This window comes from Duganella sp. BJB476 (assembly GCF_003416895.1).
In the GTDB taxonomy this organism is placed as follows: domain Bacteria; phylum Pseudomonadota; class Gammaproteobacteria; order Burkholderiales; family Burkholderiaceae_D; genus Rugamonas.
The window spans coordinates 1,835,467-1,950,809 of record NZ_QVIO01000001.1; the positions used below are offsets into that span (position 1 = coordinate 1,835,467).

Here is a 115,343-nt window from a genome sequence, read left to right on the forward strand (position 1 = left end):
CGATTAAGTTTCAGCAGCGTGCCCTGCTCGCCCGCGATCAGCGTGTCGCCGTCCACGCCGCGCACCGCGTTCAAGTGGTAGCCGTTGGGATTGGCGACGCGCTCCAGCCACGGCTGCCAGCTGGCGCCGCCGTCTGCTGTATGCAGTATCAGGCCGAAGGCGCCGACCACGAAGCCGTTGCGCTCGTCGTCGAACCAGACATCTAGCAGCGAGTGGTCCGCGCCCTGCGCCGCCAGCCGCCGCGCGGCCGCGCGCACGCCGGCGTCGCTTGCGTCGTTGTCGTAGCTGCGCAACAGCAGCGCGGCGATCGCCCGACCGTCCAGCTGGCGCTGCCAATGCAGGCCGCCGTCGGCGCTGTGCAGCACCACGCCATCATGGCCGACCGCCCAGCCTTGCAGCGCGCTGGGAAACTGCACCGCCACCAGGTCGGCGCTGAGCGGCACGCTGGCCTGGCGCCAGCTGGCGCCGCCGTCCTCCGACAGCACAATGTGGCCGCGCTGGCCGACCGCGACCAGCCGCTTGCCGGCCACGGCCAGGCCGTTGACCAGGGCGCGCGCCGCCAGCGGACTGGCGACGGCGGGCAACTCCAGCACGTCAACGTAGGAAGCCGCCGCTGACAACGACGACGACAACAGGATGGCGCCGGCCAGCAGGCCGCGCAGTGTGCGCGAGGTGCAATTCAATGGGTTCATATTCTGTGCAAAAAATCCGCCGCGTAGCCTAGGGATAAAGCTAGCGGCGGTAAAGAGAACAACAAGAAAGCTTGCTTAGCGCACGCCGGCGCCGGCCAGCGCGTCGGCCGCCCACTCGGTCGGCTTGAGCGCGCCGATGTACTTGACGCCGCCCAGGTGGCCCGAGACGCCGGTAATGTTGTAGCTGCCGCTGACGAAGTCGTAGATCATGTGGTTGCCCGACTGGACAGCCTGCACGTCATACGAGAACGTCATGTGGTCGAACGACGAGCGGTACAACTGGCCGCGCGCGTCGTACTCATCCGACGCCACCGCCACCCAGCTGTCCTCGTCGACATAGAACACGCGCTTGCTGTAGATGTGGCGCTTGCCCGGCTTCAAGGTCGCCTCCACCACCCACACGCGGTGCTGCTCCCAGCGCAGCAGGTCGGGATTGACGTGGTTGGGTTTGGTGATGTCGGCCACCACCGGGTGATAGGCCAGCTTGTAGGCGTTGTACGGCACGATCATTTCCTTCTTGCCGACCAGCTTGAAGTCGAAGCGGTCCATGGCGCCGTTGAACACCCAGGCGTCGTCGTAGGTCGAGGCGCCGGCCGAACCGGGGTTGGGCGTGTCGTAGGCGACGTCCGGCGCCAGCTTGACGCGGCGTTGGCCCGGCAGGTATTGCCACACCTTGCGCGCCTGCTCCAGCGGATTGACGGCGTCGAACACCATCAAGCCTTCACCGGCGCGGCGCGCCGGCGCCACGTAGGCCAGCTTAGTGCGGAAGAACACGTCGCTCTGCTTGGCGGTCTCGGTGCGCTTGGCGTCGGACAGCGGAAATTCCTGGTAAATCTCGCCGGTGGTGGCCAGGGTCGGGCGGCCGGAGACGTCGATATTCCACGAATCGTAGCGAATGAACATGGCCTGGCCCTGGTAGCGCAGCAGGTGGTTCCACATCACTTCGTAGCCGCTCTTCGGAATCGGGAACGGCACGCCGGCCAGCGCGCCGTCCAGGCCGACGCCGCCGTCGATGGTCTTGGCCGCCACCGCGTTTTTCGCCGTGTTGTCGTTGACGAACTTCGGATAATTAACGCTGCGGTGGGTCGGATAAACGTCCACGCGGTAGCTAGGGAAACGCTTGAGCAGCTCGCGCGTGCCGGCGGTCAGCTTGTCTTCCTGGCCGGCCAGGTTCTTGCCGGTGATGACCAGGCGCGGCTTGTCGGCCGCATACGGATCGGGGCGGATGCCGCTGCCTTTGACGAACTCGGCTGGGATGGTGGTCAGGCCGCCGGTGTATTCCGGGATCGTGCCATCCTTGTTGCCGGCCTTCTCGGCGCCGAACGCGGTCAGGCTGGCGCCCAGCTGCCTGGCTTCTTCCGGCGTCACGCCGGCCTGGGCGCATGCCGCCGCGGACAGCGCGGCGGCGATGATGGTTTGCTTGAAAAACGTCATGGTCTGCTCGCGATCAGAAAGTGGTTTTGAGTGTCACGGCGATAAAGCCGCGGTCCTTCAGCAACGGCATCAGGCCGGCGCTGGAGCTGACCGCGCCGCTGGCCGGGTCCACCGCCAGCGCGCCGAAGAAGTCGACATACTTCACGTCGATGCGGTATTTCTGGTACAGGTCCAGGCTCAGGCCGGCGCTGTAGTTGCCGGCCTGCTTATTCCCGCCCGACAGCACCGCCGAGTTGCCCGACAGGCCGACCGCGTAGTTCAGCGGCATCGACAGGTCGATGCCTGGCAACACCTGGAACCAGGTCGGCGAGAAGTTCAGCGCCAGGCCGAAGTAGTCCTTGCCGACCTTGTCGATGCCGGTGTAGTTGTCGCGGCCCTTGAAGAATTGCGCACCCTGGGTCACGCTGGCGACGCGGTTCCAGGTCAGCTCGGCGATCCAGCTGGATGTGTCGAACAGCGGCGTCTTGGCGGTCGAGCCGATGAAGTTCAGCACGCCATGCAGCGTATTGCCGCGCGCGCCGCTCACCTCACCCTGAGCAGGCAGGCCGGCGGCGTTGACCACCAGCTGGCCCTTGAGCAAGGTGTTCAGGCTGGCCAGCAAGGCCGGGTTGGTACCGACCGGCATCAGCAACGCCGGCGTGCTATTGAGCGGCATGTTGCGGCGGTAGTTCAGGTCGGCGCCGACGGAAATCCCGGCGACGCTCTTCGACAGCGACAGGCCCAGCACATTGATGTTGGAACCGTATTCAAGCTGGTACTGGCTGGTGCCGCCCAGGGTGGACGGGTAGAACAGGCAGTTTCCACCGGCCACGGCGCCGCCGGGGATGGCGGCGGTGCAAGTGGCGTTGCCGACCGCCTGGGCCGTGGCCACGCCGGCCTGCTGCGCGGCGGCCTGCGCCGCCGCAGGCGTGCCGCCGGCGGCGATCACGGCGGCGGCGGCCTTTTGGGCATTGGCCGCGACCAGCGGGCTGCTTTGGCCAAACAGCGCCGACGGCACGCCGGCCAGGCGCAGGTTCGCTTGCGGCAGCAGGTCGGAAGTCTTGCGCAGGTACAGGCCCAGCGTGCCGTCCAGCCATGCCGGGCTCCAGCGCGCGGACACGCCGAAGTCGCCGGATTTATGCGGCGTGCTGTCGGGCGCCTTGACCGCGCTCGGCAAACCCAGGCCGGACAGGTTGAAACTCTCGGCGCCCTGGAAGGCGTAGTCGTAGAAGCCCAGGAAGGAGCCGGACTCCGGCGCCCGGGCCGGCTTCCAGTTGAAGAAGGTCTGGGCGGCGATCGACAATTCGGGGGTCGGCGAGAACTGCGCCGACAGGGCCGGACGCGGCAGGAACAATTCCTTGGCGTCGCTGCCCGGCACCGAGTAGGCCTTGATCAGGTCCAGCGCGGACTGGCCGTAGTTGACGCCATGGATAGGCGACAGCACACTCTCGCCCCAGTACAGCGTGTGCTGGCCCAGCTTGACGTTGAGCTGCATGTCGGCGATGTCGAAGCTGCCGAACACGAAGGCGTCCAGCACCTCACCCGAGGCGCCCTTGTGATAGCGGCTGGCGTAGCGCGACAGGCCCAGCGCCGGCTTGCCGTCCGCGCCCAGGTGGTTGGAGGTGGCGACGTTGGTGTTGTCGAGCGAGCTGTAGGCCGCGTCGTACCAGCCGGCCGCGCTGACGCGCAAGCCCATGCGCTTCTGGAACACCAGGTCGAATTCGCTCAGCAGGTCGGCCCGGCTCGAGACCGTGCCCTTGTTGAAATTGCGGTCGCCGTCGTCGTTGTTGACCGACTTCAGGATGGCCGCGTTCTGGCTGCTGACGCGGTTGGCGTAGTTGTACTTGATGGTGTTGTCGAAGCGGATCGCCAGATCTGGATTATCGGTGACGATTTCGGCCGCCTGGCCTGCCCCCATTGCGCACAAGGCGGCTCCAACCGCCACTGCGTGCAAGGCAAACCGCTGCTTCTTTGCTGGTTTCATACCGTGTCATCTCCTAGGGTTATTTTTTTACCTACCTTGTCGCAGACACCCCGCATGCAAAGGGTTCTGGACCTGTCCGATACTACGGAGCCAATGCCTGCGCGACAGGTCATTGCAGCGAAAGCACCGGTCCAGGCAACCGCGTGCGGCGGCCGTGCTACAGGTCGCGGCGGGCTTTGCCCAGGAAGAAGTCCATGCTCCAGCGCTGGACCAGGTTGCCGTATGGCGGGCGGAACAGGCTGGTCGGGAACCAGCGCCGCACGCGGAACACCGACTTGGCGTGCGACAGCGCATAAAAGCCTTCCGGCCCGCGCCAGCTGCCGATGCCGGAATTGCCGCTGCCGCCGAACGGCAGGTCGCACTGGAACACATGCCAGGCCCAGTCGTTGAAGGTCATGCCGCCGGCGTGGACGTCGCGCTGCAAACGGCGGCATTCGGCCCGGTCGCTGCCGTAGTAGTACAGCGCCAGCGGACGCGGTGCGGCGCCGACCAGGCGCAGCGCCTCGTCGAAGGAATCGCAGGCCAGCACCGGCAGGATGGGCGCAAACAATTCCTCGCGCATGATGCGCATCGCCGGCGTGACGCCGGTGACGATGTGCAGCGGCACCACGCGGCCGCCGTCGCCGGCGCCGCAGGGGGTGACCGTCGCGCCGTGCGCCACTGCGTCGGCCAGCAGCTCGCACACGCGCACCGCCTGGCGGTCGGAGGCCATCCACGTGTATTCGGGATCGCTGACCGGGTCCGGGTACATGGTGCGGAACGCCAGCTCGGCGGCGGCGACGAAGGCGCCGACGCTGGCCGACGGCACCAGCGCATAGTCGGGCGCGACGCAGGCCTGGCCGGCGTTGAAGGCCTTGCCGTGCGCGATCGAGGCGGCGGCCGCCGCGATCGACGCCGAGCGGCCGACGATGGCCGGCGACTTGCCACCCAGCTCCAGGGTCACCGGCGTCAGGTTGGCCGAGGCCGCGCGCATCACTTCCTTGCCGATGGCCGGCGAGCCGGTGAAGACGATATGGTCCAGCGGCAGGCCGGCGAAGGCCTGCGCCACCTCGACGCCGCCGCCGAACACCGCCACCTGCTCTTCGGAAAACAGACTGGCCAGCATGTCGCGCAGGACCGCCGTGCTGCGCGGCGAATATTCGGACATCTTGATCATCGCGCGGTTGCCGGCCGCCAGCGCCGTGACCAGCGGCCCCACCGCTTCGATGATGGGGAAGTTCCAGGCGGCGATGATGCCCACCACGCCCTTGGGCTGGTACACCACGCGCGCGCTGTTGCCCTTGAAGAGCCAGTCGGCGCTGCGCCGCTGCGGCCGGGTCCAGCGCTTCAGGTGGGCCAGCGCGTGGTCGATCTGCAGGGCCGGAGCCAGCACATCGAGCATCTTGCATTCGAAGGCGGAGCGGCGGCCGAAGTCCTCGCTCATTGCCACGGCCAGCTTGTCCTGCCAGTCTTGCAGCGCCTGCCGCAAGTCCCGCAGGTCGCGGCGGCGCTGGTCCAGCGGCGGGTATGGCTGGGCGGCGCAGGCGGCGCGCTGGCGCGCCAGCACGGTGGCGAGGCTGTCGATGGTGTCGTTGGTCATGGGAGCTCCGGCAATTAGGTCGGGCCATCTTAGGAAGCTCGCCGGCTCGGCGCAGGTCATCGCGGCCGGATCGCCGGTCCGGGCGAAGTCACCGCGCGGCCGATAGCGCCAGCCGGAAGCCGATATGCGACATGGCGTTGGCGGGGTCGGCGCCGCGCCGCGCGCTGGGCCGGTAGCTGCGGCAGTAGCTGTCGTCGCACAGGAAGGAGCCGCCCCGTATCACCCGCTTGGGCGCCTGGGTCGGCACGCCGCCGGCTTCGGCCTCGTCGTCGTAGCTGTCCACCGGGCCGGCCGGATCGCGCACCGGCGCGCCGTCGGCGGTCGCGGCCAGCTGGCGGAAGCGGTCGCTGCGATAGAGGTCTGCGGTCCATTGCCAGGCGTTACCGGTCATGTCGTACAGGCCGTAGCCATTGGCCGGGTAGCTCTTGACCGCCTGCAATCCCAGCTGCGCCCGGTACTCGGCGCGCACCACGGGAAACTTGCCCTGGTCGGGAAAGACGTTGGCCTTGCCGCGAGGCTTGGAGCCATCGGCGCCCCAGGCATAGTCGGCCTGCTCCAGGCCGCCGCGCGCGGCGTACTCCCATTCGGCCTCGGTCGGCAGGCGCTTGCCGGCCCAGCGCGCATAGGCTTGCGCGTCGTCCCACGACACCTGCACCACCGGATATTGCTCCTTGCCCACCAGCGTGCTGCCCGGTCCCTGCGGATGGCGCCAGTCCGCGCCCGGCACGTAGGCCCACCAGCGCGACCAATCGTCCAGCGGCACCGGTGCGCCAGTGCCGCGAAACACCATCGCCCCCGGCACCAGCTGCGCCGGATCGGGACGCGGCGTGCCGGGCGGCAGCTGGACCCGCAGGCTGTCCCATGTCGGCGCCCGCTCGGCGCTGGTGACGTAGCCGGTGGCGCGCACGAAGTCGGCGAACTGGGCGTTGGTGACGGCGGTGGCGTCCATCCAGAAGCCGCCGACCCTGGCCGCGAACACCGGCTGCTCATTGGGACGCGCCAGCGCACTGGCGCTGCCCATCAGGAACGGCCCGCCGGCGATCCACACCATGCCCGGCGGCACAGCCGCGCGCTGATAGCCCAGTCCGAACGCGTAGCCGATTCCAGCACTGGCCACGGCCAGCAGCGCCATGCAAACGCCGCGCCGCATCATGCCCGCTGCCGGCGGCGCACGACCAGCACGGCCACCAGCAACAAAAGCCCCGCCAGCGCCCACGGCAAGGCCGCCAGCAGCTCGGGCAGGAGCACATGCTTGAGCGCGTACAGCTGGCCTTGCACCTTGTAGTCATAGCCCTCCGGCATGGGCAGCACGCCGTTCTTGCGCGCGTATTCCGCGTAGTCCCGCTGCATGGCGGCAAAGCGCTGCGGCTCGCTGTCGCGCAGGTCGCGGACCTCGCCGGGATCGCTGGCGATGTCGTACAGGTGCCACTGGCTGTCGCCGACCGGCGGCATGTTCTTCAGCAGCTTGTAGTCGCCCTTGAACAGCGCGGCGTTGCCCGACAATTCGTAACCTATCGCCTGCTCCTCGCCATGCGCGCGTACTGCCCTGCCCTGCAGCACCGGCACCAGGCTGCTGCCCTGCAGCGCCTCGACCGGCTGGCCGCGATAGCTGCCGGCCGGCGCCGCGACGCCGGCCACCTCCAGCAAGGTCGGCACGATATCGGTGACATGGGTCAACGTCGTGGAGACGCGATCTCCCTGCGTGCCGGGCACGCCGGCGATGATCAGCGGCGTGCGCAGGCCGCCCTCGCCGGCGAAGAATTTGTACGTCGACAGCGGCGCGGCGGCCGCGCTGGCCCAGCTCGGCCCCAGGCTGGACATGGCGCCCTTGCCGCCGAGGCGGTCGATATCCCGGCTGTAGTGCATGCTCATCCATAGCCGCACCGCCGGGATGTCGTAGGGATCGGTCGGCTCGGCGCCGTTGTCGGACAGGAAGACGAACACCGTATTGTCGTACTCGCCGGTGCGCTTGAGCTCGGCGATCAGGCGGCCGATCTGCTGGTCCATCGCCTCCGCCATCGCCGCATACACTTCCATGCGGCGCGCTTCATAGGTTTTTTGCTGCGCGCTCAGCGCGTTCCAGTCGGCGGTGCTGGCCATGGTCACCATGCCGGCGCCGGCCGGGATCAGGCCCAGCTCGATGGCGCGCTGGCGGCGCGCCTGGCGCAAGGCGGTCCAGCCGGCGTCGTAGGCGCCCCGGTATTTGTCGATCAAGGCTTGCGGCGCCTGCACCGGAATATGGTTAGCCTGGAAACCCAGGTAGGCAAAGAACGGCTGGCCGTCCTGGCGGCCGACCCGGATGTTGCCGATGATCTGGTCGACGATCAGCGTCGACGAGTAATAGCCGGCCGGCAGATGGACCGGCTGGTCCTGCTCGAACCAGCTGGCTTTGTCGTACAGGAAGATGTACGGTTTCTCCTCCCAGTTGTCCGAACCGCTGTCGGCCTGGATGTAGGAGCGCTCGAAACCGCGCCGGCCCGGCAAGGTGCTAGCGGTTTTCCCCAGGTGCCATTTGCCGGCGATGTAGGTATGGTAGCCGCCGTCGCGCAGCAGGGTCGCCAGGGTCACGACGCGGTCGTTGAGCACGCCGCCGTAGCCGGGCTTGCCCTCGTGGACGGCGGGCATGGCCTCAGGCATGTTGCCGACGCCGTTGCGGTGGTTGTCGACGCCGGTCAACAGCATCGCGCGGGTCGGCGAGCAGGACGCGGCCACATGGAAATTGGCGAAGCGCATGCCGCGCCGCGCCAGACTGTCGATCTGCGGCGTGGCGATCTCGCCGCCGAAGGCGCCGACGTCGCTGTAGCCCCAGTCGTCGGCCACCAACACCACGATGTTGGGCCGCCGTTCCGGCCTCGCCTCGGCGGCCGCTTGAGGGCACGCCAGCGCCAGCGCCGTCGCGCCCAACAGCGCGCTGCGGCGCAACACGGTTTCTAGCTTACCCATAGTCGACTCCCTGGCTGGTGAGGCAGGCGCCGTCCGGGCGGGCGGCGCGCTACGATGCCACAGAGGATGCGCGAACACGGCGATGCCCGCCTGTCATCTGCGGCTATCCTGCGGTCCGGGGAATGGGTTCAGTGCGCGAGGGCCGGCGCCAGCGCGCGCCATTCCGGCGAGCCGCGCAAGCGCTTGATTTCCAGCCAGATCGCCTCGACATAGCGCTGGTCGGCATCGTGGAAGGCGCGGTTGAAGGCGAGATAACTCGGGCGGCTGAGCAAGGGTTGCGGCAGGATCTCCAGCTTGTCGCGGAAGGCGGCGCGCGCCAGCAGCTCCTGGGCCACGCCGGACTGGATGACCGCCAGGTCGCCCTTGCGCGCCAGCAGTTTGAGCAGGGTCTGCTCTTCCAGCGCGCTGCCGTCGTCGCCCGGCACGCCGAGCGCGGCCAGCGCCTCCCGGACCGCGACGATCCCGGCCGGATACAGGACCGGGCCGGCCAGATGCGTGAAACGGCCGCCATCCCAGTCGGCCTCGCTGCCGACGCGGCGCACCACGACATGGCTGATGCGGGCCAGTTCGCGGCTTGCGTCGATGCCCAGCGGGTCCATCGGAAAGGCGTAATCCGGCAGGAACGACAGGTTGCCGATCACCGGCAGCGCGGCCGCATAGGTGCCGGTGCGCAGTCCCTGCAGGCAGCGGCGCCACGGCACCGCGATAAACTGCACCAGATCGCCCTGGCGTTCGACCGCCTTGCGCACCAGCCATTGGGCCTGGCCTTCATGGTCGAGAAAGAACAGCGGCGGAAACGGCCGGTCGCCCATGCACACGGCCAGCGTGCGCGCCGCGCAGGGCGACGCCGCGCCGGCCATCACGCTGGCAAACAACAAGATACGAAACAAACGCATGGGCACTCCCGGTGGCAGCCAGCTCAGTGTAATGCAGCGGCGCCGGCATGGAAAGCGCGGCGCCGCCATCATTGCATCAAGAAAGCCTCGAACTGTTCCAGCGCCAGCGGCCGGCTGAAGTAATAGCCCTGGTACACCTGGCAGCCGGCCGCCGCCAGCCAGTCGCGCTGGGGCGCCGTCTCGACGCCCTCGGCGATGACCGTCATCCCCAGGCTGCGCCCCAGCGCGATGATGGTGCCGGCGATGGCGGCGTCCGGCCCGTTGCTGATCAGGTCGCGCACGAAGGACTGGTCGATCTTCAACTGGTCCAGCGGCAGGCGCTTCAGGTAGGACAGCGAGGAGTAGCCGGTGCCGAAATCGTCCAGCGACAGGCCGATGCCGCGCGCCTTCAGCGCCGCCATCTTGCGGATCACCGCGTCGACGTTGTCGAGCAGCAGGCCCTCGGTCAATTCCAGCTTGAGCAGCTCGGGGCGGGCGCCGCTGGCGGACAGCGCGGCCAGCACCTGCGCCTCGAAATCGGGCTGGTTGAACTGGCGCGGACTGACGTTGACCGCCAGCTCCAGCTGCGCGGTGCGCGGCGTCGCGGCCCACGCCGCCAATTGCGCGCAGGCCGTCTCCAGCACCCAGGCGCCGATCGGCAGTATCAGTCCGGTGTCCTCGGCCACCGGGATGAATTCCGCCGGCGACACCGCGCCGCGCCGCGGATGCCGCCAGCGCAGCAGCGCCTCGGCGCCGCACACCCGCCCCGCCGCGTCGATCTGCGGCTGGTAATGCAAGCTCAACTGCGCCTGCGCGACGGCCTGGCGCAGGTCGGCCGCGACGGCCGCGTGGGCCGCCACTTGGGCCTGCATGGCCGGATCGAAAAACCGCACCGCGTTGCGGCCCGCCGCCTTGGCCTGGTACATCGCCGTGTCGGCCCGTTTCATCAACTCGCCCAGTTCCTGCTCGCGGCCGTCAAACAGGGCAATGCCGATGCTGGGACTGCTGTGGTGCTGATGGCCGCACAAGTCATACGGTTCGCTGAGCGCGTCATGTATCCGCTCCCCCGCCGCGCCGGCCAGCGCGGCCGCGCCGGCGGCCAGCTCCGGCAGCAGCACGATGAATTCGTCTCCGCCCAGGCGCGCCACCGTGTCGCCGGCGCCGACGCAGCGCGTCAGCCGCTCGGCCACGGCGCTGAGCAGCAGATCGCCGACGCCGTGGCCCTTGGTGTCGTTGAGGGTCTTGAAATGATCGAGGTCGATCAGCAGCAAGGCGCCCTGCCGGCCGCTGCGCGCATGGCCGGCCATGGCTTGCTGCAGCCGGTCGTACAGCAGGCGCCGGTTGGGCAGGCCGGTCAGCATGTCGTAGTAGGCCAGCTTGCGGATTTCCCGTTCGTTCTGCTTGCGCTGGCTGATGTCCTGCATGGTGCAGATCAGCGACCAATGGCCGCTGGCGGCGTCGTGCCGCACCCTGCCCTTGGCGTGCACCCAGCGGCGACGGCCGTCGGCAGCGCCGAGGATCACGTGCTCGCGGTCGAACGGGTGGCCTTGCGGACAGTCGACCCGCAGATACTCCAGGATGCCCGCATGGGTGGCCGGCTCCACCAGCGCCAGCAAGTGCGCTAGGTCGCGCGGATAGCCGGGGCCGATGCCGGCGATGCGGTCGAAAATATCGGAACTGCGCCAGCTGCCCAGCGCGGAGTCGTAGCACAGCGTGCCGATCTCGGCGATCTGCTGCGCCTCGCGCATCGATTGCTGGCTGTCGAGCACGGCCGCCACGTCGCGCTGCTGGCGCCACCAGGCGCGCCCGATCAACACCAGCAGGGTCAGCGCCAGCAGCAGGAAGGCGGCGCCCAGGCCGCCGATGATCCAGGCCTGGCCGCGCCATTCGGCCATGCCGACGGCGGCCGTTTCGGAGGCGATCACATGGTAGCCGTAGCGCTGGCTGGTCTCGTACGAGAAGGTGCGCGCCTGCTCGCCCGCGTTGGCGAAGGCGCTGACGAAGGTGCCGCGCAGCGGATTGTTGCGCAGCGCGGCGCGCGAGCGCGGCGACAGGCTGGCGTCGCCGATCGGCACCGGAAATGGCTGCCCCGAACCGAGCCGGCCGGCGATCGACTCGAAGCCGGCGTGGCGCAGCGCGATGCTGCCGCCGGCGTCCAGCTGCATTTGCCCCAGGATCGCCTCGATCTGGTCGATATTGAGCACCGCGTACACGACGCCGCCGAAACTGCCGTCGTCCCGGCTGATGCGGCGGGCGAACAGCCAGATCCATTTCTTGCTGATGCGGCCGAACAGCGGCTTGCTGATGTACATGCGCTGCGTGGGATCGCTTTGCAGCAGCGCGAAATACTCGCGGCCGACCACGCTGATGTAGGGCGGCTGCAGGCCCGCGCCGTAGACGATGTCGCCCCGTTCGTTGGTGGCGCGCAGGTAGGGCACCACGGGCAGCCGCTGCTGCTGGCGCACCAGCAGGCCGGTGATGTCGCGCCCGGACGAAGCGCCGGACGACAGCTGCCGGCCGATCTCGTCGGCCGAGGCCTGTAGCGAGACGTCGATCGAATCGAGGATGCCGTCGAAGGTCAGCACCATAGCCCGAGCCAGGCTCTGTGTCATCACCGCCATGCGCTGCGTGGCCTGCTGGTGCAGATAGTGCAGCGTCAGCGCGGCGGCCAGCGCCACCAGCACCATCGCCGCGCCAACGCCGGCGCGCAGCAAGGCGCGATTGCGCCGGAACAGCGGCAGCGGCGGCGGCGCCGATGCGGGGGACTGGACCGGGGGCGGCGCCGCGTTGACAGCGCGCGGCCGCCGCAAACTCAGGAGCGCGGCCATGCTTTCCTGGCCTGGTCCGACGACGGCGACGGCGCCGCCATCGACAGGCGTACCGCCGACGGTCCGGCATAGCCGCGCAGGAGCGCCGGCGCAGGTGTACCAGCGGCCGCGCGCGGCGCCAGCGCGAACACGCTGACCACGCCGGCCAATCCGGCGGCCTGCTCCTGCAGCGATTCGGCGGCCGCCGCCGCCTCCTCGACCAGCGCGGCATTCTGCTGCGTCACCTGGTCCATCTGTCCGATCGCCATATTGATCTGGTCGATGCCGCTGCTCTGCTCGCGGGTCGCCAGGCTGATCTCGGCCATGATGTCGCTGACCCGCTGGACGCTGCCGACGATCTGCTCCATCGTCGTACCGGCCACCGCCACCAGCCGGCTGCCGGCGTCGACCCGCTGCACCGAGTCGCCGATCAGCTGCTTGATTTCCTTGGCCGCCGCCGCCGCGCGTTGCGCCAGAGTGCGCACTTCGGACGCCACCACGGCGAAGCCGCGTCCCTGCTCGCCGGCGCGCGCCGCCTCGACCGCCGCGTTCAGCGCCAGGATGTTGGTCTGGAAGGCGATGCCGTCGATGACGCCGATGATGTCGACGATGCGGGTCGAGCAATCGTCGATCGCGCGCATCGTCTCGACCACCTCGGCCACCACCAGGCCGCCACGGCCGGCCAGCGCCGACGCCTCGCTGGCCAGTTGCTTGGCCTGCAGAGCGTTGTCGGCGTTCTGGCGCACGGTCGAGGTCAACTCCTCCATCGACGCGGCGGTCTGCTCGAGCGAACTGGCCTGCTCCTCGGTGCGCGCCGACAAGTCCAGGTTGCCGCTGGCGATCTGCGCCGACGCGGTGGCGATGGTGTCGGTGCCGCTGCGCACCTGGCCGACGATGCCCACCAGGCTGTCGTTCATCGCCTTGAGCGCCAGCAGCAGCTGGCCGGTTTCCTCGCGGCCGCCCGGCTCGATATGGCTGCTCAAGTCGCCGGAGGCCACCGTCTGCGCCAGCGCCACCGCCTTGTTCAGCGGGCCGGTGATCGAACGGGTGATCGCCACCGCGCAGGTCACGGCGACCAGCACGCCGGCCAGCAACACGGCCAGCATCAGCGCGCTCGCGCGCAGCGCCGCCGCCGCGCCGTCGGCGACGCGGTCCTTGGCGACGGCGTCGTTGAGCGTCTGGACCCGGTCCAGCGCCGCCTCCGCCTTCAGGAACAAGGGCCGCGAGGCGGCGTAGTCGCGATAAAACACCACGAACAATTCCTTCTGCGCCCGCTCGTCGCTGGTGCGTGCCAGCGTGCGCATGGTCGCCAGCACGCGCTCGTCGGCGGCTTTCCATTGCTGCCAGTCGGCCAGGAAGCGCCGCCACAGCACCACTTCCTCTTCGGTCTGCGGCAGCGGCTCGTACTGGGCCCAGCCTTTGTCGATGTTGCTCCAGGCACGCTGGTGCAACTGTATGGCCTCGTCGAACCGCCCCGGCGTCAGGTAGTCATTTTCGTAGATGGCCGTGGTCAGCGCGGCCGCCGCCGCCGCGGTCTGGCCCTCGCTGATCAGCAGCAGCCCCTGGATCGACGGCAGCCTGACCAGGCCGATCTCGCTCATCGACTGCGACACCGCGCGGATGCCCGCATGGCCGCTATAGCCGATCAAGGCCAGCGCGGCCAGCATGATGGCGACCAGCAGGGTCAATTTCGATTTGATGCGCAGATGCTTGAACATGGGGACTTCCGGACAGGGGGACGAGAACGCCACGGTAACGCGGCGCCGCCGCGCCTGCCTGTCGGCGCGATCATTTCGCCGGTCTTTCGAAGCCGGCCAACGAGGTGCTGGCGGCGACCCTCGAAAGACCGGCGAATGGGCTGACCTGACCTGCGCCGGCCGGGTCGCCATGCGACATTGGCGCCGCAGCCCGCGCGGCCAGACCCTCAACATCTACCAAGGAATACACATGTTTGACTACGTTATCGTCGGCGCGGGATCGGCCGGCTGCGTGCTGGCCAACCGCCTGTCGGCCGATCCGACCGTCAAGGTCTGCCTGCTGGAGGCGGGCGGCGACAACCGTTCGCCGCTGGTATCCACGCCGGGCGCCTTCGGCTATTTCATGTTCAGCCGCAAGTACAACTGGGCCTACAAGGCGGCGCCGGACCCGCAGGCGCGCGGCGGACGGCCGATGTTCCTGCCGCGCGGCAAAGGGCTGGGCGGCAGCTCGGCCATCAACGGCATGGTCTACATCCGCGGCTTGCGGCGCGACTACGACGAATGGGCCGCGCTCGGCAACCAAGGGTGGAGCTACGACGAGGTGCTGCCCTATTTCAAGCGGTCGGAAGACAACGCGCGCGGCGCCTCGGCCATGCACGGCCAAGGTGGTCCGCTGCATGTGTCCGACAGCGAGATGCAGTACCCGCTCAGCCGCACCTTGCTGGAAGCGGCGCGCCAGGCCGGCCTGCCGTTGACGGACGACTTCAACGGTACCCAGCCGGAGGGCGTGGGCGCCTACCAGTTCACCATCCGCGACGGCAAGCGCTGCGGCGTGGCGGCCAGCTTCCTGGAGCCGGTGCGCGCACGCCCCAACCTGACCGTGGTCACCGGCGCCCATGTGACCGGCATCGCCATGGAAGGCAAGCGCGCCGTCGGCGTGCGCTACGACGTCCAGGGCCAGCCTTGCCTGGCGTCCGCGCGGCGGGAAGTGATCCTGTCGGCCGGCGCCTACGGCAGCCCGCAGTTGCTGATGTTGTCGGGTATCGGCGATCCGGCCCAGCTGGCGCGTCACAACATTCCGTTGGTCCACGCCCTGCCCGGCGTTGGCGCCAACTTGCAGGACCACGTCGACGCCTGCGTGCTGACCGGCAGCAGCGATCACGGCGGCCTGAGCCTTACCGTGGGCGGCGTCGCCAGGGTCGCCAAGGCGATCTGGAACTACTGGCGGCATGAGCGTGGATTGCTGCGCGCTTCGGCCACCGAGGTCGGCGCCTTCCTGCGCTCCAGCGAGGCGCAGGCCATCCCTGACGTGCAGTATCACGCGATCCCGGTGCTGTTCGACGATTCCGGCCGCGACCTGTCGCTGCTGAGCAAGGTAGGCTACTCGATGCATGTGTATGTGCTGCGGCCCAAGTCGCGCGGCAGCGTCGGCCTCGCCAGCGCCGATCCGCATGCCGCGCCGGTGATCGACCAGCGCCTGCTCGACCACCCGGACGATGTGCGCTCGCTGGTCGACGGCATCCGGCTGGCGCGGCGCTGGCTGGCCGCGCCGGCGCTGGGCCGCTACCGCAAGCGGGAGCTGGCGCCGGGCCCCGATTGCGTCAGCGACGAGCAGATCCTGCAAGCCTGCCGCGCGCGCCTGGGCAACGGCTTCCATCCGGTGGGCACCTGCCAGATGGGCAGCGATGGCATGGCCGTGGTGGGCGCAGACCTGCGGGTCCACGGCGTCGCCGGCCTGCGCGTGGTGGACGCGTCCGTCATGCCGACGCTGGTCAGCGGCAACACCAACGCGCCGACCATCATGATCGCCGAGAAGGCGGCTGACCTTATCATCGCGGCCCGCCGGCAGTCGGCTTGAGTTGCTTAGCGCGCGCCCAGCAGTTCGACGTCGAAGATCGGGATATGACCGAATAATCCACCGGGTAGCGCACGCGCTACCGAAGAATACAAACAGGAAAATTATCCGTACTTTTCCGTACTATCCGTGCCAGCAAGAAAAAAGGCCTGCATCAGATCGATGCAAGCCTTTGATTTTCTTGATAAATTCTGGTGGGAAGTGCAAGTTTCGAACTTGCGACCCCTGCAGTGTGAATGCAGTGCTCTACCCCTGAGCTAACCTCCCGAAGCGGGGCGAATTATCGCATACAACCTACCCGCAGGGGAAGGCCATAGGCGAAAATTCTATCGATCTTTTTACGCGGCGGCCGGCGGAGTGGTCGTCGCGGTCCAGATGCACTGGCCTTTGACAGCCTTGTCCAGCCCCGCCAGCGTGGCCGCATGCGCGGCCAGCTCATCGTCCGAGGCCGGCAGGAAGATGATGTCGGCCAGCGGCACCGGCTCCAGCAGCTCGGCGCCGGCCACCACTTCCTCTTCCGCATCCATGCCCAGGCTGTTCTGCCCGCGCGTCATCGACAGGTAGACGTCGGCCAGCAGTTCCGCATCGAGCAGCGCGCCGTGCAGCTTGCGGTGCGAGTTCGACACGCCGTAGCGGTCGCACAGCGCATCAAGCGAGTTGCGCTTGCCCGGATGGAGTTCCTTGGCCTGCACCAGCGTGTCGATCACGCCGCCGATGTGGCTGGAAAAGTCCGGCAGGTTCAACAGCTTGAATTCGTGATTCAGGAAACCCAGATCGAACGGCGCATTGTGAATGATGACTTCGGCGCCCTGGATGTAGGTGCGCAGATCTTCGACGATCTGGTGGAATTTCGGCTTATCGCTCAGGAACTCCGTAGTCAGGCCGTGGACGTTCAGCGCGCCCTCTTCCGACTCGCGTTCCGGATTGATGTAGACGTGGAAGTTATTCCCCGTCAGCATGCGGTTATTCAGCTCGACGCAACCGATCTCGATGACGCGGTTGCCCAGCTTGGGGTTGATACCGGTGGTTTCGGTATCGAGTACGATTTGGCGCATAGTGTTCTGTGGTGGCTACATCTGGACGGAGGAGTATAACAGGCCGCCGCCGCTCAACGGCCGCGTGCCAGTTCGACGCCGCGATTGGCCAGCATGTCGGCCCGTTCGTTGCCCGGATGGCCGTTATGGCCGCGCACCCAGCGCCATTCGACGGTGTGCATGGCCTGCGCGGCGTCCAGCGCGCGCCACAAGTCCTCGTTCTTGACCGGCTCCTTGGCGGCGGTCTTCCAGCCGCGCGCCTTCCAGCCGTGTATCCATTCGCTGATGCCTTTTTGCACATACTGGCTGTCGGTGTGCAGCGTGACCATGCACGGACGCTTGAGCGCGTTCAACGCTTCTATCACCGCCTGCAATTCCATGCGATTGTTGGTGGTGTCGCGGGTACCGCCGCAAATTTCCTTTTCGGCGCCTTCGGCCACCAGGAACGCGCCCCAGCCGCCGAGGCCGGGATTACCCTTGCATGCGCCGTCCGTAAAAATCTCTACCTTATCCATCCTGCTGTTCCCGCCTTTTATTTGTTGCCGGCACGACCGCGGGGGCCGACGCCGTTTTTTTGGTCCAAGCCGGACCGATCAAATGCATGCCTTTCACGCGCTTGATCGCCTGCACGATATAGACGCCACCCAAGTACGGCCACCAGCGCGGCCCGGCATTATCCATGAATGCGTAGCGATGCAGCCACTTTTCTGTGCGGCAGGCCGGCGCGTAGCAGCCGAAGTGACTCTGGCTGGCGCCCATATTCAATAATTTTAACCAGTCTTTCATGCGAGGCATAGAGATCAACTCCTCCGTGCGCGGCAGGAAGGAGGTGCCGCCGACGCGCCGCAGCACGTGGCGCGCGCCCCACAAGCTGGCTGGATTGAAGCCGCAGATGATGACCTGCCCTTCCGGTATCAGCACCCGCTCGACCTCGCGCAACACCTGGTGCGGATCGGTGGAAAATTCCAGCACATGCGGCAGCACCACCAGGTCGATCGATTGCGAAGCGAACGGCAGCTCGGTGCAATCGAGCGTCAGCGCAACCGGACGCTGCGCGGCATCAGTGACGGCGCGCACTTTGCGGTCGACCAGAAACTTGTACGGCATGCGGTTGGCGGCCAGTGCATCGATTTGAGGCATGCCGATCTGCACTGCGTTGAATCCGAAGATATCAGCTGTTAAATTATCGAGACAGGTTTGTTCCCACTCACGCAAGTACACACCGGCGGGCGTTTGCAGCCAGCCTTCCAGCGCTATAATGGATTTCTCAGATCCTGCCTTGTCCATGCCTAGCCTTTTTGCGATCCAATGACCAATTCATCTACTCAAGCACTCAGTGTTCTGACGGTTCCCGCGTTCCACGACAACTATCTGTGGCTGATCCATGACGGCGTCCACGCCGTCGCAGTCGACCCCGGCGACGCCAAGCCCATCCGGGCAGCGCTCGAAGCAAACGGACTCAAGCTCACCGCCATTCTACTCACCCATCACCATGCTGACCATATTGGCGGCGTCCCTGAATTATTACAGCATTATCAGGTTCCCGTTTTCGGTCCGCGCAACGAGACCATTGCCGCGGTCACTTTGCCGGTCGGCGAAGGCAAGGTATTCGACGTGCCTGGTCTGCCGCTGCGGCTGTCGGTGCTCGACGTGCCCGGCCACACCATGGGCCACATTGCCTACGTGCGCGAAGCGACCGACGACGCGCCGACCTGGCTGTTCTGCGGCGACACACTGTTTGCCGGCGGCTGCGGCCGCCTGTTCGAAGGCACGCCGGCCCAGATGATCAGCTCACTGGGCAAACTGGCCGCGCTGCCAGATGATACCAAGGTCTACTGCGCCCACGAATATACGCTGTCCAACCTGCGCTTCGCGCGCGTGGTGGAGCCGGACAACGTGGCCTTGCAGGAACGGGTCAAGGTGGAGACCGACAAGCGCGAGCACAACCTGCCGACGGTGCCGAGCACGATAGGCGTGGAAAAGGCGACCAATCCCTTCCTGCGCTACCGCGAACCGGCCATCGCCGAACAATTGGTGCAGGCCGGACGGCTGGACCGCATCGATACGCCGCTAGCCACCTTCACCGCGCTGCGCTTGTGGAAAAATGACTTCTAATGAAAAACGGCCCTTGCGGGCCGTTTTTGTTTCTTAGATCTCTTCGTACAGTGGCAGGGTCAGGAACTCTGCGAACTCGGTCGAGGTCGACATCTCTTCGAAGATGTGACCGGCGCGCACGTAGGTCGGACCGTCGCCGCCCGGCGCATCGCGCTGCACTTTGACCAGTTCTTCCTTGATCATTGCGCGCACCATGTCGGCGGTCACTTTGCGGCCGTCTTCCAGCACACCCTTGTCCGAACGGATCCACTGCCATACTTGCGAACGGCTGATTTCCGCCGTGGCAGCATCTTCCATCAGGTTGTGGATAGGCACGCAACCGTTGCCTGCCAGCCAGCTGCCCAGGTAGTGGATGCCGACGTTGATGTTGTAGCGCAGGCCGGCTTCGGTGATCGGCGCTTCCGGTTTGAAGTCCAGCAGCTGCGCGGCGGTCACGTCGATGTCCGGACGTTGCTTGTCGATTTGGTTAGGCTTGTCGCCCAGCACTTTGGTGAACTCGGTCATCGCCAGTTCCACCAGGCCCGGGTGGGCAACCCAGCCGCCGTCGTAGCCGTCGGTGGCGTCGCGCGCCTTGTCGTTGCGCACGCCGCCCATGGCGACTTCGTTTTTCTCTGGATCGTTCTTGATCGGAATCAGCGCGGCCATGCCGCCGATCGCCGGCGCGTTGCGCTTGTGGCAGGTCTTCAGCAGCAGCAAGGCATAGGCGCGCATGAACGGCGCGGTCATCGTGACCTTGGCGCGGTCGGCCAGGCAGAAATCCTTGTCCAGCTTGAACTTCTTAATGCACGAGAAGATGTAGTCCCAACGCCCGGCATTCAGGCCCGAGCTGTGTTCGCGCAGTTCGTACAGGATCTCATCCATCTCGAAGGCGGCCAGGATGGTTTCAATCAGCACGGTGGCTTTGATCGTGCCCTGTGGCAGGCCCAGTTCGTTTTGCGTCATCACGAAGATGTCGTTCCACAGGCGCGCTTCCAGGTGCGATTCCATCTTCGGCAGGTAGAAGTATGGACCGGCGCCGCGCGCCAGCTGCTCTTTGGCGTTGTGGAACATGAACAGCGCGAAGTCGAAGATGCCGCCGGAGATGCGCTTGCCGTCAACCAGCACGTGCTTCTCGTCCAGGTGCCCGCCGCGTGGGCGCACCACCAGCGTGGCGATCTTGTCGTTCAGCTTGTAGGATTTGCCGTTCTGCTCCAGCGAAATGGTGCGGCGCACAGCGTCGAACATATTGATCTGGCCGGTGATCTGGTTGTCCCAGTTCGGCGTGTTCGAATCTTCGAAGTCGGTCATGTAGCTGTCGGCGCCCGAGTTGAAGGCGTTGATGACCATCTTGCGTTCGACCGGGCCGGTGATTTCCACGCGGCGGCATTCCAGCGCCTTCGGAATCGGCGCGATCTTCCAGTCGCCGGCCCGGATGTGCGCGGTTTCTTTCAGGAAGTCAGGTCGCTCGCCGGCGTCCAGGCGCTTGGCGCGCTCGACGCGCACGGCCAGCAATTGTTGACGGCGAGCTTCGAACTCGCGAGTCAGCTTGACCACCAGCGACAGTGCCTCGGTGGTCAGGATGTTTTCGTAGCCAGGCTTGATCTCGCCCGTGATTTCCATGCCTGCCGGCAGATTGATGGTGGACTGCGTCATGAGGTCTCTCCGAAAGAAAATATTAACTACAAGATCAAATTATAAGCACTGGCCTTCTTGTTGCACGTTGATTCTTTTAGTGTGCGGACTCAGTTACGCCTTGATATGTTTTACAGTATATTCACTAATAAGTTATGCAAACGAGACTAAAAATCACATCATCTATGCGTTTTTATCACAAATGACGGGCTAGGCTATCCATGGGTCAATTCAGACAGATTTCCACCTTCGTAGAAGTAGTGTCCAAGGGCAGCCTGTCGGCCGCCGCGCGGGCCGAGGGCATCGCGCCCGCCATGATAGGCCGCCGCCTGGACGCGCTGGAAAGCCGTTTGGGTGTCAAACTTTTGCAACGCACCACGCGCAAACTGGCACTGACCAACGAAGGCGCGGCCTTCCTGGAGGACTGCCAGCGCATCCTGGCGGAACTGGAAGAAGCGGAAACCGCCGTCGCCGAACGTAGCGCGCACGCCACGGGTCACCTGATGATCTCGGCCCCGGCCGGTTTCGGACGCCAGCACGTGGCGCCGCTGATCCCCTCCTTCCTGGCCGAGCATCGCGATGTCAGCGTCACGCTCAACATGAGCGACCGCGTAGTCGACATCGTCGGCGAAGGCATCGACGTGGCGATCCGCATCGCCAGCCTGTCCGATTCCAACCTGGTCAGCGTCAAGCTGGCCGACAACGAACGGGTGGTCGTGGCCGCGCCCTCCTACCTCAAGCGCCACGGCGAACCGAAAACGCTGGCCGACCTGGCCAAGCACAACTGCCTGGCGATCAGCAGCGAAGGCAGCCAGCGCGGCTGGACCTTCCGCGACAACGGCAAGAACGTGGTGATGAAGGTCGGCGGCAACATGGGCAGCAACGACGGCCAGGTGCTGCACGACTGGGCGCTGGCCGGCAAAGGCCTGGCGTGGCGCTCGATGTGGGAAGTCGGGAATGAGATCGAAGCCGGCAAGCTGCAAACCGTGCTCAACGAACACGCCGCGCCCGGCAACGACATTTATGCGGTGTTCGCGCAGCGCCGGCACTTGCCGCTGCGGATACGCGCCTTCGTGGATTTCCTGCGGCACACGTATGCGCAGCCGGACTACTGGCGCAAAACCTGGAAATGATGTCGCTTGGGCAGCCCGCACAAAAACGCGGGCGAAAAAAAATCCTCGGATACCGAGGATTTCTTTATTTCGTTAGATTCAGCGTATTAGATTGGCTGAATGTTCGAAGCTTGCTTGCCCTTAGGACCAGCGGTCACTTCAAAAGAAACGCGTTGGTTCTCTTGCAGCGACTTGAAGCCTGCGGACTGAATCGCCGAGAAGTGAGCGAACAGATCTTCGCCGCCTTCGTCAGGGGTGATAAAGCCGAAGCCCTTCGAATCATTGAACCATTTTACGATACCAGTTGCCATTACAATTCCTATTTCAGTTAAGTTGGGCTTGCGCCCGTGATATCGTTTGAGGCAAGAAAGAAATGACAGACAAACTGCACTACTCTTGAATCTAAACGATCCCGCATTATACCCATTTACGAGAGAAAAGCACGTTTTCACGAAAATAAATGCAAAGCAATTCTTTTTTTGGTAGAAAACAGCTCAAAAGATAACTTTCCACCGCTCAATGCTCGTAAATCTGGGCGTATGTAACACTATAGACAAGTTAATAGTACGCGACTTGAGGCAGATCAAGCGCACACTTACTCATAAGTTGTTGCTTGCGCGTCACGGGCAGCCCATTTCAACAGCTGTTCCACTTCCGGTATCACCGCAGGCCAGTCTGTATGTTCGGCCAAAACGCCGCGCACCATCTGCTCGATACGCCGCGCTTGTTGCCCAAACATGGCAAAACCAAAGGTCCCGGCCGATCCGGCCACGCCATGCAGCAATTCGTGGAGTTGATGCAGTTGCGCGTCCGGCGGCAACTCGTCCCCGGAAGCCTGGCAGGCGGCGAACGCCTGGGTGATCTGTTCCAGCGTCCCCGGCACGGTCGAGGCGAATTTTTCGCTTAACGCCGCCAGTCGGGCACGGAAGGCGGGATCTTCGGGCAGCGCCATGATGATTACTTGGTGCCGAAGATGCGGTCGCCGGCATCGCCCAGGCCTGGGACGATGTAAGCGTGGTCGTTCAGGTGCGAATCCAGCGAGGCGCAGTAGATTTTTACGCCAGGATGGGCATTCTGGAACACTGTGATGCCTTCAGGTGCAGCCACCAGCGCCAGGAAGATGATCTGCTCGTCGGTTACGCCGCGCTTTTTCAGCACATCCACCGCGTGCACGGCCGAATTACCGGTCGCCACCATCGGGTCGCACAGGATGAAGGTACGTTCAACCGTGTCCGGCAGGCGCACCAGGTATTCCACCGGCTGGTGGGTTTCCGGGTCGCGGAACACGCCAATGTGGCCCACGCGGGCCGACGGCACCAGGTCCAGCAGGCCGTCGCTCATGCCGATGCCGGCGCGCAGGATAGGAACGATGGCCAGCTTGCGGCCGGCGATGACCGGCGCGGCTATGGTCATCAAAGGGGTTTCAATGGTGCGGGTGGTCAGCGGCAGGTCGCGCGTGATCTCGTAACCCATCAGCAGCGTGATTTCCTTGAGCAGGTCGCGGAAGGTACGGGTCGACGTATCCTTGGCGCGCATGTGGCTCAGTTTATGTTGGATCAGCGGGTGGTCGGTGATGAACAAATTGGGAAAGCGCGGATCTTGTTTCATTGTTTGCTCTTTTTAGTCGGTATGTGCCGGCCATTATACTAGGCCTCAGGTCCCAGAAACATGGCGACCGCCTCTTCCGCTATCTGGTCCAGGTTCGACCCCTGGCCCGGCTTGTACCATAGCACGCTATAGTTGATGGCGCCCATCAGCAGCAGGCGCGCGACCGCGCTGTCGCTGCGCAGCAAGCCGGCGGCCGACAGTTCGTTCACCACGTCCTGCCACAGCTGATCGTAGCGGTCGCGCAGCACCTGCACGCGTTCGCGCAGCTCCGGCGTCAGGCGACGCCAGTCGTACAGCAGCACCGGAATGAAATCGTGGCCTTCGCCCAGCACAATCTCCAGGTGCGCGCGCACCAGCGCCTGGAACTTGGCGCGCGGCGGCAGTTCGCCGGCGGCGATCTGCTCGGCGGCCGGCAGCCCAGCCACCAGCCCCTCCTCCATCACGGCGGCGAGGATCTCCTGTTTGCTCTTGAAGTGATAGAACGGACTGCCCGAGCGCATGCCGACTGCATCGGCGATGTCGCGCGTGGTGGTGCCGTCGAAACCGCGTTCGCGGAACAGGCGTGCAGCAACGCGCACCAGATCGGCGCGGCGGTTGTCGACAGGAGCTGTATTCGTCATAACTATTTATCCAATTTATTCAACTAGTGCCCGCGCCAGGATCGCGGCGCAATCGACGCCCGCCGGCAAGCGCCCGAACGCGCCGCCCGGCTCGCGCGCCAGCCGCGATGCGACAAACGCCGACGACACATACGCCGGCGCATGCCGCAGCAGCAGGCCGGCCTGCACCGCCAGCACGACCCGCTCGGCCAGCACGCGGGCGCCGAATTCGTCGGACTGCGGTTGATCGAGATCGGCCAGCAAGGCTTGCGTGTAGCGGACATAGTCGGCATCGGACTCGCCGGCCAACGCTAGCTCGGCCGCCAATGCTGCGCGCGCGGCAGGAGTTTTGCCGAAGGCGCGCAGCAAGTCAAGGCACATGACGTTGCCGGAGCCTTCCCAGATCGAATTGACGGGCAGTTCGCGGTACAGCCGCGCCAGCGGGCCATCTTCCACGTAGCCGCTGCCGCCGATGACTTCCATCGCCTCCGCGCCGAAAGCCGGGCCGCGTTTGCAGATCCAGTATTTGCCGGCCGGCGTCAGGATGCGCGCCAGCAGCGCCTGCGCCGGATCGTCACCCTGGTCGAAGCAGCGCGCCAGCCGCATGCCGAACGCGGTCGCCGCCTCCGATTCCAGCGCCAGGTCGGCCAGCACGTTCTGCATCAGCGGCTGCTCGGACAGCGGACGGCCGAACGCCGAGCGTCCGCGCGCATGATGCAGCGCGTGCGTCAGCGCCGCTCGCATGGTGCCGGCGCTACCCAGCACGCAATCGAGACGGGTGTGGCTGCCCATTTCCAGTATCGTCGGAATGCCGCGCCCCGGCTTGCCGATCAACCAACCATACGCGCCGGTGAACTCGACTTCCGACGAGGCATTCGAGCGGTTGCCCAGCTTGTCCTTCAGGCGCTGCACGCGGATCTGGTTGCGGCTGCCGTCCGGCAGGTAGCGCGGCAGGAAGAAGCACGACAACCCTGCGCTGCCCGCGTCGTCGGTCTGCGCCAGGATCAAGTGCGCATCGCTCTGCGGCGCCGAGAAGAACCATTTATGGCCGACGATGCGGTACACGTCCTCGCCTTCATCGCCGAACATCGCGCGCGCATCGGCCGGCAGCACCGGTTCGGCGCGGGTGGTGTTGGAACGCACGTCGGAACCGCCCTGCTTCTCCGTCATGCCCATGCCGATGATGGCGCCGCGCTTTTGCTCCACCGGCAGCGAGCGCGGATCGTATTGCGTCGACAGGATTTTCGGCAGCCACTTGGCGGCGATCTTCGGCGCCTGCTTCAGCGCCGGCACCGACGCATACGTCATCGTCACCGGACATTGCGAGCCGTTCTCCAATTGGCCGAACAGCATGTAGCGCGCCGCCCGCGCGACCTGCGCGCCAGGACCACCCAGCCACGGCGACGCATGCGCGCCGTTCTCGATCAACAGCGTCATCAAACTATGCCAGGCCGGATGAAACTCCACCTCGTCCACGCGCTTGCCGCTGCGGTCGAAGTTATGCAGCTTGGGTGAGTGCAGATTGGCCAGCCGCGCCAGGTCGAGCACCTCGGCCCGGCCCAGTTGCGCGCCCAGCGCGTGCAGCGATTCGGCAGCGTCTGCGCCGCCCTCGCGCAGCAAGGCTTCCTGCAAGGCCGGATCGGCCGCATACAGGTTGATGTTTTCAAACGGCGCAACCGTGTTGCGCACTTCATGCGTATCGAATGGATTCATTTCTTCTCCTTCTTGGGCAGGATGCCCATCTGCTTGGCGATGATGCCCAACATGACTTCATCGGCGCCGCCGGCGATGGACGTCAGGCGGCCGTCGCGGAACATGCGCGCCACGCGGCTCTCCCAGCTGTAGCCCATGCCGCCCCAGAACTGCATGCACGCGTCGGGCACCATGCGCAACAGGCGCCCGGCCTTCAGCTTGCACATCGACGCCAGCTCCGTCACATCCTGCCCGCTAATATATAGCTGCCCGGCGCGATAGGTCAGCGCGCGCAGGCTCTCCACTTCCGTCTTCAATTCCGCCAGCTTGAAATAGACGTGCTGGTTATCCAGCAGCCGGCCGCCGAACATCGCCCGTTCGCGCGCCCATTCCACCGTCAGGTCGATGCAGTTGGCCAGCGTCTGCACGGCGTTGGCGGCGGCCCACAGCCGCTCCTCCTGGAACTGCAGCATCTGGTAGACGAAGCCTTGCCCCTCCTCGCCGATGGCGTGGCGCTGCGGCACGCGTACCTCGTCAAAGTAAATCAGGCCGGTGTCGGAGGCGTTCATGCCGATCTTGCGGATCTTCTTGCCGACCGAGACGCCCGGCGTATCCATCGGCACCATCACCAGCGTCTTATTCTTGTGCGCCGGGCCGTCGGAAGTGTTGACCAGCACGCACATCCAGTCGGCCTGCAAGCTGTTGGTGATCCACATCTTGCTGCCGTTGATGATGTAGTCGCCGCCGTCCTTGCGCGCATGGGTCTTGATGGCCGCCACGTCCGACCCCGCATGCGCTTCCGACACGCCGACGCAGCCCACCATCTCGCCGCTGATGGCCGGCGCCAGGAATTCGCGGCGCAAGGCATCCGAGCCGAATCGGGCCAGGGCCGGCGTGCACATATCGGTCTGCACGCCGATCGCCATCGGAATCCCGCCGCAGTCGACGTGGCCCAAGGTCTCGGCCATGGCCATCGAATACGAATAGTCGAGGCCCAGGCCGCCGTACTCGACCGGCTTGGTCAAGCCCAGCAAACCGAGCTCCCCCATTTTCCGGAACAGGGCGTGCGCCGGAAATATGCCGGCTTCCTCCCACTCATCCACGTAGGGATTGATTTCGCTCTCGATGAAGCGCTTCAGTGTGCGTTGTAATTCCTGATGTTCGTGGCTGTCAAACATGGTCTGTCCCCTTATTATCAGGTCAGACTAGCGCAAATACCGACACGAAGCAAGCAGTTGCTTTGTTGTCGTTTGCACTCTATGATGTTCGTCCAGATAAGGAGATTCCATGACCGAAGCCTATGTGTACGAGGCCATCCGCACCCCGCGCGGCAAGGGCAAGAAAGACGGCAGTTTGCACAGCGTGAAGCCGATTACGCTGCTGTCCGGCCTGATGCGCGAGCTGCAATCGCGCCACAAACTCGACACCGCGCTGATCGACGACGTCGTGCTCGGCTGTGTCACGCCGGTCGGCGACCAGGGCGCCGACATCGCCAAGATCGCCGCGCTGGCGGCCGGCTGGGACTGGAAAGTGGCAGGCGTACAACTGAACCGTTTCTGCGCCTCGGGCCTGGAAGCGGTCAACCTGGCGGCGCAGAAAGTGCGTTCCGGCTGGGAAGACCTGGTGGTGGCCGGCGGCGTCGAGTCGATGTCGCGCGTGGCCATGGGCTCGGACGGCGGCGCTTGGGCGCTGGACCCGGAAACCAGCCTCAACACAGACTTTCTGCCGCAAGGCATAGGCGCCGACCTGATCGCCATGCTGGACGGCTACAGCCGCGAACAGGTCGACGCCTACGCCATGCGCTCGCAGCAAAAGGCCGCCGCAGCGCGCGCCGCCGGCCGCTTCCGCTCGGTGGTGCCGGTGCTCGACCAGAATGGCGTGCTGATCCTGGCCGAAGACGAATTCATCAAGCCCAACACCACCATCGAAACGCTGAGCGGCCTGAAGCCCTCGTTCGAAGCGGCCGGCCGGATGGGCTTCGACAGCGTGGCACTGCGCAAATATCCGCAGCTGGCGCGGGTCGACCATATTCATACGGCCGGCAACTCGTCCGGCATCGTCGACGGCGCCGCGCTCGCACTGATCGGCAGCAAGGCCGCCGGCAACCGGCTGGGCCTGAAGCCGCGCGCGCGCGTGCTGGCCACCGCCGTCACCGGCACCGATCCGACCATCATGCTGACCGGCCCGGCGCCCGCCGCCCGCAAGGCGCTGCTGAAAGCCGGCCTGGAGATCGCCGACATCGACCTGTTCGAAGTCAACGAAGCCTTTGCCTCGGTGGTCATGCGCTTCATGACCGAGCTGGGCGTGCCGGAAGAAAAGGTCAACGTCAACGGCGGCGCCATCGCGCTCGGCCACCCGCTGGGCGCGACCGGCTGCATGCTGCTCGGCACCCTGCTGGACGAACTGGAAGCCCGCGAACTCAAGCGCGGCCTGATTACCCTGTGCGTCGGTGGTGGCATGGGCATCGCCACCATCATCGAACGCGTGTGAACGGAACGACATGATCATGATCACCACACATCAAAACGGCGGCGCCATCACCGTCATGTTGGCCACGCGCGCCATCAATCCGCTGAGCCGCCTGTTCCAGCGCGAGCTGGCGGCCCTGATCGACAAGCTGGAAGCCAAGCGCAGCGAGCTGCACGGCGTCATCGTCGGCTTCCACGCCGACGCCGGCGACTCCGACCACGAAGTGGAACACCTGATGTCGCTGACAACGGCCCAGGCCGGCGATTGCATGCATATGCTGGGCGCCTACAACGCCTTGCTGCGCCGGCTGGAATGCCTGGGCATCCCGGTGATCGCCACGCTGGGCGGCGCCGTCAGCGGCCATGCGCTGGGCCTGGCGCTGGCCTGCCATCACCGCATCAGCCTGGTTGACGCGACTTTCAGCCTGCCGCAAGTGCATCTGGGCGTGGCGCCGGTGGCGGGCGAAATCGCCCGCAGCGTGCGCCTGGCCGGCCTGCAGGCCGCCATGCCGCTGCTGCTGGAAGGCGCGACCTTGACGGCCGACCAGGCGCTGCGCGCCGGCCTGCTGCACGCCGTGGCCGACAACGAAGAAGAAGTCGCCGAGCTGGTGCACGGCACCATGGCGGCCGACGCGCCGGCCGTGCAGCCGTGGGACGTCAAGGGCTTTCGCCTGCCCGGCGGCGCGCTCACGTCCGCGCCGGTGCAGACCCTGCTGCAAGTGGCGCCCGCCATGTTGCGCGAGCGCACCGGCGGCCACGCGCCCGCGCCGGAAGCCATCCTGTGCGCCATGGTCGAAGGCCTGCAAGTCGATTTCGACAGCGCGCTGCTGATCGAAAGCCGTTATTTCTGCCAGACCGCGATCAGCCCCGTGGCCCGCAACCTGATGCGCCTGAGCCAGATCCGCGCCGACCTGTCATCCAAAGCGGCGCTGGAATTGGCCGCCGCGCTGCACCAGCGCTACGCCGACGAGGTACAAGCCTTGCGCTCCGAATCGGTGCCGGAAGCGCTGCTGCGCAACGCCGTCCGCGCGGCCGGTCTGCCGCCGCCGCCCGACACCGACGCCATCCCGACCAGCACTGACGCCGCAGCGCCGGCGCCCGGCCTGGCCGACATCCGCGACCGCCTGTTGTATGCGCTGTCCATCACTGCGCAAGATCAAGTCAGAAAGGGCGTCGCCGGCAGCGACGAGGCCGACCTGGTTTCCGTGCGCCTGCTCGGCTTCCCTGCCCACACCGGCGGCGCCATCCACTTTGTCGACCATATCGGCCCGCAGCACTATGCAAAACGCATTGCCGAGCTCGGCACGCGCTTCGCCTGAATCCCCCCCGCACGGCTGCCCAAAACAGCCGTGCTTCCCCCTCTGCCAGGCCGATTTTTTAGCCCAACTCAATAGAAAACTGTAAAAGTAGCCCGGATGTTGTCATTTTTCATGTAATTCCACTCTCATCAGTGATACATTGCGTTCTGGTTTTGCAAGATTCGCGCAGCCACGTTACATGTATAAAATGAAAGATTAGATCCTCGCGATGTTTTCCAGTATCCCAGCCCCATCCCCGCGTCATGAATTGGATAACCTCATGGAAGAGGCGGGCGATGTTGTTTTCCGCCTGAATCAGCTGGGGCAGATACTCTTTGCCAGCAAACGCGCGGTCGCCCTGATCGCCAGTCAAACCCCGTTGGCCGGCGACACGCTGCCGCGCCTGATCTCGCTGGACGACCAGGCGCCGATGGCCGCCCTGCTGGCCGAAGTGGGCGCATCGGGCCAGTCCCGCTTGCTGGAAGCACGCATCAAAACTCCTGACGCCGAGATCTGGCACGAGCTGCGGGTGTCCAGCTACGCCAACCAGCATGGCGCCAGCGAGCTGCTGGTGGTCGGCCGCGACATGACGGTGCAGCACGCCACCGAAGAACGCCTGCGCCACATGGCCACCCACGACGCCCTGACCGAACTGCCCAACCGCCTGCTGCTGTCGGACCGCATGCGCATGGTGATCGCCAACGCACGCCGCTCCGGCCAAGGCTTCTCGGTCGCCACCATCGGCCTGGACGGTTTCAAGAAAGTCAACGACGGCCTCGGCCATCCGATCGGCGACGCTTTGCTGCGCACCGCCGCCGCCCGCCTGCGCAAGACCCTGCGCGACAGCGACACCCTGGCCCGCGTCGGCGGCGACGAGTTTGTCGCCGTGCTGCCCGGCACCGCCACCGAGGCGCAGATCAAGCTGGTCACCGGCCGCCTGATCGCCACCTTGCAGTCGCCGTTTGAAATCGAGAACCACACGATTTATGTCGGCGCTTCGGTCGGCGTGGCGGTCTATCCGCAACACGCCGAGGACGAAGTGAAGCTGGTCGCGCTGGCCGACGCCGCCATGTCGCGCGCCAAGGAAACCGGCAAGGCCCGTTGCGTGGTCTACAGCCAGTCCCAGTCCGGCCCGCCGGAGCACGACATTTCGCTGGAAGCGGCCATGTTCCAGGCGGTGCGCGAGGGCGAGTTCCTGCTGTACTACCAGCCGATAGTCGACGCCCGCACGCGCGAGATCCAGGGCTTCGAAACGCTGATGCGCTGGAAGCATCCGACCCTGGGCATGGTGCCGCCGGCCCGCTTCATCCCGATCGCCGAGACCAACGGACTCATCAATTTGCTGGGCGCCTGGGCGCTGAAAGCCGCCTGCGTACAGCTGAAACAGTTCGAAGAGGTGGCCAAGCGCAGCCTGTACATCTCTGTTAATATCAGCCCGCGGCAATTCCGCAATGATAAATTTCTCGACGTGCTGGACGATGCGATCGCCTTCTCCGGCCTACTTGGTGAGCAATTGGTTTTAGAAATCACAGAAGGCACTTTGATGATCGACCCGGTGCATGCCGAGTCCATCCTGTCCAAGATGGCGGAGCGCAACGCCCGCATCGCCATTGACGATTTCGGCACCGGCTATTCCTCGCTGGCCTACCTGAAGCGCTTCCCTATTTCCGTACTGAAGATCGACCGCACCTTCATCCGCGACCTGCCCGGTTCGCAGAAGGACGGCGCCATCTGCAATGCCGTGCTCGACCTGGCCAAGCACCTCGACCTGTCGGTGGTGGCCGAGGGTGTGGAAACCGAAGGCCAGATGGAATACCTGGAACAGCGCGGCTGCCAGTACATCCAGGGCTACCTGACCGGCAAGCCGATGGCCGCCAACGTGGCCATGGCCGCGCTCAAGGAAAGCATCCACGTCAAAGTGGTGCCAGCCGAACTGCGCCAGGTGGCGCAATGACGGCGCGTTTCACCGCCGGCACCCCGCTGGGCGACGCCACGCTGGCGACGCTGTGGGATTGCACCCGCCGGCGCGGCGACATGCCCGGTTTCGCCAAGGCCATCACCGCCATCCTGGGCGCGATGCGCGGCGAGGACGACCAGGAATTCAACATGACCCGCACCGTGCTGTCCGATCCGGTGCTGACGCAAAAGGTGCTGCGGCTGGCCAACAGCGGCATGTATTCGGCCTTTGGCCAGCATGTCAACACCGTCTCCAAGGCGGTGCTGGTGCTGGGCACGGAGGCCATCGGCCACCTGGCGCTGGGCCTGAAGCTGATCGAGGAACTGGCCGCCGGCTCGCCCGACGCCACAGTCGCCCACATCGAAATGGAAAAGGCCGTGCTGGCCGGCATCGTGGCGCAGCAGATCGCCTACACTGCCGAAAGCCGCCACGGCGAGGAAGCCGTGGTGTGCTCGATGCTGCACACGCTGGGCCGCATGATGATGACCTTCTACATGCCGGAACGCTGGAACGAATTGCAGCGCGCCGCCGACCAGGAAGGCCGCCACATCGACGATATCGCGCCTGAAATGCTGGGCCTGACGATGGAAGAAATCGGCCACGCAGCCGCCCTGCACTGGGGCCTGCCCGGCACGCTGGTGAACGGCATGCGCAAGGTCGCGCCGCCGGCGCCGGGCGCCGAAGTGAGCACCGCGGACTGGATCGCCGGCCTGTCGACGATGTCGGCGCTGTGCGCGGAATCGCTGTGGCACGACGATCCCGATGGCGCGGCCGTGGTCAAGCAGCTGACCGAGGCTTATTCCGCCATGCTGGGCGTGGAGCCGGACAACCTGATGCACGCCATCGAGCAGGCCAAGGTGGTGGCGGCGGCCGACCTGACCATCGCGCCGCTGTCGCGCCCCGCCGAACGCCGCGCCAAGGCACTGGCCAAGACGCGCCAGCGCGCCGCCGGCAACAAGATCCTGCTCAGCGGCCTGGCCGACATGCGCGACATGCTGGAGACGGCCAACCCCGGCCAGATGGTGCAGATCGCGCTGGAAACCGTCTACAAAGGCCTGGACTTCTCGCGCGCGGTGGCGTTTGTGCGCAACCGCAAGGACAACCAGTACACCGCCAAGATCAGCTTCGGCGAAGGCAGCAAGGAGCTGCTGCCGGCGCTGACCTTCGACGACGCCTACGAACCGAACGTGTTCCACGCGGCGCTCAACAGCGACCGCGTGATCTTCATCGAAAACGCCCGCGACGCCAAGTTCGCCGCCAAGCTGCCGTTGTGGTGGAAGAGTTCCTTGTCCGAAGCGCGCAGCTTCGTGATCCTGCCGCTGTCGGCCAACGGCCAGCCGGCCGGCTTCCTGTATGGCGACTGGGACGATTCCTTCCCGCCGATCCAGTTGAGCCAGACCGAGTTCTCGCTGTTGAACGACATGCGCGCGCTGGTGGTCAAGGCGGTCGAACGCCGCCACAAGCAGGAAGCCGTCTCCACCCGCAATTAATAGCTGTCGCGCTGCTGCCAGCGGTAGGACAGCACGGCAGCCAGCGCGGAGCACAGCACCAGCACCGCCGCCACGTAGTACACCGACTGCGGCCCCGCCCTCTCCCACCACTGCGCCAGGAACAAGCCGCCCAGCGAGCCGCCGACGCCATACGAAATACTCATGTACAGCGCCTGGCCGCGCGCCTGCAACGGCCCGGAGAACCAGCGCTGCAAAGTCATCACGCACGACGAGTGATGCAGCGCGAACGTCGCCGCATGCAGCACCTGCGCCACGATCAGCAGCCACAGTACCTGCGGGCCGAAACCTATCATCAGGAAGCGCACCAGCGCCGCCGCCAACGTCACATACATCATGACCTTCGCGCCCCAGCGCTTGAACAGCGGCGCCTGGAAGTAGAACAGCAGCACCTCGGCCAACACGCCCAGCGACCACATGGCGCCGATCACGGTCTTGCTGTAGCCGTTGCGTTCAAGGTAGAGCGAATAGAAGGTGTACAGCGAAGTGTGGGCCGCCACCATCAGCGCGGTGGATGCGAAGAAGGCGATCACCTCGCGCCGGCGCAGCAGCGACATCAATGGCGGCGGCGCCACCTTGTGCACGCGGCGCGGCACGTCCTGCAGGCGGAACGCGGCGCCTATGGTCAGCACCAGCAGCGCGGCGGCCACCCACGGCAGCGCGACGATGCCGTAGTGTTCCAGCGCGTACGAGGCCAGCGTCACCGAGACGATGAAGCCGATCGAACCCCACATGCGGATGCGGCCATAGAAGGTCAGGTCGCCGCGCATCTCGGACAGCATCAGCGCTTCGCAGATCGGCGCCTGGCCGCTGGTGAACAGGTTCAGCACGATCATCGCCAGCATGAAGTGGGAGAAGGTGCTGCCGAAGAAGAAGCCGGAGAATCCCGCCAGCGCGGCAAAGCCGGCCATGCGCAGCACCAGCACGCGGCGGTCGTAATGATCGGCGACGTAGCCCCAGACGTTGGGGCCAACGATGCGCAGTACCTGGATCATCGACATCAGCACGCCGATCTGCGCCACCGTCATGCCTTTGTCGGCAAAGAACAGCGTGGCGTAAGTGCTCCAGGTTCCCGCGTGCGCGTAGTAGCAAAACAGGAATAAGGCGAAGCTGAAGGCTTGTACCGGCACCGCTTAACGAGAGACTGGCGGCGCGATGTTCGGCGTCGTCACGTGGACGTCGCCGCACTGCGCGCGGTGCATCAGCGCGTGGTCCATCAGCACCAGCGCCAGCATGGCCTCGGCGATCGGCGTGGCGCGGATGCCAACGCACGGATCGTGGCGGCCGAAGGTCTCGACCATCACCGGGTTGCCGTCCTTGTCGATCGACTGACGCGGCGTGCGGATCGACGAGGTCGGCTTGATGGCGATCGACACCGTGATGTCCTGGCCGGTCGAAATACCGCCCAATACGCCACCGGCATTGTTGCCGATGAAGCCGTTCGGCGTCAGCGAGTCGCCGTGCACGGAACCCTTCTGCGCCACCGACTTGAAGCCGGCGCCGATTTCCACGCCCTTGACGGCGTTAATGCCCATCATCGCGTAGGCGATGTCGGCGTCGAGCTTGTCGTAGATGGGCTGGCCCAGGCCTACCGGGATATTCTGGGCGATGACGTCGATGCGCGCGCCGATCGAATCGCCGGCCTTGCGCAGCTCGTCCATCGCCTCTTCCATGCGGGCGATCAGGTCGGCGTCGCCGCTGGCCGCGAAGAACGGGTTGTCGTGCACGTGGATCCAGTCCTGGAACGGCACTTCGATCTCGCCGAGCTGGCTCATGCAGCCCTTGAAAACGGTGCCGTATTGCTGGTTCAGCCATTTCTTGGCGATGGCGGCAGCGCCGACCACCGGCGCCGTCAGGCGCGCCGACGAGCGGCCGCCGCCGCGCGGATCGCGGACGCCGTATTTGTGCCAATAGGTGTAATCTGCATGTCCAGGGCGGAAACTCTCGGCAATATTGCCGTAATCCTTGCTGCGCTGGTCCTCGTTGCGGATCAGCAGCGCGATCGGCGTGCCGGTGGTGACGCCCAAGTACACGCCCGACAGGATTTCCACCGTGTCCGGCTCCTTGCGCTGCGTCACGTGGCGCGACGTGCCCGGCTTGCGGCGGTCCAGTTCCGGCTGGATGTCCGCTTCCGACAAAGGCAGTCCCGGTGGGCAGCCATCGATCACACAACCAATCGCGGGACCGTGCGACTCACCAAACGTAGTAACAGAAAACAATTTGCCAAATGTATTGCCGGACATAGGAAGAGAATCTTTGGAAAAAGGTGGAAAGTACCCAATTCTACCAGCCGGCGGCGATTGCCGTCGTGCCGGGATAATAATTTCCAAGACACAAGTTTCCATTGGTAAAATATCATTCTTTCGTTGAAAGCATGGCAAACTTGCACACCGGTATGCAACGTTCTGTATAAACCGTGGGAAATCCGCATACTTTTTAACAATTCGCTATATACTTGAACTCAAGAACACCGAGAAATCCTGGAGAAGCTACACATGCCCCCACCGATCACACCCCTTGAGCAATCCAAGGACGATCAAGACGATCTGGTATTCTTAGAAGAGCATCCGACGGCGCCTGCGGTACCGGGTGCCCGCAACGTTTGGCGGGTCATGATCATCGACGACGATGAAGATGTGCACTCGACCACCACCTTTGCGCTCGGTAACCTCGACATGCAGCAGCGCCCGCTCGAATTCGTGCATGCGTATTCGGCTGGGCAGGCGCGCGAACTGTTAAAACACGAAGCCGAAATCGCCGTCATCCTGCTGGACGTGGTGATGGAGCAGGACGACGCCGGCCTGCACCTGGTGCGCTACATCCGCGAAACGCTGAACCTGGCCGACGTGCGCATCATTCTGCGCACTGGGCAGCCCGGCTATGCGCCGGAAATCGACGCCATCCGCGATTTCGACATCAACGACTACAAGACCAAGTCCGAGCTGACCCGCATCAAGCTGTTCACCACGGTGACGGCGGCGATCCGCTCCTATGAACAAATCCGCAAGATCAACGACAGCCGCCGCGGCCTGAACCAGATCGTCCACGCCAGCACCCAGCTGATGTCGCTGCACGGCGTGCAGAACTTCGCCTCCGGCGTGCTGGCCCAGATCGCCGACCTGCTCGGCCAGGACGGCAACGGCGTGCTGTGCGTGCAGGAATGCCCGGAAGACGGCTGCCACAAGCTGATGGTGATGGCCACCATCGGCAGCTATCGCCACCTCGACAACGCCACCCTGTGCGACCAGGACCACAAGCCGGTGTACGACGCCATGGAGCTGACCCTGGGCCAGCGCCGCAACATCTACGGCCCGGACTTCATCACGCTGTACTTCGCGGGTAAAGCCAGCCGCGATTTCGTCGCCTACCTCGACGTCGGCCGCGCGCCGACCGAGATCGACGAGCGCCTGCTGGAAGTGTTCTGCTCCAACGTGGCTGTGGGCCTGGACAACGTGGAACTGGTCACGCACCTGCACAACGCCGCTTTCTACGATCAGCTGTCCAAGCTGCCCAACCGCACCCGCCTGGTCGAGATCCTGGATGCCACGCTGGCCGGTCCGGCGCGCGACGAGGCCACGCTGTCGCTGGTCGACCTGGATCACTTTGCCGAAACCAATGACGCGCTGGGCCACCAGTTCGGCGACATGCTGCTGGTCGCCGTCGCCGGCCGCCTGCAAACGCAGCTGGGCGACCAGCTGACGGTGGCGCGCATCGGCGGCGACATCTTCTGCGTGCTGGGCGACTCCTCGCAAGTCAATCCGGCCAATATCCTGGCGCTGTTCGCCCACCCGTTCAGCATCGACGGCCAGGACGTGCAGCTGTCCGCCACCCTGGGCCTGGTGCGCCTGGGCGAGCACGAAGGCAGCGGCGCCGACGCCCTCAAGGACGCCGACATCGCGCTCAAGCGCGCCAAGTCGCAGCAGCGCGCCGGCCACTTCTACTTCTCGCGCTCGATGGGCGTGGAGATCCGCGAACGGGTGCGCATGATGCACGCGCTGCGCACCGCCTTCGGCCAGAACCAGCTGTTCGTGGTGTACCAGCCGCAGATCGACCTAGCCACGCGTCGCCCGGTGGGCGCCGAGGCGCTGCTGCGCTGGCAAACGCCGGACGGCAAGTTCATCTCGCCGGACCGCTTCATTCCTATCGCCGAATATTCAGGCCTGATCATCGACCTGGGCGAATGGGTGATGCGCACCGCCTGCCGCGAGCTGGTGGACCTGCGCAAGGCCGGGCATACGAACTTCATGATGTCGATTAACGTCTCGCAGGTACAGTTCCGCCATCCGCACTTCCTGGAGATGCTGCGCAAGGCGCTGGAAGACACCGGCGCGCCGCCGGAGTTCGTCGAACTGGAGATCACCGAATCGATGGCGATGGAAGAGCCGGACATGCTGATCAAGATGCTGGGCCAGATCAAGCAGACCGGCGTCAGCATCGCGATCGACGACTTCGGCACTGGTTTCTCGTCGCTGTCCTACCTCCAGCGGCTGCAGATCGACCGCCTGAAGATAGACCGCGCCTTTGTCACCGAGATCACCGGCTCCGCGCGTGGCAGCAGCATCGCCGAGATGGTGATCCAGCTGGGCCGCAACCTGGGCCTGGCCGTGATCGCGGAAGGCGTGGAGGACGAGCGTCAGGCGCAGATACTGCAAGCGCTGGGCTGCCCGCTGGCGCAGGGCTTCCTGTTCGCGCGGCCGATGACGGCGACAGCGCTCAACGGTTGGCTCAGCAACGACGCGCTGGAAGGCGCGGCCTAAATAAAAACGCCATCCTCGGATGGCGTTTTCTTTGGTGCTGAGTGTCGGGCTTAGTCGGCCTGGTCAGCCGTTTCAGCCGGCCAGTCGCGGATATACGCCTTCAACATCTTGTTCTCGAAGCTCTGCGCTTCCAGCACCGCGCGGGCGACGTCGTAGAACGAAATCACGCCGAGGATAGTTTTGGCGTTCATCACCGGCAGGTAGCGCGCGTGCTTTTCCAGCATGATGCGGCGCACCTCGTTGACCTCGGTATCCGGGGTCACGGTAATCGGGTGATCATCCATGTGCTTGCGCACCGTGCCCGCGCCGACCGTGCCGGCGTTTTCGTGCAGGGCGCGCAGCACTTCACGGAAGGTCAGCATGCCGGCCAATTCGCCGAATTCCATGACCACCAGCGAGCCGATGTCTTTTTCCGCCATCGTGTTAGCGGCATCCGCCAACGGCTGGTCAGGCGAAATAGTGTAGAGAATGCTGCCTTTAACCTGAAGAATTTCGGAGACTTTCATTTTGGGCCGTCCTGTCCGCTGATATAGGCTGTGTGAATGGGAGTTCTAATTATTGTAGCCTTATAGCGAATGTAGCGTATGCCCGGCAAAAAATCCAGCGCTCTGGATAAGCAAATCGCAACATTTTTACAGTGCTGTTGCCAAGCCGCGATTCAGGGTAGGATGCCGGGCATTCCTATAACTCCAACGAGACCCTATGAGCGGACCCAAATACCCCGGATTTGATACCCTCGCCCTGCACGCCGGCGCGGCGCCCGACCCCGCCACCGGCGCCCGCGCCACGCCGGTTTACTTCACCTCATCCTTTGCCTTCAAGGACTCCGACCACGCCGCCTCGCTGTTCAACATGGAACGCGCCGGCCACGTCTACTCCCGCATCTCGAACCCGACCAACGCCGTGCTGGAGGAGCGCATCGCCGCGCTGGAAGGCGGCGTGGCCGGCATCGCCACCGCCAGCGGCCAGGCCGCGATGCACCTCGGCCTGGCGACCATCGCCGGCGCCGGCTCGCACATCGTCGCCTCGCGCGCGCTGTACGGCGGCTCGCACAATATGCTGGCCTACACACTCAAGCGCTTCGGCATCGAAACCACCTTCGTCGACCCGCGCGATCTGGACGCCTGGCGCGCCGCGATCCGCCCGAACACCAAGGTGCTGTTCGCGGAAACGCTGGGCAATCCGGGCCTGGACGTGCTGGATATCGAAACCGTCGCCGCCATCGCGCACGAGCAGCACCTGCCGCTGATGATGGACTCCACCTTCACCACGCCTTACCTGCTCAAGCCCTTCGAGCACGGCGCCGACCTGGTGTTCCACTCGGCGACCAAGTTCCTGTGCGGGCACGGCACCGCCATCGGCGGCCTGCTGGTGGACGGCGGCACCTTCGACTGGCAAGCGGCCTACGAAAAAACCGGCCGTTTCGCCGAACTGTGCGAACCGTACGACGGCTTCCACGGCATGGTGTTCACCGAAGAGTCCACGGTGGCGGCGTTCGCGCTGCGCGCGCGCCGCGAAGGCCTGCGCGACTTCGGCGCCGTCATGAGCCCACACAACGCCTTCGCCGTGCTGCAAGGCGTGGAGACACTGGGCCTGCGCATGGACCGGCACGTGGCCAACACCCGCAAGGTGGTCGAGTTCCTGCTGTCGAATCCCGCCGTGGAGTCGGTGTCCTACCCCGAGCTGCCGACGCACCCGGACTACGAACTGGCCAAGCGCCTGCTGCCCAAAGGCTGCGGCGCCGTGTTCTCGTTCAACCTGAAGGGCGACCGCGCCGCCGGCCGCCGTTTCGTCGACAGCCTGAAAGTGTTCTCGCACCTGGCCAACGTCGGCGACGCCAAATCGCTGGCGATCCATCCCGCCTCCACCACCCACTTCCGCGTGCCGGCCGAGCAGCTGGCGGCATCCGGCATCACCGAAGGCACGATGCGGCTGTCGGTCGGCCTGGAGGACGTGGACGATTTGATCGAAGACCTGGCGCGCGGCCTGAAGCTGTCGCAGAAAGGAGCATGACATGCTGCTGACCGTACAAGGCGTGGACGCCTACTGCTACACCGGCGGCAAGCCGTTCAACGCCGCCCTGCCGACCGTAGTCTTCATCCACGGCGCGCAAAACGATCATTCGGTGTGGATTTTACAGACCCGCTATTTCGCCCATCATGGCTACAGCGTGCTGGCGGTGGATCTGCCGGGCCACGGCCGCAGCAAGGGCGCGGCCAAGACCAGCGTGCCCGAACTGGCGGACTGGCTGCTGCAAGTGCTGGACGCCGCCGGCGTGCAGAAGGCGGCGCTGTTCGGCCACAGCATGGGATCGTTGATCGCGCTGGAAGCGTCGCACAAGGCGCCGGAGCGCGTGACGCATCTGGGCATGATCGGTTCGACCTACCCGATGAAGGTCTCGGACGCGCTGCTGGAAACCTCGCGCACCGATGAGCAGAGCGCCATCGACATGGTCAACATCTGGTCGCACTCGTCGATCGCGCAAAAGCCGTCGTGCCCGGGACCGGGCTTCAACACCATGGGCGGCTCGCGCCGGCTGATGCAGCGCGTCTCGCAGATCAATCCGCAGCAGCTGTTCTACACGGATTTCTCGGCCTGCAACGCCTACGCCAACGGCGAAGCAGCGGCGCAGGCGGTGCGCTGCCCCACCCTGTTCCTGTTCGGCGCGCGCGACATGATGACGCCGCCCAAATCCACCAAGCTGCTGACCTCCACCATCAGCCATGGCAAGGTGGTGACGGTGGACAGCGGCCACTCGCTGATGAGCGAGCAGCCGGACGCGGTGCTGGACGCCCTGTTCAGTTTCGCCAGCCGCTAAAACTTGGCGAAGCAGGAATCCCGCTGCAGCGCTATGTATTCGGCAGTGTCTTGAAAGCGGTTGATTGATGTTTGCCGAAACACATCCAGGCTGTCCATCCGCCGCGATGAGATGGCGTATGCATAGTGCCCAGTATGTTTTCTGGACATATAGCGTATGCCATCCAAATGAGGATGTCTTGCAATGATGCGATCCAGGGCACAGCCAAGCCACTGACACCACTCGTGCCCGGGATCGAGGAGTTCAGCGTAAATGCCAAGTTTACTGATCGCGTCGCCGGTCAAATCCAGCAATCGAAGATCCCGAGTAAACGTCATCCCTGCGATCAATGCGTCCGCTGCATTGCGCGCAAAGAAAAATGTCCCCGGCATGCTTGCGTCGTTGACGCACAGCCCGGCCTCCCACGCGGCGGTAATCGTACTATCGCCAAGATAAATCCAGTGGAAGGCGAACGCACCGTTGTTATCCGCGAATGCTTGCCATATGCGCGCATCTGATGGCAAGGTCCGAGCGATATGCGGAGGTGGTGTAACAGCCTTCTTTTTTGAAGACATGTCTTAGCCTACGATGTCGGCCATGCCCTTGGTATAAAGCTCCGCTAACTCCTGAACCTTGCGCAAGCGTTCGTTTGCGGGCAGATTCAGCAATCGCAGCTGGCTTTTATGTACATCACGACGCGTCTCGAATGGTTTTCCTGCCAGTAGTTCGGCCGGCGAGAGTTCATTAATTTCGTCAGTTGCACCGACCCAGAATGCATGAATCTCACTATTCGGCTGATTCTGAAGCTGGTGCAACACTGGCTCGATTAATTCGGGTACCGGTTCAACGAATTGCCAAACAGGGAACTCCCTGCCGATGCTGCGCCCCTTGGGCGTAACAAAGTAAAACCGTCTGTTTTCAGCAGCCCGGTACAACGTAGGCTGCGAAAGTGATACCAACCCCTGAGCAATAACATCCGAAGCCTTTAGCTTGGCAGCGGGCAGCGAATTATTGGAAGAGATACTCGGTAGCGACGCGCGCGCTTCACTTAAAGCTTGCATGCCAACTGCGATCACTCTTTCACGATCACGGCCGCGAGCAAGCGCATCCAGGCGCGCTTCAACAAGCTGCGTGAACTGCTCAAGCACAAGTTCAACAGCATCATGGCGCGCAAGGATATGCGCGGCTTCTCTATTTCTGACTGTGTGTGCCAAGATAACTCCTCAAGGAGCAATCGGATCCGGTAGGTAGTCCCAGATTAGCACGCCCTCTCAAGATTCTCAAGATTCTCGCTATTCAGTTTTGCGGGAACTTGAAGCGGATGATGCGGTTCGCGCCCTGCAGCACGATGCCGCGATAACGGCGGCGGTAGATCACGATGCCCGCCGTGGTGGTCAGCACCACCACGATCAGCGTCACCAGATCGGTGTCGCCGTGCGTGACCACGGCGCGCTGCGCCGAGTGCATGGTCGATGCCTCGAACTTCTTGCCGACGTATTTGGCGCCGATTACCAGTTCCTCGGCGTTGATGCTGTTGACCAGGTACAGGCCAAAGCCGCCCGGATGCACGGTCATCTTGCCGTCGCGGTAGACGAAGGAGCGGCGCTCGTCGCCGATGCGGATACTGCCGACCACGTGGCCGGCGGCGTTGATGGCGGTGGCGAAGCTGTTGCCGTAACCGATCATCGCGCCCAGGTCGACCATCTTTTTGCCATCGTGGACAAAGGCGTGCCAGCGGCGGTCCGGCGTTTCCGATGAGCCGACCACCACGCCGGAATCGTTGACGGCGGTGGCGCCGCTGGAACGTCCGCCCAGCGTGCCCAACTCCTTCATGCCGACGCCCGGCCGGTAGATAAAAGCGCGGCGATAGCCATCCGACAGCGCCGCCGTGCCGACGACCACGCCGTCGGTGTTGACGCCGGCCGCGTAGCTGATATTGCCACCCAGCGTGCCCAGGTCGACCAGCGGGCCGTCACCATTGGCGCCGGTAGAGAAAGCGTGGAAGTAGCCGTCGCTGGTGTCGGCGAAGCCCACCGTCTGGCCGGAGCGGCTGATGCCGGTGCCATAGCTGCTGCCGCCGCCCAGCGTGCCAAGATCGCGCATCGCCAGGCCGGCGCGGACGACGAAGGCACGCCAGTGGCCGTCGCCATCCATCGCCGAGCCGACGACGTCGCCGCCGATGTTGATGCCGGTAGTGAAAGAGTTACTGCCGCCGAGGGTACCCAGTTCAACCAGGCGCTTATTCCACAGCACCGCGCGCTGGCGGCCGTTCTCTTCCTCGATGATGCCGGCCACCTGGCCGGAGGCATTGATATCGACCGCGATACTGGCCTCGTTGCCGCGCTCGCCCAAACCTGGCGGGTGCAATTGCTGGGCGGAAGACGCCACGCCGGCAAAACCCAACAAGACCACCGCAATCGGCATTCTCAGCATGACATCTCCCAGTTGATTTTTATGAATGCCAATTCTATAACGATAGCTGGACGATCAGCAACTGTCCCCATCCATCGACTGATACAGCATGAGCCTGTCGCCATGGTCTTGTGCCTTGCGCCCACCGCGCCGCGCTCCTAGACTGGTGCCACTTCCACACCAAGAATTGCAAACCATGACCGAACTGCTGCCCTTGATGAGCTATTGCCTGGTGATGTCGGCCACGCCCGGACCGAACAACGTCATGCTCGCCACCACGGGCGCCAACTTCGGCGGCCGCGGCGCGCTGCCGGTCATCATGGGCATCCAGGCCGGGATGTTCGTGCAAACCTTGCTCATGTGCCTGGGACTGGGCAGTGTCTTTGTCGCTTACCCGGTGGCGCAAAAAGCGCTGCGCATCGCGGGATCGCTGTACCTGGTGTTCCTGGCCTGGAAGCTCAGCGGGGCATCGGTGAGAGGCGCCGCAGCGCCCAAGGCAGTCTCGTTCAGTCAGGCCGCGACATTCCAGGCGCTGAATCCCAAGAGCTGGGTAAAAGCTGTTACCGTGGCATCGGTGTTCATGCCTGCAGGGCAGAACACGGCCGTCAATGCGCTGCTGGTCGCGACGATTGGCGCACTGGTCGGCGCACCTTGCAACGCCATGTGGGCCTTGTTCGGCCTCTCGATACGCCGCTTCTTGCAAGATCCACGCAAGCAGCGCCTGTTCAATTTGACGATGGCCGCCATCTTGCTCGTCCTCGCCATGATGTTTTTACGCTAGACTCTCGCCATGTTCGCCATCGACCGCTCCTCTCCCATCGCCCTGTCCTCGCAGATTGAGGCGAAGTTGCGCCAAATGGTCGAGAGCCGGGCGCTGCCTGGCGGAGCCAAGCTGATGTCGATACGCCAGCTCGCCACGCAGCTGGCGGTCAGCACCAACACCATCGTGACGGCGTATGACAGGCTGGTCGCGGCGGGGATCATCGACTCCCACGGCACGGCTGGTTTCTTTGTCAGCACGACGAACGGTGCTAGCAAATCCATTCCCGATGAGGTCGCACTGGAAGCGGGCGAGGAGCAAGAGCCGGTCTGGCTGGCGCAGCAAGCCAACGATCAGCGTGCCGGCATCTTATTGGCCAGCAGCGGCGCATTGCCGCCGACCTGGCTGCAAGACGCCGTACCGGCCACCGTCGTGCAAAAGGCCTTGGCGCGCAGCGCCGCCGGCATGGCCTCGCGCTGTCCGCCCCAGGGACTGCCGGAACTGCGTGAGCACATCGCGCTGCTGTTGCGCGGCATCGGCATCGCTGCGGACGCCGGCCACATCCTCACCACCTTGGGCGGCACCCATACGATCGACTTGATTTGCCGGAGCTTTTTGCAGCCTGGCGACACCGTGCTGGTGGAAGACCCCGGCTACTTCCTGATGTTTGGCCGCCTGCGCCAGGACGGCATACGATTGGTGCCGATCAAGCGCCGCCCCGAAGGCCTCGACCTGGATGAGCTGGAGGCCGCCTGTCGCGAACACCGCCCGCGCCTGCTGTTCGTGCAAACGGCCTTGCACAACCCGACAGGATGGAGCAGCAGCGCCGCCAATCTGCACAAGGTCTTGATGCTGGCGCAGCAGCACGGCTTCCTGATCGCCGAGGACGACGTGCACGGCCATTTCCAGCAAGGCCACAGTACCCGGCTGGCCGCCATGGCCGGGCTCGACGGCGTGATCTACTACTCCAGCTTTTGCAAGGTGCTCAGTCCCGCCCTGCGGATGGGCTATCTCGCCGCCGCCCCCGCCTTGCTCAAAGTGCTGATGCGGACCAAGATCCATTCCATCATGACGATGCCGGCGCTGAACGAGTATGTGCTGCTGGAAGTCCTCAGGGCAGGCAACCTGCGCAAACACCTGGACCGCATGCAACGCAAGATCATGGCGGCGCGCAACGCCAGTACGCAGCAACTGAGCGCGGCGGGCGTGCTGTTCGAGCAGCCCGGCGACGCCGGTATTTTCTTGTGGGGCACGATGCCCGAAGGCCTGGACGTCGACTTGCTGGTGCAGGACGCCTACCGCAACAACATCCTGCTGATGCGGGGCGCCGCCTTCTCGGCCAATGACACGCCCGACCAGCACATCCGCTTCAATGTCGCTTTCAGCCAGCATCCACGCCTGAGCAGCTACCTGCAAGAGCGTTTGCAGGCCGTCGCGGGAGCGCGCTCAAGCCTGGCGCGCGCCAGCAACGCGGCGAACTTGAAAGACTAGCGGCAGTCGATCGGTCCGAAGTGATCGGCCAGGGTCTTGCCCAGGCCCGCTTCAACGGCCGATTCCACTTCCCGCGCCAGCGACGCCGCTTCGCGCGCCACTTGCTGGTCGCGCTCATCGTCGCTGTCGCTGACCACGCCGGCATTGATCGGCAGGCCCGAGAACACGAACAGGCGATAGACTTCGGCCAGCGTCAGCTTCTCCACATTGGCCAGGATGACCCAGTGATCGCCGCCGTCGCTGACGCGCTTCCCCCACTGCACCCGCTGCGGCGCCTCAACCTTGACGCGTCCGACCCAGCCGGCGATCATCATTTTTTCCAGCAGCGTGTCCATCTCGTCGAAGCCCAGCCGCGTGCGCGCGCGGATCGCGCCCGCGCTCACCAGCGCCGTGTCGCCGCATTTGCAGGCCACATGCAGCACCTTCAGAATCGCCATCGCGTCGACGAATTCGCCGCCCGGCTGCGCCTCATGCCACCAGCGCTCGTACTTCACCACCGGCAGCGCAGCCACCAGCAGCGCGCCAAACAGCGTAATCAGCCACGACACATAGACCCACAACAGGAACAACGGCAGCGCCGCCAGCGCGCCATAGATCTTCGAATACGTCGGAAACTGGGTGATGAAGACCGCGAAACCGCGCTTGGCCACCTCGAACGCGAGACCGGCCACCAGGCCGCCCCAGGCGCCGTCGTACCAGTCGACGTCGCGGTTCGGCACAGCCACGTACAGCAGAGTGAAGCCGGCCGTGGTCAGCGCCAGCGACAGCACCGTATAAATCAGCGCGCCGACCACCGGCACGTCGCCGATCAAATCGCTGGTGGCCATGAAGACCTGCCCCGACAGCGTCAGCGACACACCGATCAGCAAGGGGCCCAGCGTGATGATGGCCCAGTAGACCAGGATGCGCTTGGTCCAGCGCCGCTCGGCGCGCACCCGCCAGATGCGGTTGAACACCCGCTCGATCAGGTTCATCATCGCGATCGACGTGAAAATCAGCGCCACCGCGCCCACCGCCGACAGCCGCGTGGCCTTGGAGGCGAACATGGTCAGGTAGTTGAGGATGGTGGTGGAAATCGACTTCGGCATCACGCTTTGCACGAAGTAGGCTTCCAGCGAACTGCGGAAGGAGTTAAACAGCGGGAACGTGGTGAAGATCGCCAGCGCGATCGTCAACAGCGGCACCAGCGCGAACACCGTGGTAAAAGTGAGGCTGCCGGCCACTTGCGGCAGGCTTTCCTCGCGCAGGCGGCGTTGGGCAAACAGGAACAGGTCCCGCACTTCGGGCCAGGACAGCGAACGCATTGTGTCTATCCCGCCACGGCAGCTGCGGGAAACATACTGGAAAACCGGATGAATATATTTTTCGTACATGGGCGATAATCGAAATACAAGGGTGGCAGCGATGCCACCCGCTAAAGCGCCCTATAATACCGCCGATGAACCAAGCTAATCTGATTATTCTCGTATTGTTTTACTCCCGCCATGGCGCCACCCGCAAATTGGCCGAGTTGATCGCCCAGGGCGTGGAAAGCGTTCCGGGCTGCGATGCGCGCCTGCGCACGGTTCCAGCCGTGTCCACCGTGACCGAAGCCACCGAGCCGGACGTGCCGGCCGACGGCGCGCCCTACGTCGAGCTGGACGACCTGACCGAATGCGCGGGCCTGGCGGTTGGCTCGCCCACCCGCTTCGGCAACATGGCCGCCGCGATGAAGTATTTTTGGGACGGCACGGCCGCCCAATGGCTGTCCGGCGCGCTGGCCGGCAAGCCGGCGTGCGTGTTCACGTCCACCGGCAGCCTGCACGGCGGCCAGGAATCGACGCTGCTGTCGATGATGATACCGCTGTTCCACCACGGCCTGATGGTGCTCGGCCTGCCCTACACCAACCCGGAACTGATGACCACCTCCAGCGGCGGCACGCCCTACGGCGCCAGCCACTGGTCGGGACTTGACGGCAAGAAGACCATCACGGAAGATGAAAAACGCCTGGCCATCGCGCTGGGCCGGCGCCTGGCCGAAACGGCCGTCAAACTGCGCGCCGTCGCTTGAACGGGATCGCATGATGGAAAACACGATGCAAAAGTATTTTCACTGGGGCGCCATCGGTAGCCTGGCGACGCTGATTATCTGGTGCGTGCTGTGGGAGATGGTGCTGGCGCCGCTCAAGCCGGGCGGTTCCTGGCTGGTGCTGAAGGCCCTGCCGCTGCTGCTGCCACTGTATGGCGTATGGAAGCGCGACATCTACACCTTGCAGTGGACCTCGATGATGATACTGCTGTACTTCACCGAAGGCGTGGTGCGCGGCTGGAGCGACAAGGGCACGCTGTCGGCATGGCTGGCCTGGGGCGAGGCGCTGATCGTTTGCATCTACTTCGTGTGCGCCGTGATGTATCTGCGTCCGTATAAAAAAGCGGCGAAGAAGCTGGCCAAGGAACTGCTGGACAAGGTCAAGGTCAACACCGTCAAATGATGGACTTCCTCACCCACTGCCGCTCCGTGGTGGGCGACGCCTTTGTACTCGACATGCCCGCCGACATGGCGCCCTTCCTCACCGATTGGCGCGGACGCTTTACCGGCAAGGCGCTGGCCGTGTTGCGGCCGGCGTCGGTGGACCAGGTGGCGGCGCTGGTGCGCGCCTGCGCGCAGTGGCGCGTGGCACTGGTGCCTCAGGGCGGCAACACAGGCCTGGTGCTCGGCAGCGTGCCAGACGCCAGCGGCAGCGCCGTCGTGCTGTCCCTGGCGCGGCTGAACACCATCCGCCAGGTCGATCCCGTCAACCGCACCATGACCGTGGACGCGGGCTGCATCCTCCAGCAGGTGCAGGAAGCCGCTGCCGCTGCGGGCTGTTTGTTCCCGCTGTCGCTGGCGGCGGAAGGCAGCTGCACCATCGGCGGCAACCTGTCCACCAATGCCGGCGGTACGGCGGTTCTCCGCTACGGCAATACGCGCGAATTGTGCCTCGGCCTGGAAGTCGTCACGCCGCAAGGCGAGATCTGGAGCGGCTTGCGCGGCCTGCGCAAGGACAATACCGGCTACGATCTGCGCGACCTGTTCATCGGCGCGGAAGGCACGCTGGGCATCATCACCGGCGCGGTGCTCAAGCTTTATCCGCAGCCCAAGGCCAGCATCACCGCGCTGGCCGCGCTGCCCTCGCCCGCCCATGCTCTGCAATTACTGAACCTGATGCAGGACCATTGCGGCTCCAGCCTGACCGGCTTCGAGCTGATGTCGCGCTACTGCCTGGAGCTGGTGGCGCAGCAGTTCCCATCGCTGCCCAAACCGTTCGCCGCGCCGCATCCGCAGTATGTGCTGCTGGAGTTGTCGAGCAGCGAATCGGAGCAGCACGCCGTCGGCCTGCTGGAACAGGCCATCGGCGCGGCGCTGGAGCGCGACGTCATCAGCGATGCGGTGGTGGCGAATTCGGTGGCGCAATCGGCCGGGCTGTGGCAGCTGCGCGAGCACATCCCGCTGGCGCAGGCCAAGGCCGGCAAGAACATCAAGCACGATATCTCGCTGCCGGTATCGAGCATCGCCGACTTCATCGCGGCCACCGGGCCCTTGCTGGAAGCGGCCTTCCCCGGCTGCCAGCTGGTGTGCTTCGGCCATCTGGGCGACGGCAACCTGCACTACAACGTAGCGCCGCCGGACGACATCTCCAACGAAGACTTTTTGGCCAACCAGGACAAGGTCAATCGCGTGGTGCACGACAGCGTGGTCGGTTTCGGCGGCTCGATTTCGGCGGAACATGGCATCGGCGCCCTGAAACGGGACGAGCTGGCGCACTATAAATCGGCGGTGGAACTGAACATGATGCGGGCCATCAAAGCAGCGCTGGATCCGCTGGGTATCATGAATCCCGGGAAAATTCTGTGATCGGGACTGTCATGAAGATTAGCGCTGTACTGCTGTGGGCCGTGGCGTTGGCTGCGCATGGCCAGGGCGTCAACAAATGCACCGTCGACGGCAAGGTCAGTTATAGCGATCTGCCTTGCCCTGCCAACGCGGCGTCGGCGACAACGTTAGCGGTGCCGATCGCACCGGCAGCCGATCCCGCAGCGGCGGCCGATCTGGCGCGGCAACGCAAGGAGGCGGCCAAGCTGGAAAAGGCCCGCCACCAGCACGAGGACCAGGACGCGCGCGCCGCCGACAAGGCCGCGCAAGCCGCAGTCGCGCAGCGCAAACGCTGCGGCAAACTCAAACTGAACAAGCGATGGGCCGATGAAGACGTGGTTCGCGCCTCCCTCCCCAATCTCGATAACGCCAAGCTGCGCGCCAAACGCGCCGGCGACACCTTGGCGCTGGAGTGTCCGAAGTAATGCCCGAAGCGATGCCTGAACCGATATCGGCAGCACAACCAGCCACCCCGGCGCCGATCCGGGACACGGCTGCGATGGGCCGTTTGTCACGCTGGCTGTTGCTGGGCGAATGGCGCGCGCATCCGCTGCGGGCCTTGGTGGCGATTGCGGCGATTGCGGTCGGCATCTCGCTCGGCTTCGCCATCCATCTGATCAACGCCGCCGCCTTCAACGAATTCTCGTCCGCCATCAAGGGCTTGTCCGGCGTGGCCGACGTTCAGGTGCGCGGCACCGAGCCATTCTTCGACGAAGCCATCTACCCCGTGCTGGCGCAGCGCGCCGGCGTGGCCGTGGCGTCGCCGGTGCTGGAGTTCGACGCTTCCGTGCCCGGCGAATCGACCGCGCTGAAGATCCTCGGCATCGACGCCTTCCGCGCCAGCTTTATCTCGTCCGACCTGATTGGCGTGCCCGCCGAAGACCACCCGACCGACATCCTGGCCGACGACGCCCTGTTCCTGTCGACGGCAGCGCAACAATGGCTCAAGCCCGCCAAAGGCGCGCCGCTGACGTTGCAAGTGGGCGTCGGCGAACTGAAACTGCGCGTGGCCGGCTCGTTGCAACGCGCCCGCGCCGGCCAACGCATCGGCGTGATGGACCTGGGCGCGGCGCAGTGGCGCTTCGAAAAGCTGGGTCTGTTGTCCCGCATCGACCTCAAACTGCGCGACGGCGTCAATCGCGACGCCTTCAAAGCCGAGCTGGAACAACAACTGCAACATGACTACCCCGGCCGCTTCCGCGTCAACCAGCCCAATGACGAAGACCAGAACAATCGCAACGAAGGCATGAGCCGCGCCTACCGCGTCAACCTGACCGTGCTGGCACTAGTCGCGCTGTTCACCGGCGCCTTCCTGGTGTTCTCCACCCAGGCCTTGTCGGTGATACGACGCCGCAGCCAGTTCGCGCTGCTGCGCGTATTGGGCATGGACCGCAAGCACCTGCTGCGCCAGATCCTGATCGAAGGCCTGAGCCTGGGCGTGGCCGGATCGGCCATCGGCATCGCCGCCGGCTACGGCATGGCGGCCGCCGCGCTGCACTTCATGGGCGCCGACCTGGGCGCCGGCTTCTTCTCCGGCGTGCGGCCGCAGGTGCAGTTCACGCCGATCGCCGCAACGGTCTACTTCGCGCTCGGCGTCGCCGTGGCCTTGCTGGGTTGCGCCGCGCCGGCGCTGGATGCGGCCCGCGCCAAGCCTGCCGTCGCGCTCAAGTCCGGCACCGAGGAAGCGGCGATGTCGCGGCTGTCCAAGGCCTGGCCGGCGCTCGCCTGCATCGCGCTGGCCGCGCTGCTGTCGCAAGCGCCGCCGATATTTGAGCTGCCCTTGTTCGGCTACCTGTCGATCGCGCTGCTGCTGGTCGGCGCCATCGCGTTAATGCCACGCCTGGCCGCCATCGTGTTCCAGATGGCGCACCAGCGCTGGAGCGCGGCCACCGCCGGCAAGCCTGGCGCCTCGCCGGTAGTCACGCTGACGTTGTCGCGCCTCGCCAACGCTTCCAGCCAAGCCGGCATCGCGCTGGGCGGCGTGCTGTCCAGCTTCAGCCTGATGGTGGCAATGGCGATCATGGTCGCCAGCTTCCGCGTATCGCTGGACGACTGGCTGCAACACATTCTGCCGGCCGATATCTACGTCAGCACCACCAGCGCCGGCACCACCGCCGGACTGCGGCCGCAGGAGCAGGCCACCATCGCCGCCTTGCCCGGCGTCGCCAGCGCCGACTTCCTGCGCGTGCGCGCGATCTCGCTGGCAGCCGCCAGGCCGCCGGTCGCCCTGATGGCGCGTCATGTGGACCCGGCAGATCCAGGCAAAACCCTGGCCATCGTCGGCGCCACGCAGGTGCCCGGCCCCGGCGCTCCGCCGCCGGTATGGATATCGGAAGCGATGGTCGATTTGTACGGCATGAGCGTCGGCCAGCGCATCGAACTGCCGTTGAACGGCAAACTGCACGCCTTCCAGGTGTCCGGCGTGTGGCGCGACTATGCCCGCCCGACCGGCTCGATCCAGATGCGGCTGAGCGACTATCGCGCCATCACCGGCGACATGGACGCCAGCAACGCCGCGCTGTGGCTGAAGCCCGGCGCCAAGGCCGCCGATACCGAAAGCGCCATGAAGCGCCTGCCGTTCGGCGCCGCGCTGACGACCACCGCGCCGTCCGAGATCCGCGCGATCAGCATGAAGATCTTCGACCGCAGCTTCGCCATCACCTACCTGCTGGAGGCGATCGCCATCGTCATCGGCCTGTTCGGCGTGGCCGCCACCTTCTCGGCGCAGACGCTGGCGCGGGCCAAGGAGTTCGGCATGCTGCGCCACGTCGGCGTCACGCGGCGGCAGATTCTGTCGATACTGGCGATCGAAGGCGGCGCCTTGACTGGGCTGGGCATCGTCACCGGCTTCGTACTGGGCTGGGTCATCAGCCTGATACTGGTTTTTGTGGTCAACCCGCAGTCCTTCCACTGGACCATGCAGCTGCACTTGCCGTGGCCTTTGCTGGCCATCGTGGCGGGCCTGCTGCTGGCCGCCTCCGCGCTGACGGCGCTGCTGGCCGGCCGCCAATCGTTGTCGGGCGGACCGATACGCGCAGTCAGGGAGGACTGGTGATGAAGCATTTCGTACAACGTTGCGCGGCCATGCTGATGCTAGTGGCCGCAGTGTCCACACAAGCCGCCGAGCCGGTGTTCAAGGCGGTCGCGCCGCTGGAGCCCGGCGCCTCGCTGAGCTTCCCGGCGGACTTCGGCGCCCATACCGACTATAAAACCGAATGGTGGTACGTCACCGGCTGGCTGAACACGGCCGACGGCAAGCCGCTGGGCTTCCAGGTCACCTTCTTCCGCAGCGCCACCCAGCACGACCGCGCCAATCCCAGCCAGTTCGCCCCCAAGCAGCTGATCATCGGCCATGCGGCCGTCTCCGATCCGGCCAACGGCAAGCTGCTGCACGACCAGCGCAGCGCGCGCGAAGGCTTCGGCCTGTCCTACGTCAAGGTCGGCGACACCGATGTCAAGCTCGAAGACTGGCGCATGAAGCGCGCCGCCGACGGCAGCTACCAGGTGCACCTCGACGCCGCCAGCTTCAAGCTAGAGCTGAAACTGACGCCGTCGCAGCCCTTGCTGCTGCAGGGCGACCGTGGCTATTCCCGCAAGGGTGCGCAGCTTTCCGACAGCAGCTACTACTACAGCCAACCACAGTTGACCACCACCGGCACCGTCACCCGCGCCGGCCAGGCGGTCGCCGTCACCGGCGCTAGTTGGCTCGATCACGAATGGTCCACCCAATACGTCGCCGCCGATGCCGCCGGCTGGGACTGGATAGGCGCCAATCTCGCCGATGGCGGCGCCCTGATGGCTTTCCAGATGCGCAGCAAGACAGGTGCTAAACTATGGTCGCACGCGACATGGCGCGACGCATCCGGTAAGATCACGCAGTTCTCGCAGGACCAGGTCAGCTTTACCCCGCAAAGGCGGTGGCGTTCACCCCGCACCAAGGCCGAGTATCCCGTCGCGACCCAGCTCACCACCGGCAGCACCGTGTGGCAGGTCGTCCCTTTGCAGGACGACCAGGAGCTCGACTCGCGGCGTTCCGTCGGCGCGGTGTACTGGGAGGGCGCGGTAACGCTAGCCCGGGACGGCAAGCCGGCCGGCCGCGCCTACCTGGAAATGACCGGCTACGTAGGTCCGATAAGGTTTTAGCAGCACCGAACAATTTAGTAACACCCTAATCGTCAACAAAGAATACTTACAAACAGCAGCCACACGATGACCAACAGCACCACCGCCAGCACCCAGTCCGCAGCCGCCCCCAACACAGCAAGGGAAGCCAAGAAAGGCAGTCTAGCCACTCTGCGCGGACTCACGCCCTTCCTGTTGCCGTACAAACGCCAGTTCGTCCTGGCCGGCATCGCGCTGGTGGTCGCCGCCGGCTCCACGCTGGCGATCCCCGCCGCGTTCAAGCAGATGATCGACCTGGGCTTCGGCGGCGCCGGCGACAAGAGCATCAAACACGTCGACCTGGTGTTCCTGGCGCTGTTCGGCGTCGCCACCGTGCTGGCCCTGGCCACGGCGGCCCGCTTCTACACGGTCTCCTGGCTCGGCGAGCGCGTCACCGCCGACATCCGCAGCGCCGTCTACAAACATGTCGTCACGCAAAGCCCCGAGTTTTTCGAGACCACGCAGACCGGCGAAGTCCTGTCCCGCATCACCACCGACACCACGCTGATCCAGGCGGTGGTGGGCACCAGCATCTCGATGGCGCTGCGTAACGTGCTGCTGTTCATCGGCGGCCTGGTGATGCTGTTCGTGACCAGCGCCAAGCTGTCGGCCATCATCATCGGCCTGCTGATCCTGACCGTGCTGCCGATCGTGATGTTCGGCCGCCGCGTGCGCAAGCTGTCGCGCGATTCGCAGGACCGCATCGCCGACGCCTCCGCCATGGCCGGCGAAATCCTCAACGCCATGCCGACGGTGCAGGCCTTCACCCACGAAAAAATCGAATCCGACCGCTTCGGCGCCTCGGTCGAAGGCGCGTTCGGCACCGCCATGCGCCGCATCCGCGCACGTGCGCTGCTGACCATGATCGCCATCGTGCTGGTGTTCGGCACCATCGTCTTCGTGCTGTGGCTGGGCGCGCACGCTGTGCTCAACGGCGACATGACCGGCGGCGACCTCGGTCAATTCATCTTGTACGCGTCCATCGTGGCCGGCGCCATCGGCGCCCTGTCCGAAGTGATGGGCGAAGCGCAGCGCGCCGCCGGCGCCACCGAACGCCTGCTGGAACTGATGTCGGTCAAGTCGAACATCCAGTCGCCGGCTATGCCGCTGGCGCTGCCGCCGCGCGCCGCCAACGGCGCGGCACTGAGCCTGCAAGACGTGTCGTTCTGCTACCCGTCGCGTCCCGACACGGCGGCGCTGGGCCATCTGTCGCTGGACATCAAGCCGGGTGAGACGGTGGCCGTGGTCGGCCCTTCCGGCGCCGGCAAGACCACGCTGTTCCAGCTGTTCCTGCGCTTCTACGATCCGCAGAGCGGCAGCATCAAGCTCGATGGTGTCGACATCACCAAGCTCGATCTGCATACGCTGCGCGACGCCATCGGCATCGTGCCGCAGGATACGGTGATCTTCTCGGCCGACGCGATGGAAAACATCCGCTACGGCCGCGCCGGCGCCACCGACGCGGAAGTGATCCAGGCCGCCAAGCTGGCCGCCGCCCACGAATTCATCGAACGCCTGCCGCAGGGCTATCAATCCTTCCTGGGCGAGCGCGGCGTGCGCCTGTCCGGCGGCCAGCGCCAGCGCATCGCGATCGCGCGCGCATTGCTGAAAAACCCGCCGCTGCTGCTGCTGGACGAAGCCACCAGCGCGCTGGACGCGGAATCCGAGCGCCTGGTGCAGACCGCGCTGGAAGCGGCGATGGTCGGCCGCACCACCGTCATCATCGCGCACCGCCTGGCGACGGTGCAGCGCGCCGACCGCATCATCGTGATGGAAGACGGCCGCATCGTCGAAACCGGCACCCACGCATCGCTGGTGGCGCTGGGCGGCATCTACGCCAACCTAGCGGCGCTGCAATTCCACAACGTTCACGTGGAACATTAATCAATTCATAAGCACGGCCGGCGCCGCCGGCCTTAGCATGCGTTATCTTATTTTCAAGGGTGCGCCATGCTGTACAAACTTTTGTTCAACATCGAACGCGTAGCGCGGGACTACATGATCGTGGTCGCCGTGTTCGGCGCACTGTGGCTGTGGTGGCGCTACCGGCCAGGCAGCCGGCAGCGCCTGCAGGCGAAACCGATCGGCATGCCACAGGTACGGCGCGAAGTCCTGACCTCCATCCTCAGCATCCTCGTGATCGGCAGCGTCATGCCGGTGGCTTTTGCATTGGGCCTGGGCCGGCACACCCATTTCTACCAAAGCGTGCACGCCTATGGGCGCGGATGGGGCTTTATCGCCGCCATGGTGGTGCTGATGATGCTGATCCAGGACACCTGGTTCTACTGGACCCACCGGCTGATGCACCACCGCCGCCTGTTCCGCTGGGCGCACCGCACCCATCACCTTTCCACCAACACCGGCCCCTGGTCCACCTATTCGATCAGCCCATTGGAAGCGGTGATCGATAGCTTGGGCAGCATCGTGATACTGCTGGTGTTGCCGGTCACCTTCTGGTCGCTGGTCATCTTCACGTGGATTAATACGGCCTACGCGGTGTACACGCACCTGGGCTACGAGCTGTTCCCGCGCGCGCTGTCGAAGCACTGGCTGGGCCGCTGGATCAACACCTCCACCGCCCACAACACCCATCATGCACGGGGGCGTTACAACTACAGCTGGTACTTCCTGTTCTGGGACCGGATGATGGGCACCCTGTCGCCGGACTACGACGAACACTATCGCAAAGCCGGTTTTTCAGCCCCCGAGGCAAAAAGCCGGTAACATTCTCCCTTTCAGGAGAACGCCTTGACCGACGCCGAACTGCGGCTCAGCTGCACAACCCACCTTCCCGGCCATCGCCAGCCCTCGCCCGCACAGCTGTTCGGGGCGATGTCCGCATGGTGCGAGGCCAACGGCGTGGCGCACGACACCTACGGCAATGGCACGCTGATACAGGACTTCGAGCAGAAGGTCGCCACGCTGCTGGGCTTCGAATCGGCGCTGTTCTGCATCAGCGGCACCATGGCGCAGGCCACCGCGCTGCGCATCGCCTGTTCGGAGCGGGGCAGCCAGCTGGTGGCGCTGCATCCGACCTCGCACATCCTGCGCCACGAACGCGGCAACCACCAGCTGTTCGATCACTTCCAGGCCCTGCAGATCGGCGACCCACACCGTCCGTGGACGCTGGACGAACTGAAAGGCATCCCGGACAAGCTGGGCGCCGCCACGCTGGAGCTGCCGATGCGCGAGATCGGCGGCCAATGCCCAAGCTGGGACGATCTGGCGGCCATCAAGGCTTACTGCCGCGAGCTGGCTATCCACCTGCATCTGGACGGCGCGCGCCTGTTCGAAACCGCCGCCGCATATGGCCGCCCGGCCGCCGAAATCGCAGCCGGCTTCGATTCCGTCTACGTCTCGATGTACAAGGGCATAGGCGGCATGGGCGGCGCCATGCTGCTGGGGAGCGAGCCGTTTATCGCCAAGGCCCAGGAGTGGTTCCGCCGCCAGGGCGGCAATGTCTACCAGCGCACGCCGTACGTGGTGGCCGCCGCGATGCAGTTCGATGCCCGGATGGCGGCGATGCCGAACTACTTCCGCCGCACTGAATGGCTGTATGACGTGCTGCACGACTATCCCCTACTGACGCCCAACCCCGCCCGTCCGCAAGCCAGCATGCTGCACCTGCACCTGCCGGTCAGCCGCGAGCGCGCCAACGAGATCCGCAACCGCATCGCCGAGCAGCATGGCGTGTGGCTGTTCAACGCCGCCAGCCACGCCGCGCTGCCCGGCCGCAGCTCGGTGGAGCTCTATATCGGCGACAACCTGCTCAACCTGCCGGACCAGCGCGTACGCGAAATCCTGACCCTGTGGTCGGACGCCGTGTCCAACTAATTCCTGCACAAGCCGGTGCAACCGGCTACACTGCGCCCTCTTTTTCGTTTGACTGCATACATCATGACCTTCCAAGCCCTCGGCCTGATCGACCCCATACAGCGCACGCTGGAGACGCTGGGCTACAAACAGCCCACGCCCGTCCAGAAGCAAGCCATTCCCGCCGTGCTGGCAGGCCGCGACCTGATGGCAGCGGCGCAGACCGGCACCGGCAAGACGGCGGGCTTCGCCCTGCCCATCCTGCAGCGCCTGACCATGGACGGCATGACCGCCCCGAAAGCGATCCGCTGCCTGGTGCTGGTGCCGACGCGCGAACTGGCCGAGCAGGTCTACGAGAGCTTCCGCAGCTACGGCGGCAACCTGCCGCTGAAATCGGCCGTGGCCTATGGCGGCGTGCCGATCGAACCGCAGATCACCAAGCTGCGCAAGGGCCTGGACGTGCTGGTGGCGACGCCGGGCCGCCTGATCGACCTGCACGACCAGAGCGCGATCAGCTTCGCCATGCTGCAAACGCTGGTGCTGGACGAGGCGGATCGCATGCTGGACCTGGGCTTCGAGCGCGACCTGGACATCCTGCTTGCGGCCCTGCCCAAGCAGCGCCAGACCTTGCTGTTCTCGGCCACGTTCTCGGACGAGATCCGCAAGCTGGCGGCCGGCATGCTCAAAGACCCGGTGTCGATCCAGGTCAGCGCCAGCAATACCGCCACCAAAACCGTCAAGCAGTGGCTGATCCCGACCGACAAACGCCGCAAGCCGGAACTGCTGCTGCACCTGCTGAAGAAGCTGAACTGGGGCCAGGTGCTGGTCTTCGTCAAGACCCGCAAGGGCGTCGAGACGCTGGTGACGACCTTGCAGGAACACGGCATTTCCGCCGACTCCATCCACGGCGACAAAACCCAGCCGGCCCGCCTGCGCGCGCTGGCCCGCTTCAAGAACGCCGAAGTGCAGCTGCTGGTGGCGACCGACGTCGCCGCGCGCGGCCTGGATATCGAGGCGCTGCCGCAGGTGGTCAACTTCGACCTGCCGACCGTGGCCGAGGACTACATCCACCGCATTGGCCGCACCGGCCGCGCCGGCATGGAGGGCGAAGCCGTCTCGCTGGTCTGCGCCGACGAAGTCGATATGCTGAAGGCCATCGAAACGCTGACCCGCCAGGTCATCCATCGCATCGAGGAACCGGGTTTCGAAGCCGACCACCGCGTGCCGGAGACCGGCCCAAAAGGCGTGGCCGCTGCATTGGCCAAGAAAGCCGCAGCGGAAGCGCCGGCCAAGAAGAAGCGCCCGTTCACCGGCCCTGCCGGCGGCAAGGCGGCGCCAGGCAGCGTTGCCACGGGTGGCGCTGCAGCTGGCGGCAAGCCCGCAGTGACGGCCCGTCCCGCCGGCGGCGATGCGTCGCTGGGCACGTGGACGCCACCGGCGCCATCAGACAAGCCACCCGGCGGCGCACGCTCCGCAGGCGGCAAACCGGGCGCAGGCCGCATCTACGGCGGCGCCAAGCCGGCGGCAGCGGCGCCCAAGGGCGCGGTCGTGGTCACCGGCGGACGTGGCGCCAAGTCGATGGCGCGGACTGCGGGCAAGGCCGCCGCAAAGCCGGGCGGCCGCAAGACCGGCCCACGCTGAGCGCCTGGGGCGGCGATGTGCGCCGCCTGATAAAATAGCCACCTTTCCGGGCCGTTGCGGCCCGCGCACCACGTTGGAGAATTGAATGCAGCAATACCAGGAACTGATCCAGACCGTCCTCGATACGGGCAGCTGGCAAGACAACCGCACCGGCATCCGCACCCTGAGCGTGCCGGGCGCGATGATGCGCTTCGACCTGCTGAACGACGGTTTCCCTGCCGTGACGACCAAAAAACTGGCATTCAAATCCGTGGTCGGCGAACTGTGCGCCTTCCTGCGCGCCTCCAGCAGCGCCGCCGACTTCCGCGCGCTGGGCTGCAAGGTCTGGGACCAGAATGCCAACGAGAACAAGCAGTGGCTGGACAATCCTTACCGCTTGGGCGAAGACGACCTGGGTCCGGTCTATGGCGTGCAATGGCGCCAATGGCCAGGCTTCAAGCTGATCGCCGTCGACCAGCCGGCGCAGATCGCCGACGCGCAAAAGAACGGCTTCCGCCTGATCTCGCAGATCGAGGACCAAGGCGTGACCAAGGTCCTGCTGCACAAGGCCATCGACCAGCTGCGCGAATGCCTGGACACCATCGTCAACAATCCGGGCAGCCGCCGCATTCTGTTCCACGGCTGGAATCCGGCAGTACTGGATTCGGTCGCGCTGCCGGCTTGCCACCTGCTGTACCAGTTCATTCCGAATCCGGCCACGCGCGAGCTGTCGATGTGCCTCTACGTCCGCTCCAACGACCTGGGCCTGGGCACGCCGTTCAACCTCGCGGAAGGCGCCGCGCTGATGCACCTGGTCGGCCGCCTGACCGGCTACACGCCGCGCTGGTTCACCTACTTCATCGGCGATGCCCACATCTACGAGAACCACCTGGACATGGTCAAGGAGCAGCTGACCCGCACGCCGTTCCCGGCGCCGCAGTTCCGCATCTCCGACCGCGTGCCGGACTTCGCCAAGACCGGCAAGTACGAGCCGGAATGGCTGGAAAAGGTCGAACCGTCGGACTTCTCGCTGGAAGGCTACCAGCACCACGCGCCGATCACAGCGCCGATGGCTGTATGACGCGACTGGACTTCATCCCCGGCACGCTATGCGACGAAAGGATGTGGTCCCGTTTGACGCCGCTGCTGGGCAGCGGCTTCGTGTTCAATCATGTGCCGCTGCACAAGGCGCGCACGCGCTTGCAGATGCAGGAGCTGATCGCCGCGCACAGCGCGCCGTCGGCGCACCTGGTGGCGTTCTCGTTGGGCGCCTATCTCGCCATCGAGTACGCGCTGCTGCACCCGGAACGCGTGCAGTCGCTGGTGCTGATCGCGAATTCGGCGCGCGGCCTGAGCGAAACCGAGATACAAACCCGCCGCCGCATCATCCCCATGTTGAAGAACAACGCCTACACCGGCATGACACGCATGCGCCTGCGCGAGCTGCTGCATGAGGCGCATCTGGGTGACCAGTCCATCATCGACATCATCCAGCAGATGGCGCTGGACCTCGGCAAGGACGTGCTGCTGGCGCAGTTCACCGCCTCGATGGAGCGTCCGGACCTGATGGAGCGGCTGGCGGAAATCACCTGCCCCGTACTGATCGTCGGCGCGAACGGCGACCAGCTGGTCGATCCAGCCCACCTCCAGGAGATGCAGCGCCACCTGCCCGACTCCCGCCTGCATCTGCACGACGACACCGGTCACATGATCCCGATGGAGGCTCCGCAAGCGCTGGCCGCCGACATATTGGCGTTCCATCAAGCCGCATGAAACACCTCGCCCTCGCCGTCATCGCGTTCTATCGACGCCACCTGTCGCGGTTGAAGGGCTTTTCCTGCGCCTTCCGCGTCTACACCGGCCGGGATAGCTGCTCCGCCTACGGCCAGCGCGTCATCGCCAGGCATGGCCTGATCCTCGGCCTGATGCTGCTGAACCGCCGCATGAACGCATGCGGCGACATGCATCACCAGCATCGCCCGCCGGCGATGCGCGCCATGAGCGCGCGCCACCGGGCGCAGGCAGGCTTTTGCGACCTGTCCTGCGACCTGCCCGACCTGTCCTGCGCCGGCGACGCCTGCGATGTCGCCTCGTGCGCGGGCGAGATCGCCAATTGCGACACCGGAGGTTGCAGCAACCGGTGGCGCAGCCGCAAGAACAAAGACCCTTATGTACGCGTCAATCCCATATCGGGACTGGAGTAACTCAGGCCTTGACGATCAGCGTGCCGGACATCTCCTCATGGCCGCTGCCGCAGAAGTTATCGCATAAAAAACCGAACTGCCCGGCCTCTTCCGGCTTGAGCTTCACCCGCACGGGTTTGCCCATCACCAGATCGGCGCGGATCTTGAAGTCCGGCAGGCTGAAGCCGTGCGGGAAGTCCAGCGCCGTCAGTTCCAGCACCACCGCCTCGCCCTTCTTCAATTCGATCACGTTCGGCGCGAAGCGGAACTTGCGGGCCTCGATCTTGATGACCCGCTCCTTCGCCTTGGCCTGCACTGCGCCCAAGGCGACCAGCGCCAACGGGGCGCACATCAGCATTCTACGTTTGTTCAACATGTCGTTTTATCCTTTCATCGCTGGGAATTCGGTGATCTGATACGCCACCGGTTTCATCTCGGCCTCCACCTCGCGGAAGCCCAGGCCCTTGCCCGGCGCGGCCGGATCCCACGGCAGCGGCGTGCGTTTGTCCTGCGAACCCGGCGCCGGCAGCGGGAAGATCAGCGACTTGGCCGCGTGATGCGCGATGTGGCCGCTCATGTGGTGGTTCTCCTGGTGGATGTGGCCATAGAACACCGTGACGTTCGAATACGGCATCAGCAGCGCCATCGCCTGCTCGCCGTCGCGCGTGGCCCAGTCCCATTTCGGCGCCAGGTCGAACAAAGGCCGGTGCGTCAGCACGACGATGCGCGCGTCCTTCGCCTGCTTGTCCAGGTCCGCCTTCAGCCAGGCCAGCTGCGCCTCGCCGATGCGCGCGCCTGGGTCGGAGACGTTGTCGAGGGCGATGAAGTGCACGCCCTTGTGATCGAAGCTGTAGTGCGTGGGGCCGAAGAACTCCTGGAACGCCGCGCCGTTGTCGAGCGAGGCGTCATGCTCGCCCGCCAGGAAGTGCACGTCCTTGACCTTCAAGCCGCCGACGATCTGCTTGAACTCGGCCATGCGCCGGCGGCGCTCGGCCGCGTCGTCGGTGGTGTGGGTCAGGTCGCCGGTGAAGACGATGAAGTCGGGGGGCGTGGCCAGCGCATTGACGCTCTCCACCGCCTGCCTGAGCGTGTTCTGCGCCTCCGGATTGGCCGGCCCCTTGTAGCCCCAGTGCGAATCGGACAGCTGCACAAAGTAGAAATCCTCGTAGCCGGCAGCGGCCATGGCCTTGCCGTACAAGCCGGACATGAAGACGGCGCCGCCGCCCACTGCGCCCAGCTTTAAAAATCCTCTGCGATCGATCATGATGTACTCCGTGATGTGGTTGTCAAGACGTCGCCGCGACATGGCATAATCGGCAAGCGACGGTCGTACCGGCTAAAACCCGGATCACGGCCCGGATATTCCCGATTATTTTTTTATTTCTCAGGCGGGAATAAAACCGCACCGGGCGGAGTCTTCATCGACTGGACCACTGCAATGGATAAGTATTTGGGCGACGACGATAAAACCGCGCAGTTCGAGGCGATGGCCATGCCGCACCTGGACGCGGCCTACAACCTGGCCCGCTGGCTGACCCGCAACGAGCATGACGCCGACGATCTGGTGCAGAGCGCCTACCTGCGCGCCTTCCGCTTTGCCGACGGCTTTCGCGGCGGCGACGTGCGTGCGTGGCTGCTGACCATTGTGCGCCACACCTACTACAGCGCGCTGCGCGACGGCCAGGCGCAGCGCGGCGATGTCAGCTTCGATGAAACGCTGCATGGCGACGACGAATCCACCGATCCGGCCGCCATCGTCGCCAGCCGCGACACCGGCCGCACCGTCAACGCCGCGCTGGCCCAGCTGCCGCAGGCGTTCCGCGAGGTGCTGGTGTTGAAGGAGATGGACGATTTGTCGTACAAGCAGATTGCGCAGGTGACCGAGACGCCGATCGGCACGGTGATGTCGCGGCTGGCCCGCGCGCGCAAGCTGCTGCTGGCGTATCTGAAGCACGGAGGGCAGGATGGAATCTAAGCACAGCCAGGAAATGCTGTCGGCGTATCTGGACGATGAACTGAGTGTGGCCGACCGGCGGCAGCTGGAGGCGCATTTGTCCGGCTGCGCCGATTGCAGCGCCGCGCTGGAGGAGCTGGAGGCGCTGCGCGGCCGGATCGGCATGGAGGCAAGCCGCCATGCCGCGCCCGAATATCTGAAGCACCGCATCCACGCCGCGCTGCGGGCCGAGCCCACGCACCGGCCGCGCCGCGCGTCGCCGCGCGCATGGCCGTGGGCGTGGATCAACCTTGGCCTGACGGGTGCGGCGACGGCCGCCTTTGCCGTCACGTTGACGTTGTACCTTGGCCAGCCCAGCGCCAACGAGCGCATCGAGCAGGAGCTGGTGGCCAGCCACTTCCGCGCGCTGATGCCCAACCATCTGGCCGACGTGGCCTCGACCGACCAGCACACGGTCAAGCCTTGGTTCGCCGGCAAGCTGGATTTTTCGCCGCCGGTGTTCGACCTGGCGGAGCAAGGCTATACGCTGGTCGGCGGCCGACTGGACTATCTTCAACAGCGGCCGGTGGCGGCGCTGGCCTACCGTCATCGGCAGCACATCCTCAACCTGTACATCTGGCCGGATGCCGGCGCCCACGCCGGCGCGCCGCAGGCAAGCATGCGGCAGGGTTTCCACCTGCTGCGCTGGTCGCAGGACGGCATGCAGTACTCGGCCGTGTCGGACATGAATCCGCAGGACCTGGCGCAGTTCGCCGGCCAGCTGCGCCAGAAAGTGGCGCAGGCCGACGCACAGTAGATAGAGGACGCGGGTTTTCGCCGCGGCGTGTTATTGTGACTTGTTTAATAAGCCACATTTACACATGAACAAAAAACTGATCGGCTCTGTTGTTGCGCTAACGTTGGTACCGGGCCTGCTGGCCGGCTGCCGCGACAAACCTGCGCCGGCCGCGCCCACGCCACGAGTGGCGGTCGCCTCCCAGACGGCCGTCGGATCGCATGCGCCACAGCCTGAGGGCGCGTCCGACGGAGAAGAAGTCGACGTCAGCCAAACGCTGAAGGGCAAAGACTTCACGCTGGAGGTGTACGGCAGCGATACTTTCCGCAGCCTGGACATCAGCATGGCTGACGGCCAGCCGGTTCGCCAACTGCGTTCGATGGACGGCAAGACCTCCGAACTCGCCAACATCACCTTCGCCCCTGGCGACAATTTTGAACTCAGGGAGCTGATTCCCGGCGACGCCCACCAACAAGTCCTGTGCAAGGGCAGCCAGTTATTAAGCCGCGGCGCTGGCATATTGGATACGTATTCGCTCTACCGCATTGAAGGCGACCACCTTCAGGAGCTGGTCAGCTTGGTCACCGAGCGCGACGTTGAAGAAGGCAACGGCTTCACCCCACAAAAGCTGCACGCGACCGTTGAGGAAACCTCGCGCGACGGCCAGCCGCTCATTATCTACCGGGTCAAGGCCGGCAAGCAGGCGGAGCGTACCATCGAGCTGCGCTGGAACGGCAAGCTGTTCGAAGACCCTAGCGGCCAGTACGCAAAGATCGCCGCCGAATACATCCCCTAGATGAAACGCCCCGCCCTCGCCGCCATCACTGCCTATCAACGCTACCTGTCGCCGCTGAAGGGTTTCAGCTGCGCCTTTCGCGTCCATACAGGCCGGGACAGCTGCTCACAGTACGGCAAGCGCGTGATCGCCCGTCATGGCCTGGCTGTCGGCCTGCTGCTGTTACAGCGCCGCATGGTCGATTGCGGCGACCTGCACCACCGCCATCGGCCGCCGCGCCCGGCGCTGTCGGCGCGCCACCTCAGGCAGGCGGGCTTTTGCAGCTGGGGCGAGGTGTTCGAGTTCGGCTGCGACTTCTTTGCCGACTGGGCGCGCAGCGCCCGCTGCTGCAGCTGGCGCTACAGCACCCTGCCGACCGAACTCGACGACAACTATCCGGGCACATCGCCACGCCGGCGCCGCAAGCAATCGGCCGCGCCGAAAAAGGCCAAATTGAACGATAATGTCGGCTCTGCATCTGATAGCATCAAAAAATGAGCACACTGACCATCATCGTCGCCATGGACGCCCAGCGCGGCATCGGCATCAACAACACCCTGCCGTGGAAGCTGCCGGAAGACCTCGCGCATTTCAAGCGTTTGACCACCGGCCACCCGATCATCATGGGCCGTAAAACGTTTGATTCCATCGGCCGCCCGCTGCCCAACCGCCGCAACATCGTCATCACCCGCAATCCCGACTGGCGCCATGACGGCGTGGAAGCGGTCGGCTCGGTCGAGGCGGCCCTGGCGCTGCTGGACGGCGCCACCGGCTTCGTCATCGGCGGCGCCGAGATCTACCAGCAATCGATGCAACTGGCGGACCAGTTGATAATCACCGAGATCGCCCGCACCTACCAGTGTGACGCCTTCTTCCCGCAACTCGACGCCAGCGTGTGGCAGGAAACCGCCCGCGAGCAGCATGCGTCGGAAACGGCCGATTTGCAGTACGCTTTTGTTACACTGCGCCGCAAGGCCTAAGCCCCAACTTCAACCTCATCCAGGAATCAACAGCATATGTCAGGCGACGGTTTTCACGTACACGGACCGCACGATCACGCGGTCGAACACGCTTCCCACGGCAGCGATGGCTTTTCGAACAATATTGCCGTCATGACGGCCATCCTGGCCACCGTCGGCGCCACCTTCGGCTACCTGGGCGGCGCCACGCAGAACGACGCGGCGCTGTTCAAGAACAACGCTGCCATCGACAAGACCCAGGCCGCCAACAGCTGGAACTACTACCAGGCCAAGTCCAGCAAGCAAAACCTGGCCGAGTTGGCGATGTCGCTGCCGGGCATCGATCCGAAGAAGTACGAGGCCGACATGGCCCGCTACAAATCGGAGAAGGAAGACATCAAGAAAGACGCCGAAAAGTGGGAGGAATCCTCTAAAGAGTGGAACCACAAATCGGACGAAGCCATGCACGAGCACCATCAGTGGGCGCTGGCCACCACCGCCGAGCAGATCGCCATCTCGCTGGCCGCCATCACCCTGCTGACCCGCAAGAAATGGATGATGGGCCTGGCCTACGGCGTGGCCGGCGTCGGCATCGCGCTGGGCGCGTTTGCCTGGTTCCACGTCGATCCGGTCGGCCAGATGCTGGCCAAACTGGGCGGCGGCGCGGTCGGGCACTAAGAGCTACAAGCCCGGTGTAATACCGTCGTCATAGTATTGCGGCAATCTTGTCTGGATTTTTGCAATATTTTTTTCCCGCAGCGGCCCCATTTCTGCGAGAATCCCGTTCTTATTTTTTTTATGCGGCTGCTCAGTGCAGCGGTCGCGCCCTAGTCCGCCCCTCCACACAAGTCAGGGGCGGCTTGCTTTTTTGGAGACATGCATGAAATTTCGTTTCCCCATCGTCATCATCGACGAGGATTTCCGTTCCGAGAACACGTCCGGCCTGGGCATTCGCGCCCTGGCCGATGCAATGGAAAAAGAAGGCATGGAAGTGGTGGGCGTGACCAGCTACGGCGACCTGTCCCAGTTTGCCCAGCAGCAGTCGCGCGCCTCGGCCTTCGTGCTGTCGATCGACGATGAGGAATTCGGCGCCGGCTCGGTCGAGGAAACCGACACCGCACTGAAGTCGCTGCGCGCCTTCGTCGAGGAAATCCGCTACAAGAACGCCGACATCCCGATCTACCTGTACGGCGAAACCCGCACCTCACGCCATATCCCCAACGACATCCTGCGCGAACTGCACGGCTTCATCCACATGTTCGAGGACACCCCGGAATTTGTGGCGCGCCACATCATCCGCGAAGCCAAGTCCTACCTGGACGGCCTGTCGCCGCCGTTCTTCCGCGCGCTGGTGCACTACGCCAACGACGGCTCCTATTCGTGGCACTGCCCCGGCCACTCGGGCGGCGTCGCCTTCCTGAAGTCGCCGATCGGCCAGATGTTCCACCAGTTCTTCGGCGAGAACATGCTGCGCGCCGACGTCTGCAACGCGGTTGAAGAACTGGGCCAGCTGCTGGACCACACCGGCCCGGTGGCAGCGTCCGAGCGCAACGCCGCCCGCATCTTCAACGCCGACCACTGCTACTTCGTCACCAACGGCACCTCGACCTCGAACAAGATGGTCTGGCACTCGACGGTGGCGCCGGGCGACATCGTCGTGGTCGACCGCAACTGCCACAAGTCCATCCTGCACTCGATCATCATGTGCGGCGCGATTCCGGTGTTCCTGATGCCGACCCGCAACCACCTGGGCATCATCGGTCCGATTCCGCTGGAAGAGTTCACGATGGAGAGCATCCAGCGCAAGATCGAAGCCAATCCGTTCGCGCGCGAAGCCGTGAACAAGAAGCCGCGCATCCTGACCATCACCCAGTCGACCTACGACGGCGTGGTCTACAACGTGGAAACCCTGCGCGAAATGCTGGACGGCCAGATCGACACGCTGCACTTCGACGAAGCATGGCTGCCGCACGCCACCTTCCACGACTTCTACAAGAACATGCACGCGATCGGCAAGGATCGTCCGCGCGCCAAGGAGTCGATGATCTTCTCGACCCAGTCCACCCACAAGCTGCTGGCAGGCCTGTCGCAGGCCTCGCAGGTGCTGGTGCGCGAATCGGAGTCGGTCAAGCTGGACCGCGACGCCTTCAACGAGGCCTACCTGATGCACACCTCGACCTCGCCGCAATACTCGATCATCGCCTCGTGCGACGTCGCCGCGGCCATGATGGAAGCGCCGGGCGGCACCGCGCTGGTGGAAGAGTCGATCCTCGAAGCGCTGGACTTCCGCCGCGCGATGAAGAAGATCGACCAGGAATGGGGCAAGGACTGGTGGTTCCAAGTGTGGGGTCCGGACAAGTTCGCCGAAGAAGGCATCGGTTCGCAGGAAGACTGGATCATCAAGGCCGAGGACGACTGGCACGGCTTCGGCAAGCTGGCGCCGGGCTTCAACATGCTGGACCCGATCAAGGCCACCATCGTCAACCCTGGCCTGTCGCTGGACGGCCAGTTTGCCGAGACGGGCATTCCGGCGTCCATCGTCACCAAGTACCTGGCCGAGCACGGCGTGATCATCGAGAAGTGCGGCCTGTACTCGTTCTTCATCATGTTCACCATCGGCATCACCAAGGGCCGCTGGAACACGCTGCTGACCGCCTTGCAGCAGTTCAAGGACGATTACGACAAGAACCAGCCGATGTGGCGCATCCTGCCGGAGTTCGCGGCCGCCAACCCGACCTACGAAGGCATGGGCCTGCGCGACCTGTGCCAGCAGATCCACGATTTCTACAAGGCCTACGACGTCGCGCGCCTGACGACGGAGATGTACCTGTCGGACATGATCCCGGCCATGAAGCCGTCGGACGCCTTCGCCAAGATGGCGCACCGCGAGATCGAGCGCGTCGCCATCGACGAGCTGGAAGGCCGCATCACGTCCATCCTGCTGACGCCTTACCCACCGGGCATTCCGCTGCTGATCCCGGGCGAGCGCTTCAACAAGACCATCGTCGACTACCTGCGCTTCGCGCGCGACTTCAACGAGCGCTTCCCCGGCTTCGAGACCGACGTGCACGGCCTGGTCAAGCGCGAAGTGGACGGCAAGCGCGGCTACTTCGTGGATTGCGTCAAGCAATAAAACCACGCGTCGCCATGCAGAAAAAGGACAGCTTCGGCTGTCCTTTTTTTATTGCATATAACATTTCCCAGAAATATTATTATTTTCAGTGCGATAAGTTCACGTAAAATTCACTCTTCATCCATCAAATTCCATCATTTATTTAGATATTGCTGCGCGGAATTGAAATTAGTTTTTTGTTGAAAGCTTCCCTATTTTACAATCTGCGCTTTTGGAATTCCAAAAGGCAAGAGATGAAGCTCTGTTCCCCGACGTCCACATCTGCGCTGTTCTTTGCACTATCGCTGGCCGCCTGCGGCGGCGGCACGCCAGGCGGTGACGCTGCGGCCGATCGCACTGCCGCCAACTTCAGCGTACGTTCAGTCTCCGGCGCCGCAAGCGTTCGTTCGGGCGACGGGCCAAGCGACCCGCTCACGCCCGTCTCGCCGGCTCAGCCACCCGGCAACACCACTTCCTCGCCGCTGACACCGGCAATTGCGGCCCACTTCCTCGCCCAAGCCACGTTCGGCCCCACTGCGGCCGGCATCAGCGCCCTCAGTGCCAGCAGCAAGGAAGACTGGATCAGCAGCGAATTCAAAAAGCCGCAAACACTGCATCGCAACTATGTGCAGGACGCCGCCTCCTTGCTTCCGGCCGGCACTGTTCTATCGCCGGCCGAGATGTATCAAACGTTCTGGAAGCAAGCCGCTACCGGCGACGATCAGTTGCGCCAGCGCGTAACGTTTGCCCTGTCGCAAATCTTCGTGATTTCCATGATCGACGACAATCTGTACACGCGCGCCATCGGGGTGGCCAGCTATTACGACATGCTGGGTCAATTCGCCTTCGGCAACTTCCGCGATCTGCTGCAGGGCGTGGCCTTGCACCCCATGATGGGCATCTATCTCAGTCATATGCGCAATCAGAAGGAAAGCGGCAGCCGCGTCCCGGACGAGAATTTCGCCCGCGAAATCATGCAGTTAATGACGATAGGCCTCTACCAGCTCAACCCCGATGGCAGCCAGAAACTCCAGAACGGCAGGCCGGTGGAAACCTATACGCACGACGACGTGGCCGGCCTGGCCAAGGTCTTTACCGGCTGGAGCTGGGCAGGTCCCGACCAGTCGGCGCCCCGGTTCTACGGCCTCAGCAAAGATCCGGCACGCGACTGGACGCCGATGCAGAACTACCCCGCCTACCATTCGACCTCCACCAAGAGTTTCCTGGGTACGAGCGTCAGCGGCGGCAGCGGCGAAGCCGATCTGAAGGCTGCGCTCGATACCCTGTTCCAGCATCCGAACACGGGGCCCTTTATCGGGCGCCTGCTGATCCAGCACCTGGTCAGCAGCAATCCGAGTCCGGCCTACGTCGGCCGCGTCGCCGCCGCTTTTGCCAACAACGGCAGCGGCGTGCGGGGCGACATGCGTGCCGTCCTGCGCGCTGTCCTGCTGGACCCCGAGGCGGCCGACAACGGCAGCCCCAAGAAGTTGCGCGAGCCGATATTGCGCCTGACCCACTGGATGCGCGCATTCAACGCCAAGTCCACGTCGGGCCGCTTCATACTTCCCGGCATGGACGACGCGCTCAACGGCCTGGCCCAGACGCCGCTGCGTTCGCCGTCGGTGTTTAACTTCTTCCGTCCCTCCTACACGCCGCCGAACACATCGCTGTCGGCACAGGGCCTGCAGGCGCCGGAAATGCAGATCACCGGCGAACCCTCGGTGACGGGCTACCTGAACTTCATGCAGTGGGTCATCCCCACCGGGGTGGGTGTCAACCACGATATCAAGGCCAACTACAGTGCCGAACTGGCGCTGGCCGGACAGCCGCCGCAGCTGGTCGATCGCATCAACCTGCTGCTGCTGAGCGGAACGATGTCCACCACCTTGCGCAACCAGATCCTCGGCGCGCTCAACGCCGTGTATATGCCCGTGCCCAGCAGCAGCAACGCGGCCCAGATCGACGCCGGCCGCATCAACCGCGTCTACATGGCGATCTATCTGACCATGGCTTCCCCCGAATACCTGGCGCAACGTTAAGGACCCACCATGCACTTTGACACTCCCTCCCGCCGTAACTTCCTCGGCAAGATGCTGGCACTGGCCGGCGGCAGCAGCCTACCCTTCACGCTGAACCTGGCGGCCATGAGCAACGCGGTGGCGGCCGGCGCCACCGACTACAAAGCCATCGTCTGCCTGTTCCTCAACGGCGGCAACGACCATTTCAATACGGTGCTGGCGACCGACAGCACGTCATGGAGCGAATACCGGCGCGTGCGCGCCACCGCCGACAGCGGCGCCATCGCCCTGCCCGGCGTCGGCGCCTCGGGCGGGGTGCTGCCGATCGTGCCGAACACGCCGCAAGCCGGCCGCAGCTACGGGCTGCACCCGTCCCTCGGTCCGCTGAAGGACTTGTTCGATGCCGGCCGCGTCGCCGTCCTGGCCAACGTCGGCACACTGGTTCAACCACTGACGCTGGCGCAATACAAAGCGGGCGGCGCCGCCATTCCGCCGCGCCTGTTTTCGCACAACGACCAGCAGGCCATGTGGCAGTCCTCGCAGACCGAGCAGGCCGGCGGCGCGGGCTGGGGCGGCCGGCTGGGTGACCTGATGGCTAGCGCCAACGGCAACGCCGCCTTTACCTGCATCTCCACCGCAGGCAACGCGCAATTCCTCAGTGGCCGTTCGATACGCCAGTACCAGTTGGCCGGCGGCGCGGTCGTGCCGATCAATCACTTGTCGGACCGCCTGTTCGGCGTCCCGGCGTCCGCCAATCCGCTGCGCCAGATCGTCGCCGGCGACTATGCCGACCCGTTCCAGAAAGAGCACGCGGCCGTGGTGGCGCGCGCGATCAATTCCCAGGCGGCGCTGGACGGCGCTTTGCTCAGCGCCGGACCGACGGGCGTGCCCGATCCGCAGCCTTATATCAATCCGAACAACGGCGTCGCCCGCGTCAATCCGCTGGCGGTTCAGCTGCAAACCGTCGCCCGCGTGATCGGCAGCCGCAACGCATTGGGCATCAAGCGCCAGGTGTTTTACGTCAGCCTGGGCGGCTTTGACAACCACGACTTCCAGCTGAGTTCCCAAACCGACCTGCTGGCCAAGGTCGCTCACGCCATGGCCTATTTCGACGGCCTCATGGCCAATCTGCAAGGCGTCGACATGCGCAAGCAGGTGACGTTGTTCACAGCCTCGGACTTCGGCCGCACCTTCACCAGCAACGGCGACGGCACCGACCACGGCTGGGGTTCGCACCACTTCATCATGGGCGGCGCGGTCAAGGGCAAGAACATCTACGGCAGCATGCCGGTCACCGGCGTCGGTCACGACCTCGACGTCGGCTCCGGCGCGCTGCTGCCGACCACCTCAGTCGACCAGTACGGCGCCACGCTGGCCAGCTGGTTCGGCCTGTCGGCCACGCAGATTGCCGATGTGTTCCCAAATATCGGCAACTTCAGCACCCGCAACCTCGGCTTTATGGGATGATGCCGGATCTGCAACACAGGCCCGCGCGCGCCCCATGGACAAGCAACTGGTATTCATCTGTTTTCTGACGTTTGTGATCCACATCATCGGCACCCTCGCCTACTCGGTGAGGATAGCCGGGGTGCGTACCCGGCGCATCGCCGTGTCGCTGGCCTTGTTCAGCATCCTGGTGCTGGTGTCGCGCACCTCGAATTCCTTCCTCGGACCATTTCTCGCCAAGCGCATTGAGCTGAGCCTGGCCCAGCCGCTGGCGGCCGACCAGGTGCTGTCCGACCTGCGCTGGCTGCTGCTGGCGGCCACGCTGGCGACGCTGGCCGGGGCGATCCTGATCCCGACCTTCCAGCGCGTGTTCTGCCGCGCGGTCGAGCATTTCCAGGTGCACCGCTCGGTGCCCAAGCTGCTGCTGCACGGCTTCTTCAAGGGCGGGCTGTCCTACGTGAAGGACGTGGCGGCCATGCCGTCGCCCGACAATGTGCGCGGCCTGCGCGACAGCGGCAGCGTGTCGATGTCGGTGACCTTGCTTAACGTCGGCGCGGTGGCGCTGTGGACCGTCGGCGTGTTCGCCTCGCTGTACGCGGGCGTGCTCGATCCCGAGGTGCGGGTCACGTCCAGCACGCTGTCTTCCATCATCAACGGCGGCGCCACCGTGATGATGGCGGTGTTCATCGATCCCCATATGTCGGGCATGACCGACGACGTGGTCGAAGGCCGCGTCAGCGATACGCAGTTCCGCCGCGCCGTGGTGTGGCTGGTCGGCAGCCGCCTGGCCGGCACCTTGCTGGCGCAGATGCTGCTGGTGCCCTCGGCCGCCCTGATCGTCTGGGTGGCCAAGGTGCTGTGATCACCCCGCCACGCCCACCGTCAGCGTCACCACGTAGCCGTCGGTGACGTTGCCGGTGACCGCGGCCAGCTGCAGGGAATAGCCATCACTGAAGACCATGTCGCTGGCGTAGCTGATCTGCGCCAGGTTGCGCACGCTGGCGCTGTAGCCGCTGCTGGCGTAGACCTCGTTGAGCGTCGCCATCGGGAAGGTGAACTGCGAGGTCTTGATGCGGTTGGCCGCGCTGGTGCTCTTGGCCAGCGTCGGATAGACCTCGAAGTGCACGTGCGGCATGCGGCCCGAATAGCAGCCCGGGAAGATGGTCTGGAACGTCAGGTTGCCGCTGCTGTCGCTGGCCTGCACGCCGCGCAGGTAGTTCTGGTCCGTGACCCCGTTCGAGTACAGCGAGTAGTTGCCGTCGCGGTCGCAGTGCCACAGATAGACCGCGTAGCCGGACAGCGCCGCGCAACTGCCGCTGGCGTTGACGATCTGCAGCTTGATGGTCAGCGGCACGCCGGCCGCGACGCCGGTCGGACCGTTGAAGCTGCTGCGGATGTCGCTGCGCACCACGCCCGACTGGGTCAGCACGTTGACCACGCCGCTGTTGTTGCTGTTGGTGCCATCGCCTGGATATGGACCGCCGGTTTCCTCGGGGATCACCGAGCAGGTACCGGTGGGCGTGGTCGTCGTGGTGGTGCTTGTGGTGCTGGTCGCGGACGTCGAGGTCGCACTGGTGCTGTCGGCCGATGAGCCGCCTCCGCCGCAGCCAAGGACCGGCAGCGCCGATGCTCCGGCCAGCAGCCAGCGCAAGGTCTGGCGACGATCGCTGGCCAAGCTCAGCATGGCGCTCAGGTCGGCCGCCAGGCTATGTTCGTGGGTGTCATCGTGGGATTGCATTTTTACTCCTTGTTTAGACCGTGGTGTTGACCAGGTTGCCGCTGGTCCCGCTGTCGCCTACCTTCGTCGACAATGCTTGCAGGAAGGCCGCCAGCTTGGTGTTGGCGTCGGTGCTGCTGGTGCTGTCGGTGCTGGCGCTGGTACCGCCGCTCAGCTTGTCGAGCAGGTTGGCAAAGCTGCTTTCCAGTTGGCTGACGGCGTCGCTGCCGTCCGTGCTATCGGTGCTGGTGCCGGATGTGCTGTCGGTGCTGCCCGAGCTCAGTTTGGAGAGCAAGCTTTGCAGATCCGATTCCAGCTTGCCCGGGCCGCCAGGACCGCCGGGGCCACCGCCCTGCTGCGCGTCGCCGTATGCCGGCGCCTCGCTGCTGCTGGCGTTCTGCGCATGCAACGCGCCCATCAGGCTTTGCAGGAAGCTGCCCAGCGCATCGGCCACTGTGCCGCTGCTGTCCGTGGTGTCGGTGCTGTCGGCGCTGCTGGTGCTGCTGCTGGCGGAAGTCGAAGTGCTGGTGCTGCCGGCATCGCTGGCGTCGGTGATGCCGATGGATTTCAAGGCGTCGGCAATGGCCGAGGCGAAGCCGCCGCCTTCGGGCGGACGTGGCGGCGGTGCGCCGCGCGTGGCCTCGGCGCCGTTGCTGGCGCCACTGGCGCTGGTGCTGCTCAAACGGCTCAGGAAGCTAAGCTGGCTGGTGTTGCTGGAACTCAGGGCGCTAATCGACATAAGATTCTCCGTTCAATGGTTAAGGGTGCATCAAGGACGCGGCATGCGGCGGGTTTCGCCTTCAGCCTGTTTCTTGCGCTGCTCCGGGGTCAGCACGGCCAGCAGCTTCTGTTCGGTACGCACATGCTGCAAGGCGATGTTGGCCATCGCCGTCGCGGCATCCTTGGCCAGCGCTGCTGCCTTGGCGTCGTCATACTGGTCGGCGCTGCCCAGCGCGCGCAACGCTTCATGAGCTTTGGCGGCGGCCTTGCCCTGGTCGCGCAGATACGGTTCCTGCGCATGCAGGATGGCGAACACCTTGTCTTCCTGTGCCTCGCTCAGTTCGAGACCGTGGACGAACGGCGGACGGCCGTGGTGGAAGCCCGGGCCGGGACCGCGGTTGCCGGCGCCATGCTCCGGGCCGTCGTGCTCAGTGCCCTGCTTCATCATCGGTGGACGGCCGGCGTCGTCGCCCGGCTCATCGGCACGGGCGGCGCCGCCTGCGGCGAACAGCGGCAGCGCCATGGCGGCAGCCAGCAAGATATTGTGTAAGCTGGTTTTTGGAGTTTTCATGCAAACAATCCTTGGTTGGTAGGGAGTAGCCATTCTCTGGCCGCCCCGTGTAAAGCGCCGTAAGCCCCGGGTAAATCGACGTAAAGATGGCCGTTTTGACACTCAATTGGCATTGAGCAACCCGTTGTAAATCGGGGTAAAAGACCGCCGGATGCGCCTGCGAGGCTGTTATGATCGGCGCATCGACATAGAAAGAAACACGCGGCATGAAGAGCAAAGTACTGCTGATAGACGACGACATCGAACTGGTGGGCATGTTCAAGGAATACCTGGAACAGGAAGGTTTCGACGTCAAAATGGTGCACGACGGCGAAGCCGGCACCGCCGAAGCCTTCACCGGCCTGTATTCGATCGCCATCCTGGATGTGATGATGCCGCGCATGAACGGCCTGGAGACGCTGCGCCGCATCCGCACCAACAGCCAGCTGCCGATCCTGATGCTGACCGGGCGCGGCGACGACACCGACCGCATCGTCGGCCTGGAGCTGGGCGCCGACGACTACGTGGCCAAGCCTTGCACCCCGCGCGAGCTGACCGCCCGCATCCGCGCCATCCTGCGCCGGGCGCAGAGCGCGCCGCTCGACAACGGCACGCCGGCCGCACTGACCGTCGGCCAGCTGACCATGTGGCCGGAACAACGGCGCGCAGCCTGGGCCGGCGACAAGCTGGAGCTGACCAGCACGGAATTCAACCTGCTCGAAGTGCTGGCCCGCAACGCCGGCCGCCCGGTCAGCAAGAACGCCTTGTCCGAACAGGGCCTGGGCCGGCCGCTGGCGCGCTTCGACCGCAATATCGACGTCCACCTGAGCAGCTTGCGCCACAAGCTCGGCACCATCGCCGACGGCCGCTCCTGCCTGCAAACCGTGTACCGCCTGGGCTATCAGCTGATCAAGGAGTAGCCTGTGGGCCGTTTGTTCTGGAAGTTTTTCGTCTGCATCTTGCTGGCCCAGCTGACCGCCACGGTCGGCATCGGCGGCGCCGTCTGGCTCAAGAACCGTGACCAGCAAGCCAACCAGGCCAATGACCTGGACACCAGCCCGCCGGCCGAAATGGCGATCAGCTCGGCCGCCGCCACGCTGGAATTCGGCGGCGTCAAGGCGCTGCGGCGCTTGCTGGAGGGAATGGAACGGCACAAGGTGTTCGCGGTCGACGAGCAGGGCCATGAACTGCTGGAGCGCACCATCAACGCCTCCATGCTGCGCGAATCGCACGCCTTGCTCAAGCAGGAAGGCAAGCGCCGCGTGGTGCGCCAGGTCACCGATCTGGAAGGAAAACGATATATATTATTTATACCATCGCGCGGCTTGGACCTCGACCGTCCGCTGATGGCCGGCCTGGGCAGCACCCAGATGGCACTGCAAGGCCGACCGGCGGCGCCACGCGGCGGCCAACCCGACGGCGCCGGCCCAGGTCCGGGTCCAGGTCCGGGTCCAGGTCCGGGCCCCGCCCCCGGCTTCGATCCAGGCCGGGCCAGTGCTCCTCCCGATGCCCCACCGGGCAACAACCGCGGCTACGGCGGCCCTGGCGGTCCGGGCGACATGCGCGGCCCGCGCTTCCAGCCGCTGACCCTGTGGGTGCCGATCGCCGCCGCCACGCTGGCCAGCTTGTTGTTCTCGATGCTGCTGGCCTGGTACTTTTCACGGCCGATCCGCGCCCTGCGGCAAGCCTTCGACGCGGCCGCCGGCGGCGACCTGGCGCCGCGTTTCGGCGCGGCCGGCAAAGGCAAGCGCAACTCCGAACTGAACGACCTCGGCCGCGACTTCGACCGCATGACGGCGCGCCTGCGCAGCCTGATCGACGGCCAGACCCGCTTGCTGCATGACGTCTCGCACGAACTGCGCTCGCCGCTGGCGCGCTTGCAGGCGGCGATCGGCCTGGCGCACCAGCAGCCGGAAAAACTGGCGGCCTCGCTGGAGCGCATCGAACGCGAGAGCGTGCGCATGGATAAGCTGGTGGGAGAATTATTGACGCTGGCGCGCCTGGAAGCAGGCGCCATCAAGGCCAGCCAGGAAGAAATCAGCATGGCCGAGCTGCTGGAGCAAATTGCCGACGACGCCAATTACGAGGCGTCCAGCCAGCAGCGCAGCGTGGTGCAGGAAGGCGAAGCGGATGTGCTGGTCGCCGGCCAGGCCGACCTGCTGGGCCGCGCCATCGAGAACGTGGTGCGCAACGCCATCAAGCACAGCCCCGAGGGCGGCGTGGTGCAGTTGCAAACCCACACCCTGCCCGACGCCCGTAGCCTGAGCATCCGCGTGCTCGATCGCGGGGCGGGCGTTGCGCCGGCCGAGCTGGACACCATCTTCCAGCCCTTCTTCCGCTCCAGCAGCGCCAGCACCGAAGGCCATGGCCTCGGCCTGGCGATCGCCCAGCACGTGATCGAAGCCTACGGCGGCAGCATCAAGGCCAGCAACCGGGCCGGTGGCGGCCTGTGCGTGGAGATGATACTGCCGGTGAAAGCCTGAGCTAGTTCTTAGGCTTTTGGCAAGGTTACGCCGTGCTGGCCCTGGTACTTGCCGTTGCGGTCCTTGTACGACACGTCGCACACTTCGTCGCTCTCGAAGAACAATACCTGCGCGCAGCCTTCGTGCGCATAGATCTTGGCCGGCAGCGGCGTGGTGTTGGAGAACTCCAGCGTCACATAGCCTTCCCATTCCGGCTCGAACGGCGTCACGTTGACGATGATGCCGCAACGGGCGTAGGTCGATTTGCCCAGGCAAACCGTCAGCACGCTGCGTGGAATGCGGAAGTATTCCATGGTGCGGGCCAGCGCGAACGAGTTCGGCGGGATGATGCAGACATCGCTCTTGATATCGACGAAGGAGTTCGAATCGAAGTTCTTCGGATCGACGATGGTGCTGTTGATGTTGGTGAAGACCTTGAATTCATCGGCGCAACGGATGTCGTAGCCGTAGGAGGACGTGCCGTAGGAGATGACCTTGCGGCCCTCTTCCTGGCGTACCTGGTCCGGGAAGAACGGCTCGATCATCCCATGCTGCTCCGCCATACGGCGTATCCATTTATCACTTTTAATCGTCATCGCGAGGCATTCCTAAAGTTCAGGGGCGGCGCAACAGCGCCGAATGCCCAAGATTTTACGCGAAAGCCTGCTTTTTAAGAACTTTTTTACCAGATTCGCTCAGCAGCGCGGCGATCATCTCGCGGGTCGCCTGCGCCGCCAGCGCCGGCGACTCCATCGGGAACAAATGTCCGCCCTGCACAATGCGGAAATGTTTGCCCACCAGCGCCTGGGTGTGGCCGAGGCCGGACTGGCTGGTTTCCCAGGAATCGGTGCCGCCGATGAAGCCGATCGGCGCCGGGAAGCGTCCCCGCACCAGCTTGGGCAGATGATGCGGCAGGCTGGCGTAGATCGTGGTTTCCACTTCGCGGGTGAAGCGCAACTGCACGCCTTCCGGATGCGGCTTCAAGCCGCTTTCCATGTAATCGGCCAGCACGCCCGGCGCCCAGGCCGCGAACAGGTCCTTGCCGGCGAAATGCTGGTAGGCGGCCTGCGCGTCCGGCCACACGTTGCGGCGGCGGATGGAGAATTTTGCCGGCGGCACACGGTTGGCGTTGCCGCTCATTTTGATCAGGCGCCAGAACCAGGCGCGCCATCCGGCCACCACCGGCGCATCCAGCATGACGACGCAGCGCACCAGGTCCGGCCGGGCATGGGCCACCATCAGGCTGAGCATGCCGCCCAGCGAGTGGCCGACCAGGATCACCGGTTCGTCGTAGCGCTTGGTGAGTTCGTTGATGTATTCGTCGACCAGGTCCGGCCAGCCGTCGCTGACCGGGTAGCGCGCGCTGTGGCCGTGCATGTCGAGCGCCTGGATATCGAAATCGTCGGCCAGCAGCTCGAAGTACTGGCGGTACACGCCCGCCGGGTAACTGTTGGCATGGGCAAAATGCAGCTTGGGCTTGTTCACAAGCGGTCTCCGTGTGATTGTTTTCGAGCCATTGTAATGGCAGTTACCCCGGCGGGCTTGGGGGAAAGGCTCTAATTTAGCGCTCGTACCAATAGCGCGCGCGGGCCTGGCGCCAGGCGCTGATCGCTACGGTATCGCCAAAGTCCAGCGTCAGCGCGCCCGCCTGGTCGGTGCGCAGGCGTTCGATGTGTAATTGACCATAACGCTCATAGACTTCCGGCTTGGGGTGATGATATCGATTGCGATAACCGACCTGGAACAGCGCGGTCTGCGGGTGTACCGCCAGCAGGAAGGCCGGCGTGGACGAGGTGCCGCTGCCGTGGTGCGGCGCCAGCAGCACATCGGCCCGCAAACTGGCGCGGTCGCGTTGCACCAGCGCGGCCTCCTGCGCGGCTTCGATGTCAGCGGCCAGCAGCATCGATTTGCCGCCGGCCGTCACCTTCAGCGTGCAGCCGCGCGCGTTGGGCTTGAGTGTGGTGTCGGCGTAGCTGGCGGACGGTGGATGCAGCAACTCGAAGCGCACGCCGTCCCAGTCCCAGTGCTGGCCCGCCGCGCAATGCACGTGCTGCCGCGCGGCCCTCGCGATCGGATGTATGGGCGGCAGCGAGGACAGCACCCAATCCACCTGCACGCCATCCAGCACCGACAAGGCGCCGCCGGAGTGGTCGGCGTCGCTGTGGGTGACGATGACGCCGTCCAACGCGGAGATGCCGCGCGCCTTCAGGTAAGGCAGGATGACGCGGTTGCCGGCATTGGAGGTGGGCGAGTACGCCGGGCCGGTGTCGTACAGCAGGCGGTGCCCGCTAGTCTCGATCAACAGCGCCATGCCCTGCCCGACGTCGAAGGCGGTGACCGTCATGCGGCCTGGCGATGGATGCGATGGCTCGGCGGCCAGCAGCGGTATCCAGCTCACCAGGCCTAGCCAGCGCACCGGCCAGCCGCGCGGAGCGAGCAGCCAGATGGTGCCACCCATCGCCCAGCAGAATAGCCAGAACGGCGGCGTCGGCGCGCTCCATACGGCGTAGCGCAAACCGCTGAACCATTGCAGGCAGGCGGCCAGCCATTCCACCAGCAGATGCGCAAGGCCCAGCACCGGCGCCGCCAGCAACGCGGGCAGCATGCTGCCGACCAGCGCGAGCGGGGTGACCACAAGGCTGATCAAAGGGATCGCCACCGCGTTCGCCAGCGGGCTAACCACCGACACCTGGGCGAACAACAGCATCGTGAGCGGCACCAGGCCAAACGTGACCGCGTACTGCGTGTGGGCGCCGATGCGCAAGGCTTGCCACAGCTGCTCACGGCGCGACGGGCGAGGCACATCTTTGTTGTGCGGCGCTGGCCGCAGCGTGGTACGGCCGACGGTCGCATACAGAATGGTGGCGACCGCGCCGAACGACAGCCAGAAGCCCGGCCACAACACCGCCCAGGGATCGATCAGCACCACCACACCCAGTGCGCAGCACAGCACATGCGACACGCTGGCGATGCGGTTCATCCACAGCGCAGCGGCGACCACCATCAGCATGTACAAGGTGCGCTGGGCGGGCACGCCGAATCCGGCCAACAGTACATAGAACAGCGCCACCGTCGCGCCGACCAGCGCCGCCACTTTTTGCGCAGGCAGCAGCAAGGGCAACTGCGCGCGCATGAAGAAGGAGTAGCGCCACAGATTGAAGGCGGCCAGTGCAAACAGCCCCGCCACCATCGTGATGTGCAAACCTGAGATGGAGATGAGGTGACCGATGCCGGTCCGGTTGAAGACATTCCAGTCCGATTGATCGATGCCGCGCTGGTCGCCCACCACCAGCGCGACGATCACGCCTGCATACGGCTTACTCGGCAGCGCGGCCTGTATGCGCGCCCGTAGCAGCGCGCGCGAGTGCTCTATCACGTTGCCGACACTGAAAACGAAACTATCGAGTCGCCGGTTGTCTGGCGCCGGCCGCACATAGCCGGTCGCCCGCAGGCCTTGTTCCAGCAACCACGCTTCATAGTCGAAACCATACGGATTGGCGTTACCGTGAGGCCGTTGCAGACGCACAGTCAGCTGCCAGCGCTCGCCCGGCTGGACGTCGCCGATTTCATTGACTAGATCACGAAATCCGGCATACCAAGCCAGCGAGACATGCGGCGGAACGGCGTCCTGCGGTCTGCCCAGCACGCGCTCCACCGCGAAATTGAAACGTACGCCTTGATCGAAGCGGTACGGCAGATTGTCGATGGTGCCGATCAGTGTGAGGTCGCGGCCTTCGTCGGCGGCCGCCAGCTCGGGCGCCAGGATGCGGTGAGCCATCCACGCGGCCCAGAAAAATCCGATCACGCTGCCGGCCACCAGCGATGTCGCACAACGCAGCGCGCTCTCCGAGCGCGCCCCCAGGCGGCACATCCGTCGCTGCAAGCAGGCGCGCCACGATAGCAACAATGCCGCCAGCGCCAGGCCCGCCACCAAGCCAGTCGAAGCGGACGGCAGCGCCGCCTGCGTTTGCAGCAGCGCCGCCCCTGTGGCGAAGCCGATCGTCACCGCCCTCATCGCCTTGTCCGGCCAAGCGGCCGCTCCTCAAGTATCGCAACAGCCCGATACTACGCAGAACCGCCGCCGAGGCACGGCCGACCTAATCGCAGCTTGATACGGATCATGCAGCGCACCGGCCAACTTTACAGCCGTTGCGCGGACCTTGGCCGGCTTGAGGGAACCGCTCTAATTCAGCAGCTGTACTGCGCATTTGGCCGTAGCGGTTCGAGATTTTTCGCGCCCACACCAGTTAGAGGAAAAAAGAGTGATTGATATACATTCCGAAAAATAATTCCGAGAACCTTATCGTTCCGCAGGCAGATTTAAGGCGGCAGTGGCGCAGACAAAAACTCTGATGTAAATCGGCCATAAGAGTTTCAAAAGCTGAATAGGACTGTATTTTTTATGAAAGCCTAAACACTTTCCCTGACTTAAAGACCGCGCTGGCCGATTTTCCAGCGCGGCTTATGTCGCAAGAGGGTTGGGATTACACAGATGGGAAATGGGCGAGTGTCTCTAGCGCGGGGTAGCGCGCGCCATTAATTTCACTGACTCCTCATCAGCTCCAGTCAAATCCAAGACCTTTGCACTTAGTACGATGGTGCACCCTGTTTGTCGTAAAGCGTCACTCTGTGCCTGGCGCAGCGATGATGCACTCACCGATACGCTAAGTTGCTTGCCAGTTGAGGGATTAAAGCAATCAAATTCAACTTTCATGTCTGGCTCCTTAAATTACTTTGATACGTACCACATACTCAATGATGTCCGCTGTGAATATTATAATGACCTGGTTTGTGATCAAAAATAATATAACAGTAGGCATTGCACACCCTTGGACATGTCACTACTGCTGCCTCCGTTTCTTTCCAAGGAAACTGCCAACAAGTCTCGACATATCGTCCTTCAAGAAGAGATTCATTGGTGATGGTAACAATATTGGCTTTCGCAGCAAGATCCGTGGCTTCGATAGCTATGGCGTCGCTCGGTTTTCCCGCATAGAATCGTCTTTCCGCAACACAAAATCCGATAAGATCTTGAAATCCATAGTTCCTAAGAAGCAAGTGGAGATCACAAAAAAATGCATCGGGCATGCATTGCATTTCACTCGAAGTAGAGGGTGGCAAGCACTCAGCTTCCGAGAATTCGAGGGGAATTAATCCGGCTTTAGTGAGCTTCCATCTATTGGCTTCTAATTTTCTAGATATTTGAGAAACTGCTTTTGTGACGAGCGCGTCACCTTCAACGAGATTTTCGGCGAATTCGATTGGGTATTGATCGTCAGTCAAACTGTAGTGCTTGTGTAGTAAACAGACACCGAATTTTGTCGATATACGATACGCTCGGAACAACAGTCCTGCTTCTTCAAGAAATATCGGAAACGTGTTAGTTGAATTCAAAACACTGTCAACGCGCTCAATCGCCCAGAGCGAATTATATAAATCTCGGTTATAAGTATGTATCGTGTCAACAATCATTTTTGTTCCTCTCGAAAATAAAATGGTTTTGCCGGTCTTTGATGCACGCGAAACTACCAATTTAACATTGCGACACCACAAATCTAAACGAAATTAACCCTGAAGTCAAGTGATACGTGCCTGTCGCCAATTCAATTGTGACTAATAGCAAAGGGCCAAGAGTTCAATTCGAAATACTGAATGAACCTTATTTCGTGATAGTCAATCAAGTGATTCCACCAGAAAATATGAGTTAAGAGCAATACGCTCTTGTTTGACAGCACCCAGAAATCTATCTAGCACCGCGTTCTATACTGGAGCGGTTGTAGGCGAACAACCCAAGGGGCGTGCAAGTGAAACGTATTGTCGAGCACAAGGCTGTGCTTTAAAAAATAACCTTATAACAACTTCGTTTGCCGTCGAAGCAACTCTCTCTTCTTTTACTTAGATGCAGAAAGCGGACGCATCTGTAAGCGACAGACAAGATAGACTGAAAGATAATTCCCATGATGCAATTGCGCCATCTTTCCACTAATATATTCATAGAGCAGCAATCGAAATTTTACATCTGAATTTTCCTTTTTTTGGGTTGGGTAACAGTAACTTAGACATGAGTTGACTTTAACTAAGAATTTTCAACAAAAATAGATAAAATACTTCACGGATATTTTGGCACGTGAATTTTAAGCTGAACTTCTCGATCCACAATGACATTTGTTGAAAGCGGCAATTGGAGAATGAATGAGAAATCACAATCTTCCTCTATCAAATGAGAAAGAATTGCCGGATCCATTCTAAATGTGGCTTGAGAAGACTCTACCGAATAGAGGATTAAATTTGCAACAGTATTGGGCGAACTACATGTAACTCTTGGAGTTCCATTTAACGATATTAAATTAATTTTTGTCCGATCCCAACTGCGCTCTCTCTCATCAAATTGCAAAGGAATTCGCCACTGAAAAGATATTGGCTTTCCAGTTGCATCACGAATTTCCTCTTGCGATATTTTCCCAATTTGAGAAAGATATCGAGGATCCGAGGAGACCCTAACTTGAAGATTTGTATCCAGCTTTAGAACTTGATCCGTACCGCTAGCGGTGTCTTTTAAAGATGTTTGAGATATAAAATTAGATATTATATTAATATTTTTAGAATTATAGTTATCGCTTGACAAGTAACCACTAACTAAAAATCTGCAGGTGTTTGGAGATTTTTCTTTGTCAGCTTGACGAATATCAATCTGAGGATTTACCAACACCTGTTTTGCTGAATCATTAACAAATCCATTCCAGAAATTTGTGCTACACATTCCTACTGGAATTCCACTTAAATCATACCAGTACTCAAAACGCTCCCCATCAAATATTACCGGATCAACTTTTTTTCCTGTCACTCCGAAACTCTTCAGTGGTGAATTTAACATCGACGTTTGATCTTTAAAAATCTTTGCAATAACGGATGGCTTGGGTGCTGTCGAAAACAAATCAGCAACCCCTTCATTGGGTAAAAAAATAAAATTCTTATATCCTTCCACCTTCAAATTACTTCCATTATCTAAACCAGCAGCTGCACTGAGACTAGCTCCTAAAATTCCGCTCCCTACCGAAATGGAAGTGTTTATATCGAATTTCGTTCTTCTATCCGTATTATATGTACGCACCACAGCAACCCCATCGAAACCCTTGAGGTATGACAACGTTGGTGAGTACGATCCGCGTAATGCATACGCATACCAAAATTTTAAATATGAAGAAATTTCAGACTTAATAACTGATTCATAAAGTGGTGACTGAAATGTCCCTCTTACGATCATTAAGTATGCGGTACTATTTTCCTCTTTTTCCAATGCTGAACTAGCACTCGCTTCAGAAACCCCAAGTTTAGCCTTTAATGCTGCACGAACATAAGAGGTGCAGGTATGTTTATAGCCTCCAGAGGTGGATTGAATTCGAGGAACAGGCCCCTTCCCAGCATCAGAATCACCTAGATCTCCAATAAAATTGGCCGCATCGATTCTCTTTGACGCGTTTATTTTTAAAAAATCGTTTTGATCATACAGAAACGCCATCATTCTATTTGCCGAATCGTCCTGCACCAATATTACATTTTTACCAAGACCGAGATCATCTTTTTCTTTTAAAATATCGCTTGGTATTCTTGATGCTTCATCATCATTTTTTGGAATAACGCCACAAGAATTGGAGAAATTTAAAAAAATATCTTCCAATCCGGATTCTAAAGTTCCAGTCTTTGCGCTACGTTTTGGCCAATTAGGGCAACTATAATCACAAAATTCAGATGCCGCACTATTATAGAAAATTATAATCAAAATAATTGCCAATGTATTTTTCTTCATATTTCCCTCCTAAAATTTCACAGCAATCACAAAATTTTATATTTCCACTAAAAATTAAATTGCATTGTTTTTTAGATTTAAAAAACAGAAAAATAAAAAAGTGCTTTCCCACTTGGAAATTTCTAATTCCGCAATTCTTTTGTCGATATACAACACACATCGCAATATTAACAAAATACCATTGAAGCTTACCCCATCAATACGAAGACCATTGAAACTTATCACAAAAATAATTCCAAAAACTATCCAATTATTACATTTACTTGATTAATTAATAATTAATCAATACGAACTCTGCTAGAAGGTTTCGTAGATTGTATGTATTCAAAGACTAGTTATCGAAATAAGGTGACCGATGCCGGTCCGGTTGGAGACATTCCAGTCCGATTGATCGATGCCGCGCAGATTGCCCACCACCAGCGCGACGATCACGCCGGCATACGGCTTGCCGGATAGCGCGGCCAATATGCGCGCCCGCAGCAACGCGCGAGAGTGCTCGATCACGTTGCCGACACTGAAAACGAAACTATCGAGTCGCCGGTTGTCTGGCGCCGGCCGCACATAGCCCGTCGCGCGCAGGCCTTGTTCCAGCAGCCACGCTTCATAGTCGAAACCATACGGATTGGCGTTACCGTGAGGCCGTTGCAGACGCACAGTCAGCTGCCAGCGCTCGCCCGGCTGGACGTCGCCGATTTCATTTATCTGATCGCAAAATCCGGCATACCAGGCCAGCGAGATATGCGGCGGAACGACGTCCTGCGGCCGACCCAGCACGCGCTCCACCGCGAAATTGAAACGTACGCCTTGATCGAAGCGGTACGGCAGATTGTCGATGGTGCCGATCACGGTGAAGTCGCGGCCTTCGTCGGCGGCCGCCAGCTGGGGCGCCAGGACGCGGTGAGCCATCCACGCGGCCCAGAAGAATCCGATCACGCCGCCGGCCAGCAACGACGTCACACAACGTAGCACACTGCCCCAGCGCGCGCCCAGGTGGCACATCCGTCGCTGCAAGCAGGCGTGCCACGATAGCAGCCACGCCGCTATCAAAAGGCCAGCAGCCAAGCCAGCCGACACGGACGGCAACGCCGCCTGCGTTTGCAGCAGCGCCGCTCCTGTGGCGAAGCCGATCGTCACCGCCCTCATCACCTTGTCCGGCCAAGCGGCCGCTCCTCAAGTATCGCAACAGCCCGATACTACGCAGAACCGCCGCCAAGGCACGGCCGACCTTATCGTAAATTGATGCAGATCATCCTGTGCGATAGGCCGACAACTGGTTCTGCATCAGGTGGAAGTACAAGCCGCCGCGCTGCTGGATCAACTCCGCGTGCGTTCCCTGCTGCACGATGGCGCCCTGCTCCAGCACCAGCGCGCGGTCGGCCTTGACGATGGTTGAGTAGCGGTGGGCGATGACGATGGTGGTGCGTCCTTCCATCAGCTTGTCCAGCGCCTGCTGCACTTGCAGCTCGCTGGCAGAATCGAGCGCGCTGGTGGCTTCGTCGAGGATCAGGATCTTCGGATTGCGCAGCAAGGCGCGGGCGATGGCGATGCGCTGCTTCTGCCCGCCGGACAGCTGCACGCCGCGCTCGCCGACCACGGTGTCGTAACCGTGCGGGAAACCGTCGATAAAATCATGCGCATTGGCCAGCCGGGCGGCATCGGCCACTTCCGCCCGCGTCACCTCCCGATCCGGGACCGCGAAGGCGATGTTCTCGAAAATGCTGCCCGAGAATAGCGACGGTTCCTGCTCCACGATGGCGATATGCGCGCGCACGCCGGCGACGTCAAGCTGTTCGTATGGCAGTCCATCGAAGCCGATGGTTCCGCTGCGCGGCCGGTAGAAGCCCAGCATCAAGCTGGCGATGGTCGACTTGCCCGCGCCTGAGGCTCCCACCAGCGCGACATTCTCCCCAGCCGTAATCGTAAAACTGACGCCGTCGAGTGCGAGTTTTTCCGGCCGCTCGGGATAGACAAAACTGACGTCGCGAAACGACAGGTCACCGCGCAGCGCCAGAGTACCGGTGGGCTGGGCATCGGCTGCGCCTTCGCTCTCGATGATCTCGAACACCCGCTCCGTGGCGCCGATGGTGCGCATCCAGTCGCTCCAGAAATCGCTGACCGCGCCGGAAGAACTGGTGACCATGCCGGCATAGATCACAAAGCTGGTCAGCTCCCCCGCCGACAGCCTGCCCTGCCCGATCAGCGTCGCGCCCAGCCACAAGGTCGCCAGCAAGGCCAGGTACATGGCGAACGATGACACGCCGCGAAACGACGCCAGCAAGCGCGTGTTGCCTATCGCCGCCGTCAGCGCATGCGCGGTGGCGTCGGCATATCTGGCGCCGGCGGCGCGCTGCTGATTGAACGCATGCACCAGCCGGATGTTGGTGAAGTACTCGTGCGCCACACCGCCGCAATCGGCCTGGCGCTGCTGGATTTCGCGCGAGCGCCGGCGCACATGCTTGCCCAGCCAGTCGCCCATGTACAGCGTCAAGGGCACGTAGACCAGCAGGATCAGGCTCAGTACCGGCGAAATCGACAGCAGCATCACGACGCAGCCGGCCAGCACGCACAAGGAACGCAGCGAAATGGCCAGGCCCATGGTCAGCGTGTCGTGCAGGATTTCGACATCGGCCGACAGGCGGCTGGTCAGCTCACCGACGTTGTGCTTGTCGTAGAAGCCGACCGTCTGCCGTATCAGCGCCCCATAAAGCAGGCGGCGGATGCGCGCGACGATCATATGCCCGGTCGATTCGAACAGGTAGTAGCGCATCGTGGTCGCCACAGCTTGCAGCGCCAGCACCACCGTCACCGTCGCGGCGAAGGGGCCGAACCAGCTGCCGTCGTTCTTCAATCCGATATGGTCGATGAAATACGATAGCGCCCGTGGGTAGCTCAGTTCCACCAGCACCGTAACGGTCATGAACAGCAGGCCCAAGGCCAGGCGCGGCGCAAACACGCGCAGCAGCGCTAGCCGTTGCAGATGTGGATTGCTCATGCAACGCCGGACCAGCGTGGCAGCAAGCCGTCCGCTTGCCGGTAGCGCACCGTCACGCCATCGCGCGTGGCCAGCAAGGCCTCCTGCACCGGCGCTTCGACCGAAGTCCGTGCGCCGCCGCCGATATGGGCTTGCAGCAGCAGCGAAATCTCCCAGGCCAGCTCCTCGACCTCGGGTGCGCGCCGCACCTGCAGGCCAAGCGACGCCAATTCCCCGCCGGTGATGGCGTAATGGTGCGAGTGGTAGGCGGACATCAGATGCTCGACGATCTTGCCGCGCGCATCGGCGTCGCGCTGCGGCAGCTGATACCGCAACAACTCCTCGCCGATCTGGCGCAGCTCCAGCGTGGTGCGGTAGAACGCCGTCAGCGTGGGCGGGAACACGCTGGCGCTCAGCAGCGACAACGCTTCCGCGCGCGCCTGCCCGGCGTCCGCGCCAAACCAAGCGGCGCACATGTCGCCGAACTGCCGGATGTCCTGCGACGACACGGCACCCGACTCTCCGCCCTCGGCGTCGCCCTGCAAATGCGGATCGATGGGCGAGAAAATCGCCAGTTCGCCGGCGATGATCTCATCGGCCGCCAGCGTCAACAGCGTGGCCGACGACTGGCAGTAGTACGGCACGATAAAGCTCAAGCGCTGCGTGTACTCGCGCAGCAGCAGCGCGATGCGGCGCGCGGCGTTGACCATGCCGCCACGGCATTGCAGCACCACGTCCAGCCGTTCGCCACGGCCGATGGCGCGCAGTTGCTGGTATAGCGCAGGCAGCATTTCCATGTCCAGCTGCGCGGCCGCCATCACCAGCACACGGCCGCCGCGCAGCGCTTCGAGCTGCTTGATTTTTTCAGGCAGATGCTGGTTCAGTGCGTGCGGCATGCGGCCTCCTGCAACAGCTGGCCGGCCAGCGTTTCCAGCAGATTGAATTCGGGGATCAACTGCTCGATGAAGAGGAACTGTCCGGCGGGGTTGTTTTCGAGGAAGACGTATTCGTCCTCCGGCGTGACTATCAGGTCCAGCGCGCTGAAATTCAAGCCGTAGCTGGCCACCAAGGCCAGGCAGCGCTGTTCGATATGCGGCGGCAACAAGGTAGGCTCGTAGCGGATCGGCGCCGACATGTCGCGGCAATCGACCGCCGTGCGGCTGTCGTCCTGGCTGTGGATTTTTGCGGCGAACACGCGCTGGCCGATGACGGTCACGCGCAGTTCGTACTGCTTGGCGATGTAGCCCTGGAACTGGCACGGCAGCTCGGCCACCGCGTCGATGGCGTCCATCATGTCCTCGTCGACCACGGTGGTGGTCAAGCCTTCGACGACGCACTCGGCGGCGTCCACTTCTTCCGCCGCCAGCGACGGTGTCGACATGGCCTTGAAGATCATCTCGCCCGGCAGTTGCCGTTGAAATTGGCGCACCTGTTCGGCGCAGTTGGTGACCAGCGTGGCCGGTATGCGAAAGCCCATGCGCTGCGCGCGCTGCAACTGCTCGCCCTTCCACATGGCGCCGCGCATCGCCAGCGGATGGCCGATCCAATAGCAGTCCAGGCCGTACAGCAGGCCGAACAAGGCCTGTTCGCTTTCCATCTTGGCATAGGCCAGTTCCTGCGCGCCCAGGTCGGCGCTGCGGTAGGCGAAGTCGGCCGACTTGCGCGCCCAGACGGCGCCGACCTCGCCGACAGCGATGCTGGCGCCCGACGGCAGATGGCCGATTTCGCCGTGGCAGCCGTGCGGCTGGAAGGATTGAATCAGTTCGTAATCGCGGGGAAAGGCGTCGAGGTCGATCCGGAAGAACGTTCCGCCTCGCGCGGCCAGCATGGGAGTCAGCAGGTCGACGTGGAGGTCGCCGCTGTGGGTGATAAGCAGGATTTTCTTGCTCATGGAGTCGGCCGACTGCCCGCTTGCGCCTGGATCCCCAGGCACAGGCAGGCAGTAGCTCAGCTTAGCACCAGATACCGGTGTCGGCGCGGCCGTTGCGTGGACCGCGGGCGTCAGGACCGGAGCAGCCGGCCAGCGCCACGCCTTCGCGCGCTTTCCATTGTGGAGCGGCTTTTACAGCAGCGACTTTTTTCTCTGCCAGTTTGAATGCGAACAGCTTTGTCTCATTTTGCTTTTTCATTTTTAAGAACCTTTTTCAGATAGTTAAAGTTCAAACGATGACCACGGGTAGTGGTGCAAAGAAGATATCATTGCCGATATTTCATGTCAAATAAAGCATTATTACAACAGAGCTATGCATTCAATCGTGCCAGCGGTCCGCTTGCGGTACTATCGCGCGCGCTTTATTTCACCGAGACGTCGGTCGCCTTGACCGCGATGTGGTCGGTGATGTTCTTGGCGGCGATGGTCTCGGCCAGGAAGGACGTCGACTTGACCAGCAAGTCGCGCGCGACTTCTTCCAGCGGCGAACCGCTGATGCTGGCGTGGCTGCCGCCCAGTCCGACACCGCCGCCCCAGCCCAGCGCCGACACGCCGAAGCCGTTCTTTTCGTTATTCGCCTGGAAGGTCTTGGAGGCGATGATCTTGGCGCGCTTGACGTCCACCACGCGGATGTCCATGTTCATGTGGACCTTGGATTTCTTGAAGTCGACCGAGCCGGCCAGCAAGCCCAGCGGGCCCTTGAGGAAGCCCAGGCCACCCAGGCCGGTGGAGCTTTGCTCGAAGCCCAGCGAGGTGATCGAACCGGTAATCATGAAGTCGGCCGCCTCGGCTTCGACCTTCTTGCCGATCAGCGCCAGTTCCTTGTTGATCTCTTCCATCTCGGCGCGTTCCTGCACGTCGAAGCAGCCGGTCTGGGTCAACGCGGTGGCCAGCATTTCGGTCATGCCGGTGCCGACGCCGGTGTAGGTCGGCTGCGCGACATCGCCGCGGCGCTCCCACCAGCGGTATTGACGCGGGTCTTGCTGGCCTGCACCCGACGAACAATCGGCCGACTTGCACTTGAACTCGGTGAACACGACCTTGGCGGCCGGATGGGCGCACTTCGGTACGTCGATCTCGCGCTCGGACACCTGGCTGGTTTCGGCGAAACTGGCAACAGGAACCAACACCAGCGCTGCAAGGCAAGTACTACGGACGATGTTTTTCATTACGGGCTTTCGATGAATTGTGCAAATATTAAAGTGTTAAATTATGCACTATTGACCGTGTGTCAAATCTATCGAAATCTAACCGTGCGCGCTTTTCGCTCAGGCCGACATGCGCGGCAACACGGCGCGGGCGTTGGCGCTGGTGGCGTCGGCCACCTCTTGCAGGGGGATGTTGCGCAACGCGGCCAGCACCGCGCCGATGCGGGGAATTTGATCGGGACTGTTGCGGCCGGGGTGTATCCAGCTGGGGGAAATATCCGGCGCGTCGGTTTCCAGCACGATGGAGGACAGCGGCAGCTCGGCCGCCATGCGGCGGATTTGCAGCGCGCGGGTAAAGGTCATGGCGCCGCCGAAGCCCAGCTTGAAGCCCAGCTCGATATAGCCCTGCGCCTGCTGGAAGCTGCCGTTGAACGCATGGGCGATGCCGCCGGCGGGACGGATCTGGCGCACGTGCTTGAGCACCACGTCCTGCGAGCGGCGCACGTGCATCAGCACCGGCAGCTCGAAATCGCGGGCGATCTTGAGCTGTTCGCGGAAGAAGAAGACCTGCTTCTCGCGCATCGCCGGCTCGGTCAGCATGGGGATGAAAAAGTCCAGGCCGATCTCGCCGAGGGCGACGAAGCGCGGGTCGGCCATGGCGACGGCGACCTGCTCGCGCAGCACGCGCAGGTCGTCCTCCTCGGCGTTTGGAACGTAGATGGGATGGATGCCCAGCGCGTAGCAGGCGTTGTCCACGCTGGCGGCCAGCTGCGCCACCACCGGGAAGTTGGCCGTCTCCACCGCCGGGATCACGATCATCGACACGCCCTGCCGCCGCGCCAGCGCCGCCTGCGCGGCCGACTCGCCGCCGAATTCATGGGCGTCGAGGTGGCAGTGGGTGTCGATCCACATGACGTCAGTCCTGGTAAGGGTGCAGGCCTTCGTCGGTCAGGCGCAGCACGCGGTCGCAGCGGCGCGCCAGCTCGATATCGTGGGTGACGATGATGAAAGCCGTGCCCAGGGTGCGCGACAGTTCCAGCATCAAATCGAAGATCTGCTGCGCGGTGGCGTGATCGAGGTTGCCGGTCGGTTCGTCGGCCAGCACGCAGGCCGGCTGCGTGACCAGCGCCCGCGCCAGCGCCACGCGCTGACGCTCGCCGCCGGACAGCTCGCCCGGCACGTGCGTGACGCGCTTGGCCAGGTTGACGCGGGTGAGGATCTGCTGCGCCACGGTGGTCGCTTCGCTGCGCTTGACGCGGCGTATCATCAGCGGCATCGCCACGTTGTCCAGCGCGCTGAATTCCGGCAGCAAGTGGTGGAACTGGTAGACGAAGCCCAGCGAGCTGTTGCGCAGGTCGCCCCGCGCGGTCTCGCTCAGGCTGGCGAAGTCCTTGCCCAGCAGGGTGACGCTGCCCCTGGTCGGCGTATCGAGGCCGCCCAGCAGGTGCAGCAGGGTCGATTTGCCGGAGCCGGAGGCGCCGACAATCGCCACGCGCTCGCCGCGCCGCACATCGATGTCGATGCCGTTCAACACCTGCACCGAATAGGCGCCTTGGGTGAAGGTCTTGCCCAGGCTGCGGCAGGACAGGACTACAGGTTCCAGGTTACTCATAGCGCAGCGCCTCCGCAGGTTTCACGCGGGCGGCCCACCAGCTAGGATACAGCGTCGCCACGAAGGCCAGCACCACGGCCACGCCGCCGATCTTGAACACGTCCGGCCAACGCAGGTCGGACGGCACGCTGCTGATGTAGTAGATATCCTTCGACAAGAACTGCACTCCCAATATATGTTCGATAAACGGCACGATGACGTCGATGTTGAGCGCCACCAGCACGCCCAGGCCCACGCCGATCGCGGTGCCGAGTATGCCGACCAGCGCGCCCTGGATCATGAAGATCTTCATGATGGAACGCGGCGAAGCGCCCAGCGTGCGCAGGATGGCGATGTCGGCCTGTTTCTCGGTCACGGTCATCACCAGCGTCGACACCAGATTGAAGGCGGCCACCGCGATGATCAGGGTCAGGATGATGAACATCATGCGCTTCTCGGTCTGCACTGCAGCAAACCAGTTGGCGTTGAGCTTGGACCAGTCGCGCATGATCAGGTCGCCCGACATGCTGGCCTTCAGGTCCTGCGCCACTTGCGGCGCGCGGTGCATGTCCGACAGGCGCAGGCGCAGGCCGGCCGGCGCGTCCATGCGCAGCAGTTTTTCGGCGTCGGTCAGGTGGACGAAGGCCAGCGCGGAATCGAACTCGTTGTGGCCCGCTTCGAAGATGCCGACCACGGTGAACGAGCGCAGGCGCGGCAGCACGCCGGCCGGCGTCGGCTGGCCCTGGGCCAGCGCCAGCGTGACCTTCTCGCCGAGGTTGACGCGCAGCGCGCGCGCCAGCTCGATGCCCAGCACGATGTTGTAGCTGCCCGGCTGCAGCGCGTTGAAGCTGCCGCGCTTGGTTTGTTTGGCGACGTCGGAGACGTTGGGTTCCTGCTCCGGCAGCACGCCGCGGATGATGGCGGGACGCAGCACGTCGTCGCGCACCAGCATGCCCTGGGTTTCGGCGAACGGCGCGGCGCCGATCACTTCGGGATTCTTGCGCGCTTCGGCGGCGGCGGCGTGCCAGTCCGGCATCGAGCCGCGGGCGTCGAAGATTTCAACGTGGGCCAGCACCGACAGCATGCGGTCGGTCACTTCTTTCTGGAAGCCGTTCATCACGGACAGCACGACAATCAGCGCGGCCACGCCCAGGCCGATGCCGGCCATGGAAATGAGCGAGATAAAGGAGATAAAACTATTGCGTCCGCTGCGCTTGCCGGCCCGCGTGTAACGCAGGCCGACCAGCCATTCAAAGGGCAGGTTCTGGATAAGGCTCATGGGCTCCAAAGGGAATCAACATTGGTGAGCCCGCAGTGTGCCATATAAATAGGATTCCATGGGTGAAACACCGCACCCTGCCCCCTACAAATCAGGCGAAGGTTTCGCTCTTGCCCGATTTACGGCGGCTGACCAGGCCCAGCAGGCCCAGGCCGACCACCATCATGGCCCAGGTATCGGCTTCCGGCACGGCCGACACGCCCAGCAGCGTTTGCGAGCCGGCTGCGCTGTATTCGGTATAGATGTAGCTGCCGCCATGGCCAGTGTAGCTCAGCGCATCGCCCAACATGCCGTACGCGACGCCGGCGAACTGGTCGTTACCCGGCAGGAGGCCGCCGCTTGTCGGCAGAACCAGCGCGCCGGTGCTGAAGTCTTTATTGTCCAGCACTTCCCACAGGGCCAACTGGAAGGCAGCGGCATTGTTGGCGTTGTAGACGCCATTGTTCAGCACTTTGCTGTACGAGGTTTCGTACAGGCCGACGATGGCGCTCGACTGCGCAGCGACCAGGCCGGAGTAGCCGGCGTGGTAATCGGCCGGGGTGTAAGGATCGATGCAGAACGCCAGCGTGTTGACGCCATCGCCGGTCAGCTGCCAAGGGGTGATGGTCGTATCCGAGGCATGGCCGAAGAAGGTGGAATCAAAGTTGATGTATGTGAACGCATCATGGGGCGACTTCTCCGCCACGGTGATGGCGGCATGGCTGACGCTGGAGAATGCCAGGGCGGCAGCAACGGCGACGGCTTTGATTGCGGTGTTGAATTTGATGTTCATGATGATTTTTCTATAAAAGTTGTTTTAATCGACCGCCGGAGCTTGTCCCCGGCGGCATCCCCGCTCTGAAAAACTTATGCGTGCGCCACCGGGCACTGGCCCACCAGCGTTGCCGCCGGCTCCGCGCCGATCAGGTCGGCGATGGTCGGTGCGACCACGCCGGCCGCGGCCGCGTCTTCCCTGGCGACGTCGAAGTACACGTCGGTCATGTCGGCCGACTTGCCGTTGCTCATGACCACACTGCTGCGCTCCAGGTGCAGGTTGTTGTTGGCGTCGACGAACGGCAGTTCGGTGTAGGCCACCTTCAGGCTGGCCACGCCGGCGTCCTTCAGCGACATCAACTCGCCCGCATCGGTCTTGCCGTCGCTGTTCTTGTCCTGCCAGATCAGCAGGCTGGAGAACTGCGCATCCCTGGCATCGACCACGCCGTCGTGGTTGCTGTCATAGGTTTCCAGCTTGGCGAAGCCCGAACCCTTGCTGGCGCCACCGAACAGTTCGTTGATGCTGTCGATCTTGCCGTTGCCGTTGCTGTCGACGGCCAGGAAGCCGTCGCTGGCCGACAGCCAGCCGGTCTGGATCGCCTTGCCGGTGCCCAGCAAATCGAAGCTGCCCTGCATCGCGCTGCGGGCGATGGTGTGGATGCCGTCGCCGTTCAAGTCGATCGCGATCGGCGTGATGGTGGCATCCCAGCTCATGTCGTTCTTGCCCGAGGCCAGCGAGATCGTGTCGGTATGGGTCACGTTGGTGTAGGCCTTGGCGTCGCCGGCCACGTCCGAATCGATCGCGTCGTTGCTGCCGACGTTCTTGACGCCCCACTTCCAGTTGCTCATGTTGTAGGTGCTGTGGTCCGACGAGAAGTACACGCTGACGTTGGTCTTGTCGAACACCAGGTAGTAGTCGCCCGGCGTCAGGTCGCCGAACTTGTAGTTACCGCCGGCATCGGTCTTGATCGTCGCGCCCACCTGCTTGTTGGTGCTGGCGTCGTACAGCGCAACGCTGATGCCGCCGATGCCCTCCTCGCCGCTGTCCTGGATGCCGTTGTGGTTGGCGTCGCGCCACACCTTGTCGCCGATGCTGGCCTTGCGATAAATGCCGGCATCCTCGGTGGTGATGTTCTGGCCGGTCGCCAGCGTGATGGCGCCGGTGCTGCCGGTGCTGCCGCTGACGTTGGTGATGTCGGAATCGGTGACGTCGGTGCCCATGCCGGTCTTGGTGAAGTACCAGCCGCTGCCGTTGGTGACTTCGACCTTGTACGAACCGGCGGCGAGGCCGTTGAACAGGTACTGGCCGCCGTCATGGGTGACGGTGGTGCCCTTGAGCGCGCCGGCGGCGTCGTACAGCTTGACGGTGACGCCGTCGACGCCCTTCTCGCCGCTGTCCTTGACGCCGTTGTAGTTGGCGTCTTCCCAGACGGTGTCGCCGATGCTGCCGGCCTTGACCAGGCCGGCGTCACGGGTAGTGTCCTTCACGCCGGAGGCCAGCGAGAACTGCGCGGTCTGGCCGGTGCTGTCGGCGTCGGAATCCAGGGCGGTGCTGCTGCCCTGGTTGGACTTGGTGAAGGTGTAGCCGTCCGGCGCGCTGAACTTGACCGAATACTTGCCGGGGCCGACGTCGGTGAACGAGTACAGGCCGCCGGCATCGGTGGTGTCGGTGGCGATGACCACGCCCTTGTCGTTGAGCAGCGAGACCACGACGTTCTTGGCGACCGCTTCGGTGGCCTGCTGGATGCCGTCGCCGTTGCTGTCGAACCAGACCTTGTCGCCGATCGAGCCCTTCTGATACAGGCCGGCGTCCATGTTGGTGGCGTTCTGGCCGGCGCTGACGGTGATCGAGCCGAGGTTGCCGCTGGCGTCCGCGTCGCTGTCGAGGTTGCCGTCGCTGCCCACGTCCTTGGTGGTGACCAGGTAGCCGGTCGGCGCCTTGATGTCGACCGAGTAGGTGCCCGCCGCGACCGAGAACTTGTAGTTGCCGTTGCTGTCGGTGGTGGTGGTCTTGACGATGTTGCCGTCAACGTCGCGCAGGTTGACGGTCACGCCGGACTTGCCGCTGTCGCTGCCGTCGTCCTGCAGGCCGTTGCCGTTCTTGTCGATCCAGACCTTGTCGCCGATGGTGGCCGCCGCCACCACGCCGGCATCGACGCTCTTGTCGACCTGGCCCGAGGCGACGGTGACCGCGTGCGACAGGCCGCTGGCGTCCACGTCCGAATCGACGCCGTCGTTGCTGCCCTGGTTGGCCTTGGTGAAGACCATGCCTTCCGGCAGCGTGGTCTTGTCGAACTGCACGGTGTAGGTGCCTGGCTTGAGGCCGCTGAACATGTAGTTGCCGTCGCAATCGGTGGTGACGGCCTTGCCGACCTGGTTGCCGTCGGCGTCGATCAGGATCACCTTGACGTCGGAGACGCCGCACTCGCCGCTGTCCTGGATGCCGTTCTTGTTGCTGTCCAGCCAGACACGGTCGCCGATCGAGGCGGTCTTGTACAGGCCGGCGTCGACGGTGTTGTTGGTTTCGCCCGCGGCCAGCTTGACGACATTGCTGACGCCGTTGCTGGCGAAATCGCTGTCCTTGGCGTCGTCGCTGCCCACGTCCTTGCCGGTGAAGGCATAGCCCGACGGCGCCGTGACCGACACCGTGTAGCTGCCCGGATCGGCGGTGAAGCTGTAGTGGCCGGCGGTGTCGGTGGAGGTGGTGGCCACCACTTTGCCGGTGGCGTCCTTCAACTGCACGCTGACGCCGCAGATGCCGCCTTCGCCGCTGTCCTGCACGCCGTTGCCGTTCTTGTCTTCCCACACGGTGTCGCCCAGCTTGGCCGGCGCCGCGACGATGCCGGCGTCCAGGTCGCTGTAGACGGCGCCCGAGGTCAGCACCACTTGCGCGGTCTTGCCGGTGGTGACGTTGGCGTCGGAATCCTTGACGTCGTTGCCGCCCTGGTCGGCCGTGGTGAAGCTGTAGTTGGCCGGCAGCGTGGTCTTGTCGAACTGCACGCTGTAGGTGCCCGGCTTCAGGTTGGTGAAGCTGTAGTTGCCGTTGGCGTCGGTGGTCGCGGTGGCGCCGGTGGCATTGCCGGCCTGGTCCAGCAGGATGACCTTGACGCCGGCCACGCCGGCTTCGCCGGTGTCCTGCACGCCGTTCTTGTTGACGTCGTACCAGACGCGGTCGCCCAGCGTCGCGCCCTTGTAGAAGCCGGCGTCGAGGTCGTTGTTGGTCTGGCCCGGCGCCACGGTGACCAGGTCGCCCTGGCCGGCGGCGTTGACATCGCTGTCGACCGCGCCGTTGCTGCCGGCGTGCTCGCCGGTGGCGGTCATGCCGCTTGGCGCGGTGACCGAGATCGCGTACTTGCCGGCGTCCACGGTGAAGCTGTACTTGCCGTCGGTGCCGGTGGTGGTGGTCTTGACGATGTTGCCCTGCTCGTCCTTCAGATCGACCTTGACGCCGACGATGCCGGCTTCGCCCGCATCCTGCACGCCGTTGCCGTTCTTGTCTTCCCACACGCGGTCGCCGATGGTGGCCTGCAGCGCGGAGACGCCCGCATCGAGGTCGTGGTTGGACGCGCCCGAAGTCAGCGTGACCTGCTGGGTCTGGCCGGTGGTGACGTTGGCGTCGGAATCGATAGCGCCGTTGCTGCCGGTGTGGGCGCTGGTGAACGTGTAGCCGGCGCCCAGCGTGGTCTTGTCGAACTGGACGCTGTAGGTGCCAGGTTTCAGGTTGTTGAACAGGTAGTGGCCGTCCGTGTCAGTGGTGGCGGTGGCCACGGCGGCGCCGTTGGCGTCGAGCAGCGTGACCTTGACTCCGGCGCGGCCGGTTTCATTGGCGTCCCGCACGCCGTTGCGGTTGGCGTCGTTCCAGACGGTGTCGCCCAGTTCGGCGAACTTGTACAAGCCCGCATCCACCGTGGTGTTGCTCTGGCCGGCCGTCAGCGTCACATTGCCGCTCTTGCCGGCGGCGTTGATGTCGCTGTCGGTGGCGCTGTTGCCGCCCAGGTTCTGGCCGGTGACGCCGTAGCCCGCAGGCGCGGTGACGGCGATCGAGTAGGTGCCGGGATCGACGGTGAAGCTGTACTGGCCGCCGTCATGGGTGACGGTGCTGTTGACCACATTGCCCAGGCTGTCCTTCAGGTCGACCTTGACGCCGTCGATGCCGCTTTCGCCGCTATCCTGCACGCCGTTGCCGTTCTTGTCTTCCCACACGCGGTCGCCCAGCGTGGCTTGCTGCACGGTCAGGCCGGCGCGCAAGGTCAGGTTATCGCCCGAGGCCAGCGTGACCTGCGCGGTCTTGCCGGTGCCGGTGTCGGCGTCGGAGCCGGCGCCGCCGGGACCGCCCTGTGCGGCGGACGTGAAGTTGTAGCCGGCCGGCAGCGTGCTCTTATCGAACTGCACGCTGTAGACGCCGGGCGCCAGGCCGTTGAACTGGTAGTGGCCGCTGGCGTCGGTGACGGCGGAAGCGCCCGCCACCGGATTGCCGCTGGCGTCCAGCAGCGTGACCTTGACGCCGGCCGCGCCGACTTCGCCGTTGTTCAGGCGGCCGTCACGGTTGGCGTCGATCCACACCACTTCGCTCAGCGAAGCCGGACGGTAGACGCCGGCATCGATGTTCTGGTTAAGCTCGCCCGCGCCTACACTGACGCTGGCATTGCCGTCGCTGCCGACATCGCTGTCCAGCGCGGTGTTGCCGCCCTTGCCGACGCCGGTGAACACATAACCCGCAGGCGGCGCCACCGACACGGTGTAGGTGCCTGGATCGACGGTGAAGCTGTACTGGCCGCCGTCATGGGTGGTGACCGAGTTGAGCACGTGGCCGCCGGTGTCCTTCAGCGTGACGACCACGCCGTCCACGCCCTGTTCGCCCGCGTCCTGCACGCCGTTGCCGTTGGCGTCGAGCCAGACGCGGTCGCCGATCACGGCCGGCAGCGCGACCACGCCCGCATCGAGGTCATGGTGGTTGTCGCCGGAATTGAGCGTGACCTGCGCGGTCTTGCCGGTGGCGGTGTCGGCGTCGGAATCGAGCGCGCCGTTGGCGCCCTGGTGAGCGTTGGTCAACACGTAGTTGGCCGGCAGCGACGCGGTGTCGAACTGCACGCTGTAAGTGCCCGGCTTCAGGTTGGTGAAGCTGTAGCTGCCGCTGGCGTCGGTGGTCGCGGTGACGCCGGTCGGGTTGCCGCTGGCGTCCAGCAGCACGACCTTGACGGCGGCCACGCCGGCTTCGCCCGCGTCCTGCACGCCGTTCTTGTTGTTGTCGAACCAGACGCGGTCGCCCAGCGTCGCGCCTTTGTAGAAACCGGCGTCGACGTCGTTGTTGGTCTGGCCGGCGCTCAGCGTGAACTGGTCGCTCTGGCCGTTGGCGCCGGTGTCGCTGTCGACGCTGCCATCGCTGCCGCTGTGCTGGCCGGTGGCCGTCATGCCGGTCGGCGCGGTGACCGAGATCGAATATTTGCCAGGATCGACGGTGAAGCTGTACTTGCCGTCGGTGCCGGTGGTGGTGGTCTTGACGACGTTGCCCTGCTCGTCCTTCAGATCGACCTTGACGCCGACGATGCCGGCTTCGCCCGCATCCTGCACGCCGTTGCCGTTCTTGTCTTCCCACACGCGGTCGCCCACGGTGGCCTGCACCAGCGCGATGCCCGCATCGAGGTCGTGGTTGACGCCGCCAGAAGCCAGCGTGACCTGCTGGGTCTGGCCGGTGGCGACATTGGCGTCCGAATCGGCGGCGCCGTTGCCGCCGGCGTGGGCCGCGGTGAACTGATAGTCGGCGCCGATCGTGGTCTTGTCGAACTGGACGCTGTAGGTGCCCGGTTTCAGGTTGTTGAACAGGTAGTGGCCATCGGTGTCGGTGGTGGCGGTGGCGACGGCGTTGCCGCCGGCGTCCAGCAGCGTGACCTTGACACCGGCGCGGCCGGCTTCATTGGCGTCCCGCACGCCGTTGCGGTTGGCGTCGTTCCAGACGGTGTCGCCCAGTTCGGCAAACTTGACCAGGCCGGCATCGACCGTGGTGTTGCTCTGGCCGGCCGTCAGCGTGACGGCGGCGCTGGCGCCGGTGGCGTCGATGTCGCTGTCGGCAACGCTGTTGCCGCCCTGGCCCTGCGCGGTGGCGGTGTAGCCGGCCGGCGCGGTGACGGCGATCGAGTAGGTGCCGGGATCGACGGTGAAGCTGTACTGGCCGCCGTTGTGGGTGACGGTGCTGTTGACCACATTGCCCAGGCTGTCCTTCAGGTCGACCTTGACGCCGTCGATGCCGGCTTCGCCCGCATCCTGCACGCCATTGCCGTTGCTGTCTTCCCACACGCGGTCGCCCAGCGTGGCTTGCTGCACCACCAGGCCGGCGCGCAGGGTCAGGTTGTCGCCCGAGGCCAGCGTCACTTGCGCGGTCTTGCCGGTGCCGGTGTCGGCGTCGGAGCCGGCGCCGCCAGGACCGCCTTGCGCGGCGGTGGTGAAGTCATAGCCGGCCGGCAGCGTGCTCTTGTCGAACTGCACGCTGTAGTTGCCCGGCGCCAGGCCATCGAACTGATAGTGGCCGTTGGCGTCGGTGGTGGCGACGGCGCCGGCCACCGGGTTGCCGCTGCCGTCGAGCAGCGTGACCTGCACGCCGGCCGCGCCGACTTCGCCGTTGTTCAGGCGGCCGTCGCGGTTGGCGTCGATCCACACCACTTCGCTCAGCGAGGCCGGGCGGTACACGCCGGCGTCGATGTCGGCATTGTGCTGGCCGGAGACCAGCGTGATGGGCGCGCTGTTGCCATCGGCGCCGACATCGCTGTCGAGCGCGACGTTGCCGCCCTTGCCGGCGCCGGTGAAGGCGTAGCCCGCGGGCGGCGCCACCGACACGCTGTAGGTGCCGGGATCGACGGTGAAGCCGTACTGGCCGCCGTCATGGGTGGTGACGGTGCTGAGCACGTGGCCGTCGGCCGCTTTGAGCGAGACGACCACGCCGTCCACGCCCTGCTCGCCGGCGTCCTGCACGCCATTGCCGTTCTTGTCTTCCCACACGCGGTCGCCGACCGTTGCCTGGACCACGACGATGCCGGCGTCCAGGTCATGACCGTGGTCGCCCGAAGCCAGCGTCACCTGGCCGGTGGCGCCGGTGGCGGTGTCGGCGTCGGAATCGGCGGCGCCGTTGCCGCCCTGGCCGGCGGCGGTGAACACGTAGTTGGCCGGCAAGGTGGTCTTGTCGAACTGTACGCTGTAGGTGCCCGGCTTGAGGTCGTTGAAGCTGTAGTTGCCGCTGGCGTCGGTGGTGGCGGTGGCGCCGGTCGGATTGCCGCTGGCGTCCAGCAGCACGACCTTGACGCCGGCCACGCCGGCTTCGCCCGCGTCCTGCACGCCGTCGCGGTTGCTGTCATACCAGACCTTGTCGCCCAGCGTGGCCGGACGGTAGAAACCGGCGTCGATGTCGGCGTTGTTCTGGCCCGGCGTCAGCGTGACGGCGCCGCTGTTGCCGGCGGCGTCGATATCGCTGTCGGCGGCGGCGTTGCCGCCGGCGCCCTGGCCGGTGGCCACGAAGCCTGCCGGCGCGCTGACCGAGACGGAATACGTGCCGGGGTCAACCGTGAAGCTGTACTGGCCGCCGTCGTGGGTGGTGACGCTGCTGACCACATGGCCGCTGGCGTCCTTCAGGTCGACCTTGACGCCGTCCAGGCCCAGCTCGCCGCCGTCCTGCACGCCGTTGCCGTTCGTGTCTTCCCACACGCGGTCGCCCACGGTGGCTTGCTTGATGACGATGCCCGCGTCCAGGTGCTGGTAGCTGTCGCCGGAGGCCAGCGTGACTTGCGCGGTCTGGCCGGTGGCGGCGTCGGCGTCGGAATCGTGGGTGGCGTCGCCGCCCTGGCCCTGGGCGGTGAACAGGTAGTTGGCCGGCAAGGTGGTCTTGTCGAACTGCACGCTGTAGCTACCCGGTTGCAGGCCGCTGAACTGGTAGTGGCCGTTGGCGTCGGTGGTGGCGGTGACGGTGGTCGGATGGCCGGCCGCGTCCAGCAGCGTGACCTTGACGCCGGCGACGCCCGCTTCGCCGTTGTTCTGCACGCCGTCGCGGTTGGTGTCGTACCAGACGGTGTCGCCCAGCGAAGCCGGGCGCACCAGGCCCGCATCGGCCTTGTTGTTGGTCTCGCCCGGCGCCAGCGTGATCGCGCCGGTGTTGCCGCTGGCATCGATGTCGCTGTCGACGGCGTCGCCGCCGTGGCCCTTGACGGTGGGCGCATAGCCGGCCGGCGCCTGCACGGACACCGAGTAAGTCCCAGGATTGACGTCGAAATGGTATTTGCCGCTGGCGTCGGTGGTGGTGCTCATGACCACGTGGCCGTCGACGTCCTTCAGTTGCACGGTGACGTTGGCCAGGCCGGCTTCGCCGCTGTCCTGCACGCCGTTGCCGTTGCTGTCTTCCCACACGAAGTCGCCCAGGTGCGACATCGGCACCTTGAAGGTCAGGTAGTTGGGTGTGACGCTGGTGTCGGCGGCGCCGCAGCCAACCATGCCGCCGTTGTCGCGCACTTTAAAACCGACATCGAAGTTGCCGGCGGCGGTCTGGCTCGGTTCGAACGACAGGTGGCCGGCGGCGATGTCGGCGGCCGAGATTTCGGTGTTCACGGCCACGGCCACGCCGTTGAGCATCAGCTTGCCGGCGGTCGGCAGCGAGGTGATGATGACGGACTGGAAGGCGTCGTGCTCGACTGCATCGACGAAGCCGAAGTCGGCCTGCGCCAGCGTGATCGGCGCGCCATTGCTCAGTGCGAATACCTTGTTGGCGCCGGTGGGCGCGTCGTTGACGGGATCGACCACCACTTGCAGGTTCATCGAAATGCGCGGACCGGCATCGCCATCCTGGACGATGAGTTCGATCGTGGCGAACTGGCCGTTGTAGTTTGGCTTCCAGTCGCCCGGATGCACATAGACGGTGTCCGCATCGACGCGGCCGAACAGCGGCGTATTGACGAGCGACGTGGTGCCGTCCGGCAGCTTCACCACCATGGTGTTGATGTTCAGGCCGGCGGTCGTGGTAACCCCAGCCGCCGCCAGCACATCGCGCATATCGAAGTTGGCGTTGGTATCTTCACATACATGAATGGTGGCATTGACTGAAATAGTACTCATTTAGACACCTCTACCGTCACACCGCTGTATTTGAACTTAATCATTTTTATTTGCCTTCAAAGTCGTTTTGGAGTGGATTGCTGACCGGCGCGGCTGCTGACGGGGGTGGGGTCAAAGGCGGCAGGGGAATACTGGACAACTGGAGTTGTCGGGATGGAATGATGCCGACAACACATGTAAGTTGTCGCAATTATAGCGAAACTTTTCCTAAAATAATTAATATTTTTTACTCGAATGATTCTTTTTGTCATCTTGCAGTTCTTTAACGCAACATCCCGTCACTGGCTGCTTTGCCCTACAATCTCGGCATGACTGAAATCACCCTTGCCCTGCCTTATGCCCTGCCCCCGCCGGAGATGGTGTCCGACCTGTTGCGGGTCCTGAAAACCCCTGCATTGGCGACGTTGTTGTCTCGCAACAAACACTTTGAATACCATCGTTACGACAACGACAGCCGGGTGCTGCCGCACGAAGCATGGTTGGCCCACGCACTGGGCCTGGCGCCGGCGCCCGACCGTCCAGACACCGGCGCGCCGGTGGCCACCGCCGTCATGCACGGCTGTGGCTTGCATGCGGAGGCCGGACATGGCCACTGGTTCATCGTGCAGCCGGCGCATATCCAGCTGTCGCGCACCCACCTGCTGCTGTCCGATCCCCGCGCGCTGCATTTGAACGAGGCGGAATCGCACGCGCTCTACGAGCTGGCCCGCCCCTGCTTCGAGGAGCAAGGCAAGACGCTGCTGCATGCCGCACCCGGCCTGTGGCTTGCACGGGCCGATGAGTGGTCCGCCCTGGCCACCGCCTCGCCCGACGCCGCGACCACGCAAAACCTGAGCGACTGGATGCCCGAGGGCGAGCACGCGCGCGCCTACCGCAAGCTGCAAAACGAGATCCAGATGCAGTGGCACGAACACCCGGTCAATGAAGCGCGCCAGGCGCGCGGCCTGCAGGCAGTGAACTCGTTCTGGCTGTGGGGCGGCGCCGGTCCGCTGAAGGCGGCGCCGCAGCCACTGGCGATCGCCGGCGGCCCGGAATGGATGCAGGCGCTGGCCGCGCCCGCGCTGCGCGCGCCGACCGCAGCGCAACTGATCGCCCAGCCGGGCGCCGTGATGCTGGCCGAGTTGATCCCGTCGGCGCAGACCGGCGACTGGTCCGACTGGATCGCCCGCATGCAGCGCATCGAGCAGGAATGGCTGGCGCCGTTGCTGACGGCTTTGCAGGATGGCCGCATCGGCAGCCTGACGCTGCTGCTCAGCCATCGCAATGGCTGGAGCACCGTCGGCACCAGCAAACTGGCGCTGCGCAAATTCTGGCGCAAGCCGAACCTGAACCTTTTACTGAAGCAAGCCTGACATGACCCGTATCGCCACCCGTCCCTGCCCGTTCCGCGAATCCGAAATGCTGCGCCAGGGCGGCATCCATCCAGTGCTGGCGCGGCTGTACGCGTCGCGCGGCCTGACCGACGTCAAGGAGCTGTCGAGCGAGCTGGCGGCCATGATTCCGCCTTCGGGCCTGCTGCACATCGGCGCCGCCGCCGTGTTCCTGGCCGACTCCATCGCCGCCAACAAGCGCATGGTGATCGTGGCCGACTACGACTGCGACGGCGCCACCGCCTGCGCGGTCGCGCTGCGCGGCCTGCGCGCGATGGGCGCCAACATCGACTTCATCGTGCCTAACCGCTTCGAGTACGGCTACGGCCTGACGCCGGAGATCGTCGAGCTGACGGCGCGCGAGAAGCAGCCGGACATCATCATCACCGTCGACAACGGCATCGCCAGCATCGACGGCGTGGCCGAGGCCAACCGGCGCGGCATCGAAGTCGTCGTCACCGACCACCACCTGCCGGCCGATACGCTGCCGGCCGCGCGCGTGATCGTCAATCCCAACCAGCCGGAATGCGGCTTCCCGAGCAAGCATATCGCCGGCGTCGGCGTGGTGTTCTACGTGCTGCTGGCCTTGCGTGCGGAACTGCGCAAGCGCGGCGTGTTCGACGCCCAGACCCAGCCCAAGCTGGACAACCTGCTCGACCTGGTCGCACTGGGCACCGTGGCCGACGTGGTACGGCTCGATCCGAACAACCGCATCCTGGTGGCGCAAGGCCTGAAGCGCATGCGCGCCGGCCGCATGCACGCCGGCGTGGCGGCGCTGTTCCGCGTGGCCGGACGCGAGCCGCGCACCGCCAATCCCTTCGACCTCGGTTTCGCGCTGGGCCCGCGCCTGAACGCGGCCGGACGGCTGGAAGACATGTCGCTGGGGATCGAATGCCTGATCACCGACGACGAAGGCCGCGCATGGCAACTGGCGCAGCAGCTCAATGAAATCAACCTGAAACGCCGCGAGATCGAAGCCGAGATGCAGGATGCGGCCTTGCTGCACCTGGACGCGTTCGAACCGGCCAACAGCAGCACCATCTGCGTGTTCGACGAATCGTGGCACCAGGGCGTGATCGGCATCGTCGCCTCGCGCCTGAAGGAAAAATTCTTCCGCCCGACCATCACCTTCGCGCCCGGCGCCGACGGCTGGATCAAAGGCTCCGGCCGATCCATCCCCGGCTTCCACCTGCGCGACGCGCTGGACCTGGTGTACAAGAAGGCGCCTACGCTGATCGACAAGTTCGGCGGCCACGCGATGGCGGCCGGCCTGACGCTGCGCGCCGACGCCTTCGAGGCCTTCGCCGCCGCCTTCGAGGAAGTAGGCCGCGCGTGGTTGAGCAAGCAGCAGCTGGAACGCGTAATCGAAACCGACGGCCCGCTGGAAGACGCCTACTACACCACCGCTTTCATTGAGCTGATGGACGGCCAGGTGTGGGGCCAGGGCTTCGCGCCGCCGGTGTTCTGCGACGAGTTCCGCGTGGTGAGCCAGCGCATTTTGAAGGAGCGCCACCTCAAGCTGCTGCTGGAGAAAAACGGCGCCCGCTACGACGCCATCTGGTTCGGCCACGTCGACTCGCTGGGCGAGCGCGCCAAGGTCGCCTTCCGGCTCGACGCCAATGAATACAACGGCGTCACCAAGGTGCAGCTGATGGTGGAGCACGCCGAGCCGGCATAAACAAATCACCGCACTTTCCATATTGGCAATATGATATTCTAAGCATCCCCGCCTATTTGTCAGGATGGTTAGATGCAATTATCCAATTACCTCTTCTTTACAACGACTTGCGAGCAAGCACTGGAGTTTTATACCCGGTGCGGGCTGGGCCGGATGACCGACGTGCTGCGATTCGGTGTGGATGGCATGCCGGTTCGCAATGAAGCCATGCGCGGCAAAATCATGCATGCGAGATTTGAGGGGCCGGGAGTCTTGTTCTTCGCTTCGGACAATGACGATGCGGAGCCGATGCGCGGGTCCGCACATATTTTGCAGATGACCGACCGGCAGCTGACGAAACAACTTTTTGACAAACTGTCCGAAAAGGGTCGGGTCACTACGCCTCTGGACACGCAGGTTTGGGGCGACTACTACGGCAAATTGACCGACCAATTTGGCGTGCAGTGGATGCTGAACTGTTCGGCTTAAATCACAAGTGGAAACGATGAGAGTAGTTTTTTCTGCCACCGCACTTGCTTGCAGTCTTCTCCTATCCGCGCATCAGCCAGCTTATGCGGAGAACACCACCACGAGCGAGCTGCTGCTGCCGACTACGCTGTAACCTCGCAGCTCAACTCAAGACCGCCCACGAAAGGTATTTATGTACTACAGACATGAATTCTCGTGCAGCAAATGCTCCAAGACTGTACACATCATTAGCCAGATCAGTAAAGTGCCAACTAACAAGGGAACTACGTTCGAGCACAATAGCTGCAAAATTCACAGCCTTAGTTTTGCAGAGTATGAAGGCATCAAGGTCATCGGCGAGGATCCGGGTTGCACAGGAACACTAGCCTATCGGCCTCTAAGCCTTGCAGGTCCTAGTCCCGATATGGATAACTTCAGCTCCAGTTCCAGTTCCAGTACCGGAATGGCATCTTCGCCGCCAACAGTCACTCACGAGGCGAGTTCGTCGCCAGCGATATCGACGTCTAGTGGATCAATTTCTACTACGACAACTAGTTCGAGCTCGTCGTCATCAGCGCCCGCGCCCGAAGACTGGAAAGTCTTCAAGATTATCGATCTCACTGGATTCGCCACTCCTCCATCGGATCCTCATTTTACATTCAAGATACAACGGAAACTTGCTGAAGAAAAGTTCAAGGCAAGACTCCAAGTGCTCAGAACCAGAGTGGCGCAAGCCTGTGCTGGAACCAAACCCCCGGGCGTCAATACGATCTGCGTGGCTATCAGTCTGGATGGGGGTGGCGCAACCGTCGGCTACAACAAAGATATCACCAACCTGACTCAGCTAACCAAAACTCTACGCGACAAGCTCAGCTCCACACATAAACTAGAAGCATGGAAACCTCAAAATTGCGCCGAAGTATCCGCCGTGAACAAGCTATTAAAGCAGGGCTACGACTTAGAGAAGATCCTTGTTTGTTCATTGGCTACAAATGGGACGTACAAACCACCGTGCGAGACCTGCCAAGGCTGGTTAAATCGCTCCAAGGAGTTGGGCGTTTACACCGTGGCATGATTTTTAGTACAGAATTCATCCGACACATGCCGTAAGGGGGGGCTATGTCCTTCGTCAAGCAGTTCCGCTAGCCGCTACGCTTCATTTCCCTCCGCAAACCTCAACACCGCCATCAAACACGATGCGCCAGGTGTTGGGCGCCTCCAGCCGCCAGACCGAGCTGAATCGCGCGATCAGCTTGCCGTCCGGTCCATGCACCGGGCCGGAGGTCTTGGCCAGCGTGCCCGACGCCAGCACCTCGACCTCATCCGGCTCCCAAGAAAACGGCGCACCCGGCTTGGCGAAGAATTTCTTCCACTCATCGGCCACCGCCTGCTTCCCGTGCAAGGACTGCGTGCCACCGCTGAACACCGCCTCATCGGACAGGAAAGCCACGAAAGCCGCATGATCGCGTGCCTTCATGGTCGCCGCAAAAGCCCGCTCAACGTTGGCCACCTGCTCCTGCACGCCCGTGAAAACCGGCGCCGCCACCGCCGCGGTCGCAGCCAGCGCCAACACCCCCGCCACCGTCAAATTCAACCATTTCATGGCCATTCCTCCCTGTTTTGTAGACAAGGTGATATTAATCCAGTTGGTCCCGGATTGCTATTCATCCGAAAAAGGAGTATAACTAGTCCATCAACGGAGGATTTATGAATCTTACCTACGCTTACCCCCGCAGCCGCTTCGAACCAACCATCCTGGTCGACCTGAACGCCAAGCCCGAGCGCGAACGGCTGTCCAAGGCCGCCCTCAAGGGCTTTTTCAAGCTGGCCGCAGCCTGGAAGCTGCGCGACGACGACGCCCGCGAACTGTTGGGCGGCATCTCCAGCAGCGCCTACTACGAGTGGAAAAAGAACCCGGAACGCACCTTGGAGGTGGACTGCATCACGCGCATCTCCTACCTGCTGGGCATCTACAAGGCACTGCACATCCTCTACGGCGACAAGCTCGCCGACGAATGGATGGGCCTTGCCAACACCAACCTGATCTTCGGCGGTCGCACGCCGCTGACCTATATCGCGGCCGGCGGCCTGCCCGCCATGCAGATCGTGCGCCAGTTGCTGGACGCGCGCCGCGGAGGACTGTAAGTGCCGGTCAGCCTGATTCCGCCCCTCACCACACTGCGCCAGTTCGACACCTGCCGTTTGCTGCCCTCGCGCTTCGCCGATCTTGAAGACTCGGTGCTGTCGCCACTGGCCGATAACGAACAGGACCTGCACGACCTGTTCGAACTGGATAACGCCACCAACGCCCGCCTGCAAGCGCAGAACGGCGGCGCCGCCGGCATCACGATGGATGAACTGGTGTTCGGCGTGCCGAACTTCCGCATCGTAAACGCCGCCTTTACCTACGCCCGCCCTGAAGGCAGCCGCTTCAACGGCGGCGATCGCGGCGCATGGTACTGCGCCTTCGACGTCGAAACCGCGCTGGCCGAAGTAAGCTTCCACAAGGCCGTCGAATACGCCGAGATCAACCGCTTCGACGACAGCGTCCAATACCAGACCATGCTGGCCGATTTCACCGCGCCCTTCCACGACCTGCGTGGCCAGGCGCGCTACCTGGGTTGTCTGGCGCCGGACAGCTACATCGAATCGCAGATCCTGGCCGAGCGCCTGCTGGATGGCGGCTCGCTGGGCATCATCTATCCGAGCGTACGGCTCGACGGCGGCACCAACCTGGCCTGCTTCCGCCCTGCGCTGGTGGGCAATGTTCGCAAAGGTGCGGCCTATCGGTTAACATGGCGGGGTAGCCCTGTACCGATCATCGAAATTATCTGAATCATGCAAACCAAACCTGAAAACGACACCGACCTGCGCCTCAAAGTGAACCGCGAGACCGCGCGCCTGCCCTGGACCGAACTGCTCAAGCATTTCGCCGCCGGCAATGTGGTGTGGATCGCCAATTCGCTGGACCTGGTCGACGTGGCCGTGCGCATCTCACACGACGACAAGGCCCATATCGGCCAGTGGATGAACGCCGGCCTGCTCGCCAAAGTCAGCGACGAGCAGGCTGCGAACTGGCTGGAGACCAACGCCGAACTGTGGGCAGTCGTCGTCAGTCCCTTCATCCTCGTCCAGCAGGAAAAGGCTGTTCCAGCCAGCGTGCATTAAAACTGGAAGCTGCCCGCGTCGAGCGTGACCGATCCGCCGCAAGCCGGCGTGGTCGCTTCGCGATTGCCGCTGGCGGTGGACTGGTTACTTTCCCACACGGTGCTCACGCCGTACTTCATGAACTTGTACTGGATCGCCGTCGACGGCGGCAGTTGGAAGGTGCGCGACCATGGCACATTGGCGCCGCTGCCTTCAATGTTCAGCTGATCGCTGGCGCCCTGCACCCAGTTTCCTAGCTCCGCGCGATTCCCCACCACGTACACGTTCTGCCCCACCACCGTATTGGCGTTCGCGACGCGGAAGGTGACAGGCACCGTGGTGCACGTACCGCCGCCACCGCCGCCGATCTTCTGATTGATGTGCAGTGCCACGGCAGGCACCGTAGCACCGCCGTTGGCGGCAATGCTCACGCTGATCATACCGTTGCTGCCGACGGCGACACTGTCGCTGGTGCAGGCCGTGCCGGCAGCGTTCAACAGGCCGTGCACCACGTTGCAGTAAGTCCCGGCGGGCAGCAGCGTTTGCAGCGACGCATTCCAGGCCGCGTACTCATTGTTGATCGCTATGAAGCCCTTGGCGCCGCGCCCGAACGCGATCTGGTTGGCGGTGCCGTTGGTGAAGTAATCCACACCCTGTCCCGACGTCGCCGCGCGGAAGGCGACCATGTTGGAGATATCGCTCCAGCGATGGATGAAGTCCCACTGCTGGTTGATCAACGGGTTGCCGCTGGCGTCGAACGGGCTGGCGCTCGGCGGGGCCTGGTCGTAATTGGTGAAGCGGAAGCCCGAGTGCAGCTGCGCCGAACCATACGGCCAGGCCAGCATGAAGATGTTGGCCAGGTCGTAGCGCTTGGTGCCTTGGGTGTCGTTGGTGGTGCCGGAGACGTAATTGCTGGCCACCAGCGAGCTGCCGTTGCGCTCCGTATCCCAGTTGTTGACGAAGACGGTCGCCTTATCACTCGGCACAAAGCCCCAGGTGCCGCCCCAGTTGCCCGGCGTGCCCATGATGGCGCGCACCTGCGACAGGCTGGCGCCGTTCTCGTTGCGGAACATGGCCTTGATGGCGAAGGTGTACTGGAATTCGTTCAGCGTGCCGACGCTGTAGTAGTCGGAGCGCGCCACGTTACTGTCCGGGATCACCTCCTGCGTGATCCACAGCGCCTCGCCGGCCGTGGTGGTGTGCGTGACGCCGCTCATGATCGCCTGAAGATCGCTGGGCTGCATATGCTTGGCGGCGTCGAAGCGCACGCCGTCCACGCCCATGTTGATCAACTTGGTCAGGTAGGTCTTGACCTGGCCCTGCACATAGGAGCCGTCGGTCTTCAGGTCCGGCAGGCCGCTCAGGCGGCAGAACATCACGTTGTAGCGATTGCCCGGCGAGCCGTAGTCGCCGCTGGCGATGTCGCAGGCGGGATGGAAATCGCTGGCGCTGAAGAAGGGATAGGCCAGCGTCGTCGAGTTCCAGGTCGAGCCGTCGGTGGCGGTGCCGGAACCGGCCGCCAGATGGTTGACCACCACGTCCGCATACACGCGCACCTTGGCGGTGTGGCAGGTGTTGATCATGGTTTGGAACTCGGCCTCGGTGCCCATATTGCTCTTCAGCGAAGCGAAGTTCACCGGCTGGTACACATCCCACCAGGCGCCCAGACTGGCCGAAGCCTGCGGCGGCGATACCTGCACCGCGCCAAAGCCCTGTGGGCCGAGCCAGTTGGTGCACTCCTTGGCGATGTCGTTCCACTTCCAGCGGAACATCTGTACCGAGGTATCGGCGGGGTTGAAGGCGGCATGCGCAGGCGCGAGGGCGCAACCGCCCAGCAGGCCGGCGGCCAGTAAGGTTTTCATCATTTTTGTCTCCGTGTCGTTATATTTTGTATTTTGGGAAATGCTGCAGCCCAGATAAAATGTAGCAGAACTACAGTAAACAACAAGCGGAATTCGCTAGAGTTTTTTACAATCCGCTACAGGAATCGCTTCCACATAATTTCCATACGACACATATGTAATGCGATTACTCGTGAGATACTGCCAGATAGTCAATCCCCGGCAGCCCATGTATGATGGGGCGAAAAAACGACACTACGAGATTCATAGCCACCTCATGTCCAGCACACTCCCCGTCGAAAGCCCCAACGATATCGCCAACAACCTCGCCGAAGCCATCGCGGCGCGCAAGCTGCCGCCCGGGACCAAGCTGCGGGAGGAAGCGTTGTGCCGTTTGTATTCAGTCAGCCGCACCAAGATCCGCGCGGCGCTGCTGATACTGTCGAAGGACAAGCTGATTAACATGGTTCCCGACAAGGGCGCCGTGGTCAGTCAGCCCAGCGAACGGGAGTCACGCGAGATCTTCGCTACGCGCCGCATCATCGAAGCGGCACTGGCGCGCGAGTTCACCGCCAAGGCCAAGGCGGCCGATTACAAAATGCTGGAGAAGCATTTGAAGGAAGAGCGCAACGCACTATCGCAAGTACCGTCGAAGATGCGGCAACAGCTGCTGGGCGACTTCCACGTGCTGCTGGCGGACGTGGTGGGCAACGAGGTGCTGAAGGAAATCGTGCGCGAGCTGGTGGGCCGCAGTTCGCTGATCACCATGCTGTATCAGTCCGAACGCGATGCCGCCTGCTCGTCGGACGAGCACAGCGCCTTCCTGGCCGCCGCCCGTTCGGGCGATGCGGACAAGGCGGCGGAGCTGATGCTGCATCATCTGAGCCACGTGGAAGCGGCGCTGAATTTCGACGTCAACGTCAGCCCGGCCAAGAAAGACCTGATCTCCGCGCTGCTGATGTAGCGATACGAATCGCGGTATCGCTTCGCCACAAAAATTCATTAGACGCGCCCTCGCAGCTGCCGCAGCATGAATTCCTGCATCCGGCAGACACAAAACCTATAAAGCGAGACGACAAATGAATCAACAGCTACTCAAGCGATGGGCGGCGGCGACAGCTATCGCCTTTTGCGCAGCAGGCGCACACGCCGCCACTTGGACGCTCACCGGCGCCCTTATCACGCACGACCCCAGCGTCTACAAGGAAAACAGCACCTGGTGGATCACCGAAACCAGCGATACCGGCATCGGCGTGAAGTTTTCGCCTGACGGCCACGCGTGGACGCAAGGCGTGAGCATCTTCGGCGGCGGCCTGTCGTGGTGGAACCAATACAACAACAACTCCAAGACCGTCTGGGCGCCGGACATCCACGTCTGGAACGGTAAGGCGATCCTGTACTACGCGGTGTCCACGTTCGGCTCGCAGAAATCGGCCATCGGCCTGGCCACCGCCACCAGTATCGCAACGGGCAACTGGACCGACAAAGGCGCGGTGCTGACATCCGCACCGGGCAACAACTACAACGCCATCGATCCCAATTTCTTCGTCGATAAAGCGGGCCAGCCGTGGCTGTCGTTCGGCTCCTTCTGGACAGGGATCTATACCACGCGCGTCGATGCGAACACCCTCAAGCCCACCGGCAGCTGGTACCACCTGGCCGCCGACAGCACCGGCATCGAGAACTCGTTCATCATGTCGAACGGTTCGTATTACTACCTGTTCGTCTCCAAGGGAAAATGCTGCGATGGCGCCAACAGCACCTATCACATTTCCTACGGCCGTTCGACCAGCGTGACCGGACCGTATCTGGACAAGAACGGCGTCGACATGGTCAACGGCGGCGGCACCACGCTCGACGCCGGCGGCGGACGCTTTATCGCGCCGGGTGGGGAATCAGTGGCCAACGGGGTGATGGTGCGGCATGAACTGGATAGCCAGAACAGCTACAACGGCGTCCTGTTCATCAACGACCTGACCTTCAGCGGCGGCTGGCCGACGTATTGATGAAGGCAGCGGCTGCATTCACGGCGCTGGCTGCGGTCGCCCTGCTCGCGATGTGGACATGGCAGGCCACACCCGCGCCCGACCGGAGGCCGGTCGAAGGCGATGCCGCAGCCAAGGCCGTGGCTCGCGCGGGTCCGGCCTCCCCGCTCCGCGTGGCAAACCTTCCGCTGGCCGCGCCGGGCCGCAACGCTATCGACTCCACGATCGAACTATCACTCACCGACAAACAGGAACTCATCGCCGACTTCGCGCTGCATCAGTTGATGGATGGTTTTCTGCTCAACCGAAGTGAAGCTGGCAGGCTGCAAGCGCTTGAAGCCCACCTGCGCCGCACACTGCCCGCCAACGCGGCCGGCGAAGCAATCCAGATCGCCACCCGCTATCAAAACTACCTGACCGCGCACGACGAGCTGCTGGCAGCCCAGCGCTTCACCTCAAACGACGCGGCATCGCAAGACCTGAACCGCATCGGCAGCTGGCGGCAGCAATGCCAGCAACTGCGCATCCGTACGCTCGGCGAGCGCATCACACTGGAATGGTTCGGTAACGAGGATGCCTATCTGGGGCAGGCGTTGGACGAACGGCGCCAGCGCAGCGAAGGCCGTCCACCCGCCGCCGACGCCGCGCCGGAAGACCAGGCAGCCCACGACCTGCATATGCAACAGGCCCTGGACCAGGCCATCTCCAGCTATCAGCGGGCGGCCAGCGCCAATTGATGCGCCAGCGCGTTGTGGCGCTCGATCACCACCGGCAGGTCGATGGTACACAGCACGCCCTCGCGCACCACCACCTTGCCGTTGATGATGCTGTACGAGACATTCGGCGGCGTGCAGAACACCAGCGCCGCGACCGGGTCGTGCAGCGCGCCGGCGAAGCCTATCGTATCGAGCTTGAACATCACGATGTCCGCCGCCATGCCCGGCTTGAGCGCGCCGATGTCGTCGCGGTTGAGCACCTTGGCGCCTCCCAGCGTGGCCACTTCCAGCGCCTGCCGCGCCGTCATCGCGTCCGGGCCGAAGCCCACGCGCTGCAGCAGCATCGCCTGCCGTACTTCGCCCATCATG

Annotated in this window: 98 protein-coding genes and 1 tRNA gene (2 of these 99 only partly in view); 47 read left to right on the forward strand and 52 right to left on the reverse strand. The window is 63.8% G+C overall.

Annotated elements, in window-relative coordinates:
* The 9 genes from D0T21_RS08060 to D0T21_RS08100 all read right to left on the reverse strand — a co-directional run.
* On the reverse strand, nucleotides 1-692 hold the 5' portion of the coding sequence (locus tag D0T21_RS08060; RefSeq protein ID WP_116990815.1) for a YCF48-related protein. It extends 370 nt beyond the left edge of the window; 692 of the gene's 1,062 nt are visible here — the first part of the coding sequence; its start codon is at nucleotides 690-692; its stop codon lies off the left edge, out of view.
* Nucleotides 693-767: 75 nt separating this feature from the next.
* Nucleotides 768-2,126, reverse strand: coding sequence for a DUF1329 domain-containing protein (locus D0T21_RS08065; RefSeq protein WP_116990816.1), 1,359 nt, complete (start codon nucleotides 2,124-2,126; stop codon nucleotides 768-770).
* A 13-nt stretch (nucleotides 2,127-2,139) separates the two neighbouring features.
* A complete protein-coding gene (locus D0T21_RS08070) occupies nucleotides 2,140-4,089 on the reverse strand; it encodes a DUF1302 domain-containing protein (protein WP_116990817.1) in 1,950 nt (649 codons plus the stop codon).
* A gap of 157 nt (nucleotides 4,090-4,246) precedes the next feature.
* On the reverse strand, nucleotides 4,247-5,668 hold the full coding sequence (locus D0T21_RS08075; protein ID WP_116990818.1) for an aldehyde dehydrogenase family protein: 1,422 nt from the start codon (nucleotides 5,666-5,668) through the stop codon (nucleotides 4,247-4,249).
* Between the two features lie 88 nt (nucleotides 5,669-5,756).
* A complete protein-coding gene (locus D0T21_RS08080) occupies nucleotides 5,757-6,800 on the reverse strand; it encodes a formylglycine-generating enzyme family protein (RefSeq protein WP_229211379.1) in 1,044 nt (347 codons plus the stop codon).
* Between the two features lie 17 nt (nucleotides 6,801-6,817).
* Complete coding sequence (locus tag D0T21_RS08085) at nucleotides 6,818-8,611, reverse strand: arylsulfatase (protein WP_116990820.1); 1,794 nt, start codon at nucleotides 8,609-8,611, stop codon at nucleotides 6,818-6,820.
* Nucleotides 8,612-8,739: 128 nt separating this feature from the next.
* Nucleotides 8,740-9,507 carry a hypothetical protein gene (locus D0T21_RS08090; RefSeq protein WP_116990821.1) on the reverse strand — a complete coding sequence of 256 codons (768 nt, stop codon included), beginning with the start codon at nucleotides 9,505-9,507 and terminating at the stop codon, nucleotides 8,740-8,742.
* A gap of 68 nt (nucleotides 9,508-9,575) precedes the next feature.
* The gene (locus D0T21_RS08095) at nucleotides 9,576-12,314 is read right to left on the reverse strand and encodes an EAL domain-containing protein (protein ID WP_229211380.1); all 2,739 of its coding nucleotides are present in this window, start codon (nucleotides 12,312-12,314) and stop codon (nucleotides 9,576-9,578) included.
* Entirely contained in the window at nucleotides 12,299-14,011 is a 1,713-nt protein-coding gene (locus D0T21_RS08100) for a methyl-accepting chemotaxis protein (RefSeq protein ID WP_116990822.1), read from the reverse strand. Before D0T21_RS08100 ends, D0T21_RS08095 begins: the two co-directional genes overlap by 16 nt.
* Nucleotides 14,012-14,240: 229 nt before the next feature.
* On the opposite strand from D0T21_RS08100, the gene D0T21_RS08105 reads away from it, so the two are divergent.
* Nucleotides 14,241-15,848, forward strand: a complete 1,608-nt coding sequence (locus tag D0T21_RS08105; RefSeq protein WP_116994321.1) for a GMC family oxidoreductase — start codon at nucleotides 14,241-14,243, stop codon at nucleotides 15,846-15,848.
* 189 nt (nucleotides 15,849-16,037) lie between these two features.
* Here D0T21_RS08105 and D0T21_RS08110 read toward each other — a convergent pair.
* The 4 genes from D0T21_RS08110 to D0T21_RS08125 form a co-directional block, all read right to left on the reverse strand.
* Nucleotides 16,038-16,112, reverse strand: a tRNA-Val gene (locus D0T21_RS08110).
* 71 nt (nucleotides 16,113-16,183) lie between these two features.
* Nucleotides 16,184-16,900 carry a DNA polymerase III subunit epsilon gene (gene dnaQ / locus D0T21_RS08115; protein WP_116990824.1) on the reverse strand — a complete coding sequence of 239 codons (717 nt, stop codon included), beginning with the start codon at nucleotides 16,898-16,900 and terminating at the stop codon, nucleotides 16,184-16,186.
* Nucleotides 16,901-16,953: 53 nt separating this feature from the next.
* Entirely contained in the window at nucleotides 16,954-17,394 is a 441-nt protein-coding gene (rnhA, locus tag D0T21_RS08120; RefSeq protein ID WP_116990825.1) for a ribonuclease HI, read from the reverse strand.
* On the reverse strand, nucleotides 17,387-18,166 hold the full coding sequence (locus D0T21_RS08125; RefSeq protein WP_116990826.1) for a class I SAM-dependent methyltransferase: 780 nt from the start codon (nucleotides 18,164-18,166) through the stop codon (nucleotides 17,387-17,389). Before D0T21_RS08125 ends, rnhA begins: the two co-directional genes overlap by 8 nt.
* Nucleotides 18,167-18,187: 21 nt before the next feature.
* On the opposite strand from D0T21_RS08125, the gene gloB reads away from it, so the two are divergent.
* Nucleotides 18,188-18,994, forward strand: coding sequence for a hydroxyacylglutathione hydrolase (gene gloB / locus D0T21_RS08130; RefSeq protein WP_116990827.1), 807 nt, complete (start codon nucleotides 18,188-18,190; stop codon nucleotides 18,992-18,994).
* Between the two features lie 33 nt (nucleotides 18,995-19,027).
* Here the strand turns inward: gloB and aceB are convergent, their stop codons facing one another.
* Nucleotides 19,028-20,626: a malate synthase A gene (gene aceB, locus D0T21_RS08135; protein WP_116994322.1), complete on the reverse strand. Its 1,599-nt coding sequence runs from the start codon at nucleotides 20,624-20,626 to the stop codon at nucleotides 19,028-19,030.
* A gap of 200 nt (nucleotides 20,627-20,826) precedes the next feature.
* On the opposite strand from aceB, the gene D0T21_RS08140 reads away from it, so the two are divergent.
* Nucleotides 20,827-21,738 (forward strand): LysR family transcriptional regulator, encoded by a 912-nt coding sequence (locus tag D0T21_RS08140; RefSeq protein ID WP_116990829.1) that lies wholly within the window; start codon nucleotides 20,827-20,829, stop codon nucleotides 21,736-21,738.
* A gap of 86 nt (nucleotides 21,739-21,824) precedes the next feature.
* Here D0T21_RS08140 and D0T21_RS08145 read toward each other — a convergent pair whose 3' ends face one another.
* The 6 genes from D0T21_RS08145 to D0T21_RS08170 form a co-directional block, all read right to left on the reverse strand.
* The gene (locus D0T21_RS08145) at nucleotides 21,825-22,028 is read right to left on the reverse strand and encodes a cold-shock protein (protein ID WP_020703630.1); all 204 of its coding nucleotides are present in this window, start codon (nucleotides 22,026-22,028) and stop codon (nucleotides 21,825-21,827) included.
* A 284-nt stretch (nucleotides 22,029-22,312) separates the two neighbouring features.
* Nucleotides 22,313-22,669, reverse strand: coding sequence for an Hpt domain-containing protein (locus D0T21_RS08150; protein ID WP_116990830.1), 357 nt, complete (start codon nucleotides 22,667-22,669; stop codon nucleotides 22,313-22,315).
* Nucleotides 22,670-22,674: 5 nt separating this feature from the next.
* Nucleotides 22,675-23,325: a uracil phosphoribosyltransferase gene (upp, locus tag D0T21_RS08155; protein WP_116990831.1), complete on the reverse strand. Its 651-nt coding sequence runs from the start codon at nucleotides 23,323-23,325 to the stop codon at nucleotides 22,675-22,677.
* Nucleotides 23,326-23,363: 38 nt separating this feature from the next.
* Nucleotides 23,364-23,945, reverse strand: coding sequence for a TetR/AcrR family transcriptional regulator (locus tag D0T21_RS08160; protein ID WP_116990832.1), 582 nt, complete (start codon nucleotides 23,943-23,945; stop codon nucleotides 23,364-23,366).
* Between the two features lie 15 nt (nucleotides 23,946-23,960).
* Entirely contained in the window at nucleotides 23,961-25,637 is a 1,677-nt protein-coding gene (locus D0T21_RS08165; RefSeq protein WP_116990833.1) for an isovaleryl-CoA dehydrogenase, read from the reverse strand.
* Complete coding sequence (locus D0T21_RS08170; protein ID WP_116990834.1) at nucleotides 25,634-26,794, reverse strand: acyl-CoA dehydrogenase family protein; 1,161 nt, start codon at nucleotides 26,792-26,794, stop codon at nucleotides 25,634-25,636. Before D0T21_RS08170 ends, D0T21_RS08165 begins: the two co-directional genes overlap by 4 nt.
* 109 nt (nucleotides 26,795-26,903) lie before the next feature.
* Here D0T21_RS08170 and D0T21_RS08175 point away from each other — a divergent pair, with 109 nt between their 5' ends.
* The 4 genes from D0T21_RS08175 to D0T21_RS08190 all read left to right on the forward strand — a co-directional run bounded on the left by D0T21_RS08175 (nucleotide 26,904) and on the right by D0T21_RS08190 (nucleotide 32,829).
* Nucleotides 26,904-28,106, forward strand: coding sequence for an acetyl-CoA C-acetyltransferase (locus D0T21_RS08175; RefSeq protein WP_116990835.1), 1,203 nt, complete (start codon nucleotides 26,904-26,906; stop codon nucleotides 28,104-28,106).
* 16 nt (nucleotides 28,107-28,122) lie between these two features.
* A complete protein-coding gene (locus tag D0T21_RS08180; RefSeq protein WP_199538492.1) occupies nucleotides 28,123-29,403 on the forward strand; it encodes an enoyl-CoA hydratase-related protein in 1,281 nt (426 codons plus the stop codon).
* Between the two features lie 259 nt (nucleotides 29,404-29,662).
* Nucleotides 29,663-31,336: a bifunctional diguanylate cyclase/phosphodiesterase gene (locus tag D0T21_RS08185; protein ID WP_116990837.1), complete on the forward strand. Its 1,674-nt coding sequence runs from the start codon at nucleotides 29,663-29,665 to the stop codon at nucleotides 31,334-31,336.
* Entirely contained in the window at nucleotides 31,333-32,829 is a 1,497-nt protein-coding gene (locus tag D0T21_RS08190; protein WP_116990838.1) for an HDOD domain-containing protein, read from the forward strand. The genes D0T21_RS08185 and D0T21_RS08190 overlap by 4 nt, the downstream gene beginning before the upstream one ends.
* Here D0T21_RS08190 and D0T21_RS08195 read toward each other — a convergent pair.
* Both D0T21_RS08195 and aroC read right to left on the reverse strand, forming a co-directional pair.
* On the reverse strand, nucleotides 32,826-33,977 hold the full coding sequence (locus tag D0T21_RS08195) for an MFS transporter (protein ID WP_116990839.1): 1,152 nt from the start codon (nucleotides 33,975-33,977) through the stop codon (nucleotides 32,826-32,828). The two genes, D0T21_RS08190 and D0T21_RS08195, sit on opposite strands and share 4 nt — an antisense overlap.
* A 3-nt stretch (nucleotides 33,978-33,980) precedes the next feature.
* Nucleotides 33,981-35,090 (reverse strand): chorismate synthase, encoded by a 1,110-nt coding sequence (gene aroC, locus D0T21_RS08200; RefSeq protein ID WP_116990840.1) that lies wholly within the window; start codon nucleotides 35,088-35,090, stop codon nucleotides 33,981-33,983.
* A 252-nt stretch (nucleotides 35,091-35,342) separates the two neighbouring features.
* Between aroC and D0T21_RS08205 the strand changes: the two genes are divergently transcribed.
* Nucleotides 35,343-37,604, forward strand: coding sequence for a bifunctional diguanylate cyclase/phosphodiesterase (locus tag D0T21_RS08205; RefSeq protein ID WP_116990841.1), 2,262 nt, complete (start codon nucleotides 35,343-35,345; stop codon nucleotides 37,602-37,604).
* A gap of 50 nt (nucleotides 37,605-37,654) precedes the next feature.
* Here the strand turns inward: D0T21_RS08205 and D0T21_RS08210 are convergent, their stop codons facing one another.
* Nucleotides 37,655-38,110, reverse strand: coding sequence for a CBS domain-containing protein (locus D0T21_RS08210; RefSeq protein WP_026334688.1), 456 nt, complete (start codon nucleotides 38,108-38,110; stop codon nucleotides 37,655-37,657).
* A gap of 196 nt (nucleotides 38,111-38,306) precedes the next feature.
* On the opposite strand from D0T21_RS08210, the gene D0T21_RS08215 reads away from it, so the two are divergent.
* The gene (locus tag D0T21_RS08215) at nucleotides 38,307-39,617 is read left to right on the forward strand and encodes an O-acetylhomoserine aminocarboxypropyltransferase (protein ID WP_116990842.1); all 1,311 of its coding nucleotides are present in this window, start codon (nucleotides 38,307-38,309) and stop codon (nucleotides 39,615-39,617) included.
* A gap of 1 nt (nucleotide 39,618) precedes the next feature.
* Entirely contained in the window at nucleotides 39,619-40,422 is an 804-nt protein-coding gene (locus D0T21_RS08220) for an alpha/beta fold hydrolase (RefSeq protein WP_116990843.1), read from the forward strand.
* Here the strand turns inward: D0T21_RS08220 and D0T21_RS08225 are convergent.
* From D0T21_RS08225 to D0T21_RS08235, 3 genes are all read right to left on the reverse strand, one after another.
* Entirely contained in the window at nucleotides 40,419-40,976 is a 558-nt protein-coding gene (locus D0T21_RS08225) for a hypothetical protein (RefSeq protein WP_147328051.1), read from the reverse strand. The two genes, D0T21_RS08220 and D0T21_RS08225, sit on opposite strands and share 4 nt — an antisense overlap.
* A 3-nt stretch (nucleotides 40,977-40,979) precedes the next feature.
* On the reverse strand, nucleotides 40,980-41,615 hold the full coding sequence (locus D0T21_RS32385) for a hypothetical protein (RefSeq protein WP_229211381.1): 636 nt from the start codon (nucleotides 41,613-41,615) through the stop codon (nucleotides 40,980-40,982).
* Between the two features lie 82 nt (nucleotides 41,616-41,697).
* A complete protein-coding gene (locus D0T21_RS08235; RefSeq protein WP_199538493.1) occupies nucleotides 41,698-42,834 on the reverse strand; it encodes an HAF repeat-containing protein in 1,137 nt (378 codons plus the stop codon).
* A gap of 175 nt (nucleotides 42,835-43,009) precedes the next feature.
* Between D0T21_RS08235 and D0T21_RS08240 the strand changes: the two genes are divergently transcribed.
* Both D0T21_RS08240 and D0T21_RS08245 read left to right on the forward strand, forming a co-directional pair.
* A complete protein-coding gene (locus D0T21_RS08240) occupies nucleotides 43,010-43,594 on the forward strand; it encodes a LysE family translocator (protein ID WP_116990846.1) in 585 nt (194 codons plus the stop codon).
* Nucleotides 43,595-43,603: 9 nt separating this feature from the next.
* Nucleotides 43,604-45,064, forward strand: a complete 1,461-nt coding sequence (locus tag D0T21_RS08245) for a PLP-dependent aminotransferase family protein (protein ID WP_116990847.1) — start codon at nucleotides 43,604-43,606, stop codon at nucleotides 45,062-45,064.
* Here D0T21_RS08245 and D0T21_RS08250 read toward each other — a convergent pair.
* Nucleotides 45,061-46,368, reverse strand: coding sequence for a YihY family inner membrane protein (locus D0T21_RS08250; RefSeq protein WP_229211382.1), 1,308 nt, complete (start codon nucleotides 46,366-46,368; stop codon nucleotides 45,061-45,063). The two genes, D0T21_RS08245 and D0T21_RS08250, sit on opposite strands and share 4 nt — an antisense overlap.
* A 134-nt stretch (nucleotides 46,369-46,502) precedes the next feature.
* Here D0T21_RS08250 and wrbA point away from each other — a divergent pair, with 134 nt between their 5' ends.
* From wrbA to yidD (D0T21_RS08315), 13 genes are all read left to right on the forward strand, one after another.
* Nucleotides 46,503-47,114, forward strand: coding sequence for an NAD(P)H:quinone oxidoreductase (wrbA, locus tag D0T21_RS08255; protein WP_116990849.1), 612 nt, complete (start codon nucleotides 46,503-46,505; stop codon nucleotides 47,112-47,114).
* A 13-nt stretch (nucleotides 47,115-47,127) separates the two neighbouring features.
* On the forward strand, nucleotides 47,128-47,535 hold the full coding sequence (locus tag D0T21_RS08260; protein ID WP_116991060.1) for a DUF2069 domain-containing protein: 408 nt from the start codon (nucleotides 47,128-47,130) through the stop codon (nucleotides 47,533-47,535).
* Nucleotides 47,532-48,938 (forward strand): FAD-binding oxidoreductase, encoded by a 1,407-nt coding sequence (locus D0T21_RS08265; protein ID WP_116990850.1) that lies wholly within the window; start codon nucleotides 47,532-47,534, stop codon nucleotides 48,936-48,938. The genes D0T21_RS08260 and D0T21_RS08265 overlap by 4 nt, the downstream gene beginning before the upstream one ends.
* An 11-nt stretch (nucleotides 48,939-48,949) precedes the next feature.
* Nucleotides 48,950-49,381, forward strand: a complete 432-nt coding sequence (locus D0T21_RS08270; RefSeq protein ID WP_116990851.1) for a DUF4124 domain-containing protein — start codon at nucleotides 48,950-48,952, stop codon at nucleotides 49,379-49,381.
* A 74-nt stretch (nucleotides 49,382-49,455) separates the two neighbouring features.
* Nucleotides 49,456-52,011, forward strand: coding sequence for an FtsX-like permease family protein (locus D0T21_RS08275; protein WP_116990852.1), 2,556 nt, complete (start codon nucleotides 49,456-49,458; stop codon nucleotides 52,009-52,011).
* Nucleotides 52,011-53,099, forward strand: coding sequence for a lipocalin-like domain-containing protein (locus D0T21_RS08280; protein WP_116990853.1), 1,089 nt, complete (start codon nucleotides 52,011-52,013; stop codon nucleotides 53,097-53,099). Before D0T21_RS08275 ends, D0T21_RS08280 begins: the two co-directional genes overlap by 1 nt.
* A gap of 66 nt (nucleotides 53,100-53,165) precedes the next feature.
* Nucleotides 53,166-55,001 (forward strand): ABC transporter transmembrane domain-containing protein, encoded by a 1,836-nt coding sequence (locus D0T21_RS08285; protein ID WP_116990854.1) that lies wholly within the window; start codon nucleotides 53,166-53,168, stop codon nucleotides 54,999-55,001.
* Between the two features lie 66 nt (nucleotides 55,002-55,067).
* A complete protein-coding gene (locus tag D0T21_RS08290) occupies nucleotides 55,068-55,841 on the forward strand; it encodes a sterol desaturase family protein (RefSeq protein ID WP_116990855.1) in 774 nt (257 codons plus the stop codon).
* A gap of 24 nt (nucleotides 55,842-55,865) precedes the next feature.
* Entirely contained in the window at nucleotides 55,866-56,951 is a 1,086-nt protein-coding gene (locus tag D0T21_RS08295; RefSeq protein ID WP_116990856.1) for a low specificity L-threonine aldolase, read from the forward strand.
* 63 nt (nucleotides 56,952-57,014) lie between these two features.
* The gene (locus D0T21_RS08300) at nucleotides 57,015-58,571 is read left to right on the forward strand and encodes a DEAD/DEAH box helicase (RefSeq protein ID WP_116990857.1); all 1,557 of its coding nucleotides are present in this window, start codon (nucleotides 57,015-57,017) and stop codon (nucleotides 58,569-58,571) included.
* Nucleotides 58,572-58,656: 85 nt separating this feature from the next.
* Nucleotides 58,657-59,631 carry a thymidylate synthase gene (locus tag D0T21_RS08305; RefSeq protein WP_116990858.1) on the forward strand — a complete coding sequence of 325 codons (975 nt, stop codon included), beginning with the start codon at nucleotides 58,657-58,659 and terminating at the stop codon, nucleotides 59,629-59,631.
* Nucleotides 59,628-60,323: an alpha/beta fold hydrolase gene (locus D0T21_RS08310; RefSeq protein WP_116990859.1), complete on the forward strand. Its 696-nt coding sequence runs from the start codon at nucleotides 59,628-59,630 to the stop codon at nucleotides 60,321-60,323. The genes D0T21_RS08305 and D0T21_RS08310 overlap by 4 nt, the downstream gene beginning before the upstream one ends.
* Complete coding sequence (gene yidD / locus D0T21_RS08315; protein WP_116990860.1) at nucleotides 60,320-60,754, forward strand: membrane protein insertion efficiency factor YidD; 435 nt, start codon at nucleotides 60,320-60,322, stop codon at nucleotides 60,752-60,754. The genes D0T21_RS08310 and yidD (D0T21_RS08315) overlap by 4 nt, the downstream gene beginning before the upstream one ends.
* Nucleotide 60,755: 1 nt before the next feature.
* Here the strand turns inward: yidD (D0T21_RS08315) and D0T21_RS08320 are convergent, their stop codons facing one another.
* A complete protein-coding gene (locus tag D0T21_RS08320) occupies nucleotides 60,756-61,109 on the reverse strand; it encodes a cupredoxin domain-containing protein (RefSeq protein ID WP_116990861.1) in 354 nt (117 codons plus the stop codon).
* Between the two features lie 6 nt (nucleotides 61,110-61,115).
* Nucleotides 61,116-61,997 (reverse strand): metallophosphoesterase, encoded by an 882-nt coding sequence (locus D0T21_RS08325; protein WP_116990862.1) that lies wholly within the window; start codon nucleotides 61,995-61,997, stop codon nucleotides 61,116-61,118.
* 174 nt (nucleotides 61,998-62,171) lie between these two features.
* On the opposite strand from D0T21_RS08325, the gene D0T21_RS08330 reads away from it, so the two are divergent.
* The 10 genes from D0T21_RS08330 to D0T21_RS08375 all read left to right on the forward strand — a co-directional run bounded on the left by D0T21_RS08330 (nucleotide 62,172) and on the right by D0T21_RS08375 (nucleotide 72,634).
* Nucleotides 62,172-62,708, forward strand: a complete 537-nt coding sequence (locus D0T21_RS08330; RefSeq protein ID WP_116990863.1) for a sigma-70 family RNA polymerase sigma factor — start codon at nucleotides 62,172-62,174, stop codon at nucleotides 62,706-62,708.
* The gene (locus D0T21_RS08335) at nucleotides 62,698-63,483 is read left to right on the forward strand and encodes an anti-sigma factor (RefSeq protein WP_116990864.1); all 786 of its coding nucleotides are present in this window, start codon (nucleotides 62,698-62,700) and stop codon (nucleotides 63,481-63,483) included. Before D0T21_RS08330 ends, D0T21_RS08335 begins: the two co-directional genes overlap by 11 nt.
* Nucleotides 63,484-63,547: 64 nt before the next feature.
* Nucleotides 63,548-64,258, forward strand: coding sequence for a hypothetical protein (locus D0T21_RS08340; RefSeq protein WP_147328052.1), 711 nt, complete (start codon nucleotides 63,548-63,550; stop codon nucleotides 64,256-64,258).
* The gene (yidD, locus tag D0T21_RS08345) at nucleotides 64,259-64,735 is read left to right on the forward strand and encodes a membrane protein insertion efficiency factor YidD (RefSeq protein ID WP_116990866.1); all 477 of its coding nucleotides are present in this window, start codon (nucleotides 64,259-64,261) and stop codon (nucleotides 64,733-64,735) included.
* Nucleotides 64,732-65,217, forward strand: a complete 486-nt coding sequence (locus D0T21_RS08350; RefSeq protein ID WP_116990867.1) for a dihydrofolate reductase — start codon at nucleotides 64,732-64,734, stop codon at nucleotides 65,215-65,217. Before yidD (D0T21_RS08345) ends, D0T21_RS08350 begins: the two co-directional genes overlap by 4 nt.
* Before the next feature lie 36 nt (nucleotides 65,218-65,253).
* Nucleotides 65,254-65,874, forward strand: coding sequence for a DUF4337 domain-containing protein (locus D0T21_RS08355; protein ID WP_116990868.1), 621 nt, complete (start codon nucleotides 65,254-65,256; stop codon nucleotides 65,872-65,874).
* A 202-nt stretch (nucleotides 65,875-66,076) separates the two neighbouring features.
* Nucleotides 66,077-68,329 (forward strand): arginine/lysine/ornithine decarboxylase, encoded by a 2,253-nt coding sequence (locus tag D0T21_RS08360; protein ID WP_116990869.1) that lies wholly within the window; start codon nucleotides 66,077-66,079, stop codon nucleotides 68,327-68,329.
* A gap of 233 nt (nucleotides 68,330-68,562) precedes the next feature.
* The gene (locus D0T21_RS08365) at nucleotides 68,563-70,347 is read left to right on the forward strand and encodes a DUF1800 family protein (RefSeq protein WP_116990870.1); all 1,785 of its coding nucleotides are present in this window, start codon (nucleotides 68,563-68,565) and stop codon (nucleotides 70,345-70,347) included.
* A gap of 9 nt (nucleotides 70,348-70,356) precedes the next feature.
* The gene (locus D0T21_RS08370; RefSeq protein ID WP_116990871.1) at nucleotides 70,357-71,793 is read left to right on the forward strand and encodes a DUF1501 domain-containing protein; all 1,437 of its coding nucleotides are present in this window, start codon (nucleotides 70,357-70,359) and stop codon (nucleotides 71,791-71,793) included.
* A 34-nt stretch (nucleotides 71,794-71,827) separates the two neighbouring features.
* Nucleotides 71,828-72,634 carry a lipid II flippase Amj family protein gene (locus tag D0T21_RS08375; RefSeq protein ID WP_116990872.1) on the forward strand — a complete coding sequence of 269 codons (807 nt, stop codon included), beginning with the start codon at nucleotides 71,828-71,830 and terminating at the stop codon, nucleotides 72,632-72,634.
* Here D0T21_RS08375 and D0T21_RS08380 read toward each other — a convergent pair whose 3' ends face one another.
* The 3 genes from D0T21_RS08380 to D0T21_RS08390 are packed head-to-tail and all read right to left on the reverse strand — an operon-like array spanning nucleotide 72,635 to nucleotide 74,780.
* Nucleotides 72,635-73,510, reverse strand: a complete 876-nt coding sequence (locus D0T21_RS08380) for an intradiol ring-cleavage dioxygenase (RefSeq protein WP_116990873.1) — start codon at nucleotides 73,508-73,510, stop codon at nucleotides 72,635-72,637. It abuts the gene before it with no gap.
* Nucleotides 73,511-73,523: 13 nt separating this feature from the next.
* A complete protein-coding gene (locus D0T21_RS08385; RefSeq protein WP_116990874.1) occupies nucleotides 73,524-74,228 on the reverse strand; it encodes a hypothetical protein in 705 nt (234 codons plus the stop codon).
* 30 nt (nucleotides 74,229-74,258) lie between these two features.
* Nucleotides 74,259-74,780: a Spy/CpxP family protein refolding chaperone gene (locus D0T21_RS08390; protein WP_116990875.1), complete on the reverse strand. Its 522-nt coding sequence runs from the start codon at nucleotides 74,778-74,780 to the stop codon at nucleotides 74,259-74,261.
* 206 nt (nucleotides 74,781-74,986) lie between these two features.
* On the opposite strand from D0T21_RS08390, the gene D0T21_RS08395 reads away from it, so the two are divergent.
* Together D0T21_RS08395 and D0T21_RS08400 are read left to right on the forward strand one after the other, a co-directional pair.
* Nucleotides 74,987-75,679, forward strand: a complete 693-nt coding sequence (locus D0T21_RS08395) for a response regulator transcription factor (RefSeq protein ID WP_116990876.1) — start codon at nucleotides 74,987-74,989, stop codon at nucleotides 75,677-75,679.
* Between the two features lie 3 nt (nucleotides 75,680-75,682).
* Complete coding sequence (locus D0T21_RS08400; RefSeq protein ID WP_116990877.1) at nucleotides 75,683-77,242, forward strand: ATP-binding protein; 1,560 nt, start codon at nucleotides 75,683-75,685, stop codon at nucleotides 77,240-77,242.
* A gap of 8 nt (nucleotides 77,243-77,250) precedes the next feature.
* Here the strand turns inward: D0T21_RS08400 and dcd are convergent, their stop codons facing one another.
* The 17 genes from dcd to D0T21_RS08465 all read right to left on the reverse strand — a co-directional run bounded on the left by dcd (nucleotide 77,251) and on the right by D0T21_RS08465 (nucleotide 103,790).
* Nucleotides 77,251-77,817: a dCTP deaminase gene (gene dcd / locus D0T21_RS08405; RefSeq protein ID WP_116990878.1), complete on the reverse strand. Its 567-nt coding sequence runs from the start codon at nucleotides 77,815-77,817 to the stop codon at nucleotides 77,251-77,253.
* Nucleotides 77,818-77,872: 55 nt separating this feature from the next.
* On the reverse strand, nucleotides 77,873-78,706 hold the full coding sequence (locus D0T21_RS08410; protein ID WP_116990879.1) for an alpha/beta fold hydrolase: 834 nt from the start codon (nucleotides 78,704-78,706) through the stop codon (nucleotides 77,873-77,875).
* A gap of 76 nt (nucleotides 78,707-78,782) precedes the next feature.
* Nucleotides 78,783-81,236, reverse strand: a complete 2,454-nt coding sequence (locus D0T21_RS08415; RefSeq protein ID WP_116990880.1) for a DNA internalization-related competence protein ComEC/Rec2 — start codon at nucleotides 81,234-81,236, stop codon at nucleotides 78,783-78,785.
* A gap of 498 nt (nucleotides 81,237-81,734) precedes the next feature.
* Nucleotides 81,735-81,935, reverse strand: coding sequence for a hypothetical protein (locus tag D0T21_RS31595; RefSeq protein ID WP_147328053.1), 201 nt, complete (start codon nucleotides 81,933-81,935; stop codon nucleotides 81,735-81,737).
* A 38-nt stretch (nucleotides 81,936-81,973) separates the two neighbouring features.
* A complete protein-coding gene (locus D0T21_RS31600) occupies nucleotides 81,974-82,693 on the reverse strand; it encodes a hypothetical protein (protein WP_147328054.1) in 720 nt (239 codons plus the stop codon).
* A gap of 637 nt (nucleotides 82,694-83,330) precedes the next feature.
* Entirely contained in the window at nucleotides 83,331-85,028 is a 1,698-nt protein-coding gene (locus D0T21_RS31605) for a hypothetical protein (RefSeq protein ID WP_147328055.1), read from the reverse strand.
* A gap of 324 nt (nucleotides 85,029-85,352) precedes the next feature.
* Nucleotides 85,353-86,171, reverse strand: coding sequence for a ComEC/Rec2 family competence protein (locus D0T21_RS08420; RefSeq protein WP_158567983.1), 819 nt, complete (start codon nucleotides 86,169-86,171; stop codon nucleotides 85,353-85,355).
* Nucleotides 86,172-86,274: 103 nt separating this feature from the next.
* A complete protein-coding gene (locus D0T21_RS08425) occupies nucleotides 86,275-88,020 on the reverse strand; it encodes an ABC transporter ATP-binding protein (RefSeq protein WP_116990881.1) in 1,746 nt (581 codons plus the stop codon).
* Nucleotides 88,017-88,895 carry a hypothetical protein gene (locus D0T21_RS08430; protein ID WP_116990882.1) on the reverse strand — a complete coding sequence of 293 codons (879 nt, stop codon included), beginning with the start codon at nucleotides 88,893-88,895 and terminating at the stop codon, nucleotides 88,017-88,019. Before D0T21_RS08430 ends, D0T21_RS08425 begins: the two co-directional genes overlap by 4 nt.
* Nucleotides 88,880-89,890, reverse strand: coding sequence for a RimK family alpha-L-glutamate ligase (locus D0T21_RS08435; protein WP_116990883.1), 1,011 nt, complete (start codon nucleotides 89,888-89,890; stop codon nucleotides 88,880-88,882). Before D0T21_RS08435 ends, D0T21_RS08430 begins: the two co-directional genes overlap by 16 nt.
* Before the next feature lie 61 nt (nucleotides 89,891-89,951).
* Nucleotides 89,952-90,128 carry a hypothetical protein gene (locus tag D0T21_RS32190; protein WP_199538494.1) on the reverse strand — a complete coding sequence of 59 codons (177 nt, stop codon included), beginning with the start codon at nucleotides 90,126-90,128 and terminating at the stop codon, nucleotides 89,952-89,954.
* A gap of 163 nt (nucleotides 90,129-90,291) precedes the next feature.
* Nucleotides 90,292-91,098, reverse strand: a complete 807-nt coding sequence (locus D0T21_RS08440; RefSeq protein WP_116990884.1) for a CsgG/HfaB family protein — start codon at nucleotides 91,096-91,098, stop codon at nucleotides 90,292-90,294.
* A 99-nt stretch (nucleotides 91,099-91,197) separates the two neighbouring features.
* Nucleotides 91,198-91,989: a TatD family hydrolase gene (locus D0T21_RS08445; RefSeq protein WP_116990885.1), complete on the reverse strand. Its 792-nt coding sequence runs from the start codon at nucleotides 91,987-91,989 to the stop codon at nucleotides 91,198-91,200.
* Nucleotides 91,990-91,993: 4 nt separating this feature from the next.
* Nucleotides 91,994-92,689 carry a lipoprotein-releasing ABC transporter ATP-binding protein LolD gene (gene lolD / locus D0T21_RS08450; protein WP_116990886.1) on the reverse strand — a complete coding sequence of 232 codons (696 nt, stop codon included), beginning with the start codon at nucleotides 92,687-92,689 and terminating at the stop codon, nucleotides 91,994-91,996.
* Entirely contained in the window at nucleotides 92,682-93,947 is a 1,266-nt protein-coding gene (locus D0T21_RS08455) for a lipoprotein-releasing ABC transporter permease subunit (protein ID WP_116990887.1), read from the reverse strand. Before D0T21_RS08455 ends, lolD begins: the two co-directional genes overlap by 8 nt.
* Before the next feature lie 91 nt (nucleotides 93,948-94,038).
* On the reverse strand, nucleotides 94,039-94,719 hold the full coding sequence (locus D0T21_RS08460) for a PEP-CTERM sorting domain-containing protein (RefSeq protein ID WP_116990888.1): 681 nt from the start codon (nucleotides 94,717-94,719) through the stop codon (nucleotides 94,039-94,041).
* 74 nt (nucleotides 94,720-94,793) lie between these two features.
* The gene (locus D0T21_RS08465) at nucleotides 94,794-103,790 is read right to left on the reverse strand and encodes an SdrD B-like domain-containing protein (protein ID WP_116994323.1); all 8,997 of its coding nucleotides are present in this window, start codon (nucleotides 103,788-103,790) and stop codon (nucleotides 94,794-94,796) included.
* A gap of 308 nt (nucleotides 103,791-104,098) precedes the next feature.
* On the opposite strand from D0T21_RS08465, the gene D0T21_RS08470 reads away from it, so the two are divergent.
* The 4 genes from D0T21_RS08470 (at nucleotide 104,099) to D0T21_RS08485 (ending at nucleotide 108,360) form a co-directional block, all read left to right on the forward strand.
* Nucleotides 104,099-105,142, forward strand: coding sequence for a hypothetical protein (locus D0T21_RS08470; protein ID WP_199538495.1), 1,044 nt, complete (start codon nucleotides 104,099-104,101; stop codon nucleotides 105,140-105,142).
* 1 nt (nucleotide 105,143) lies between these two features.
* Nucleotides 105,144-106,838 (forward strand): single-stranded-DNA-specific exonuclease RecJ, encoded by a 1,695-nt coding sequence (recJ, locus tag D0T21_RS08475; protein WP_116990890.1) that lies wholly within the window; start codon nucleotides 105,144-105,146, stop codon nucleotides 106,836-106,838.
* A 72-nt stretch (nucleotides 106,839-106,910) separates the two neighbouring features.
* Nucleotides 106,911-107,306, forward strand: a complete 396-nt coding sequence (locus tag D0T21_RS08480; RefSeq protein ID WP_116990891.1) for a VOC family protein — start codon at nucleotides 106,911-106,913, stop codon at nucleotides 107,304-107,306.
* 172 nt (nucleotides 107,307-107,478) lie between these two features.
* The gene (locus tag D0T21_RS08485; RefSeq protein ID WP_116990892.1) at nucleotides 107,479-108,360 is read left to right on the forward strand and encodes a hypothetical protein; all 882 of its coding nucleotides are present in this window, start codon (nucleotides 107,479-107,481) and stop codon (nucleotides 108,358-108,360) included.
* Between the two features lie 81 nt (nucleotides 108,361-108,441).
* Here the strand turns inward: D0T21_RS08485 and D0T21_RS08490 are convergent, their stop codons facing one another.
* Complete coding sequence (locus D0T21_RS08490) at nucleotides 108,442-108,888, reverse strand: DUF4440 domain-containing protein (protein ID WP_116991062.1); 447 nt, start codon at nucleotides 108,886-108,888, stop codon at nucleotides 108,442-108,444.
* A 104-nt stretch (nucleotides 108,889-108,992) separates the two neighbouring features.
* Between D0T21_RS08490 and D0T21_RS08495 the strand changes: the two genes are divergently transcribed.
* The 3 genes from D0T21_RS08495 to D0T21_RS08505 are packed head-to-tail and all read left to right on the forward strand — an operon-like array spanning nucleotide 108,993 to nucleotide 110,453.
* On the forward strand, nucleotides 108,993-109,430 hold the full coding sequence (locus D0T21_RS08495) for an antitoxin Xre/MbcA/ParS toxin-binding domain-containing protein (protein WP_116990893.1): 438 nt from the start codon (nucleotides 108,993-108,995) through the stop codon (nucleotides 109,428-109,430).
* Complete coding sequence (locus D0T21_RS08500) at nucleotides 109,431-110,120, forward strand: RES family NAD+ phosphorylase (RefSeq protein ID WP_116990894.1); 690 nt, start codon at nucleotides 109,431-109,433, stop codon at nucleotides 110,118-110,120.
* 3 nt (nucleotides 110,121-110,123) lie between these two features.
* A complete protein-coding gene (locus tag D0T21_RS08505) occupies nucleotides 110,124-110,453 on the forward strand; it encodes a DUF2288 domain-containing protein (RefSeq protein ID WP_116990895.1) in 330 nt (109 codons plus the stop codon).
* On the opposite strand, the gene D0T21_RS08510 is transcribed toward D0T21_RS08505, so the two are convergent.
* A complete protein-coding gene (locus D0T21_RS08510) occupies nucleotides 110,450-112,297 on the reverse strand; it encodes a carbohydrate-binding module family 20 domain-containing protein (protein ID WP_116990896.1) in 1,848 nt (615 codons plus the stop codon). The two genes, D0T21_RS08505 and D0T21_RS08510, sit on opposite strands and share 4 nt — an antisense overlap.
* A 253-nt stretch (nucleotides 112,298-112,550) precedes the next feature.
* Here D0T21_RS08510 and D0T21_RS08515 point away from each other — a divergent pair, with 253 nt between their 5' ends.
* The 3 genes from D0T21_RS08515 to D0T21_RS08525 all read left to right on the forward strand — a co-directional run bounded on the left by D0T21_RS08515 (nucleotide 112,551) and on the right by D0T21_RS08525 (nucleotide 114,995).
* Nucleotides 112,551-113,237, forward strand: coding sequence for a GntR family transcriptional regulator (locus tag D0T21_RS08515; protein ID WP_116990897.1), 687 nt, complete (start codon nucleotides 112,551-112,553; stop codon nucleotides 113,235-113,237).
* Between the two features lie 115 nt (nucleotides 113,238-113,352).
* Entirely contained in the window at nucleotides 113,353-114,279 is a 927-nt protein-coding gene (locus D0T21_RS08520; RefSeq protein WP_116990898.1) for a family 43 glycosylhydrolase, read from the forward strand.
* A 152-nt stretch (nucleotides 114,280-114,431) separates the two neighbouring features.
* The gene (locus D0T21_RS08525) at nucleotides 114,432-114,995 is read left to right on the forward strand and encodes a hypothetical protein (protein ID WP_147328056.1); all 564 of its coding nucleotides are present in this window, start codon (nucleotides 114,432-114,434) and stop codon (nucleotides 114,993-114,995) included.
* Here D0T21_RS08525 and D0T21_RS08530 read toward each other — a convergent pair.
* Nucleotides 114,971-115,343, reverse strand: partial view of an 8-oxoguanine deaminase gene (locus D0T21_RS08530; RefSeq protein ID WP_116990900.1) — the 3' portion only. 989 nt of this gene lie beyond the right edge of the window; only the last 373 of its 1,362 coding nucleotides appear in the window; its start codon lies beyond the right edge, outside the window; its stop codon occupies nucleotides 114,971-114,973. The two genes, D0T21_RS08525 and D0T21_RS08530, sit on opposite strands and share 25 nt — an antisense overlap.

Coding starts and splice junctions, on each gene's coding strand:
- D0T21_RS08065 (WP_116990816.1), bottom strand. CDS start 2,126: ATGACGTTTTTCAAGCAAACCATCATCGCCGCCGCGCTGTCCGCGGCG.
- D0T21_RS08070 (WP_116990817.1), bottom strand. CDS start 4,089: ATGAAACCAGCAAAGAAGCAGCGGTTTGCCTTGCACGCAGTGGCGGTT.
- D0T21_RS08075 (WP_116990818.1), bottom strand. CDS start 5,668: ATGACCAACGACACCATCGACAGCCTCGCCACCGTGCTGGCGCGCCAG.
- D0T21_RS08080 (WP_229211379.1), bottom strand. CDS start 6,800: ATGGCGCTGCTGGCCGTGGCCAGTGCTGGAATCGGCTACGCGTTCGGA.
- D0T21_RS08085 (WP_116990820.1), bottom strand. CDS start 8,611: ATGGGTAAGCTAGAAACCGTGTTGCGCCGCAGCGCGCTGTTGGGCGCG.
- D0T21_RS08090 (WP_116990821.1), bottom strand. CDS start 9,507: ATGCGTTTGTTTCGTATCTTGTTGTTTGCCAGCGTGATGGCCGGCGCG.
- D0T21_RS08095 (WP_229211380.1), bottom strand. CDS start 12,314: ATGGCCGCGCTCCTGAGTTTGCGGCGGCCGCGCGCTGTCAACGCGGCG.
- D0T21_RS08100 (WP_116990822.1), bottom strand. CDS start 14,011: ATGTTCAAGCATCTGCGCATCAAATCGAAATTGACCCTGCTGGTCGCC.
- D0T21_RS08105 (WP_116994321.1), top strand. CDS start 14,241: ATGTTTGACTACGTTATCGTCGGCGCGGGATCGGCCGGCTGCGTGCTG.
- dnaQ (WP_116990824.1), bottom strand. CDS start 16,900: ATGCGCCAAATCGTACTCGATACCGAAACCACCGGTATCAACCCCAAG.
- rnhA (WP_116990825.1), bottom strand. CDS start 17,394: ATGGATAAGGTAGAGATTTTTACGGACGGCGCATGCAAGGGTAATCCC.
- D0T21_RS08125 (WP_116990826.1), bottom strand. CDS start 18,166: ATGGACAAGGCAGGATCTGAGAAATCCATTATAGCGCTGGAAGGCTGG.
- gloB (WP_116990827.1), top strand. CDS start 18,188: ATGACCAATTCATCTACTCAAGCACTCAGTGTTCTGACGGTTCCCGCG.
- aceB (WP_116994322.1), bottom strand. CDS start 20,626: ATGACGCAGTCCACCATCAATCTGCCGGCAGGCATGGAAATCACGGGC.
- D0T21_RS08140 (WP_116990829.1), top strand. CDS start 20,827: ATGGGTCAATTCAGACAGATTTCCACCTTCGTAGAAGTAGTGTCCAAG.
- D0T21_RS08145 (WP_020703630.1), bottom strand. CDS start 22,028: ATGGCAACTGGTATCGTAAAATGGTTCAATGATTCGAAGGGCTTCGGC.
- D0T21_RS08150 (WP_116990830.1), bottom strand. CDS start 22,669: ATGGCGCTGCCCGAAGATCCCGCCTTCCGTGCCCGACTGGCGGCGTTA.
- upp (WP_116990831.1), bottom strand. CDS start 23,325: ATGAAACAAGATCCGCGCTTTCCCAATTTGTTCATCACCGACCACCCG.
- D0T21_RS08160 (WP_116990832.1), bottom strand. CDS start 23,945: ATGACGAATACAGCTCCTGTCGACAACCGCCGCGCCGATCTGGTGCGC.
- D0T21_RS08165 (WP_116990833.1), bottom strand. CDS start 25,637: ATGAATCCATTCGATACGCATGAAGTGCGCAACACGGTTGCGCCGTTT.
- D0T21_RS08170 (WP_116990834.1), bottom strand. CDS start 26,794: ATGTTTGACAGCCACGAACATCAGGAATTACAACGCACACTGAAGCGC.
- D0T21_RS08175 (WP_116990835.1), top strand. CDS start 26,904: ATGACCGAAGCCTATGTGTACGAGGCCATCCGCACCCCGCGCGGCAAG.
- D0T21_RS08180 (WP_199538492.1), top strand. CDS start 28,123: ATGATCACCACACATCAAAACGGCGGCGCCATCACCGTCATGTTGGCC.
- D0T21_RS08185 (WP_116990837.1), top strand. CDS start 29,663: ATGGAAGAGGCGGGCGATGTTGTTTTCCGCCTGAATCAGCTGGGGCAG.
- D0T21_RS08190 (WP_116990838.1), top strand. CDS start 31,333: ATGACGGCGCGTTTCACCGCCGGCACCCCGCTGGGCGACGCCACGCTG.
- aroC (WP_116990840.1), bottom strand. CDS start 35,090: ATGTCCGGCAATACATTTGGCAAATTGTTTTCTGTTACTACGTTTGGT.
- D0T21_RS08205 (WP_116990841.1), top strand. CDS start 35,343: ATGCCCCCACCGATCACACCCCTTGAGCAATCCAAGGACGATCAAGAC.
- D0T21_RS08210 (WP_026334688.1), bottom strand. CDS start 38,110: ATGAAAGTCTCCGAAATTCTTCAGGTTAAAGGCAGCATTCTCTACACT.
- D0T21_RS08215 (WP_116990842.1), top strand. CDS start 38,307: ATGAGCGGACCCAAATACCCCGGATTTGATACCCTCGCCCTGCACGCC.
- D0T21_RS08220 (WP_116990843.1), top strand. CDS start 39,619: ATGCTGCTGACCGTACAAGGCGTGGACGCCTACTGCTACACCGGCGGC.
- D0T21_RS08225 (WP_147328051.1), bottom strand. CDS start 40,976: ATGTCTTCAAAAAAGAAGGCTGTTACACCACCTCCGCATATCGCTCGG.
- D0T21_RS08235 (WP_199538493.1), bottom strand. CDS start 42,834: ATGCTGAGAATGCCGATTGCGGTGGTCTTGTTGGGTTTTGCCGGCGTG.
- D0T21_RS08240 (WP_116990846.1), top strand. CDS start 43,010: ATGACCGAACTGCTGCCCTTGATGAGCTATTGCCTGGTGATGTCGGCC.
- D0T21_RS08245 (WP_116990847.1), top strand. CDS start 43,604: ATGTTCGCCATCGACCGCTCCTCTCCCATCGCCCTGTCCTCGCAGATT.
- D0T21_RS08250 (WP_229211382.1), bottom strand. CDS start 46,368: ATGCGTTCGCTGTCCTGGCCCGAAGTGCGGGACCTGTTCCTGTTTGCC.
- wrbA (WP_116990849.1), top strand. CDS start 46,503: ATGAACCAAGCTAATCTGATTATTCTCGTATTGTTTTACTCCCGCCAT.
- D0T21_RS08260 (WP_116991060.1), top strand. CDS start 47,128: ATGGAAAACACGATGCAAAAGTATTTTCACTGGGGCGCCATCGGTAGC.
- D0T21_RS08265 (WP_116990850.1), top strand. CDS start 47,532: ATGATGGACTTCCTCACCCACTGCCGCTCCGTGGTGGGCGACGCCTTT.
- D0T21_RS08270 (WP_116990851.1), top strand. CDS start 48,950: ATGAAGATTAGCGCTGTACTGCTGTGGGCCGTGGCGTTGGCTGCGCAT.
- D0T21_RS08275 (WP_116990852.1), top strand. CDS start 49,456: ATGGGCCGTTTGTCACGCTGGCTGTTGCTGGGCGAATGGCGCGCGCAT.
- D0T21_RS08280 (WP_116990853.1), top strand. CDS start 52,011: ATGAAGCATTTCGTACAACGTTGCGCGGCCATGCTGATGCTAGTGGCC.
- D0T21_RS08285 (WP_116990854.1), top strand. CDS start 53,166: ATGACCAACAGCACCACCGCCAGCACCCAGTCCGCAGCCGCCCCCAAC.
- D0T21_RS08290 (WP_116990855.1), top strand. CDS start 55,068: ATGCTGTACAAACTTTTGTTCAACATCGAACGCGTAGCGCGGGACTAC.
- D0T21_RS08300 (WP_116990857.1), top strand. CDS start 57,015: ATGACCTTCCAAGCCCTCGGCCTGATCGACCCCATACAGCGCACGCTG.
- D0T21_RS08305 (WP_116990858.1), top strand. CDS start 58,657: ATGCAGCAATACCAGGAACTGATCCAGACCGTCCTCGATACGGGCAGC.
- D0T21_RS08310 (WP_116990859.1), top strand. CDS start 59,628: ATGACGCGACTGGACTTCATCCCCGGCACGCTATGCGACGAAAGGATG.
- yidD (WP_116990860.1), top strand. CDS start 60,320: ATGAAACACCTCGCCCTCGCCGTCATCGCGTTCTATCGACGCCACCTG.
- D0T21_RS08320 (WP_116990861.1), bottom strand. CDS start 61,109: ATGTTGAACAAACGTAGAATGCTGATGTGCGCCCCGTTGGCGCTGGTC.
- D0T21_RS08325 (WP_116990862.1), bottom strand. CDS start 61,997: ATGATCGATCGCAGAGGATTTTTAAAGCTGGGCGCAGTGGGCGGCGGC.
- D0T21_RS08330 (WP_116990863.1), top strand. CDS start 62,172: ATGGATAAGTATTTGGGCGACGACGATAAAACCGCGCAGTTCGAGGCG.
- D0T21_RS08335 (WP_116990864.1), top strand. CDS start 62,698: ATGGAATCTAAGCACAGCCAGGAAATGCTGTCGGCGTATCTGGACGAT.
- D0T21_RS08340 (WP_147328052.1), top strand. CDS start 63,548: ATGAACAAAAAACTGATCGGCTCTGTTGTTGCGCTAACGTTGGTACCG.
- yidD (WP_116990866.1), top strand. CDS start 64,259: ATGAAACGCCCCGCCCTCGCCGCCATCACTGCCTATCAACGCTACCTG.
- D0T21_RS08350 (WP_116990867.1), top strand. CDS start 64,732: ATGAGCACACTGACCATCATCGTCGCCATGGACGCCCAGCGCGGCATC.
- D0T21_RS08355 (WP_116990868.1), top strand. CDS start 65,254: ATGTCAGGCGACGGTTTTCACGTACACGGACCGCACGATCACGCGGTC.
- D0T21_RS08360 (WP_116990869.1), top strand. CDS start 66,077: ATGAAATTTCGTTTCCCCATCGTCATCATCGACGAGGATTTCCGTTCC.
- D0T21_RS08365 (WP_116990870.1), top strand. CDS start 68,563: ATGAAGCTCTGTTCCCCGACGTCCACATCTGCGCTGTTCTTTGCACTA.
- D0T21_RS08370 (WP_116990871.1), top strand. CDS start 70,357: ATGCACTTTGACACTCCCTCCCGCCGTAACTTCCTCGGCAAGATGCTG.
- D0T21_RS08375 (WP_116990872.1), top strand. CDS start 71,828: ATGGACAAGCAACTGGTATTCATCTGTTTTCTGACGTTTGTGATCCAC.
- D0T21_RS08380 (WP_116990873.1), bottom strand. CDS start 73,510: ATGCAATCCCACGATGACACCCACGAACATAGCCTGGCGGCCGACCTG.
- D0T21_RS08385 (WP_116990874.1), bottom strand. CDS start 74,228: ATGTCGATTAGCGCCCTGAGTTCCAGCAACACCAGCCAGCTTAGCTTC.
- D0T21_RS08390 (WP_116990875.1), bottom strand. CDS start 74,780: ATGAAAACTCCAAAAACCAGCTTACACAATATCTTGCTGGCTGCCGCC.
- D0T21_RS08395 (WP_116990876.1), top strand. CDS start 74,987: ATGAAGAGCAAAGTACTGCTGATAGACGACGACATCGAACTGGTGGGC.
- dcd (WP_116990878.1), bottom strand. CDS start 77,817: ATGACGATTAAAAGTGATAAATGGATACGCCGTATGGCGGAGCAGCAT.
- D0T21_RS08415 (WP_116990880.1), bottom strand. CDS start 81,236: ATGAGGGCGGTGACGATCGGCTTCGCCACAGGGGCGGCGCTGCTGCAA.
- D0T21_RS31595 (WP_147328053.1), bottom strand. CDS start 81,935: ATGAAAGTTGAATTTGATTGCTTTAATCCCTCAACTGGCAAGCAACTT.
- D0T21_RS31600 (WP_147328054.1), bottom strand. CDS start 82,693: ATGATTGTTGACACGATACATACTTATAACCGAGATTTATATAATTCG.
- D0T21_RS31605 (WP_147328055.1), bottom strand. CDS start 85,028: ATGAAGAAAAATACATTGGCAATTATTTTGATTATAATTTTCTATAAT.
- D0T21_RS08420 (WP_158567983.1), bottom strand. CDS start 86,171: ATGAGGGCGGTGACGATCGGCTTCGCCACAGGAGCGGCGCTGCTGCAA.
- D0T21_RS08425 (WP_116990881.1), bottom strand. CDS start 88,020: ATGAGCAATCCACATCTGCAACGGCTAGCGCTGCTGCGCGTGTTTGCG.
- D0T21_RS08430 (WP_116990882.1), bottom strand. CDS start 88,895: ATGCCGCACGCACTGAACCAGCATCTGCCTGAAAAAATCAAGCAGCTC.
- D0T21_RS08435 (WP_116990883.1), bottom strand. CDS start 89,890: ATGAGCAAGAAAATCCTGCTTATCACCCACAGCGGCGACCTCCACGTC.
- D0T21_RS32190 (WP_199538494.1), bottom strand. CDS start 90,128: ATGAAAAAGCAAAATGAGACAAAGCTGTTCGCATTCAAACTGGCAGAG.
- D0T21_RS08440 (WP_116990884.1), bottom strand. CDS start 91,098: ATGAAAAACATCGTCCGTAGTACTTGCCTTGCAGCGCTGGTGTTGGTT.
- D0T21_RS08445 (WP_116990885.1), bottom strand. CDS start 91,989: ATGTGGATCGACACCCACTGCCACCTCGACGCCCATGAATTCGGCGGC.
- lolD (WP_116990886.1), bottom strand. CDS start 92,689: ATGAGTAACCTGGAACCTGTAGTCCTGTCCTGCCGCAGCCTGGGCAAG.
- D0T21_RS08455 (WP_116990887.1), bottom strand. CDS start 93,947: ATGAGCCTTATCCAGAACCTGCCCTTTGAATGGCTGGTCGGCCTGCGT.
- D0T21_RS08460 (WP_116990888.1), bottom strand. CDS start 94,719: ATGAACATCAAATTCAACACCGCAATCAAAGCCGTCGCCGTTGCTGCC.
- D0T21_RS08465 (WP_116994323.1), bottom strand. CDS start 103,790: ATGAGTACTATTTCAGTCAATGCCACCATTCATGTATGTGAAGATACC.
- D0T21_RS08470 (WP_199538495.1), top strand. CDS start 104,099: ATGACTGAAATCACCCTTGCCCTGCCTTATGCCCTGCCCCCGCCGGAG.
- recJ (WP_116990890.1), top strand. CDS start 105,144: ATGACCCGTATCGCCACCCGTCCCTGCCCGTTCCGCGAATCCGAAATG.
- D0T21_RS08480 (WP_116990891.1), top strand. CDS start 106,911: ATGCAATTATCCAATTACCTCTTCTTTACAACGACTTGCGAGCAAGCA.
- D0T21_RS08485 (WP_116990892.1), top strand. CDS start 107,479: ATGTACTACAGACATGAATTCTCGTGCAGCAAATGCTCCAAGACTGTA.
- D0T21_RS08490 (WP_116991062.1), bottom strand. CDS start 108,888: ATGAAATGGTTGAATTTGACGGTGGCGGGGGTGTTGGCGCTGGCTGCG.
- D0T21_RS08495 (WP_116990893.1), top strand. CDS start 108,993: ATGAATCTTACCTACGCTTACCCCCGCAGCCGCTTCGAACCAACCATC.
- D0T21_RS08505 (WP_116990895.1), top strand. CDS start 110,124: ATGCAAACCAAACCTGAAAACGACACCGACCTGCGCCTCAAAGTGAAC.
- D0T21_RS08510 (WP_116990896.1), bottom strand. CDS start 112,297: ATGATGAAAACCTTACTGGCCGCCGGCCTGCTGGGCGGTTGCGCCCTC.
- D0T21_RS08515 (WP_116990897.1), top strand. CDS start 112,551: ATGTCCAGCACACTCCCCGTCGAAAGCCCCAACGATATCGCCAACAAC.
- D0T21_RS08520 (WP_116990898.1), top strand. CDS start 113,353: ATGAATCAACAGCTACTCAAGCGATGGGCGGCGGCGACAGCTATCGCC.